This is a genomic window from Maricaulis parjimensis (assembly GCF_016817355.1).
Classification (GTDB): Bacteria; Pseudomonadota; Alphaproteobacteria; order Caulobacterales; family Maricaulaceae; genus Maricaulis; species Maricaulis parjimensis.
Window position 1 is genome coordinate 298423 of record NZ_JADOTT010000001.1, and the last position, 112470, is coordinate 410892.

111 protein-coding genes, 3 tRNA genes and 1 pseudogene (2 of these 115 cut by a window edge) are annotated in these 112470 nt (G+C 62.9%); 46 read left to right on the top strand and 69 right to left on the bottom strand.

Translation table 11 applies throughout. The annotated features are described in order from the left end of the window. The 4 genes from rlmN to I0K07_RS01175 all read left to right on the top strand — a co-directional run. Positions 1-1178, top strand: the 3' portion of a protein-coding gene (gene rlmN, locus I0K07_RS01160) for a dual-specificity RNA methyltransferase RlmN (protein WP_203290832.1). 10 nt of this gene lie to the left of the window's left edge; 1178 of the gene's 1188 nt are visible here — the last part of the coding sequence; its start codon lies beyond the left edge, outside the window; its stop codon occupies positions 1176-1178. Then, the gene (locus I0K07_RS01165; RefSeq protein WP_203290833.1) at positions 1175-1489 is read left to right on the top strand and encodes a putative quinol monooxygenase; all 315 of its coding nucleotides are present in this window, start codon (positions 1175-1177) and stop codon (positions 1487-1489) included. The genes rlmN and I0K07_RS01165 overlap by 4 nt, the downstream gene beginning before the upstream one ends. A gap of 145 nt (positions 1490-1634) precedes the next feature. Next, positions 1635-1997: a hypothetical protein gene (locus tag I0K07_RS01170; RefSeq protein ID WP_203290834.1), complete on the top strand. Its 363-nt coding sequence runs from the start codon at positions 1635-1637 to the stop codon at positions 1995-1997. Further along, positions 1984-3441 (top strand): methyl-accepting chemotaxis protein, encoded by a 1458-nt coding sequence (locus I0K07_RS01175; protein ID WP_203290835.1) that lies wholly within the window; start codon positions 1984-1986, stop codon positions 3439-3441. The genes I0K07_RS01170 and I0K07_RS01175 overlap by 14 nt, the downstream gene beginning before the upstream one ends. A gap of 2 nt (positions 3442-3443) precedes the next feature. Here I0K07_RS01175 and I0K07_RS01180 read toward each other — a convergent pair whose 3' ends face one another. Then, positions 3444-4202 carry a class I SAM-dependent methyltransferase gene (locus tag I0K07_RS01180; RefSeq protein ID WP_203290836.1) on the bottom strand — a complete coding sequence of 253 codons (759 nt, stop codon included), beginning with the start codon at positions 4200-4202 and terminating at the stop codon, positions 3444-3446. 332 nt (positions 4203-4534) lie between these two features. On the opposite strand from I0K07_RS01180, the gene I0K07_RS01185 reads away from it, so the two are divergent. Continuing rightward, positions 4535-5296, top strand: a complete 762-nt coding sequence (locus I0K07_RS01185) for a creatininase family protein (RefSeq protein WP_203290837.1) — start codon at positions 4535-4537, stop codon at positions 5294-5296. 5 nt (positions 5297-5301) lie between these two features. Here I0K07_RS01185 and I0K07_RS01190 read toward each other — a convergent pair whose 3' ends face one another. Continuing rightward, positions 5302-5751 (bottom strand): host attachment family protein, encoded by a 450-nt coding sequence (locus I0K07_RS01190; protein ID WP_203290838.1) that lies wholly within the window; start codon positions 5749-5751, stop codon positions 5302-5304. Between the two features lie 160 nt (positions 5752-5911). Between I0K07_RS01190 and I0K07_RS01195 the strand changes: the two genes are divergently transcribed. Then, positions 5912-6415, top strand: a complete 504-nt coding sequence (locus I0K07_RS01195; protein WP_203290839.1) for a hypothetical protein — start codon at positions 5912-5914, stop codon at positions 6413-6415. Here I0K07_RS01195 and I0K07_RS01200 read toward each other — a convergent pair. The 3 genes from I0K07_RS01200 to tsaD are packed head-to-tail and all read right to left on the bottom strand — an operon-like array spanning position 6412 to position 8875. Next, on the bottom strand, positions 6412-6747 hold the full coding sequence (locus tag I0K07_RS01200) for a Rieske (2Fe-2S) protein (RefSeq protein WP_203290840.1): 336 nt from the start codon (positions 6745-6747) through the stop codon (positions 6412-6414). The two genes, I0K07_RS01195 and I0K07_RS01200, sit on opposite strands and share 4 nt — an antisense overlap. After that, entirely contained in the window at positions 6744-7745 is a 1002-nt protein-coding gene (locus I0K07_RS01205) for an NAD(P)H-dependent glycerol-3-phosphate dehydrogenase (RefSeq protein WP_203290841.1), read from the bottom strand. The genes I0K07_RS01200 and I0K07_RS01205 overlap by 4 nt, the downstream gene beginning before the upstream one ends. Then, the gene (gene tsaD, locus I0K07_RS01210) at positions 7742-8875 is read right to left on the bottom strand and encodes a tRNA (adenosine(37)-N6)-threonylcarbamoyltransferase complex transferase subunit TsaD (protein ID WP_203290842.1); all 1134 of its coding nucleotides are present in this window, start codon (positions 8873-8875) and stop codon (positions 7742-7744) included. The genes I0K07_RS01205 and tsaD overlap by 4 nt, the downstream gene beginning before the upstream one ends. Positions 8876-8911: 36 nt before the next feature. Here tsaD and hemC point away from each other — a divergent pair, with 36 nt between their 5' ends. The 6 genes from hemC (at position 8912) to I0K07_RS01240 (ending at position 14222) form a co-directional block, all read left to right on the top strand. After that, positions 8912-9877, top strand: coding sequence for a hydroxymethylbilane synthase (gene hemC / locus I0K07_RS01215; protein WP_203290843.1), 966 nt, complete (start codon positions 8912-8914; stop codon positions 9875-9877). After that, the gene (locus I0K07_RS01220; protein ID WP_203290844.1) at positions 9874-10611 is read left to right on the top strand and encodes a uroporphyrinogen-III synthase; all 738 of its coding nucleotides are present in this window, start codon (positions 9874-9876) and stop codon (positions 10609-10611) included. The genes hemC and I0K07_RS01220 overlap by 4 nt, the downstream gene beginning before the upstream one ends. Before the next feature lie 33 nt (positions 10612-10644). Next, complete coding sequence (locus tag I0K07_RS01225; RefSeq protein ID WP_203290845.1) at positions 10645-11964, top strand: hypothetical protein; 1320 nt, start codon at positions 10645-10647, stop codon at positions 11962-11964. Then, positions 11961-13430, top strand: a complete 1470-nt coding sequence (locus I0K07_RS01230) for a heme biosynthesis protein HemY (RefSeq protein ID WP_203290846.1) — start codon at positions 11961-11963, stop codon at positions 13428-13430. Before I0K07_RS01225 ends, I0K07_RS01230 begins: the two co-directional genes overlap by 4 nt. Beyond that, on the top strand, positions 13427-14047 hold the full coding sequence (gene udk / locus I0K07_RS01235) for a uridine kinase (protein ID WP_203290847.1): 621 nt from the start codon (positions 13427-13429) through the stop codon (positions 14045-14047). The genes I0K07_RS01230 and udk overlap by 4 nt, the downstream gene beginning before the upstream one ends. A gap of 99 nt (positions 14048-14146) precedes the next feature. Further along, a tRNA-Thr gene (locus I0K07_RS01240) sits at positions 14147-14222 on the top strand. Between the two features lie 148 nt (positions 14223-14370). Here I0K07_RS01240 and I0K07_RS16010 read toward each other — a convergent pair. The 4 genes from I0K07_RS16010 to I0K07_RS01260 all read right to left on the bottom strand — a co-directional run bounded on the left by I0K07_RS16010 (position 14371) and on the right by I0K07_RS01260 (position 16959). Continuing rightward, entirely contained in the window at positions 14371-15078 is a 708-nt protein-coding gene (locus I0K07_RS16010; RefSeq protein ID WP_203290848.1) for a CPBP family glutamic-type intramembrane protease, read from the bottom strand. After that, positions 15065-15565 (bottom strand): MarR family winged helix-turn-helix transcriptional regulator, encoded by a 501-nt coding sequence (locus I0K07_RS01250; RefSeq protein ID WP_203290849.1) that lies wholly within the window; start codon positions 15563-15565, stop codon positions 15065-15067. Before I0K07_RS01250 ends, I0K07_RS16010 begins: the two co-directional genes overlap by 14 nt. A gap of 62 nt (positions 15566-15627) precedes the next feature. Then, entirely contained in the window at positions 15628-16101 is a 474-nt protein-coding gene (locus I0K07_RS01255) for an anthrone oxygenase family protein (RefSeq protein ID WP_203290850.1), read from the bottom strand. 9 nt (positions 16102-16110) lie between these two features. Next, positions 16111-16959, bottom strand: a complete 849-nt coding sequence (locus tag I0K07_RS01260; protein ID WP_203290851.1) for an SDR family oxidoreductase — start codon at positions 16957-16959, stop codon at positions 16111-16113. A gap of 100 nt (positions 16960-17059) precedes the next feature. On the opposite strand from I0K07_RS01260, the gene I0K07_RS01265 reads away from it, so the two are divergent. Continuing rightward, positions 17060-17686: a TetR/AcrR family transcriptional regulator gene (locus tag I0K07_RS01265; protein WP_203290852.1), complete on the top strand. Its 627-nt coding sequence runs from the start codon at positions 17060-17062 to the stop codon at positions 17684-17686. Between the two features lie 67 nt (positions 17687-17753). Then, the gene (gene yghU / locus I0K07_RS01270) at positions 17754-18623 is read left to right on the top strand and encodes a glutathione-dependent disulfide-bond oxidoreductase (protein WP_203290853.1); all 870 of its coding nucleotides are present in this window, start codon (positions 17754-17756) and stop codon (positions 18621-18623) included. Position 18624: 1 nt separating this feature from the next. On the opposite strand, the gene I0K07_RS01275 is transcribed toward yghU, so the two are convergent. The 9 genes from I0K07_RS01275 to I0K07_RS01315 form a co-directional block, all read right to left on the bottom strand. Continuing rightward, positions 18625-20577, bottom strand: a complete 1953-nt coding sequence (locus I0K07_RS01275; protein WP_203290854.1) for an LVIVD repeat-containing protein — start codon at positions 20575-20577, stop codon at positions 18625-18627. A 22-nt stretch (positions 20578-20599) separates the two neighbouring features. Beyond that, positions 20600-21301: a DUF305 domain-containing protein gene (locus I0K07_RS01280; protein ID WP_203290855.1), complete on the bottom strand. Its 702-nt coding sequence runs from the start codon at positions 21299-21301 to the stop codon at positions 20600-20602. A 73-nt stretch (positions 21302-21374) separates the two neighbouring features. After that, complete coding sequence (gene bfr, locus I0K07_RS01285; protein WP_203290856.1) at positions 21375-21854, bottom strand: bacterioferritin; 480 nt, start codon at positions 21852-21854, stop codon at positions 21375-21377. Between the two features lie 125 nt (positions 21855-21979). Next, complete coding sequence (locus tag I0K07_RS01290) at positions 21980-22207, bottom strand: (2Fe-2S)-binding protein (protein WP_238934373.1); 228 nt, start codon at positions 22205-22207, stop codon at positions 21980-21982. Between the two features lie 80 nt (positions 22208-22287). After that, on the bottom strand, positions 22288-23079 hold the full coding sequence (locus I0K07_RS01295; protein ID WP_203290857.1) for a TIGR00266 family protein: 792 nt from the start codon (positions 23077-23079) through the stop codon (positions 22288-22290). Between the two features lie 102 nt (positions 23080-23181). Beyond that, complete coding sequence (locus I0K07_RS01300; protein ID WP_203290858.1) at positions 23182-23598, bottom strand: response regulator; 417 nt, start codon at positions 23596-23598, stop codon at positions 23182-23184. A gap of 70 nt (positions 23599-23668) precedes the next feature. Further along, positions 23669-24565 carry a bifunctional methylenetetrahydrofolate dehydrogenase/methenyltetrahydrofolate cyclohydrolase FolD gene (folD, locus tag I0K07_RS01305; RefSeq protein ID WP_203290859.1) on the bottom strand — a complete coding sequence of 299 codons (897 nt, stop codon included), beginning with the start codon at positions 24563-24565 and terminating at the stop codon, positions 23669-23671. Then, positions 24555-24911 carry a DUF167 family protein gene (locus I0K07_RS01310; protein ID WP_203290860.1) on the bottom strand — a complete coding sequence of 119 codons (357 nt, stop codon included), beginning with the start codon at positions 24909-24911 and terminating at the stop codon, positions 24555-24557. The genes folD and I0K07_RS01310 overlap by 11 nt, the downstream gene beginning before the upstream one ends. Continuing rightward, positions 24878-25174, bottom strand: coding sequence for a YggT family protein (locus I0K07_RS01315; RefSeq protein WP_203290861.1), 297 nt, complete (start codon positions 25172-25174; stop codon positions 24878-24880). The genes I0K07_RS01310 and I0K07_RS01315 overlap by 34 nt, the downstream gene beginning before the upstream one ends. A gap of 112 nt (positions 25175-25286) precedes the next feature. Here I0K07_RS01315 and I0K07_RS01320 point away from each other — a divergent pair. After that, a tRNA-Ala gene (locus I0K07_RS01320) sits at positions 25287-25362 on the top strand. Positions 25363-25746: 384 nt separating this feature from the next. Beyond that, entirely contained in the window at positions 25747-26988 is a 1242-nt protein-coding gene (locus tag I0K07_RS01325; protein WP_203290862.1) for a hypothetical protein, read from the top strand. A 161-nt stretch (positions 26989-27149) separates the two neighbouring features. On the opposite strand, the gene I0K07_RS01330 is transcribed toward I0K07_RS01325, so the two are convergent. The 4 genes from I0K07_RS01330 to I0K07_RS01345 form a co-directional block, all read right to left on the bottom strand. Continuing rightward, complete coding sequence (locus tag I0K07_RS01330) at positions 27150-30392, bottom strand: error-prone DNA polymerase (protein WP_203290863.1); 3243 nt, start codon at positions 30390-30392, stop codon at positions 27150-27152. Next, positions 30389-31891: a Y-family DNA polymerase gene (locus I0K07_RS01335; RefSeq protein WP_203290864.1), complete on the bottom strand. Its 1503-nt coding sequence runs from the start codon at positions 31889-31891 to the stop codon at positions 30389-30391. The genes I0K07_RS01330 and I0K07_RS01335 overlap by 4 nt, the downstream gene beginning before the upstream one ends. Next, positions 31860-32594 (bottom strand): ImuA family protein, encoded by a 735-nt coding sequence (locus tag I0K07_RS01340; RefSeq protein ID WP_203290865.1) that lies wholly within the window; start codon positions 32592-32594, stop codon positions 31860-31862. The genes I0K07_RS01335 and I0K07_RS01340 overlap by 32 nt, the downstream gene beginning before the upstream one ends. A gap of 103 nt (positions 32595-32697) precedes the next feature. Further along, the gene (locus tag I0K07_RS01345) at positions 32698-33105 is read right to left on the bottom strand and encodes a response regulator (protein ID WP_203290866.1); all 408 of its coding nucleotides are present in this window, start codon (positions 33103-33105) and stop codon (positions 32698-32700) included. 147 nt (positions 33106-33252) lie between these two features. Between I0K07_RS01345 and I0K07_RS01350 the strand changes: the two genes are divergently transcribed. Both I0K07_RS01350 and I0K07_RS01355 read left to right on the top strand, forming a co-directional pair. Further along, a complete protein-coding gene (locus I0K07_RS01350; protein WP_203290867.1) occupies positions 33253-33852 on the top strand; it encodes a helix-turn-helix domain-containing protein in 600 nt (199 codons plus the stop codon). A gap of 39 nt (positions 33853-33891) precedes the next feature. Next, complete coding sequence (locus I0K07_RS01355; RefSeq protein WP_203290868.1) at positions 33892-34350, top strand: flagellar basal body-associated FliL family protein; 459 nt, start codon at positions 33892-33894, stop codon at positions 34348-34350. A 6-nt stretch (positions 34351-34356) separates the two neighbouring features. Here the strand turns inward: I0K07_RS01355 and I0K07_RS01360 are convergent, their stop codons facing one another. After that, positions 34357-34635, bottom strand: coding sequence for a 4a-hydroxytetrahydrobiopterin dehydratase (locus I0K07_RS01360; protein WP_203290869.1), 279 nt, complete (start codon positions 34633-34635; stop codon positions 34357-34359). Between the two features lie 131 nt (positions 34636-34766). Here I0K07_RS01360 and I0K07_RS01365 point away from each other — a divergent pair, with 131 nt between their 5' ends. Beyond that, positions 34767-35786, top strand: coding sequence for an alpha/beta hydrolase (locus I0K07_RS01365; RefSeq protein WP_203290870.1), 1020 nt, complete (start codon positions 34767-34769; stop codon positions 35784-35786). Positions 35787-35790: 4 nt separating this feature from the next. Here the strand turns inward: I0K07_RS01365 and bioB are convergent, their stop codons facing one another. Further along, positions 35791-36783, bottom strand: coding sequence for a biotin synthase BioB (gene bioB / locus I0K07_RS01370; protein ID WP_203290871.1), 993 nt, complete (start codon positions 36781-36783; stop codon positions 35791-35793). A gap of 61 nt (positions 36784-36844) precedes the next feature. Here bioB and I0K07_RS01375 point away from each other — a divergent pair, with 61 nt between their 5' ends. Next, positions 36845-37204, top strand: a complete 360-nt coding sequence (locus tag I0K07_RS01375; protein ID WP_203290872.1) for a VanZ family protein — start codon at positions 36845-36847, stop codon at positions 37202-37204. Between the two features lie 67 nt (positions 37205-37271). Here I0K07_RS01375 and I0K07_RS01380 read toward each other — a convergent pair whose 3' ends face one another. After that, on the bottom strand, positions 37272-38741 hold the full coding sequence (locus I0K07_RS01380; protein WP_203290873.1) for an alanine/glycine:cation symporter family protein: 1470 nt from the start codon (positions 38739-38741) through the stop codon (positions 37272-37274). 266 nt (positions 38742-39007) lie between these two features. On the opposite strand from I0K07_RS01380, the gene I0K07_RS01385 reads away from it, so the two are divergent. Then, positions 39008-40327 (top strand): S41 family peptidase, encoded by a 1320-nt coding sequence (locus I0K07_RS01385; RefSeq protein WP_203290874.1) that lies wholly within the window; start codon positions 39008-39010, stop codon positions 40325-40327. Between the two features lie 3 nt (positions 40328-40330). Here I0K07_RS01385 and I0K07_RS01390 read toward each other — a convergent pair whose 3' ends face one another. After that, on the bottom strand, positions 40331-40909 hold the full coding sequence (locus tag I0K07_RS01390) for a putative pterin-binding protein (RefSeq protein ID WP_203290875.1): 579 nt from the start codon (positions 40907-40909) through the stop codon (positions 40331-40333). A gap of 11 nt (positions 40910-40920) precedes the next feature. After that, the gene (locus I0K07_RS01395; protein WP_203290876.1) at positions 40921-41826 is read right to left on the bottom strand and encodes a lipid II:glycine glycyltransferase FemX; all 906 of its coding nucleotides are present in this window, start codon (positions 41824-41826) and stop codon (positions 40921-40923) included. 63 nt (positions 41827-41889) lie between these two features. Between I0K07_RS01395 and I0K07_RS01400 the strand changes: the two genes are divergently transcribed. After that, positions 41890-42072 (top strand): hypothetical protein, encoded by a 183-nt coding sequence (locus I0K07_RS01400; RefSeq protein WP_203290877.1) that lies wholly within the window; start codon positions 41890-41892, stop codon positions 42070-42072. Positions 42073-42084: 12 nt separating this feature from the next. On the opposite strand, the gene I0K07_RS01405 is transcribed toward I0K07_RS01400, so the two are convergent. The 9 genes from I0K07_RS01405 to I0K07_RS01445 all read right to left on the bottom strand — a co-directional run bounded on the left by I0K07_RS01405 (position 42085) and on the right by I0K07_RS01445 (position 52140). Continuing rightward, on the bottom strand, positions 42085-44310 hold the full coding sequence (locus I0K07_RS01405; protein WP_203290878.1) for a polysaccharide biosynthesis tyrosine autokinase: 2226 nt from the start codon (positions 44308-44310) through the stop codon (positions 42085-42087). A gap of 79 nt (positions 44311-44389) precedes the next feature. Then, complete coding sequence (locus tag I0K07_RS01410; protein WP_203290879.1) at positions 44390-45661, bottom strand: outer membrane beta-barrel protein; 1272 nt, start codon at positions 45659-45661, stop codon at positions 44390-44392. 91 nt (positions 45662-45752) lie between these two features. Beyond that, positions 45753-46199: a hypothetical protein gene (locus tag I0K07_RS01415; protein WP_203290880.1), complete on the bottom strand. Its 447-nt coding sequence runs from the start codon at positions 46197-46199 to the stop codon at positions 45753-45755. Positions 46200-46392: 193 nt separating this feature from the next. Then, positions 46393-46914 carry a hypothetical protein gene (locus I0K07_RS01420; protein WP_203290881.1) on the bottom strand — a complete coding sequence of 174 codons (522 nt, stop codon included), beginning with the start codon at positions 46912-46914 and terminating at the stop codon, positions 46393-46395. Between the two features lie 56 nt (positions 46915-46970). Beyond that, positions 46971-48254, bottom strand: coding sequence for an O-antigen ligase family protein (locus I0K07_RS16015; protein WP_203290882.1), 1284 nt, complete (start codon positions 48252-48254; stop codon positions 46971-46973). Positions 48255-48268: 14 nt separating this feature from the next. Beyond that, a complete protein-coding gene (locus I0K07_RS01430; protein WP_203290883.1) occupies positions 48269-48838 on the bottom strand; it encodes a polysaccharide biosynthesis/export family protein in 570 nt (189 codons plus the stop codon). A gap of 177 nt (positions 48839-49015) precedes the next feature. Beyond that, entirely contained in the window at positions 49016-49687 is a 672-nt protein-coding gene (locus tag I0K07_RS01435; protein WP_203290884.1) for a transglutaminase-like cysteine peptidase, read from the bottom strand. 380 nt (positions 49688-50067) lie between these two features. Continuing rightward, positions 50068-50826: a metallophosphoesterase family protein gene (locus I0K07_RS01440; RefSeq protein ID WP_203290885.1), complete on the bottom strand. Its 759-nt coding sequence runs from the start codon at positions 50824-50826 to the stop codon at positions 50068-50070. 636 nt (positions 50827-51462) lie between these two features. After that, positions 51463-52140, bottom strand: coding sequence for a sugar transferase (locus I0K07_RS01445; protein ID WP_338041005.1), 678 nt, complete (start codon positions 52138-52140; stop codon positions 51463-51465). A 265-nt stretch (positions 52141-52405) separates the two neighbouring features. On the opposite strand from I0K07_RS01445, the gene I0K07_RS01450 reads away from it, so the two are divergent. The 4 genes from I0K07_RS01450 to I0K07_RS01465 are packed head-to-tail and all read left to right on the top strand — an operon-like array spanning position 52406 to position 56945. Beyond that, complete coding sequence (locus tag I0K07_RS01450) at positions 52406-53527, top strand: polysaccharide pyruvyl transferase family protein (protein WP_203290886.1); 1122 nt, start codon at positions 52406-52408, stop codon at positions 53525-53527. Continuing rightward, positions 53527-54384 (top strand): sulfotransferase domain-containing protein, encoded by an 858-nt coding sequence (locus I0K07_RS01455; RefSeq protein WP_203290887.1) that lies wholly within the window; start codon positions 53527-53529, stop codon positions 54382-54384. Before I0K07_RS01450 ends, I0K07_RS01455 begins: the two co-directional genes overlap by 1 nt. Positions 54385-54435: 51 nt before the next feature. Next, the gene (locus I0K07_RS01460; protein WP_203290888.1) at positions 54436-55635 is read left to right on the top strand and encodes a glycosyltransferase; all 1200 of its coding nucleotides are present in this window, start codon (positions 54436-54438) and stop codon (positions 55633-55635) included. Continuing rightward, on the top strand, positions 55632-56945 hold the full coding sequence (locus I0K07_RS01465) for an O-antigen ligase family protein (protein WP_203290889.1): 1314 nt from the start codon (positions 55632-55634) through the stop codon (positions 56943-56945). Before I0K07_RS01460 ends, I0K07_RS01465 begins: the two co-directional genes overlap by 4 nt. On the opposite strand, the gene I0K07_RS01470 is transcribed toward I0K07_RS01465, so the two are convergent. The 3 genes from I0K07_RS01470 to I0K07_RS01480 form a co-directional block, all read right to left on the bottom strand. Beyond that, the gene (locus I0K07_RS01470; protein ID WP_203290890.1) at positions 56830-58290 is read right to left on the bottom strand and encodes an oligosaccharide flippase family protein; all 1461 of its coding nucleotides are present in this window, start codon (positions 58288-58290) and stop codon (positions 56830-56832) included. The genes I0K07_RS01465 and I0K07_RS01470 overlap by 116 nt on opposite strands. Positions 58291-58412: 122 nt before the next feature. Continuing rightward, positions 58413-59060 carry a hypothetical protein gene (locus I0K07_RS01475; protein ID WP_203290891.1) on the bottom strand — a complete coding sequence of 216 codons (648 nt, stop codon included), beginning with the start codon at positions 59058-59060 and terminating at the stop codon, positions 58413-58415. Continuing rightward, positions 59057-59317, bottom strand: a complete 261-nt coding sequence (locus I0K07_RS01480) for a spike base protein, RCAP_Rcc01079 family (RefSeq protein WP_203290892.1) — start codon at positions 59315-59317, stop codon at positions 59057-59059. Before I0K07_RS01480 ends, I0K07_RS01475 begins: the two co-directional genes overlap by 4 nt. Before the next feature lie 179 nt (positions 59318-59496). Here I0K07_RS01480 and I0K07_RS01485 point away from each other — a divergent pair, with 179 nt between their 5' ends. The 3 genes from I0K07_RS01485 to I0K07_RS01495 are packed head-to-tail and all read left to right on the top strand — an operon-like array spanning position 59497 to position 62666. Continuing rightward, a complete protein-coding gene (locus I0K07_RS01485) occupies positions 59497-60486 on the top strand; it encodes an NAD-dependent epimerase/dehydratase family protein (RefSeq protein WP_203290893.1) in 990 nt (329 codons plus the stop codon). 21 nt (positions 60487-60507) lie between these two features. After that, positions 60508-61707, top strand: a complete 1200-nt coding sequence (locus tag I0K07_RS01490; protein WP_203290894.1) for a glycosyltransferase family 4 protein — start codon at positions 60508-60510, stop codon at positions 61705-61707. Then, positions 61704-62666, top strand: a complete 963-nt coding sequence (locus I0K07_RS01495; RefSeq protein ID WP_203290895.1) for an NAD-dependent epimerase/dehydratase family protein — start codon at positions 61704-61706, stop codon at positions 62664-62666. The genes I0K07_RS01490 and I0K07_RS01495 overlap by 4 nt, the downstream gene beginning before the upstream one ends. 95 nt (positions 62667-62761) lie before the next feature. Here the strand turns inward: I0K07_RS01495 and I0K07_RS01500 are convergent. The 5 genes from I0K07_RS01500 to I0K07_RS01520 all read right to left on the bottom strand — a co-directional run bounded on the left by I0K07_RS01500 (position 62762) and on the right by I0K07_RS01520 (position 65162). After that, positions 62762-62838, bottom strand: a tRNA-Arg gene (locus tag I0K07_RS01500). A 69-nt stretch (positions 62839-62907) separates the two neighbouring features. Further along, positions 62908-63294 carry a hypothetical protein gene (locus tag I0K07_RS01505; protein WP_203290896.1) on the bottom strand — a complete coding sequence of 129 codons (387 nt, stop codon included), beginning with the start codon at positions 63292-63294 and terminating at the stop codon, positions 62908-62910. Continuing rightward, entirely contained in the window at positions 63291-63578 is a 288-nt protein-coding gene (locus I0K07_RS01510) for an autorepressor SdpR family transcription factor (RefSeq protein ID WP_203290897.1), read from the bottom strand. Before I0K07_RS01510 ends, I0K07_RS01505 begins: the two co-directional genes overlap by 4 nt. 95 nt (positions 63579-63673) lie before the next feature. After that, positions 63674-64063 carry a hypothetical protein gene (locus tag I0K07_RS01515; RefSeq protein WP_203290898.1) on the bottom strand — a complete coding sequence of 130 codons (390 nt, stop codon included), beginning with the start codon at positions 64061-64063 and terminating at the stop codon, positions 63674-63676. A 139-nt stretch (positions 64064-64202) separates the two neighbouring features. Continuing rightward, positions 64203-65162 (bottom strand): ABC transporter ATP-binding protein, encoded by a 960-nt coding sequence (locus I0K07_RS01520; protein WP_203290899.1) that lies wholly within the window; start codon positions 65160-65162, stop codon positions 64203-64205. Positions 65163-65254: 92 nt separating this feature from the next. Between I0K07_RS01520 and I0K07_RS01525 the strand changes: the two genes are divergently transcribed. Both I0K07_RS01525 and I0K07_RS01530 read left to right on the top strand, forming a co-directional pair. Then, positions 65255-65452: a zinc-finger domain-containing protein gene (locus I0K07_RS01525; RefSeq protein WP_138513153.1), complete on the top strand. Its 198-nt coding sequence runs from the start codon at positions 65255-65257 to the stop codon at positions 65450-65452. A gap of 46 nt (positions 65453-65498) precedes the next feature. Next, complete coding sequence (locus I0K07_RS01530) at positions 65499-67034, top strand: SLC13 family permease (protein WP_238934375.1); 1536 nt, start codon at positions 65499-65501, stop codon at positions 67032-67034. A gap of 470 nt (positions 67035-67504) precedes the next feature. Here the strand turns inward: I0K07_RS01530 and I0K07_RS01535 are convergent, their stop codons facing one another. Beyond that, complete coding sequence (locus I0K07_RS01535) at positions 67505-68533, bottom strand: acyltransferase family protein (RefSeq protein WP_203290900.1); 1029 nt, start codon at positions 68531-68533, stop codon at positions 67505-67507. Between the two features lie 344 nt (positions 68534-68877). Here I0K07_RS01535 and polA point away from each other — a divergent pair, with 344 nt between their 5' ends. Further along, positions 68878-71664: a DNA polymerase I gene (gene polA / locus I0K07_RS01540; protein WP_203290901.1), complete on the top strand. Its 2787-nt coding sequence runs from the start codon at positions 68878-68880 to the stop codon at positions 71662-71664. A gap of 648 nt (positions 71665-72312) precedes the next feature. Next, on the top strand, positions 72313-73161 hold the full coding sequence (locus tag I0K07_RS01545) for a CPBP family intramembrane glutamic endopeptidase (protein WP_203290902.1): 849 nt from the start codon (positions 72313-72315) through the stop codon (positions 73159-73161). 72 nt (positions 73162-73233) lie between these two features. On the opposite strand, the gene gyrB is transcribed toward I0K07_RS01545, so the two are convergent. From gyrB to mutM, 13 genes are all read right to left on the bottom strand, one after another. After that, positions 73234-75630 (bottom strand): DNA topoisomerase (ATP-hydrolyzing) subunit B, encoded by a 2397-nt coding sequence (gene gyrB / locus I0K07_RS01550; RefSeq protein WP_203290903.1) that lies wholly within the window; start codon positions 75628-75630, stop codon positions 73234-73236. Between the two features lie 73 nt (positions 75631-75703). Then, on the bottom strand, positions 75704-76330 hold the full coding sequence (locus I0K07_RS01555; protein ID WP_203290904.1) for a LysE family translocator: 627 nt from the start codon (positions 76328-76330) through the stop codon (positions 75704-75706). A gap of 7 nt (positions 76331-76337) precedes the next feature. Next, on the bottom strand, positions 76338-77069 hold the full coding sequence (locus tag I0K07_RS01560) for a proteasome-type protease (RefSeq protein WP_203290905.1): 732 nt from the start codon (positions 77067-77069) through the stop codon (positions 76338-76340). Positions 77070-77102: 33 nt separating this feature from the next. Further along, positions 77103-77903, bottom strand: coding sequence for a transglutaminase family protein (locus I0K07_RS01565; RefSeq protein WP_203290906.1), 801 nt, complete (start codon positions 77901-77903; stop codon positions 77103-77105). Between the two features lie 6 nt (positions 77904-77909). Next, positions 77910-78851 carry an alpha-E domain-containing protein gene (locus I0K07_RS01570; protein ID WP_203290907.1) on the bottom strand — a complete coding sequence of 314 codons (942 nt, stop codon included), beginning with the start codon at positions 78849-78851 and terminating at the stop codon, positions 77910-77912. Between the two features lies 1 nt (position 78852). Continuing rightward, positions 78853-80253: a circularly permuted type 2 ATP-grasp protein gene (locus tag I0K07_RS01575; RefSeq protein ID WP_203291470.1), complete on the bottom strand. Its 1401-nt coding sequence runs from the start codon at positions 80251-80253 to the stop codon at positions 78853-78855. 315 nt (positions 80254-80568) lie between these two features. Further along, a complete protein-coding gene (gene recF, locus I0K07_RS01580; RefSeq protein ID WP_238934376.1) occupies positions 80569-81672 on the bottom strand; it encodes a DNA replication/repair protein RecF in 1104 nt (367 codons plus the stop codon). Positions 81673-81737: 65 nt separating this feature from the next. Then, a complete protein-coding gene (gene dnaN / locus I0K07_RS01585) occupies positions 81738-82856 on the bottom strand; it encodes a DNA polymerase III subunit beta (protein WP_203290909.1) in 1119 nt (372 codons plus the stop codon). 172 nt (positions 82857-83028) lie between these two features. Beyond that, positions 83029-84546, bottom strand: coding sequence for a chromosomal replication initiator protein DnaA (gene dnaA / locus I0K07_RS01590; RefSeq protein WP_338041007.1), 1518 nt, complete (start codon positions 84544-84546; stop codon positions 83029-83031). 441 nt (positions 84547-84987) lie between these two features. Further along, positions 84988-85254 (bottom strand): 30S ribosomal protein S20, encoded by a 267-nt coding sequence (gene rpsT, locus I0K07_RS01595; protein WP_203290911.1) that lies wholly within the window; start codon positions 85252-85254, stop codon positions 84988-84990. A 111-nt stretch (positions 85255-85365) separates the two neighbouring features. Continuing rightward, positions 85366-86142, bottom strand: a complete 777-nt coding sequence (locus I0K07_RS01600; protein WP_203290912.1) for an enoyl-CoA hydratase — start codon at positions 86140-86142, stop codon at positions 85366-85368. 120 nt (positions 86143-86262) lie between these two features. Next, a complete protein-coding gene (locus tag I0K07_RS01605) occupies positions 86263-87189 on the bottom strand; it encodes a TraB/GumN family protein (protein ID WP_203290913.1) in 927 nt (308 codons plus the stop codon). Positions 87190-87303: 114 nt separating this feature from the next. Continuing rightward, a complete protein-coding gene (mutM, locus tag I0K07_RS01610; protein ID WP_203290914.1) occupies positions 87304-88167 on the bottom strand; it encodes a bifunctional DNA-formamidopyrimidine glycosylase/DNA-(apurinic or apyrimidinic site) lyase in 864 nt (287 codons plus the stop codon). A 146-nt stretch (positions 88168-88313) separates the two neighbouring features. On the opposite strand from mutM, the gene I0K07_RS01615 reads away from it, so the two are divergent. Continuing rightward, entirely contained in the window at positions 88314-89096 is a 783-nt protein-coding gene (locus tag I0K07_RS01615) for a class I SAM-dependent methyltransferase (protein ID WP_203290915.1), read from the top strand. Here I0K07_RS01615 and I0K07_RS01620 read toward each other — a convergent pair. After that, positions 89078-89539: a hypothetical protein gene (locus tag I0K07_RS01620; protein ID WP_203290916.1), complete on the bottom strand. Its 462-nt coding sequence runs from the start codon at positions 89537-89539 to the stop codon at positions 89078-89080. The two genes, I0K07_RS01615 and I0K07_RS01620, sit on opposite strands and share 19 nt — an antisense overlap. Positions 89540-89605: 66 nt before the next feature. On the opposite strand from I0K07_RS01620, the gene ubiB reads away from it, so the two are divergent. The 5 genes and pseudogenes from ubiB (at position 89606) to cysK (ending at position 94618) form a co-directional block, all read left to right on the top strand. After that, entirely contained in the window at positions 89606-91144 is a 1539-nt protein-coding gene (ubiB, locus tag I0K07_RS01625; protein WP_203290917.1) for a 2-polyprenylphenol 6-hydroxylase, read from the top strand. A gap of 56 nt (positions 91145-91200) precedes the next feature. Further along, entirely contained in the window at positions 91201-91746 is a 546-nt protein-coding gene (locus I0K07_RS01630; protein WP_203290918.1) for a protoglobin domain-containing protein, read from the top strand. Positions 91747-91822: 76 nt separating this feature from the next. Next, a pseudogene (gene coaBC / locus I0K07_RS16080) lies at positions 91823-93005 on the top strand (bifunctional phosphopantothenoylcysteine decarboxylase/phosphopantothenate--cysteine ligase CoaBC). 143 nt (positions 93006-93148) lie between these two features. Beyond that, a complete protein-coding gene (dut, locus tag I0K07_RS01640) occupies positions 93149-93604 on the top strand; it encodes a dUTP diphosphatase (protein WP_203290919.1) in 456 nt (151 codons plus the stop codon). Between the two features lie 63 nt (positions 93605-93667). Continuing rightward, positions 93668-94618: a cysteine synthase A gene (gene cysK, locus I0K07_RS01645; protein ID WP_203290920.1), complete on the top strand. Its 951-nt coding sequence runs from the start codon at positions 93668-93670 to the stop codon at positions 94616-94618. Positions 94619-94779: 161 nt separating this feature from the next. Here the strand turns inward: cysK and I0K07_RS15930 are convergent, their stop codons facing one another. After that, positions 94780-96096, bottom strand: a complete 1317-nt coding sequence (locus I0K07_RS15930) for an ATP-dependent DNA helicase (RefSeq protein ID WP_203290921.1) — start codon at positions 96094-96096, stop codon at positions 94780-94782. Between the two features lie 32 nt (positions 96097-96128). After that, the gene (locus tag I0K07_RS01655) at positions 96129-96620 is read right to left on the bottom strand and encodes a hypothetical protein (protein WP_203290922.1); all 492 of its coding nucleotides are present in this window, start codon (positions 96618-96620) and stop codon (positions 96129-96131) included. Positions 96621-96713: 93 nt separating this feature from the next. Between I0K07_RS01655 and I0K07_RS01660 the strand changes: the two genes are divergently transcribed. Further along, complete coding sequence (locus I0K07_RS01660; RefSeq protein WP_238934379.1) at positions 96714-97475, top strand: HesA/MoeB/ThiF family protein; 762 nt, start codon at positions 96714-96716, stop codon at positions 97473-97475. Here I0K07_RS01660 and I0K07_RS01665 read toward each other — a convergent pair. Then, positions 97472-99559 carry an alpha/beta hydrolase family protein gene (locus I0K07_RS01665; RefSeq protein WP_203290923.1) on the bottom strand — a complete coding sequence of 696 codons (2088 nt, stop codon included), beginning with the start codon at positions 99557-99559 and terminating at the stop codon, positions 97472-97474. The genes I0K07_RS01660 and I0K07_RS01665 overlap by 4 nt on opposite strands. 71 nt (positions 99560-99630) lie before the next feature. Between I0K07_RS01665 and I0K07_RS01670 the strand changes: the two genes are divergently transcribed. Beyond that, entirely contained in the window at positions 99631-99855 is a 225-nt protein-coding gene (locus I0K07_RS01670) for a hypothetical protein (RefSeq protein ID WP_203290924.1), read from the top strand. Between the two features lie 97 nt (positions 99856-99952). On the opposite strand, the gene I0K07_RS01675 is transcribed toward I0K07_RS01670, so the two are convergent. Continuing rightward, positions 99953-100873, bottom strand: a complete 921-nt coding sequence (locus I0K07_RS01675; RefSeq protein WP_203290925.1) for an MBL fold metallo-hydrolase — start codon at positions 100871-100873, stop codon at positions 99953-99955. A 158-nt stretch (positions 100874-101031) separates the two neighbouring features. Between I0K07_RS01675 and I0K07_RS01680 the strand changes: the two genes are divergently transcribed. The 4 genes from I0K07_RS01680 (at position 101032) to I0K07_RS01695 (ending at position 104287) form a co-directional block, all read left to right on the top strand. Further along, a complete protein-coding gene (locus tag I0K07_RS01680) occupies positions 101032-101598 on the top strand; it encodes an SH3 domain-containing protein (protein ID WP_203290926.1) in 567 nt (188 codons plus the stop codon). 89 nt (positions 101599-101687) lie between these two features. Next, positions 101688-102206, top strand: coding sequence for a 3-hydroxyacyl-[acyl-carrier-protein] dehydratase FabA (fabA, locus tag I0K07_RS01685; protein WP_203290927.1), 519 nt, complete (start codon positions 101688-101690; stop codon positions 102204-102206). A 20-nt stretch (positions 102207-102226) separates the two neighbouring features. Further along, positions 102227-103441 (top strand): beta-ketoacyl-ACP synthase I, encoded by a 1215-nt coding sequence (gene fabB, locus I0K07_RS01690; RefSeq protein WP_203290928.1) that lies wholly within the window; start codon positions 102227-102229, stop codon positions 103439-103441. Positions 103442-103471: 30 nt separating this feature from the next. Then, positions 103472-104287, top strand: coding sequence for an enoyl-ACP reductase FabI (locus I0K07_RS01695; RefSeq protein WP_203290929.1), 816 nt, complete (start codon positions 103472-103474; stop codon positions 104285-104287). 65 nt (positions 104288-104352) lie between these two features. Here the strand turns inward: I0K07_RS01695 and I0K07_RS01700 are convergent, their stop codons facing one another. From I0K07_RS01700 to I0K07_RS01710, 3 genes are all read right to left on the bottom strand, one after another. Beyond that, positions 104353-105276 (bottom strand): hypothetical protein, encoded by a 924-nt coding sequence (locus I0K07_RS01700; protein WP_203290930.1) that lies wholly within the window; start codon positions 105274-105276, stop codon positions 104353-104355. Between the two features lie 76 nt (positions 105277-105352). After that, a complete protein-coding gene (locus I0K07_RS01705; RefSeq protein ID WP_203290931.1) occupies positions 105353-107788 on the bottom strand; it encodes a prolyl oligopeptidase family serine peptidase in 2436 nt (811 codons plus the stop codon). Between the two features lie 74 nt (positions 107789-107862). Beyond that, positions 107863-109086, bottom strand: coding sequence for an acyltransferase family protein (locus I0K07_RS01710; RefSeq protein WP_203290932.1), 1224 nt, complete (start codon positions 109084-109086; stop codon positions 107863-107865). 174 nt (positions 109087-109260) lie between these two features. Here I0K07_RS01710 and I0K07_RS01715 point away from each other — a divergent pair, with 174 nt between their 5' ends. After that, positions 109261-110124 (top strand): LytTR family DNA-binding domain-containing protein, encoded by an 864-nt coding sequence (locus I0K07_RS01715; RefSeq protein WP_203290933.1) that lies wholly within the window; start codon positions 109261-109263, stop codon positions 110122-110124. Positions 110125-110154: 30 nt separating this feature from the next. On the opposite strand, the gene I0K07_RS01720 is transcribed toward I0K07_RS01715, so the two are convergent. The 3 genes from I0K07_RS01720 to sucC all read right to left on the bottom strand — a co-directional run. After that, on the bottom strand, positions 110155-110859 hold the full coding sequence (locus I0K07_RS01720; protein WP_203290934.1) for a hypothetical protein: 705 nt from the start codon (positions 110857-110859) through the stop codon (positions 110155-110157). A gap of 154 nt (positions 110860-111013) precedes the next feature. Further along, complete coding sequence (gene sucD / locus I0K07_RS01725; RefSeq protein WP_203290935.1) at positions 111014-111922, bottom strand: succinate--CoA ligase subunit alpha; 909 nt, start codon at positions 111920-111922, stop codon at positions 111014-111016. Further along, on the bottom strand, positions 111922-112470 hold the final stretch of the coding sequence (gene sucC, locus I0K07_RS01730; protein ID WP_203290936.1) for an ADP-forming succinate--CoA ligase subunit beta. It continues 651 nt past the right edge of the window; the window shows 549 of its 1200 coding nt (coding positions 652-1200); its start codon lies beyond the right edge, outside the window; its stop codon occupies positions 111922-111924. The genes sucD and sucC overlap by 1 nt, the downstream gene beginning before the upstream one ends.

The following is a 112470-nucleotide window of genomic DNA, read 5'->3' on the forward strand; positions in this document are numbered from 1 at the left end:
AGACCGCTTCCTCGTCCGCGCATTCGCTGGACCTGTCCTTTGACCGCCGCGCTTCGCAGCCGGCCGGTCCCCTGTCGCTTGCCGGCCTCACCCGTCCGCAATTGCGGGACGCGCTGATCGCCCATGCCGGGGTGGATGAGAAGAAGGCCAAGATGCGGGCCGACCAGCTCTGGCGCTGGATCTATCATTATGGCGTCACCTCGTTTGACGAGATGACCAATGTCTCCAAGGACCTTCGCGCCGTTCTGGCCCGCGAATTCGTACTGGACCGTCCGAAAATCGTGGAACGCCTGGTCTCCGTCGACGGTACCCGCAAATACCTGATCCAGCTGGCCCCGGGCGTGGAATGCGAAACCGTCTTCATTCCGGACGTAGCCCGCTCCGGCGCGCTGTGCGTATCCAGCCAGGTTGGCTGCACGCTGAACTGCACCTTCTGCCATACCGGCACCCAGGCTCTGGTCCGCAATCTGACCGCTGCCGAGATCGCCGCCCAGGTGATGATCGCGCGCGATGATCTGGAGGAATGGCCGACCTCGAACGAGAACCGGAAGATCACCAATATCGTCTTCATGGGCATGGGTGAGCCGCTCTACAATCTCGACCATGTCTCCGACGCGATCGACATCATTTCCGATGGCGACGGCATGGCGATCGGCCGCCGCCGCACCACGGTCTCGACCTCCGGTGTCGTGCCGAAGATCCAGGAACTGGGTGAACGCACCGGCACCATGCTGGCCATCTCCCTGCACGCGACCAATGATGATCTGCGCAATGAACTGGTCCCGCTGAACAAGAAATACCCGCTGGCCCAGCTGATGGACGCGATCCGTTCCTATCCGGGTCTGGGTAATTCCAAGCGCGTCACCTTCGAATACGTCATGCTGAAAGGCGTGAATGACAGTCTCGCCGAGGCCCGCGCCCTGGTGAAACTGCTCAAGGGCGTGCCCGCCAAGATCAATCTCATCCCGTTCAACCCGTGGCCGAACAGCCCGTATGAATGCTCCGACTGGGATCAGATCGAGTCTTTCGCCGATGTGGTGAACCGGGCTGGCTATGCCTCCCCGATCCGCACCCCGCGCGGCCGCGACATCTTCGCCGCCTGCGGCCAGCTTCGTTCCGAGAGCGAGAAAGTCCGCGCCAGCGTCCTGCGCAAGCAGCGTCTGGAAGGCGGGGAATGACCTCAGCCGTTCTCTATCGCTGGCGCCTGAAACCCGGCCGGGAGGCCGAGTTCCGCGATGCCTGGGCGGAAGGCACGCGCCGGATCCATGAAGACTGCGGCTCCCATGGCGCCTCCCTGCATGTGGACGAGGAGGGTATCCACTGGTCCTACGCGCTCTGGCCCTCCGAAGAGGCGCGACAGGCCTGCTTCAAGGATAATGACTGGTTTTCGCAAGACTGCTTCAAGACAATGCAGGATTGTATTGAAGAGCGCTTTGAAGAAGTCCGGCTGAGCGTCACAAATGCCGAACTGCGACCGCCTCGCGATTAGTACGCGCCGGGCAAGTCGAGATCGCGAACACCACTTCTAATTCATCAGTAATATTTAATAACCTGTGGATGCTTTGCGCAACTGAATAAGCCCTCATTAACCTTACGGGCTCACCTTGTCCGTCTTGAATCTTGGGCAGGGTTTTATGATCAAGGCTGTGAACCTTCTTCCGGTGGCGCTGATTGCCACGCTCACCATCGCGACGCCGCTTCTGGCCGCGACCGAGCCCGTGCGTTCGCCGGAAGTCGCCGTGATCTTCCCCCCCGGCTGGGATGGCGCCGACGTCATGCGCGCCGCTGCATCTGCCGATGCCGGCGTGGTTCGCTTCGGAGCCTGGGACAATATCCTCATCGCGCAAAGCGATGATGAGGCCGTTCTGTCCCGCCTTCGCCAGGCTGGTGCCTGGTTCTTCCTGCCCCCTGGAGCCTTGGGCGGGTGCCTGACACGCCCCTCCGACCTCTCCACCCCCAACACCTCAATCGGGACGTCCGCTCATGACCAGTCTTGAATCCTTCCGCCTGCGCGCCCAAGGCGTGGCCATGATCGTCGTCGGCGTTCTGGCTGTTGCCGCTCTCGTCACCACAGCCATCGTCAATATGGACCGGATCATCGGAGTCGCGGTGATTGCGCTCGCCGTCGCAGGCCTGGCAGCCGCGCAGTGGAAGCTGCAACCCAATACGGTCGTCTCACGATCCACTACCGGTGCCGCCCTGGTCGCCTTTCCGGCCCTCTTTGTCTACGCGATGAGTGGTTCGGGCTGGCAGATTGACATGCACATGATGTTCTTCGCCGCCCTGTCGATCGGCGCCATCATGCTGGACTGGCGCGTCATCCTGACCGCCTCCGCCGTCACCGCTGTGCACCACCTCTCCCTCAACTTCCTTCTGCCCTGGGCCGTCTTCCCCGATGGTGCCAGCTTTGGCCGCGTTGTCTTCCACGCTGTGATCGTTGTCGGTCAGGCCGCCGCCCTGTGCTGGATGGCCTATCATTCCGCCAAGGCCCTGAAAGATGCCGACAAAGGCGCCGAGGAAGCTCGCGTGGCGTCGCAGTCCGCCGTTGAAAGCTCCAAGGCCGCTGAACAGGCCCGCCAGACGGCCGAAGACCAGCGCAAGGCCACGCTGGAACTTGCGGCCTCTTTCGAAGCGGGTCTCGCCCAGATTGCCCTCGGCATTTCCGGCGCCTCTTCTCAGGTCGACAGCCTCGCCGGCCAGCTGGCCGAAGATGCCCAGACCACGCGTTCCAGCGCCCTGTCGGCCAGTGAGCAGGTCCGCCACACCCAGAACGATGTCCAGTCGGTGGCGGCCGCGGCCCAGGAATTGTCCGCTTCCATCGCGGAAGTCGCCCGCATTCTCGACAGCTCCGCTGACGTCTCCGACCGCGCCGCCGCGGAAGCGGAAGGCGCCGGCCGGTCCGTTGACGCCCTGGAAAATGCGGCCAAGGAAATCGAAGCCATCATGAAACTGGTGGCCGACGTGGCCGAACAGACCAATCTTCTGGCCCTCAACGCCACGATCGAGGCGGCCCGCGCCGGTGAAGCCGGCAAGGGTTTCGCGGTGGTTGCCTCCGAAGTGAAAGCCCTGGCCGAACAGACCTCCAACGCGTCCAGCGAGATCGCGTCGAAGATCGAGACCATGCGCGGCGCATCCGGTGGTGCCGCCAGCGCTCTGGGCCGGATCTCGGAAATCGTGTCCGAACTGCGCGTTTCCACCGAGAGTGCCCAGTCGGCCTTCTCGCAGCAGAATGCCGCCACGCAGGAAATCGCCCGCCTCGCAGAGACGGCCTCTGCGGCCTCGTCGAGCGTGACCGGCGGCATGGATGATGTTGCCAATGCGGCCAACCGCACCAATGACGCGGCCGCCGAAGCCACCCGCGCCTCCGGCGAGCTCAACGTCGCAGCCCAGGGGCTGGACGCCGAACTCAACCGGTTCAAGCAGGCACTGAGCGCCGCCTAGGCCTACATGTCCGGCTTGCGGAAACGATAGACAAAGCGGTCCGTGTGACGACGGATCGCCGGGTCAAAGACCGAGATGTCGCGGGGATCTTCCGGATTGGAGAGCATGTCGCTTTCCGCATCCAGGACGAAACCCGCGGCCAACACTTCCTCTTCAACCAGGCTGGCCTCCATCCGGTGCAGCGTGTCGCCCATTTCGGCGCCCGTGCCTTCCGGAGCGTGGTGATCGATCACGATGTACACGCCACCGGGACGCAGCGCATCGTAAACAGCCTGGTTCATCGCCGCCCGGTCCGTGCCGTCATACAGCGTGTCATGGTAGAACAGCACCATGAAGACGGCATCCAGCGGCTCCTCGATATCGGTGGCGAATTCCTCGGTCGGTGTGACCACATGGGTCATGTTGGCCCGTTCCGCCGTCAGCGCTGCCAGCGCTTCATTGGGCTCCGGAAAGCGTTCCGCCACCCAGCTTGGATTATGGGCATAGACATGCCCTTCTGCGCCCACCGCCGTTGACAGCACGCGGGAGTAATAACCCGTTCCCGCCGTCAGGTCGGCGACATGCCAGCCATGTTCCAGGCCCGCAAAAAGCAGGACATCGGCCGGATGCCGGCCCTCATCCTGCTGCCGGTCCCGTTCGGGACGGCTCTCATCCGCCAGCGCATCTTCTATCATTGCGGGCATGTCGTCCTGCAGCCGCATGGCCATGGCCATCGGCGCTGCCAGGAACAGGGCCGATACGGCCACCAATACGCGTTTCATATTCCCCTCCAATTGTCCGCCGGAAAGCCCGTTTCCGTGCCGCGACAGCATGCGCGCGCGCCCCGCTCGCGCCCAAATCAACAAGGCGTGACACGTGTGACGGCGGCGTAACGGAATTTACGGTTACGAAGGGGTTTCCTGCGAGGGTGCAGCGATAAGGCCACAACAATCCGCGGCCAATGGGGGTTTCATGCAATTCATCCTGGCCTTTGCCGCCATCCTCTCCGCCGCAGCCGCCTTTCTCTATCGCCGCGAAAGCCGCCGCGACTGACCCTTGCTTCCGGGCTGTGGCAGGAGTTAGCTCCCTGTCCTGAAGTCATGGGGAGAGCGCCATGCTCCTGCACCACGCAGCCTGGCCGGAAGTCGAGGCCTATCTCAAGCATTGCAAGGGGATCATTATCCCCATCGGCTCCACCGAACAGCACGGCCCGAACGGGCTCGTCGGCACGGATGCGATCTGCCCGGAAGTCATCGCAGCCGAAGCCGGCGCAGACAGCGGTTTCCTCGTCGGCCCGACCTTCAATGTCGGCATCGCCCAGCACCATCTGGGCTTTCCCGGCTCTATGACGCTGCGGCCCTCGACCATGATCGCGGCCCTCAATGACTGGATCGAGAGCCTCACCCGGCACGGCATCGACCGGATCTATTTCCTCAATGGCCATGGCGGCAATATCGCCACCATCCAGGCCGCCTTCGCGGAATTCTACGCCAATTTCTCGCTCGATGCCGCGCCCTGCCCGGTCCAGCTGAAATCACGCAATTGGTGGGAATTGCCCGGCGTGATGGATCTGGCGCGCGAACTTTTTCCGGTCGGGGAAGGTCAGCATGCCACGGCGTCAGAAGTGTCCGTGACCTATTACGCCCACCCCTCCGCCATCAAATCCGTGGCGATGTCGCCAAAGATCGCACCGGTGGGCGGGTTCACTGACGCGGCAGACTATCGCCGCAACTTCCCCGATGGCCGGATCGGCTCTGATCCGTCCCAGGCCACGCCGGAAAAGGGCGAGCGTCTGGTGAGCACGGCCAAGCGCGCTCTCATCGGTGAACTCACCCAATTCTTCGGCGCCCCGCCACGCAGGGCCGCGGCCGAATAAGTGGATCAGGCCGTCAGGGCCGCCACGACCTGGGCGTCGATGCGGTCCATCGGCTGGTTCACCACATCGACCGGCTGTTCCAGCAGAAGGGCCTTCAGGGCGTCGGAATAGTGCGAACGCGCCTCGCCGAGGACCTTGGCCGGTGCCAGGACCAGCACACGATCAAAATCGCCATTGTCCGCACTGGCATTCAGCAAGTGCATGACCCGTTCGACAAAACGGGATTTGGCCAGCGTGTGCAGATCGGTATCGCCCACAGCAGAGCGGCCGCCAGCCGGATCGGAAAGCCGTCCGGCCCGGTCAGCTGACTGGTCCCGGTCTGCCGGGTTGTCATCCTCGAAACGCTCCAGGAGTTTGAGATTGGGCTGATCGTCAAAGCCTTCATTGCGCCAGATCAGGGCCTTGGCTCCGTCCAGTGCGGCAACCCAGGTCACGGCGTCGATCGATGGTTTCATGATCTGCTCCTTCAGCTATTGCCTCCAGAATACACCTAAATCGCCTGGGGTTTATTTTCCAAATTGTCGCGCTCGCCGGGCGACACAAAACATTCATTTCACCGGCCGTTTCGGTCTAGGTATACGCCAGACACTTCTGCCAGCTTCGGGGGAATTCGAAATGAAAACCTGGATCGCTCTGTCCGGCCTGACCGCTCTGGCCCTGATCGCCGCCTGCTCGGCACCTGAGCCGGCCGATACCGAGGTCAGCGAAACCGGGGCCGGCTCCGTTTTCAGCGAAGACAATCTGGCGTCGTCGGAGGCCTGTTTCGCCGATGCGCCCTCCACCCTGCTGGAGCCGGGTCAGACCCTGATCGAGCGCGGCCCGTCCGGCATTGTCCGCGTCTCCCACAATCTGGACGCTGCGCCGGCCGACTATGAATTCGCGATCATTTCCCTCAGCGAACCGCAGCGCCGCATCATCGACGATGCCGGTGCGAACTTCTTCCGTGCGGCCGGCGATGCCCATGATTACGCCACCGACGAGGTGATCTATCACCGCTCGCGCGATGGCACTTTCTGCGCCGTGGTGCGGGATGAGGCTGTGGGATCGGCGCTGGCCGAAGCTGCGGCGACGGTCCAGGCGGATATCGACGCCACCCCGCCGGCCAGCCAGGACGACTAGGCCGCGCGGACCTCACCCTTTTCCACACTGAGCGGAATGGGCGTCAGCCGGTCACCGGCTGCCGGTCCGCCCGTGCACTGTCCGCCTTCAAGTTCGAAACTGGCACCATGCACCGGGCAGACCAGGGTCTCGCCCTTGTACAACAGGCCGCGCCCATCCGGCAGGGTCAGCGGCAGGGCCGCGTGCGGACACAGATTGCTCCAGCCGGTGACACTGCCACCCCGTCGGACCAGAAGTACGGCACCGCCTTCCCAGGCCGCTGCGCGGGCACCCGGGTCCGGCAAATCATCGAGCTTGGCCAGAAGGGTTCCGGCGGGCGGTTTCGGCCTCATTTCGCTTCAAGCGTGAAGGGACGGGCAAGCAGGGATTCAATCGCCGCTGCGACACTGATACGCCCGGCCAGGATATCATCCACCGCCTGGCAGATCGGCATGTCGACCCCATGCTGCTTGGCCAGCGCCACCACGGCCGGCGCACTGGCCACACCCTCGGTCACGGCTTTCCGGCTGGACAATATGTCCTGCAGGCTGGTGCCCTGACCCAGGGCGAGACCGCAGGACATGTTGCGCGATTGCGGAGAGGAGCAGGTCAGGACGAGATCGCCCAGACCGCACAGCCCGGCCAGCGTCTCCCGCTTCCCGCCCAGCGCCACCGCCAGCCGGGTCATCTCGGCAAAACCGCGCGCTATCAAAGCGGCATGGGCCGACTTGCCCAGCTCGCGGCCTTCGGAAATCCCGCAGGCAATCGCCAGGACATTCTTCACGGCACCGCCGATTTCGGCGCCCACGAGATCGGTGGCCAGATAGGGCCGGAACCGGCTCGTCCCCAGCGCCTCGATGAGGGCATTGCCGACCGTTTCATTCGAGCAGGCCAACGTGACGGCCGTCGGCAGACCCTGTGCCGTATCGATTGCAAAGCTTGGCCCCGACAGCACGGCCGGCAGGGCGCGCGGGATGGTCTCGTGCAGCACATCCGTCATCAGGCTGAGCGAGGATTGCTCAATCCCCTTGGCGCACAGCACGATGGGCAGCTTGTCCCGGGCATAGGGCAGGAAGCCCTCCAGGACCCGCCGGAGATGCTGGGCCGGCGCCACCGCCAGGATCGCATCGCAGGCATCCAGGTCCGAAATGGCCGTGACCGCCTCGACCGCTTCGGACAAGGCGACACCCGGCAGATAGACCGTGTTCTCGTGCTTCGTATTGATCGCCTCGGCCACATCCGGCTCGAAGGACCAGAGGGTCACATCGCGGCCGGCCTGTGCGGCCGTCTGGGCCAGGGCCGTGCCCCAGGCACCGGCACCAATCACACCGATATGCTGGAAATCCGTCACGCCTTGGGTCCTTTCCGTCCGGATCCGATTGCCGGATCAAGCTTGGCCGAAACCGCGTCCAAAGGCCAGCGCGCCCGGGCCGGCGCATCCAGCTCATCCGTCTGGCCGCGAAGCAGGTTTTCCAGTCCCGCCAGGGCGATCATGGCAGCATTGTCGGTGCACCATTTCATCGGCGGAGCGATCAGGGTGAAGCCCGCCGCCTGGGCTGCGTCTTCCAGTGCGGCCCGCACCGTCTTGTTCGCGGCCACACCACCGGCCACCACCAGCGGCCGCGGCAGGGCCACGTCCGGATAATCCCCGGCGAACTGGTCCATCGCCCGCTTGGTCCGGCTGGCCAGGGCTCGCGCAATCGCCGCCTGGACCGAGGCCGCCAGGTCTGCCCTGTCCTGCCCGCTTGGCTGGTCCAGCCCGTCCCAGATCTGGCGCGCCGCCGTCTTCAGGCCGGCAAAGGAAAAATCGCAACCCGGCTTGCCCTTCAGCGGCACAGGCAGGTCGAAACGGGCCGCATCGCCTTCAGCCGCGCATTTTTCCAGCGCCGGTCCGCCGGGGAAGCCCAGCCCCAAAACCTTGGCCGTCTTGTCAAAGGCTTCGCCCGCCGCATCATCCAGCGTCGAGCCCAGGCGGCGATAGCGTCCCACCGCTTCGGCGACCAGCAATTGGGTATGCCCGCCGGAGACGAGCAGCAGCAGATAGGGAAAATCCAGCCGTTCACTCAGGCGCGGCGACAGGGCATGGCCTTCCAGATGGTTCACCGCGATCAGCGGCTTGCCCGCCCCCAAAGCCAGTCCCTTGGCGGTCATCAGCGCGGCCATCACGCCGCCGATCAGGCCCGGTCCGGATGTGGCGGCAATCCCGTCCAGCTCCGCCAGACTCAGCCCGGCTTCCTTCAAGGCCGCAGCCGCCAGCCCGTCCATCGCCTCGGCATGGGCCCGCGCCGCAATCTCCGGCACGACGCCTCCGAAAGGCGCATGCGCTTCGGTCTGGCCCAGGACGAGGTCCGCGAGAACCTCGATCCGGCCATCGCCATGCCGGCGCAGAATGGCGGCCGCGCTCTCATCGCAGCTGGATTCCAGTCCCAGCACGGTGAGTTCATCGGCTTGCGTCGAAGAGGAAGGGGGGGCTAAGTCCATGGCAGACCGATAGCCCCTCGACCAGGATCCTGCAACGTGAAGCCGCCGTCCTCACCCCAGCCGATCGCCACACGCCGCTCTCCGCTCGCCCTCTGGCAGGCCCGGGAGGTGCAAGCCCGACTGGCTGCAGCCTGTGGCCTGTCCGGCCCGGACGCCGAAACGGCCTTCCCCATTCTCGGCCTCGTCTCCACCGGTGACCGCATCCAGGACCGCACGCTGCTGGAAGCCGGCGGCAAGGGCCTCTTCACCAAGGAGATCGACGAGGCCCAGCTGTCCGGTGACGCCGTCTATGCCGTCCACTCCATGAAGGATGTCCCGACCGAATTGCCTGACGGCCTGACCCTCGGCGCCATTCTGGAGCGTGAGGATCCGCGCGACATGCTGCTGGCCCGTGGCGGTGAAGCCCGCCTCGCCGATCTGCCGGAAGGCGTGGTCGTCGGCACGGCCAGCCTGCGCCGCCAGGCCCAGCTCCTGCACGTCCGGCCGGACATCAAAGTCGTGCCCCTGCGCGGCAATGTCGCCACCCGCTTGGGCAAGCTGGAAAGCGGCGAGGTCTATGCCACCTTCCTCGCCCGAGCCGGGCTGAAACGCCTGGAACGTCCGGAAGCCGAGCGCGATCCCTTGCCCATGACCGACATGCTGCCGGCCGTGGCCCAGGGCGCGATCGGCGTGGCGGCCCGGCTCGATGATGCCGATGCCCGGGAGCGTCTGCAGGCCCTGGAACACCGGCCCACGCGCCTGGCGGTCACGGCGGAGCGTGGATTCCTGAAAGCGCTGGACGGGTCTTGCCGGACCCCGATTGCGGCCCATCTTAATAATGAATCAATGGATTTCACGGGCGAAGTCCTCACACCTGATGGCTCGACACGATGGCAGAAATCCGGTCGCATTGACCTGGCCTCCGTCTCGATCAAACAGGCTGGGGATGCCGGTTTCCGGCTCGGTCGCTTGATCCGGGATGAGGCTGGCGAACGGCTCGAACAGATTCTGGGAGTGGCATGACTGTATTGGTGACCCGAGGCTGGCCTGGTGCCGAGCGAACCGCAGCCGGTCTGCGGCAGATGGGCATCGATCCGATCATCTCGCCCGTTCTCGACATCAATTTCCGCGCCCGCATCGATGCCGATCTCACTGATGTCCAAGCCCTGGTCTTCACCAGCGCCAATGGCGTGCGGGCTTGGGGTCCGCGCCGCGAGGAACGTGACCTCACCGTCTTCGCGGTCGGCGACAGCACGGCAGAGACGGCCAGCAAGATCGGTTTCAAGAAAGTCCATTCCGCCGCTGGCAACAGCGCCGACCTCGTCGAGCTGATCAAGCGCAAGGCGCGTCCGGACAAGGGTGAACTCCTGCACATTCGCGGCATCCACGTCTCCGGCGACCTGTCCTCCGCCCTGCGGCCGGACGGCTATACCGTGCGTGACGCGATCGGCTATGGCGCCATCCCGGTGGATACGCTCAGCGAGGAAGCCATTGCCGCGATTGTGTCCGGCACGCCGGTCTCCGTCCTGGTCCACTCGCCGCGCAGCGCCAAGACCTTCCTGGACCTGCTCAAAAAGTTCGGCCTTCACCACTGGCTGGGCACGGTGAGTGTGTACGGAATTTCCGAAAAATGCCTCGAGCCGCTCAAAGGGGCCGGCTTCGGTGCCCTCATTCCGGCAGCCGCTCCCACCGAGGACGCCCTGCTGGCGCTGCTGGATGAAAGTTCGGAACTGGCGCGGGCGGGCAACGCGTCCTAAGCTGGCTGAAATCCGCGCGAATCATGGGCCAAAATGGCTGACCCGAACGACACTCTCGACCCCGAACCCGTCGATGCCGAGTTCGAGCCGGCAGGCGACACCTCGCCTGCGCCCGCTCCGCGCCGGCGCGGCCCCGGATGGACATCCCTCTTCCTGGTTTTCCTGCTCTCCTCTGCCGCCGGCGGAGCGCTGGGCTATGCCGGTCATGCCTATCTGGGAAACACGGCCACACCCGCTGATACCGGCGCGGATGCGCGTGAAGCCCTGGCCGAAGACCTCACCGCGCTGACCGCGCGTCTGGAGACGCTGGAAAACAGTGATCCGGCCACCCCCGTCGATGACGAGGCCCGGGCCCGGATCGAGGCCCTGATCACGCGCCTGTCCGCCCTGGAAGCCCGCCCGGCCGCAGGCGGTGGCGAGCCGGTGGACCTGTCCGCCATCGAGGCCCGCCTTGCCGCGCTGGAATCCGCTCCGGCCAGCAGCGCACCGGCCGAGACCCTTGATCTCGGCCCGCTGGAAGACCGCATCGCGCAGCTGGAATCCGGCCAGTCCGACACGCAAGCTCTTGCCAGCCAGGCGCTGGATACTGCGCAGACCGCCTCCCAATCCGGCGTCGACCCGCAAATCCTGCAAAACCTAACCCAGCGCATCGCCGATCTTGAGGCGGCCGGGGATACGGGCGCCACGCAGATCGAGGACCCGGCCCCGCGCCTGGACGCCCTGGAATCCGAACTCGCCCGGCTGGAAGGCCAGATCGCCCAGGCTCGCGCCCTCGCCGAAACTGCCCAGTCCAGCGCCACCGATGCCGCCTCCGCAGCCCAGTCCGCCGCCGACCGCCCGGACACGGGCACGGCAGACCGCCAGCTGGCCGCCCGCGCCCTGGCGCTTACGGCGCTGCGGGAAATCGCCCAGACCGGCGAAAGCTTCGAGGCCGAACGCGCGGCCCTCGCCCGTCTGTGGCGGGACAATGCAGACCTGGACGCCCTGGCCAGCGTCGCCCGCGCCGGCGTTCCCACCCATGACCAGCTGGAAGCCAGCTATCCCGGAGCCGCGATCCGCGAGGCCGCCGGCCCCGGCCGCGTTTTCTTCGGCTTGATTGCCGTGCGCCAGACAGACGGCACCTCCGACAGTACCGGCCCCATGGCCATCACCGCCCTCGCCGAAACCCGTCTCGCCGAAGAGGATCTGGACAGCGCCATCACCCTGACCGAACAACTCTCCGGGCCGTCGCTCGAAAGCGCGCGCGACTGGCTGATCTCGGCCCGCGCCCGCCAGGATGTGGACCGCCGCCTGCTCTCCCTGCGTCAGGCACTCGCTGATGAAGCCGCCGCGCGCGGAGAGGATCCGTCATGATCCGTCTGATCCTTGCTGTCCTCTTTGCCATCCTGACCGCCGTGCTGGGCGCTTTCCTCGCGCTCAATCCCGGCACCGCCGCCTTTGAATTCCTGGGCTGGCAGATGGAAATGCCCTTCGTCGTCGCGGCCGGCGGTACGATCCTGTTCGCCTTCCTCTTCCTGGTTCTGTGGTGGGGCATCTATCTGCTCTGGACCTCGCCGGACAAGGTGAAGTCCTTCTTCAAGCGCCGCCGCCGCGAGCAGGGCTATGACGCGCTGGAACGCGCCCTCATTGCTTCGGCTGCCGGGGATGGCGAGGCCGCGGTCCGCCAAGCCGCCCGCGCCGATGCCCTGTTGGAACGCCCTGCGCTGTCCCGCCTGCTCGCCGCCCGCGCCGCCGAAGCCGCCGGGAACTGGGATGGCGCGGAAGCCCATTACGAAGCCCTGCTGGAAGACCAGCGCACCCGGGTCGTCGCCCGCCGCGGCCTCGCCCAGCTGGCGCATGACCGGGGCGACCACTCCGCCACCCAGACCCATGCCGCCGATGCCTTCCAGCAGGCCAAGGGTGCCCGCTGGGCTTTCGATGCCCTGTTCGACAGCCAGGTCGCCCAGGGCCGTTGGGAAGAAGCCGTCGCAACCCTCAATGAGGGCGAAAAGCGCAAACATGTCGGCCCTGACATTGCCCGCCGCCGCCGCGCCGTCCTGCTGACCGCGGCCGCACTGGAATGCGAGCAGAGCGACGCCGAAAAGGCGCGCGAATGGGCCGCCAGCGCCCATCGCAATGCGCCGGGCTTTGCGCCGGCCGCGGCCCTAGCCGCACGCCTCCTGGCGGATGGCCGCCGCCACAAGCGGGCTGCAGAGGTTCTGGAGGCCGCCTGGGCCGCCAATCCGCACCCGGCTCTCGCCCACGCGTATCGCGAATTGCGCAAATCCGACACCAAGACCAAACGGCTGGAACGCCTGCGGGCCCTGGCTGCGCTCAATCCGGATCACCGGGAGAGCCAGCTGATCAATATCCAGGTCGCGCTGGAGGATGGCGATGCCCGCTTGGCCCGTGAAGCGCTTGACCCGCTGCTCAAGGCCGGTGACGCGCCCTCCTCGCGCCTCTGCGCGCTCGCGGCCCGTCTGGCCCGGCTGGAGGGCAAGGATGAAGATGCCCGCCGCTGGATGACCAAGGCCTCCCATGCCGCACCGGAAGCCGATTGGTCGGACATCGACCCGGAAGGCCGCCTCTTCGCCTACACGGCGGATGACTGGAAGCGGATGGTCTATGCCTATGGCGATGAGAACAAGCTGACCCATCCGCGCTATGAGCGCTTCGAACGCTATGCCGAGGCGGTGCCGGAAACCGCCCTGCTGGAAGCCCCGCGCCCGCGCCGGGTCGCCGCATCCCGCGCCGCCGCCACATTCGCGGATGATGCTCCGCGCATGCCCGACGATCCCGGTGTCTCCGACGGGGATGATGAGGACGGCGCTGCGGCATGACCTCGAATGTGACGCTGCTCGGCATTGTCGGAGGCTCGGCTTCCGGCAAGACCTGTCTGGCCGAGGAGATCGCCCGCCAGCACGCCGGTTCGGGCACCTATGTCCTGTCCGAGGATGATTATTATGTCGATGCCGGCAATATGCCGGGCTTTGATCCCAAGCGGTTCAATTTCGACGAACCGGCCTCCAAGGATCATGATCTCCTCCTCGCCCATCTGGAGGCGCTGAAATCCGGTCAGCCGATCGAGGCACCGCTCTATGATTTCACCACGCATTGCCGGCGGGAAGAGACGCAGTTTCTTACCCCGGCGCCGCTTGTGGTGATCGAAGGCCTCCACCTTCTCTCCAGCACCGCGATTTCCCACGTTCTGGACCTTTCCGTCTTTGTCGATGCGGACCGGGATGTCCGCTTCCAGCGCCGTCTCACCCGCGATGTTGCCGAACGCGGCCGCCAGCCGGACTTCGTCAAACACCAGTTTGAAACCCTGGTGGATCCGATGCATGTCGCCCATGTCGAACCGCAGAAAGTCCAGGCCGACCTCATCATCGAGAATATGGGCGCGCCCGACTTCACACAGCTCGCAGAACCGGTTCTCGCCCGCCTGAAAGACCAGTGATTTTCCTGCTGCAGCGGGGCTTGCCCGCTCCGCATTTCGCGGGTAGGTTCCGCCGCCTCTCGCCGGTGCTTGTGCACAGGCGGGACGCCTGAATGGCAAGCCGCTTTAGCTCAGCTGGTAGAGCAACGCATTCGTAATGCGTAGGTCGCGTGTTCGAGTCACGCAAGCGGCACCATTTCTCCCCTTGTTCCCGCTCCGCTCGACCCGTGCCTGTCGCCGCTTTCGGCGTTGGGGTCGATGCTCGCATGGAACGCGCTCAAGGCTGGGGCGCTCGAGCCAGGTGCGAAGACCCGGTCGATTGCCCCAAACCCATACAAAACAGTTCAGCCCGGCTCCGTGACGCCGATTGAGTCGAGATAGCGCACGCTCATCGACAACGTGCCGGTCGACGCGTGGGCGATGATCAAGGGCCAGAGATTGCGCTTGAAGGCCCAGAACATCAGGCCGAAGCCCAGCCCCATCAGACCCGTCGCCAAGGCACCGCCCACGCCCTGGTAATACATGTGACGCACGCCGAAGAAGGCGGATTGCAGAACAATGGCCAGGGGCATGCGCCAGCCCTCGCGCCCGCCCATCACTTCGGTCAGCTTCATAATGGTGAAACCGCGATAGATCATCTCCTCGAAAAACCCGCCATGGATGATCGCGATGCCGATCCACAAGGCCAGGAAGCCCGGTGAATTGGCGATATCGGCAAACCGGTCCTCCAGGCTGGGCGCAATGGGAAGGATCGGGTTCAGCCAGGTCTTGTAGGCCACCGACACACCGATCATCACCGACAGCATCAACAGGACCTGGGGCAGAAGCAGGAGTTTGCTCTTCCAGCCGGGCGGGAGTTTCAACCCATAGTCCGACCAGCGCTTTCCACGCCGGCGGATAAGCCAGCTCGCCAGCAGGACCGCACTCAGCAGCGAAATGGGGCCGGCGAACTTCCAGGCGAAATTCATCATCACGGCCTTCACAAGGACAGCCGTGCCCAGGACCAGGATCAGGTCCATCACAGCGGCAAGCTTGGGGTTAGTCTTGAACACGATTGATACGCTCCAGCAGGGGGGTTTTTGTGAGGGCGGCACGCGCGCGGATGGCCAGCTCGAGCAGATCCGCACCGAGCTCGGAAAAAAGTTCGGCATAGGCCTGGTCGAGCTGGCGCATGACGGTTTGAAGTTTTTCAACCTCCGCGCCAGCCTTGTCCGTGGGTTGAAGGATTGAGCGGGTCCGGTCTTCCGGATCCCGCGCCTGTGACACCAAGCCCGCCTCAACGAGCTTCTTGACCCGGTAGGTTGCCAATTGGTGGGACAGACCCAGCTCATCCGCGAGGGCCGCAACGCTCAGGCCGGGGCGGTGGGCGATCAGGGAGAACACCGAGCCCAGCCGGCTGTCCAGCTCCATGCCCGCGGCGTTCAGGACATCCTGGCCCTGCTCCGCCAGGACATCATGGAATTGTGCGATCCGGCGGGCCAGGAAGGGCCGGCCGACCTGGCCGACATAATCGCCGGACGTGGTGTGTTTCTCGGTCATGATCCCCAAATACAAAATTTTGTATTTGGGGACAAGCCGGCCAGGATTACGATGTGGACAGGCTAGGCGGCCAGGCGCACAGCCAGGGTCAGGAACAGGGCTGTCAGCGCGCAGGCCGCGGTCCTCACATGGTTCCAGAACGTCCAGCCGGTCAGATAGGCGGTCCAATAATCGCTGGGTGCTGACAGTCGCTCCAGGCGCTTGTTCATCGGGACATTGCCCAGCCCGGTCACAAGGAACGCGCCCACCGTATAGACACCGGCTGCCAGCTGGATGAAGTGGCGCGGCGCGCCCTCCAGGAAAACCTGTGCCAGCCCGGCCAGGGCGAGAAGCCCTGGCACAAGGAGTAGGAAGACAGTCAGGGTGACAGACTTCAGCACTGTGCGGTTCAGGCCCTGCATCGCCTGCATGCCTGAAACAGGTCCAGCCAGGCGAAAACCGCGCATCAGAAAATCCGAGAAAGCCAGCAGGGCACCGGCCACGAGGGTGGCCAACAGGCTGCTGGCCGTCGCAAGGTTCAGGATCAGATCCGCCATCATCCCCTCCTAGGCCGCCGTGGGTTGAAGACGTTTGGCGGCGGTCTCCCGCGCATAGTCCCGGAAGTCCCGAGGAGCCCGGCCCAGCGCCCGCTGCACGCCGTCGCCCAGATAGGCATTGCGTCCGTCCAGCACGGTGCCGAACAGATAGTCGAGCAATTGCACCATCTCGTCCGGCAGGCCGGAATTGCGCAGGCCGTCCACAAAGACCTCGCGCGGCAGATCGATGAAATTGAGCGGTTCGCCCCGCGCTTCGGCCAGTTCTCCGGCAACCTCGCGCAGTGTGATCAGACGCGGGCCGGTCACATCATAGAGCTCGCCATCATGCCCGGCCTCGGTCAGAGCGGCCACCACGACATCGGCGATATCATCGGCATCGACAAAGGGTTCCGGCATGTCGCCATGGGTCAGGGCCAGCTCGCCGGCTTCCACCATCGGGGCAAACTCGCCCTCGCAGAAATTCTGGTTGAACCAAGCCGCCCGGACCAGTGTCCATTCCAGACCGCTGCCCCGGATGATCTGCTCGCAAGCCTCCGCATCGGGTTCGCCGCGGCCGGACAGCAGAACGGCGCGCGTCACACCGGCTGCGCGGGCTTCGCGCACCAGGCGCCGGATCGCCGGTTGCGCCTGGGGCATCGACAGATCCGGGGAGTAGGTGATGTAGACTTGGCTGACCCCATCCAGAGTAGCCGCCCAGCCCGATGGATCGTCCCAGTCAAATGCCGGCTGGGTCGAGCGCGACACGCCCCGGACCGGCAGACCCCGGGCTTCCAGTTTTTGAACAACCCGGCGCCCTGTCTTGCCGGAAGCGCCGATGACCAGGGTGAGGCCGGTATGCGTGTGAGACACGGTTTTCATGAGGGATCTCCTTTCGATCTCGAACTTGACACGGTGTAAACTTTACACGGCGTCAATATCGGTGACTTGACACCGTGTCAAGCGCATTCGAAAAAGGGGCATGCCCCGCTCCCAGAACGACTCCACCCGCACGACCATTCTCAAAGCCTGCCGCCAACTTCTGGAGGCCGGAAGCGGACAGCCTGTCCGCATGAGTGATGTGGCCAAGGCCGCCGGCGTCAGCCGGCAGGCGGTCTATCTCCATTTTCCAAAACGGGCCGACCTGCTGATCGAGACGGCGCGACACATTGATGACGCGTCCGATGTCGACACCCGTCTTGCCCCCAGCCGCAATGCGTCATCCGGCGTGGAGCGCCTGGACCGCTATATCGAGGCCTGGGGGAATTACATTCCGGTCGTGATACCCACCGCCCGCGCCCTCATCGCCATGAGCGAAACCGATGAGGATGCCCGCACCACCTGGGCCAACCGGATGGCCGCCATGCGCGAAGGCTGCGCCGCCGCCGTGAAAGCCCTGGAGGCTGACGGAAACCTGTCGCCCGCCCTGTCTGCGGAACGCGCCACGGATTTGCTCTGGACCCTGTTGTCAGTCGGGCATTGGGAGGATCTCGTGGAACGCTGTGGCTGGTCACAGAGTGACTATGTCGACAGCCTCAAACAGCTGGCCCGCGCAGCGCTTCTGGCACCGGCCGCACAGGCCCGCCAACCCCGCATCACCGCTCTGTGATCAAAGGCCGGACTTGCACAAGTGCCGGCCGCCCTTACATCTCGCCCCAAGCCAAGAGGGATGCACCATGAGTGACACGACCGGATACACACCGCCCAAAGTCTGGACCTGGGACACCGAAAGCGGTGGACGCTTTGCCAGCATCAACCGGCCGATCGCCGGGGCTACCCATGAAAAGGAACTGCCGGTCGGAGACCATCCCTTCCAGCTTTATTCCCTGGCCACACCGAACGGGGTGAAGGTCACGGTCATGTTCGAGGAATTGCTCGAACTGGGCATCTCCGACGCCGAGTATGATGCCTGGACGATCAATATCTCCGAAGGCGAACAATTCTCCTCCGGCTTCGTGGCCATCAATCCCAATTCGAAAATCCCGGCCCTGCTCGACCGCTCCGGCGACACGCCGGTCCGCGTCTTCGAGTCCGGCTCCATCCTCGTCCACCTGGCCGAAAAGTTCGGACACTTCCTGCCCAAGGACCCGGCGGCCCGCACGGAGGCCTTCAACTGGTTGTTCTGGCAAATGGGGTCCGCACCCTTCCTGGGCGGCGGGTTCGGCCATTTCTACGCCTATGCGCCGGAGAAGTTCGAATACCCGATCAATCGCTATGCGATGGAAGTGAAGCGCCAGCTCGACGTGCTCGACAAGCATCTGGCCGAGAACCATTTCCTGGCGGGCGAGGAATACTCCATCGCCGACATGGCGGTCTGGTCCTGGTATGGCGCGCTGGTGCGCGGCCTGCTCTATGAAGCCGGTGAATTCCTGTCTGTCAGCGAATACACCCATGTCGTCCGCTGGGCCGACGAGATCGCCCAGCGCCCCGCCGTCAAACGCGGCATTCGCGTCAACAAGGTCTGGGGTGAGGAATCCACCCAGATGCGCGAACGCCATTCCGCCGACGACTTCAAGACGCCGGCGGAAACAGCATCGGCAGACTGAGCTAACCCAGCGAGACCAGCAGATCGCCGAGCGCCTGCATGCGTTCGGCGTCTGCCCCCTCGGCGTCGGCTGCAAGCGCCTGGAAATGCGTGCCCATCATGACCAGATCGGCCATGTCGGCCTCACCCTCTGACCAGGCATTGAGCAGGTCGCGCGCCTGGCCCAGGCGGTCCGCGGCCAGAGCCTCGGTCCGGGTCAGCTGGTCCAGATAGGCCAGCGCGACCACCGGCTCGGCCGGCCAGTCGAAATGCAGCTGGGTCTGGGTATTGGCTTCATCAAAACGGATCAGGTTCGCCGCGGCGATCTCGTTCTCGGTCAGGTGACCGTTCGGCACGAGTTCCAGCACGTCCAGACCGCGGACGATTTCCGGTGCCCATATATAACCATTGTGCCAATAGGCCGCCCAATAGCCGGCCAGATAGAGCGTGTCCGCATCCACCGGACCGCGGTCGAAGAAGGCAATCTCGACAATATTGTCCGGATCGGTGAAATCGGTCACCGACAGGCCACCGGAATACCAGCCCTGCACCATGATATCGCGGCCGGGAACCGGGATCAGCGTACCATTATGGGCGACACAGTTTTCGACACCGGTCTGTTCCGGCGGAATCTTGAAGAAGCCGCGGCGTTCCAGAGCGCCATCCTCGCCGATCGTGGCGACGATATTGGCACCCCAGTTCTCCGGATCATCTTCCTGGCAGCGCGGCATGATGCCCCCGCCCCATTCATCCGTGAACAGGACGGCATCCGCCTCATTGGTAAAGGTGGCGGAGTGCCAATAGGCCATGTTTGGATCGAACAGGTCGGAAATCCGCTGCGGGTTCACCGGATCGGAAATGTCCAGGAGAATCCCGTTCCCGCCGCAAGCCCCGGCCGCCAGATTCATCTCCGGATAGACGGTGATGTCATGGCAGGCCACGGTCGGTGCCGCGCTCTGGGCACCTTCCTCTGCGGCACCGCCCGCCCACAGACCGGCAATTTCGCCGGTTTCCATGTCCGCGAAAATATGCGGCCGGTTCACGACCCTGGCCGTCTCCGGCGCGTCCAGCGGCACTTCGATAATGTCGATGGAATAGAGCGCCGTGTCCGGATTCTCGTCCGGCTCACCGCCCGTACAACCCGCCAGTTCGCTTTCCGGACGCACACCATTCGTGCCCTGGACATAGACATAGACCAGGTTCGGATCACTGGGATGCGGCACCAGCGTGTGGGTGTGGGAGCCGCGGCAGGTCTGCACCGCAGCGATCTGGACCGGGGCCGCCACATCAGAGATGTCAAAAATGCGGACACCCAGGAAGCGCTCTGCGCTGCTGTCTTCCTCGACACCATCAACCCCGCAATCGAGACGGCCGCGTCCCTGCTCCACCGAGTGGAAGACCAGGTTTCCGTGCACGGAGACATCGCCCTGACCGCCCGGACAGACGACCGAGACCAGAACTTCCGGCGCCGCCGGCTCGGAGGCGTCGAAAATGTTGAAACCGTGGAAATTGCCCATGATCACCCGGTCACCGGAGAAGGCGAGATCGGTATTGGCAAAATGCATCGGCCGGATTTGCAGACCGGTATCCTCGGCGTCGTCCTCGCTGTCCGCTTCGGCGGTCTCGACGGGCTCATCGGCGACGGTGTCTTCGCCGGCCGTTTCTTCGGCATCCCCGCCCTCTTCCTCGTCCTCTTCGGCATCCTCTTCAGGCGGGTTCAGCCAGGCATCCGGCACGAAGAACATCGTGTCTTCGGCGAAGAAGCCGGGCGGCGGCGGCACATTGGCGACCAGATTGACGTTCCAGGAGACGCTTTCCGCGTCAAACACGCCCGCCGCGAGACCGGCGCGGCTGGGCGCGTCCGTCGTCTCTGGCAGGGTATAGGCCGTTGTGTCCTCGCCGGACGGTGCAGAACAGGCGGCCATGGTCAGCGCGAGGAGGCTGACCCCGGCCAGATGGGTGAGTGCGAGTTTCATGATATCCCCCCGGAAATGGCCCCTAGAGACCGGCTAGAATGGAGCGCATGCGCGCGATTTCGGATGATTGGTCGGCCATGACATCGGTCAGGAATTGCGACAATTCCGGATCCTCGCCATTGCCGGGCGTGGCCAGCAAGTCTTCAACCATGCCGATGGCGCCTTGATGGTGATGGATCATGCCGGTCAGGAAGAGCCGGTCGAACGCCTCGCCTTCGGCCATGGACAATTCAACCATCTGGGCCGGCGACAACATGCCTTCCATCAGCGGTACATCAGACGGCGCATTGGCAGGATGGCCATGACCGCCTGCCTGCGCGTGCGCCATTTGCGTATGGACATTGTGTCCAGGCATCATGGTGTGATCCATGACCATCTCGGTGGACTCGCCCCGGCTTTCCAGCCAGCGGCGCATCATGGCGATCTCATCGCTCTGGGACCGCGAAATCCGGTCACCCACCAGGGCGATGGTGCGATTATCGGTCCGCTCGGCGATCAGCGCGACCATGTCCACGGCCTGACCGTGGTGCACGATCATGTGCTGCATGAAAGCGGCATCATCGGCGGTGTGATGGCTCGCCGCGAGCGCGGTCGATGCCTCCGGTGTCAGGGTCCGGGAGGGCTGCCCCGGCGCGCCGGGCTGCACGATGGGCGGCTGGGCCAGAACCGTGCCGGCGGTCAGGGCAAAAAGCGGAACAACGCTGAGAAGGGTTCGGCGCAACATGGGCGGGGTCCGGTGAAACGAAAGGATTTCACCAGACTAGACACAAGCCGCTCACATTGCCAATCGGTAAGGACTAGTCCTCGCCCACCGCCATCTGGGACTGCATATAGCGTTCCTCGCCGATCTTCTCGATCAGGCTCAGCTGCGTCTCCAGATAATCGGTATGCTCTTCCTCGCTCTCGAGGATGTCGGTCAGGAGTTTGCGCGAGACATAGTCCTTGACCTCTTCGCAATAGGCGATGGCCTCGACATAGAAGGGATGCGCCCGGTTCTCGATCTTCAGATCACACTCCAGGCATTCCTTGAGCGTTTCACCGATATAGATCTTGGCCAGGTCCTGGACATTGGGCAGGCCCTCCAGGAAGAGAATGCGCTCGATCAGAAGATCGGCATGCTTCATCTCGTCGATGGATTCCTCGTACTCGACCTTTGCGATCTTGCCGAGACCCCAGTCCTTGAACATGCGCGCATGCAGGAAATACTGGTTCACCGCCGCCAGTTCGAGCTTCAGGGCCTGGTTGAGATACTCAATGACCTTGGCATCACCCTTCATGACGGCATTTCCTTTTTCTGTGTCGAACAGCCGCCACTCTACGCAAAAGCGCAGGCAGTCCAACTGCTATCTTTGCAAGTGAAAATGGGAGGCTTTCGCGACTGGGAGCGCCACGCAGGACGGGATTATTCCGCCGCCTGGGCCAGATCGTCCGGACCAATACGGCTGGAGGCGATCATGTCCGCCACGTCCGGCAGGCAGCGGCCGCATTGCGGCTTGGACGAACAGCGCTTGAACACACAGGACACGCCCTTCACCGCCGGGTCGGCGGCAGCGGCCTGAAGTTCCTTGTCGCGCAGCGCGTTGCAGATGCAGACATACATGGGCGGGACGCCATCCTTGGTGATGGCCAAATCTTTCCCGCAAATGCGAATGACTGTCAACAACATAAATCATGCAAAACGGGGCCGAAGCCCCGCCCGGCAAATATGCGTCAGCTACCCCGCATGATGGAGCCCAACGGCCCCAGGACCGAGCCTTCACCTTGTCCCGATCCTGTGGCGGGTACATTGGCCAGGATACGGCCGGCCAGGCGCGAGAAGGGCATGGACTGGATCCAGACCTGACCCGGTCCGCGCAGACGCGCGAAGAACACGCCCTCACCGCCGAAAATCATCGATTTGATATTGCCCGCCCGTTCGATCTCGAATTCCACATCCGGCGTGTAGGCGACGACACAACCCGTATCGATGTGGATCTCCTCACCCGCAGCGAGTTCTTTCTTGATCAGCGTGCCCCCGGCATGGACGAAGCACCAGCCGGAGCCCTGCAGGCGCTGCATGATGAAGCCTTCACCGCCGAACAGGCCGGTCATGATCCGCTTTTGCAGCGCAATCCCGATGGACACGCCCTTGGCCGCGGCCAGGAAACTGTCCTTCTGGCAGATCAGCTCGCCACCCAGATCGGGCAAATGCACCGGAATGATGGTGCCCGGAAAGGGCGCCGCAAACGCCGCATGGGCCTTGCCCTGGCCTTCATGGGTGAAGACCGTCATGAACAGGCTTTCCCCGGTCAGCAGGCGCTTGCCGGCACCGGCCAGCGCACCCCAGACACCGGAATTCTTCTGGGATCCGTCGCCGAACACCGCATCCATGGTGACGGAGGGGGATTTGTACATCATGGCCCCGGCTTCCGAGACGACGCTCTCGCCCGGATCCAGCTCCACTTCGACATACTGGATGTCCTCGCCACCGATCTTGTAGTCGATCACGTCTGCCTGGCTCATAAGCTCTCTCCCGCAATTCAAGCGGGCACAGCTTAGCCGCGGGTCAAAGGCCAGCAAGCCTTAACCGGTCGGATCCTGAACTATTTTCGGGGGAAAGCGCGGCTAGATCGTCTGGACGTCGGCATGTTCCGCGGCATCGCGGATCAGATGCGCCAGATGCACCGGCATGTTTCCGGAATGCGCCCGGAAGCTCTCATTCTTGTCGAGACGCGACACATCCTCGGGAATGATGCTTTCATCCACCGCCATGGAACCGGACAGGATCAGCACCGGTGTGTCACCGGCAAAGGTCCGCGTGGTTTCCAGCGTGTCCTTGGGATGAATGGAGTCGGGCAGACGCAGATCCAGCAGGATCAGATCATAGGCCCGGCGTTGCAGGCAGCGCTTGGCGTCCTTGAGCGTTCGCGCCACTTCAAAGGAGATGTCCAGATCGCCCGCTTCGCAGACGGCATGCTGGACCAGCATGGCATCGGCAAAATCATCTTCGACGTGCAGCACGTTCAGCGCTTGATTGGACATTGATCCCTCCCACTGAGGCATTCTAGTTCGGTTGCCTTACCGAACTGTATACGAATCCGGAAAACTTGGATCAAAAATCTGCGGGCAGATTCTTGCCACTCCGGGTTGCGGCGGCAATTACGGTGTTTCGCAGCAGCATGGCAATAGTCATCGGGCCGATTCCGCCCGGAACCGGTGTGATCCAGCCGGCATGTCCGACAATCTCGTCAAAGGCCGCATCCCCGACCAGGCGGGTCTTGCCCTCACCGCGCTCGGGGGCATCGATCCGGTTGATGCCGACATCCAGCACACAGGCGCCCGGCTTCACCCAATCACCCTTGACCATTTCCGGCCGGCCGACCGCTGGCACCAGAATGTCCGCGGTCCGGCACAGGGCGGGCAGGTCCTTGGTGCGCGAATGCGCGATCGTCACCGTGGCATTCTTTTCCAGGAAGAGAAGCGCAGCCGGCTTGCCGACCAGGATGGACCGGCCGATCACCACGACATTCTTGCCCGACAAATCCCCCAGCGCGCGCTCGGCCAGAAGAACGCAGCCCGCCGGCGTGCACGGACGCAGGCCCGGCTTGCCCAGAACGATCCGCCCGGCACTGACATCGGTCAGGCCATCGACATCCTTGTCCGGATCGATCTCGCCGATCACCCGGTTGGCATCGATCTGATCCGGCAGCGGCATCTGCACCAGGATCCCGTCGACGCTGTCATCCGCGTTCAGCCCACGCACGATCTCGATCGCCTCGGCTTCGGTGGTCTCGGCCGGCTTGCGGATCTCGATGGATTTCAGCCCGGCCGCCTCGGTGCGCTTCACCTTGTTGCGGACATAGACTTCGCTGGCCGGATCATCGCCGATCAGCACGACCGCCAGGCAGGGTGCCCGGCCGATCTCTTTCGCCAGCTCAGCCCCGACCTCGCCCGCCCGGGCGTCGATTTCGGCGGCAACCGCCTTGCCATCGATCAATTCAGCACTCATCCGGACAGGCCTCCAGCAGGGCCGTGACAGGCTGGAGGGCCGCCCCCTCGACAGCAATGCGCACGGTTTTCAGACGGGATGTCGCGCCGCGTATAACATCCACATCACGTTTGGGAAGTCCCAGCTGCTTGGCCAGCAGCGCCACCAGGGCTGCATTTGCCTTGCCCTTCTCCGGAACGGCCCGGACCTTCACCGCCAGATGCACCGCCCCGTCCGCCGAAGCCCGCCAAGCCTCGATCGCATCTTTCGACGCATTGGGGGTCAGGCGGACCTGGAGGGTCAGCCCGTCCGTATCGCGGGAATAGCGCGTGGCTAGAAGCCCATGGTGGAGATCAAAACCCGGCACAGGATGCGGCGCAGGAATTCCAGGCCGATCAGCAGGATGATCGGCGACAGGTCCAGTCCGCCCAGGGGCGGAATGACCCGCTGGATCGGGGCCAGCATCGGACGAACGAGACCATCGGTCACCCGCAGCACAGTTGCCACGAACTGGTTATGGGCGTTGATCACATTGAACATGACCAGCCAGCTCAGAATGACCCAGACCAGTACGACCAACTGGATCAGATTGACGATCTGGGAAATCAGCCAGCAGATATCCGCGCCCATTGCATACTCCTTGTGTGCTGCCTTCGCTTCTAGCCTGCCGCGGCCTGCAACGTCCAGAACCGCATGCTTGACTGCACTGCAAGACGCTCGTATTTCGCCCATCCAAGGTGACGGGGCCGTAGCTCAGTTGGGAGAGCGCGTCGTTCGCAATGACGAGGTCAGGGGTTCGATTCCCCTCGGCTCCACCACCCTTCGCCTGTTTTCCTGATCTCACGGCAGTCCGCTGCGCGGACGCCTCCGATGGGGCGGCCCATCAGGGGCCGACGCGCCGTCGCGCTTGCGAAGCCTGTGGGTTCGACGACCGGGCGTTTCCCATCAAAATTTTCACCCGTCATCCCCCGGTGCCCGGAGGGCATCCGGGGGACCTGAGCTCACCTGTCGGAAGGATGGGTGAGGTCCCCCGGCCAAGCCGGGGGATGACGGTGTTGGATTGGATGGAGGTGGACCGGAACACACCAACAGCCCAAACCTCACGCCCTTGTCATCCCGGCCTTGAGCCGGGACCCAGCCCCCGCACTTCCCGCTGGAAACCAACCCTCGAATGCGCAATCCTCTTGGGAAAGGGGGAAGAAATGCGCGCCAGGGTAATTGCTTTGACCGCGTCGATCGCGGGTCTGATCGCGCTTTTGGCAGGCCCACCAGTTGGCGAGGCTCAAGGCGCTCATCATGTGTGGCGGGACACTGTGTGGATACCGCGAAATGCGGTCTCCGCTTGGGTTTCTTCAACCCAGCTTGTCCCGGGTCCCGGTGTCTTTTCGGGGTACGACAAGCTGGGCGGTCGCGAACTCGCCGCCAAGCAACTTCCCTGGCTGCGCATTGCAGAATTCTACCCGCCGACACATCCGGGTCGGTACATGAACGCTCGGCGGATGCTCGGTCAGGCCTACGCGGCGCTCGGACAGAATGATCGGGCAGCCAGCCGGATGCTCGATGCTGCACGCCACCCAAACCGGCTTGGTTTCTACGGCGGCACTCAAAACGAACTTGATTGGGAACAGGCCGTTTATCTCACCTATGAAGCCCATGGCCTCGATGCAGCGCTTGCGATCTGGAGGGAGGGGCTCGAAGAACTCGACCGGAATGAAGCGCTCTATTTGGAAGCCGCCATTGAAGACGGCGATGTCTTTATCGATGAAACTATTCAAACGGGCGAAGCGCCGGATTGGTGGTCACGCGAACTCGATTTTTTCGAGCACCCCTATTCCGCACGCCCCCGAACAGAGCTCGTGGAACGCCTTCTCGACGAAGACAGAATCGTCACTGCACGGGAGCTCATCGAAACCATCGAAGACGACGGTCATTTGGGTTGGCCGCTCACTCTTGCGCGCATTCGACTTGCTTCAATTGAGTTGGAGCGCTCGGGACAATCTGAGCAGGCTGCACATCTGGCAGCCATGACGGCACCTTTCCTCACCAACTGGGCGAACTGGTCCGATGATATTGTCTTGTCTCTGGAAGACGATGACGGAATCATCCGCACCCTCCAATTCCATGATCGCATGAGGCATTGCGAACCGGTAAGGCGCACGCTCGACCATTTTCACGCGCTTCCCCGCGTCATGATTGAAGAGACTGACGCACAAGACCCCATATTGCTGGCTCGTATTTGGCACAATCTCGAACGCATCTGCTTCATTGACTCGCTCAGGGCCAGTGACAGTGCACCCGCAGCCTGTGCCCGACGCGATGATGCATGGCAATCGATCTCAACCATGACCAATTTCGAACGCCTGTGGTCCTCATACGTTTTCGTTCCGGCCGACATCACGCCGCCGCCCGAACCTCTCACCTGCTACTCAACCCCCACACCTTGACCATACCTGGCCCCGAATTCGTCCCGCCCCCTTCTTGAGCCGGTCCTGATACCCATCCGATCCCACCCTGATCCCGATCCGAACCCATCCCGACCCCCTCTCGACCCCTTTTGGCACCCCGTTTCATTAAAATGCGCGACCTTTTCACAAGCTCGCGCGTCTCAGTGGAAATCCCGGCTTTTGGGGATAACCCGTACATTTCTCGGATGGGTCCGGCCGCGCGGATCGCGGGCGACGGGGCGTTTCACCTCATCGCCGCGGCTGGCTATCCCCTCCAGAACGTCACGCTGCACGTCCTCGGACAGGAGGGAGAGGTCATCCGTCCGGTCGATCAGGCTCTCGCAGACAATATGGACAACCCCGTCCGCCTCCTGCACCCGGCCGGTCACCGCAATCAGGCGTGCACCCATGACAATCGGGCGGAAACGCTCGAAAACCCGGGGCCAGACAACGAGGTTGGCGACCCCCGCTTCATCCTCGATCGTGATGAAAACCACCCCGCTTGCCGTACCCGGGCGCTGGCGCACCAGGACCACACCGGCGGTCTTCACCCAGCGCCCATTGCCCTTCTGATTGGCCTCTTTCGTCGTCACCAGACCCATCCCGCCATAGCGCTGGCGCAGGAAATTCAGCGGATGGGATTTCAGGGATAGTCCGGTCGTCTGATAGTCCTGCAAGACATGCTCGGACAGGGGCATAGCGGGCAGGCCTGTCCGCTCCTCCGCCCCGAAGGCATTCACATCGGCCGCGTCGAACAGGGGCAGACCCTGGTCCCGGGCCCCGCCCCGCACCGACCAGAGTGCTGCGCGCCGGTCCAGCTTCATCGAGCGGAAACAATCAGCTGCCGCCAGCCGCTCCATCGCACCACGGCCCAGACCGGTGCGACGGCGCAGACTGTCGGGATCCTCATAGCCGGCCTGGCGCGACAGCATCAGCCGGTCCGCATCTTCCTGGCGCATGCCGTCAATCATGCGAAAGCCCAGGCGCAGGGCAAACTGCCCGCCCTCGGCCGGCTCCAACGTGCAATCCCAGTCGGAATAGTTCACGTCCACCGGGCGGATCTCGACCCCGTGCTCGCGGGCATCGCGGACAATCTGGGCCGGAGCGTAAAAGCCCATGGGCTGGGAGTTCAGCAGGGCCGCCGCAAACACGTCCGGGTGATGGCATTTCAGCCAGGAGGAAACATAGACGAGCAGGGCGAAGCTGGCCGCATGGCTTTCCGGGAAGCCGTATTCGCCAAATCCCTTGATCTGGTTGAAACAGGCCTCGGCAAATTCCGGCGCATAGCCGCGCGCCACCATGCCCCCCACCATCTTGTTCTGGTACTCGGTGATCGTGCCCATCTTGCGGAAGGTCGCCATGGCCCGGCGCAGCCCGTTGGCCTCGTCCGGCGTGAACTTGGCCGCATCAATGGCGATCTGCATGGCCTGTTCCTGGAAGAGCGGCACGCCCAGCGTCCGGCGCAAGATCCGCTCCAGCTCATCCGCCGGACCACAGGACGGATCGGGACTGGGAAAGCGGACCGGTTCCAGACCCTTCCGCCGGCGCAGATAGGGGTGGACCATATCCCCCTGGATCGGACCGGGCCGGACGATCGCCACCTCGATCACCAGATCATAGAAACAGCGCGGCCTCAGCCGTGGCAGCATGGTCATCTGGGCCCGGCTTTCCACCTGGAACACGCCCAGACTGTCAGCCTTGCACAGCATGTCATAGACGGCCTCATCCGCCTCCGGGATGGTGGCCAGATCCCAGTCCTCGCCCTTGTAGAGAGCCAGCATGCCAAAGGCCTTGCGGATACAGCTCAGCATGCCCAGCGCCAGCACATCCACCTTCATGATGCCCAGCGCGTCGATATCGTCCTTGTCCCATTCGATGAAGGTGCGGTCTTCCATCGCCGCATTGCCGATCGGCACGGTCTCGATCAGCGGCCCCTGGGTCAGCACGAACCCGCCGACATGCTGGGAGAGGTGGCGGGGAAAGCCGATCAATTCGCTGGCCAGGATCAGGGCCTGTCGCAGGACCGGCTTGTCCGGGTCCAGCCCGGCCTCGCGGATATGGTCCGCATTCACGGACCGGCCCCAACTCCCCCAGACCGTGCCACTCATCGCGGTGGCAATATCCTCGGACAGGCCCAGCGCCTTGCAGACCTCGCGCAGGGCCGAGCGCGGCCGGTAACAGATCACCGTCGCCGTCAATGCCGCCCGGTGCCGGCCATAGCGGCGATAGACATACTGGATCACCTCCTCACGGCGCTCATGCTCGAAATCCACATCGATGTCCGGTGGCTCGCGCCGCTCCTTGGACAGGAAGCGCGCGAAGAGAAGGCTGGAACTGGCCGGGTCGACACTGGTAATGCCCAGGCAGTAGCAGACCGCAGAATTGGCCGCCGAGCCCCGCCCCTGGCAGAGAATGCCCTGCTCCCGCGCCCAGGCGACGATGTCATGCACGGTCAGGAAGTAGGCGGGGTAGTCCAGCTCCTCGATCAGGGCGAGTTCACGCAGGATGAGCTGGGAGACTTTCGGCGGCACACCGTCCGGATAGCGCTGTGCCGCACCCTCCCATGTCAGACGGACAAGGTGCTGTTGCGGGGTCGATCCGGCGGGCACCGGTTCATCGGGATAAACATAGGACAGCTCGTCCAGGCTGAACTGGCAGCGATCGGCGATTTCCAGACTGCGCGCCAATGCGTCTTCATAACCGGCAAAAAGGTGCGCCATTTCCGATCCGGACTTGAGATGACGCTCGCCATTCACCTCCAGGCGGAAACCGGCCTGCTCGACCGTGCAGCCCTCCCGGATACAGGTCAGCACATCCTGCAGGGGCCGGCGCGCCGGCATGTGGTAGAGCGCATCCTGCACCGCGACCAGGGGCACACCCGTCCTGTTGGACAAGGCGGCCAGCGCGCCCAGCCGGGCCCGGTCCCCACCGCGCATGTGATGGGTCGCGGCTAGGTAGAGCCTATCCCCCCATTCTTCGCGCAAGCGCTCCAGCAGAGGTTCGAAATCCGGATCCACTTCGGCCGGGGGACAAGCGATGAATATCTGCCCCGCGCCGGATTCGACGATATCCTCGATAGAAATCCGGCATTCCCCCTTGCTCACATCCCCCATTTTCCCGTTCGACAGAAGGGTGGAGAGGCGGCCATAGGCGGCGCGATCTGTGGGATAACAGACCAGGTCCGGCCCTTTCACCGGGCGCAGGCGAGCGCCCACCAGAAGCGGCAAACCCTGTTCCCGAGCAGCCAGATGGGCCCGAACGACACCGGCCAAAGTGTTGAGGTCGCATAGACCCAAACCCTTGAGCCCCAAGGCTTTTGCGGCCGCGACCATCTCCTCCGCGTGGGAGGCCCCGCGCAGGAAGGAGAAATTGCTCATGGCCAGGAGTTCGGCATAGTCCGTCATGCGAACAGACCATGGATAAACCAGGCGGGCGGACCGCCCCGCCCATCGCCATACAAGCCCTCCCGGAAAATCCAGAAACGCCGCCCATCCATGTCCTCCACCTTGTAATAATCCCGCGCACGTCCCGGCCGCGGTGGCGGCCGCCACCATTCCGGTGCCAGCCGCTCCGGCCCGTCCGCCCGGCGCACCTTGTGCACCTGTCTGCGCCACACGAACCGCATGGGCGGCCCGTCCGGAATTTCGGCGATAACCTGAAGGTTTTCAGGCCGCTGCAGCAGCCGGGCCGGGCGGTCCGAACAGCCGGGAACGGCCGCGCTATCCCACTCCGGCAACACGCCTTCATAGACCTGCAGCGCCTCGGCATTTTCCGGCCAATAACTGGCCAGGGGCTGGAGGATATGCACCACCCTGTCCCCCAGCCTTGCCGTGATCCGGTCGGCCAGGACCGACAGGGCGTCCAGGTCCGGCTCATCCCCGTCAAAATCCCCGCCAAAACCCCGCGCTTCGGGCCGGACTGTCCCCGTCCCGAATGCCTCAAGCTCCAGAATTTCAATACCAAAGCCCGGATCTATCCGCTCCAGCCGGTCGCGGAAAAGCCGCAGGATATGCGCCGGATCATTCACCGGTCGCGCCGCGCCGACCGTCAGCTGTGCCACGCTCTGATCACACCGGAAAGCGGCCAGACGGAAGCGCCGCGCCCCCTCACCATAGTCTTGTAATCGCTCACACAATGCCGGCGCCAATTGGTCCAGACCGGCCCTGACACCCTCCAGATGGAGCAAGGCCTCCAGACAGGGCAGGCGCACCGCATGATCCGGCCTCGCCCGGATCGGATCGAGAGGCTCCTGGCGCAGTCCCAAGGCCTGGTCCAGCCGCACCAGAACCGCCTCGGCGGCGGCTTTGGAATGGAAGCGGCGGGCCAGGGCGCGCCGGTCGATATCATACAGCTGGCCGATCCGGGTCAGCCCGAAACGGCGCAACAGAACAAGGGTTTCCTCGGACAGGCGCAGGCCGGCCATCGGCAGTTTGTCCAGCCCGGCCCGCAAGTCTTTGTCTGCCAGGCAGACCCGATCCGCGCGCTCATGCGCCAGGGCCCAGGCAGCGCCCGGCGTCGGCGCCATGGCCAGCCGGCAGGACAGGCCCGCCCGCCTCAATTGCCCCGCCATATCCGCCAGCATGGCCGCTTCACCCCCGAACAAATGGGCACAGCCACTGGCATCGATCAGAACGCTATCCGCCTCCCCCAGCGCCAGGCAGGGCGACCACCGCTCCATCCAAAGCGCCAGTGCCCGCAAGGCTTTGGCGTCGGCATCACGGTCCACCGGTTCCGCCAGTAATCCCGGCGCCCGGGCCCGGGCATCGGCAAAGCGCAGACCCGCCTCGACACCCAGCGCCCGGGCTGCCGGATTGGCCGCCACGACCCGCAGACCATGACGGCCCGCCTCTGTCAGGACAAAAGGAGCCGGTTCAGCCGGCGCGTCGCCACGGGATGACGGCATTTCCCGGCCGGATGGACGCGCCCCGCCGCGGCTGCGGCGCAGACGATCGAGTGGCCAGTCCGGGAACCAAACGCAAACATGGCGCCTCATCACGGAACTCCAGGTCGAAAATCCGTCCCGCCTCACCCGGCTGCAGGCGGGACTTCTCCAATTCCGCGCGCCAGGCCGGCCGCCCCGGGGCTCGCGGATCTGCGTTATGGGACTGGGATAGGCGGGCAGAAACCCGCCACCGTCCGTGGGCGGCCGTCGCTCCCGACCGCGTATGGGGAAACAATAAAATCAGGGGCGTCTGGCTGTCCTGACTGGCCAGGACGAGACGACGGGCTGCCGTGAAGTCCATATCGTCCAGCTCGGCAATAACCCCTGCTAGACGGCCATCCCGGGCGCCCTCCTCAACCGCCTTCAGCGCATCCATCCGTGTCGCGGCTTCCACCAGCAGCAAGCGCCCCGGATTCACCCCGGCCCTGGCCAGACCTCTTCCCGACATCCGCCCGTGTTCGGCCGTCAGGGATCTCTGGGTCACCCAAAGACAGGCCCCTGGGCGGGCTGCATCGCGAAGCGCCGCCAGCGCCAGTCCGGTCAAGGCCGGAAAATCGCCATACCGCGCCTCGGACAATTCATGCAGGCCGGACCGGCCCAAGCCAAAAGGAAAGGACGCATCCGGCACCAAGGCCGCGGGAGAGGAAGAGCGCAGAACGGACATTATGTTCTGTTTTTGTTCTGGCGCTCAGAAGAGTCAAGAGAGAGGCAGACCCCTCTCAATCTCCAGGCAAACAAGCTGCTGAAAAGACAGGAATCAAATCCGGTCAGGCGGAAACACCCATACCCCCGGCCAGGCGCAGAACCGTATCGACGAGTTGACGCCGCTCAGCTTCGTGAACCGGCTTTTCCATCGCCCCCACAACATTCCCGAAGGTCCGGGCCCGCGCCACCGCATCCGCCTTCTGGGACAGAACAATGACCGGAATATCCCGCAAACCCGAGTGACGGGCCATCCGCGACAGAAGCCAGGCCCCGTCATACGATCCCATCACCATGTCGAGCAGGATGCAGACCGGCAGTTTGTTGCCTCCCGCACGCTCCCGCAGCAAATCCCAGGCGGCTTCGGCGGAGCGGCAATCTTCCAGCATGAGCGTCGCAGAATGGCGCGTCACGGCCTCGGCAACCAGTTCGGCGTCCCCCGCATCATCTTCAACCAGAAGCACCCGCCCCATGTCACAACCCTTGATTTCACAATGCTGAACAACCCGCTTTATACGCTATTCGCCTTTGGGTCATAATGGTTTTATTTTGGGACTAATGATTCGTCAGGCGTGGGGACAAAATGATCACGGATTGTGGATGCAAAACCGGAGCGATCCGTGAACTGGCCACTTGAACTGAGAGCCCTGCGATCCCGGGCCGGCCTGACCCAGCGTGGGCTGGCCGAACTTCTGGGCACGACCCAGCCCCACATCTCCCGGATCGAAGCCGGCCAGATCGACCCGCCGCATGAGTTGGCCGCAAAGATCACATATTTCCGAGACGCCCCCCAAAGCCGGGGCGTCCTTGCCAGTATCGAGGCCTCGGTCCGCCAGGACCCTCACATTGCCTGCCTGATCCGTCCGGACGATGCCGAAATCCGCTACGAAACCCTCAGCGCCGGCATGCGGAACCATCCCTTGTTCAAGCCGGATGGCGAAGGCGACCGGATCCGCCCGGAAGTCAGCCCGCAAGGTGTCGTCCTGATCGAGAAGATCAAGGAAAGTGGCATATTTGACGGGCGTGTCGACGCGATCGAGACGCTCTGGGACACGCATGTCGGCGATGACGTCTACTACTGGCACAGCACGCACACCCCGATCCAGACGGATCGCGGCGAGCGCTTCGTCTACTGTGCCCTGCGCCCGATCGAACAACGCGACTATGAAAGCCTTCATGCAGAATGGGGCGATGTCTACCGCGTGCTGGAAATGCGCTAGCGCCAACGCTTCCTTTACCCGGACAGGGTAGGAAAAGGCATGATGCGTTCGAGCCCTTTCCTTCGCGGCACCGCCCTGGCGGTCAGCCTGGTCCTGTCGGCACCGGCCATGGCTGGCGGCTACGCGAAGAGTCCGCCTGCCCAGCAGAGCAATGAGGAAAGCCGGCACCGGACGCTGACGAATTCACCATCCTATGTGCCGATTGCTGCCCTGACCGCCACGGTCCAGGCCAATCACCGGGCCCGCGGCCTGCTTCAGATCGAAGCGGGTCTGGAAGTGCCCGACGCCCAGTTGCGCCGCCGCGTCGAGCGCTACATGCCCCGCCTGCGCAATGCCTGGGTGACCGCACTCAGCGTCTATGCCGGCGTCAACTACCGCTATGGCGACATCCCCGATGCCGACCGGATTGCCGAAGTCCTTCAGGAAGCCACGGACATGACGTTGGGCGAAGAAGGCGCGCAGATCCTGATCGGCATGATCATCATCCACGGCGATTGAACCGGATCAGCCGACCAGACTGTCCATGAAGGCCGCCAGATCCACATCCTTCTGCGTGACGCCGTCGGCATCGTGCGTGGCCAGGGTCACATCCACCGTATTGTAGACATTGAACCATTCCGGATGGTGATCACTCGCATCGGCCTTCAGGGCGACCCGCGACATGAAACCCCAGGCTTCGTTGAAATCGGTAAAGCGGAAGGTCTTGCAGATGGCGTCGCGGCCCTCAACAGCTGACCAGCCCTGCAAGGACTTCAAGGCGGCGGCGGCTCCGATCTTCTGCATGGCTCTCTCCTCGTTGATTACAGCGACATAGCATTGACCGCCCGGGATGGAAGCCTTTCCTCCAGCCAGCGCCCTTATGCACAACCCATGAGTATGTGTGCTATATTCCTCTCTCAATACGGGAGGAAAGCATGCTGTTTGTCACCAATCGCCGGCGCAAGGGAAATGGCGGCCGCAAGGCTGGTTCGAAAATCCGCTTCGACACCGGCAACCGCTCACCGGAAGTGGAGTTCTTCGCCTGCCGCTTCACCGGAGGCGATACCCATGAATTCCTAGGCTCCAACCTGTTCTTCAAGGAATTGCGGGACCAGCCCCGGCGCAACATCTTTCTCTTTGTCCACGGCTTCAATGTCTCCATGGAAGACGCCCTGAAATCGGCCTCACGGCTGCAGGCGGCGCTCGACCAGCAATTGGGAACGGACACACCCGCCGCCAGCCTTGTGGTTCCCTTCATCTGGCCCTCGGCGGGTGCGGTACTGGAATACTGGGACGATCAGGACAGCGCCAAACACTCCGCCGCGGCCTACAGCCGCTTCCTCAATTTCTTCGTACGTTGGCGAGAAGCCGGGCGCGGCGACCCAGCGACCGACAATTGCGACCGGCGTATCAATATCCTGGCCCACTCGATGGGAAACCGCGTCCTGGTCTATGGGCTGAGAGACTGGGCCGAAAAGAATGGGGGCACCCCCCATTTGTTCCGGAATGTCTTCATGGTCGCGCCGGACATCGTCAATGAAAGCCTGGAGCGCGAAAAGCCCGGCCGCCTGGTCTCAGACAGTTCCCGCAATGTGGTCGTCTACCACGCCTCGGACGACCTGGCCCTGCGCTCGTCGAAAGCGGCCAATGTCGCCAATGCCATCGCCTCACGCCGCCTGGGACATAATGGTCCGGAGGACATGAATGCCGTCGCCCGCAATGTGTTCGCGGCGGACTGTTCGGACTTCAATAACGGATATGAACCCCTGGGCCACAGCTATTTCCTGCGGCGCGAATACTCGCAGGCCGACCCGGATCCCGGTGTCGTCCTGCGGCACATGGCCAATGCCGTCGACACGGGCCGCATTGCCGTCCCGGAGGGTGAGATCACCAACCGTCTGGGCGATGGCGGCGAACGCCGCGCCTTTGTCCTGCCGGAAGAATGGGGGCGCTGACCGCCTACTCGGCGGCCGGCATCGCCATCGGCTCAATCCCCAGCGTCCGGAACAGGTCGAAATCCTCGCTCTGTTCCGGGTTCGGGGTTGTCAGCAATTCCTCGCCCACGAAGATGGAATTGGCACCGGCCAGGAAACACAGGGCCTGCAATTCCTTGCTCATGCCCTCACGGCCAGCCGACAGACGGACCATGGATTTGGGCATGAGGATACGCGCCGTAGCGATGGTCCGGACAAACTCGATCCCGTCCAGCGGCTCGCTGTCGCCGAGCGGGGTTCCCGCCACACCAACGAGATGATTGATCGGCACGCTTTCCGGATGCGGATCCATGCAGGCCAGCTCAGTGAGCAGCCCGATGCGGGCCGCCTCATCCTCCCCCATGCCGACAATGCCGCCGGTACAGACATGAATGCCGGCACCGCGAACCCGTGACAGCGTATCCAGACGGTCTTGATAGGTCCGCGTGGAAATCACGCGGCCGTAATCCTCCGGCGCCGTATCGAGATTGTGATTGTAGTAATCGAGACCGGCCGTCCGCAGCTTCTCGGCCTGGCCATCAGACAGCATGCCCAGCGTGACACAGGTCTCCATGCCCATCGCCTTCACGCCCGAAATCATGTCGCAGATCTTGTCTTCGTCGCGCGGCTTCAGCTCGCGCCAGGCCGCGCCCATGCAGAAACGCGTTGCCCCGCCATCCTTGGCTTTCTGAGCCGCCGTCAGAACATCATCCAGCGGCATCAGCTTGGACGCTTCAAGCCCGGTATCGAAATGGGCGGACTGGTTGCAATACCCGCAATCCTCGGCACAACCGCCCGTCTTGATTGACAGCAACTGGCTCGTTTGCACGTGATTGGCCGAATGGCCCTTTCTGTGCACGGACTGGGCAGCAAATATCAGATCGTTAAACGGCGCGCGGTATATCGCGCCGGCCTGTTCGCGTGTCCAGTCAGTGCGCGGCTGGGCAAGGGTTTCGATTTCGCTGAGCAAGGAAGTCATGACAGGTCCGTCCCGAAAAGTGACAGGGGAAAGTAGAAACACCGGTGGCGCGCGTCCAGACATGGGACTGCGCTGGGGTGCCCGTTTGCTGCTTGTGGTCGCCCTCGTCGTGATCACCGACCTGGCGCTTCAGCCAGCCAGCGAAGTCACAACCCGCTGGCTCGGCACCGACAAGATCGAGCATATGGCCGCCTTTGTCGCGCTGACAATTCTGATAGCTGTCGGATTTCCTCGCCTGCCCCGCTGGCTGGGAGGCCTCGCCTTGCTGGCCTACGGCATCGGAATTGAACTCGCACAGGCTGAAATGGGCCAAGGCCGGCACGCCTCGCTGGCAGACATCATTGCCGATGCGCTGGGCATTCTGCTCGCCTTGATCCTGATCAGCCTGACCCGGCGCCTTCTGCGGACGCAGCCCCACTGACCCGACACCGAAAAAGAAAAGGCCCCGCCCGGAAGGGCGAGGCCTGATCTGTGTCCATGAAGACGGCCTATTCGGCCTTTTCGCCTTCGCCTGACTTGCCTTCCAGCTTGTCGAAATAGGCGGTCGTCGCCTTGAAGATAATCGGTGACAGGACCAGAAGCGCGATCAGGTTGGGCGCCGCCATCAGACCGGTCAGCGTATCCGTTGTCAGCCAGACCGTGTTCATGAGTGCCGTCACATTCTCACCCGCATAGAGCAGGAAAGTGGCCGCCAGGATCATGGCGATCCAGACCAGACGGAAGGGCAGGATGACCTTCACACCGAACAGGTATTCCGCACAGCGCTCACCATAATAGGACCAGCCCAGAATGGTGGTGAAGGCGAACAAGGCCAGCGCGATCGTCACGAAATGATCGCCGAAGCCCGGAAGCGCATCAGCAAAGGCCGCCGTCGTGATCCGGGCCCCGGTGTCGCAAACTTCCGGCGTGATACCACTCTGGGCAATCAGGAAGGCATTGCATTCTTCCGGGATGACGCCCGAAGTCAGGATGGCCAGACCCGTGATCGAGCAAACCATGATTGTATCGATGAAGGTCCCCAGCATGGCGATAATGCCCTGGTCGACCGGGTCATCATTCTGCGCAGCGGCGTGGGCAATCGGGGCTGAGCCCTGACCCGCCTCGTTGGAGAAAATGCCGCGGGCCACACCACGCTGCATGGCCAGCATCAACATGGCGCCCGTGAAGCCGCCTGCGGCCGCATCAAAACCGAACGCGCTGCTGAAGATACGGATGAAAGCATTGGGGATTTCAGCGTAGTTGATGGCCACAACCAAAAGACCCAAGGCGATGTAGGACAGCGCCATGGCCGGAACGACTTTCTCGGCCACATTGGCAATCCGCTTAATGCCGCCGAGAATTACAAGACCCGCCAGAAGCGCGATCACGCCACCCGTGATGTAGTATTCCACGCCATAGGTCTCGCCTACGGTGCGAACGACTTCCGCGGTCTGAATGGCATTGCCGGTCCCCAGACCCGCCATCACCCCGAAGAAGGCGAACAGACCGCCCAGCCAGATCCACTGCTTGCCCATGCCATTCTTGATGTAATACATCGGCCCGCCGACCCGGCGGCCTTCGGCATCAACTTCACGGTATTTCACCGCCAGCACGCCTTCGGCAAACTTGGTGGCCATGCCGACCAAGGCCGTCATCCACATCCAGAACAGGGCACCCGGGCCGCCGATCGCAATGGCCACGGCAACGCCGGCGATATTGCCCGTGCCGATCGTGGACGAGAGCGCGGTCATCAAGGCCTGGAAAGGTGTGACATCACCCTCGCCCTCAGCCTTGCGTCCTTTCATCAGCTCACCAAACGCGAAGCCGATCTTGCGCAAGGGCATGAACCGTAAGCCGATTGTCAGGTACAAGCCCGTACCCAGCAGGAGGACCAGCATGGGCGGCCCCCAAACGAAACCGTTTACGGTTCCGATGGTATTGGAAATCACTTCTCCGATTGATCCGGAATTCGCCGTCATACCTATCCCCAGTATTGCACGTGCTACTAAAGCTGGGCCGCACGCAGACCGGGAAAGCAAGCCCTTCGGCCCGTCTTCATCCCGAGAATGTCACAGCACGACCCATGACCCCATTTGTGTAGGCGGCACCTTAGGCGGGGGCTGGCAGCACGCAAAGGAATTTTGTGCGTAACCTGACAGTGAACCTGCCAATAGCTAAATGCGAGTTCACTTGAATCCGGCTCTCAGCTCCCGGCATGCTATGCGCCGGAACAGGAGAGGGAAATATGCCGAAACTCCATTTTCTTACAGCAACTTGCCTTGCTGGACTTACCGCATTTGCCAGCACCACGGCCTGCGCCCAGACGCGGATAGACCACGACGAACGCGCCAATGCTGTACTCTCGCTCGCACAGATCGTGGAAGATGAATATTTTGACGCCGAGCGCGCCGGCAGTCTGGCCGCCGAGATGCGGACTGCATTGGAAGCCGGCGAGTTCGACTCGATCCGCGACGCCGAAACACTTGCGCAGCAACTGACGGCCCGCCTTCACGAAGCCGATCGCCACTTTTCCGTGCGATATGTCGGCGAACGTCCCGAACGCGTCGCACCTGAAACCAGTACGCAGCCGACACCTGCAGACCCGTGGGCCAGCCTGCGCCGGCAGAATTTCGGCTTTGTTGAAACCTCCATCCTGCCCGGAAATCTGGGCTATATCCGGCTGGACCAATTTGCACCAATCGAACCGGCGCGGGATACGGCAACGGCCGTTCTGGACTTTGTCTCCAACGCGGACGCCGTCATTTTTGACCTGCGGCAGAATGGTGGTGGCGCCCCTTCAATGGTGCAATTCCTGATCAGCCATTTCCTGTCAGCCCAGGATCCAGTGATCATCAACACTTTCGTGTCCCGGGACTATGAATACCCCAACCAGATGTGGTCGCTGCCGAGCCACCCTTCTGGCTTCCGCCCGAACGTCCCTGTCTACGTGCTTGTCAGTGGCCGCACCGGATCGGCTGGAGAGGCCTTCCCCTACCATTTGCAAGCCATGGAGCGGGCCACGATCATAGGCGAAACCACCTATGGTGCCGGCAATCCGGGCGAGGTCTTCCGGGCCGCAGGTGGTTTCGGCATTTTCGTGTCCACGGGATCAGCCCGCAACCCGATCACAATGAGCAATTGGGAAGGCACCGGCGTCACCCCGGATATTGAAATCCCGGCCGAGGATGCACTCGTGGAAGCGCGAATCCTTGCTTATGAAACCTTACGGGAAACCAGCGATGACCCTCTCATCCGAGAGAACCTGGAGTGGGCGGCATCTCAGCTTCGCGCCCTGCAAAACCCACAAGTTCTCGGCGATGACGAACTCGCGCAATATGTTGGTCAGTTCGGAATTCGCTCATTCTCAGCAGAAAACGGGCAGTTGATCTATACGCGTCAGGGTCGCCCGCCCGAAGCCTTGCTAGCGCTGGGCGACCATCGCTTTGCATTCCGTGACACAACAGAATTCATGCTGGAATTCCACGTCGACGGATCCGGTGCGGCAGACGCCGTGGAGATGCAGGTCTCAGATGGGCGGCGCATCCTCATGCCACGGGGTGAATAAGGTCTAGTCCGCTCCGACTATCTCGATGGCAAAAACGCCCCAGACCCAGTCGTCATCCGGCATGCCCTGGAGCGCTGGGTCCTGCGCGCGCGGCCAGACCAGCATGGCCGGTCCGAACCCGCCCAGCGGCAGTCCGTTATCATCCATGCTCACGGCCAGAATGACATCGTGCGTCTCCACACGGCTGCGCTCAATCGTGCGCTGATACCCGTCCAGCGCGGTGACGATGACATCTCCCTCCCCGCTGCCCGCCAGAGCCAAGACGTCGCGCAGCAAGGGGCCGGAAAATCCATGAAAGGCCGCGCCGGCCGGATAGTCGACCTGCACCTCATGTTGAGGCAGTGCCAGAAGACTTTCGCGTGACAGTCCCATCGCTGCCTCGAACTGCATGCCGAAATTCGTGAAGAGCGGCTCCGTTTCGGCATCAACCGCGCCGCGGTCGGCCAGGCGCACATCCCCGAACAGCGTCACCACATCGGCTCCGGCATCCAGGGGGCCGTCAAATGGCGCTGCGTCGCGCGCGCCGCATCCGGCGAGGCAAGCACAGCCCAACACAATCGTGATCAAGAACCGGAAATCCATCATCCTGCCCCTCAGAAATACGTCCCACCCAAGGTGACCAGCTTGCCGCCGATTCCGAGCTTGAACCGCGCAATGCCAGCACCCGAGACCGTATTCACCCCACCCAGATCCAACTGCTTGACACCACGGGCTTTCAGCCGCTCCAGCGCCCCCCAAAGCAATCGATTATGGGCACCCGTTTTCCGGCCAGCCTCATTGGCCCAGCCCATGTGATAAGTCGCAGCGCAGCCATGGATAAGAAACATCATCGCCGCGATTTTCGTCTTTCCCTCGTCGGCCCGCAGAATGAGGACGCTATTCCTGTCCTGCTTGGCTTCGAGGAATGCGGGGACAAGGCTGGCCGGCGTCGCCCGGTAGCCACGCGCGGCGCGCTGCCCCTCTTCCGTATCCAGCAACCATCGAAACTGGGCCAGCTTTGCGGAATTCTCCTGCACCTTAAATGCAGATTTCTCAGCGGCATTGAGACGGTTGCGCCATTTTCCGTCCAGCGCGCCACGCAAGTCCTCAAGCGACCGGCTCAGGTCGATCAGCACGGTCGAATAGCCGGTCATCACCCGTTTCATTCGCCCCACTCCCGCCGGCACGGTCTCATCCGGGGTAAGCAGTGTTACGCGGGGCCAGGCCCGATTGACCGCCCCCTTCAGGCGCCGATAGGCCTCGGTCGCCGTCGCATCCGGCACATCCTCCAACCAAACAGGCCCGCGCGTGCAAAGCGAAACGCCTACCGGGCCAAACCGCCTGGTGGTAAACTGGGCCAAACCCACGAGCGCACCATCGTCGATCAATCCGACACGGCGCACATCGGCGCCGAGGGCGCGCAGGGCTTCTCCATAACTCCAGTCCTGCTGCAAGGCCGCCGGCGTCTGCGCGAGCGCTGCATCCCAGACCGGACGAGGGATTTCGGGGTCGAGTTTCATCCCGCGAAGGGTTAGGGATGTCGGGCCCGGAAGTCGAGACCTGTCGGAAACGGAGACGCCCGCATGTTCGCGAAAAAGGCCCAGACGGTGATGGGGCACCGTATTCCTGAACCCCGGCCGACGCTCATGGCGGTCTGGCTGGTGTTTCTTTATCTCGGCCTGCCCCTTCTTGTGATCACCGGCCTGCTGGACCTGTGCATGCAGCTCTTCTTCGGCATTTGCACCGGGCTGTGGTGCCTCGCCTGACCGGCCCAGCCGCTACTGGCTGTAGTATTTCTGATAGGCTTGGTAATAGCCATAATAACCACCGCCATAGCCGTAGCGGGCTTGGGCTTTCAGATCGACATTGTTCAGGACAACGCCCAAGACCCGCGCCTTGGCGGCGTCCAGGGCGGACAGCGCCATTCGGCTGAGACTGACAGGTGTTTTGCGCCAGCGCACCGCGCAGATCGTGGCATCGACCTGACTGACGATCGCCGGTGTGTCCGCAACGGCCAAAACCGGCGCCGTATCAAGCAGAATGAGATCATACTGATCCCGCACACTCCGCAGAAGCTCAGCGAATGCGGCGCTGCCAAACACATCCTTGGGCGTGAACTGTGACGCTGAAAGCGGCAGCACATCTAACCCGGTCGCCTCGACATGCTGGATGGCGTCAGACAGGGCGACATCGCTACTGAGAACCTGCAGCAGGCCCACCTCGGCATCCGGTGCAATTTCCAGCGTCAGCAATCGCCGCCGCAAATCGCAATCCATGACCAAAACCCGGCTGTCAGCCAGAGCCGCGATCTGCCCAAGACAGGCCGTTACTGTGGTCTTGCCCTCACCCGGCACGGCCGAGGTGACAGCGACGGTCTTGATCGGCGCATCCATGGCATTCAGCCGAATGGCCGAACGGATATTGCGGAAGCTCTCGGCAAAACCGGACAGGGGCTTGTCGGAAATATATTTGGGCGGCGAGACCGTTTTGCGCGACAGCGAACTCATCAAGCCGGACTGGATGCGCGGTACGGACGCGATGTGGGCCTGGCCCAGCTTAAGCTCCACATCCCCGCCCGAATGCACGCCCGTGTCGAAAACTTCCAAAAGAGCGACCAGGCCGACGCCAACGAGCGCGCCGAGCACCAGGCCAAGAGCCAGGTTCAGCAGCACTTTGGGCGAACTGGGCGCACGCGGCTGCGCCGCTGTCGAGACGATGCGCGCATCGGACTCCGTCAGGGATTGTTGTTCGGATGTTTGCTGGAAGCGGGCCAGAATGCTCTCGAACAGGGTCCGGCTCGCTTCGGCTTCCCGCTCCAATTCACGAAGCCGGACCAGCGCGCTGTAATTCTCGGCCAGCTCGTCACGCAGCGTGGCGAGGCTGCTCTCCAGAGAGCGGACGCGCTCGCGGGCAACATCCACATCATTGTCCAGATTGTTCACAATCCTCTGGATCTCCAGATCAATCTGTTCAGCCACATCCGCAAGTTCGCGCTCGACCGTCAGAATCTGCGGGTGCCGCGGACCATAGCGGGAGCTCAACTCACCCCGGCGGCGAGAGATCTCCGCTTGCTGGGACCGCAGGTCACGGATCACGTCAGACCGCAGAACTTCGGAAATGGAGTCGGCACTCGCCCCCCGGTCGAGCTGCTGGCGCAGCGTGCGCAGACGTGCCTCAGCCTCGGCCAGCTCCGCCCGCTGGAGAACGAGCTGCGCATTGACATCCGTGATCTGCTGTTCGGTCAGCGTCGCACCTTCAGCATCGAGCAGGCCGGCCTCATTGCGGAATTGCGCGACTGCCGCCTCGCGGGCCCTGACCTGGTCACGCAGCGAGTCGACCCGCTCGTTCAACCACTCATTGGCCCGCTCCGTGGCCGCATACTTCGCCTCAAGCTGGCTGACGATATACTGGTCGGCATAGGCGTTCGCGATATCCCGGGCCAGCGCCGGCGACTCCGATGTTGCCGTGATATTGATGACATAGGTGAGACCGGCCCGGCGCACACTGGTCGCCTCAAGAAGCGCGGCCACAGCGCTGTCACGCGCGGCCTCGCCGGTGTCCGGACCGGGCGCTGCGTTCGCCGGCACAAGCGCGGAAACCAGGCCTCGGGCAGCACTCTTCAACCGGTCCAACAAGCCGGGAGTGCGGAGGGTTGGGTTGAATTCCGGGTGAGCGACGAGACCGAGACGGTCCACCACCGCACCGGCGAGTTGTCGGCTGCGCAGGATTTCCACCTCTGTGTCCACCGCCGCAGAGTCCGGTGGCAGACCGGACATGACCGCTTCGAAATCGATAACCTGCGACTGCCGGACCTCGATCGCGACCTGGGCAGTCGCGGTGTAGCGCGGGGTGAGTTGCAGCGTGACCAGGACAACGAGCAGGAAGACCAGCAGGCTGGACGACAGCAATGTCCATAATCTCCGGCGCAGGATCGCAATCAGCGCGCCCAGATCGATCAGGTCGGAACCCTGATCAAAAGCCGAAACATCTATGGGTCGGGTCATGACTACACCGGTTCTGCGGCCGATGGCCGGTGCCTCAAAAGCTGAGCCATCAGCAGCCGCGTTCTGTCTGCTCCGGCCATCACGACCGAAGGACGAGGCTCACAGCAACCACATTCGAGCTGAAATCCTGATTTCCGTCGGCACCGCTCGATTCTTGTTCGAAATGTGCCACGGAAGCGCGCACACCGGCGTTCCGGTTCACGTACCAGGTTGTTGAGACCGTGGCCGACCAACGCTCATCCTCGCGGTCGATGCCGAAATATTCATCCGTGCCCCAGGTCACGGCCCCGGACACGACGACATTGCGCCGAAGCTCGTGATCCACAGTTGCGCCCAAGGCGGTGCCGAGAAAGCCACCGCTGCCGGCAACCGCGGCATCATAGACACCCCGGGAAGCCGTGCCGGAGACGGTCGTCAGCTGTGTCGGGAACCAGTCCACCACTACATCCGTGCTGAAGCCATCAATGTCGGGCAGGCCGGGATCCTCATAGTCCTGTTCGATATAGCCGACAGCCACACTGCCCCGGGCCACGCCACCGATATCGAAGTCGGCACCAATATCCGCGATATATCCCTTGGAGTCCCGCAAGAGCGGCGCCGCCGGCGGCACAAGATCATAGGAACGTTCATTGAACCGCCCGCGGACGAAAACCGAGCTCGCCGGACTGAGCGCGTAATCACCCCGCACTGTGTAGAGCGTTTCACTCCGGTCCCGGAAATCCTGGTCTGCAACGCCGCCGCCGACCAGAATTCCATCCTGATAGTCAAACCCGCTCAATGTGGCGCCGGCCTGAAATTTGGTTCGCCCGAACTCCCTCTCCCCACGCAAGCCGATCTGGTCGGTCGTGTACTGGATCGGCTCGGCGGCCGTATTGGCTGCACCGGCGCTCGTGCGCGGTTCGGTCAGGTCCGCATAGGACGCATTGGCCTCCAAAAAGGCACCCCGGACGATATCGAGCCGGCCCAGCGCACTGCCCTGATAATGCCAGACGCTTTCATCGCTGAAGTCCGCATATTCACGGCGCGTTGCGGCGACATTGCCGGACAGGGAGTGTCGGGACCAGGTCGTGGACACATCGAGCGCGGGATTGAGAATACCGATGAAGTCACTCTGCTCTGACGCCGAGGCTCCGTAGATATTGTCATTGTACTCCACACCCAGAGTCAGTGCCGGATTGAAAAGGAAAGCACCTTTCTGAATGCCGTCAGCCGTGTATTCCGGGCGTTCGCGCTCCATCACAGACGTATTGCGGTCGCGCAGGAACATGCTGTCACCCTGGGCCAGAACCGACCCGGTTCCAACCGCCGTCAACGCCAGAACCAGAACCGCAAGACCAAGCGTTCGCGACATAGACTATCCCCCAACCTGCCCGATCGGTCCCGCTCCGGAACCAAGATAAACCGCAATGCCCGGGCGCGCCTGAGCAAGCCCGGGCGATACCCTAGTAGTCAGATGTTCCACCGCCCGGCGTCGATGGAGGCGGAGGCGGATTCGAATTCCCCCCGCCCGAACCACCACTGCCGCCGCTGGAGCCACCCCCGGTATTGCCCCCGGTCGCGGCACTCGACGTCGCATTGGCGGCCGCAACGACGACCGGATTGGACGCATTGTTTGCGGCGACGACACTCATCGCCTGCGCAACCGTTGCCGGATCGGCACCCGTGCTCGCAACTGCAGCATCAATGGCTGCCTGGACTTCCGCTTCGGTTGCATCCGCCGGCAGGGCATCAATGGCTGCCTGGACGGCATCAGCCACCTCCTGAGCAGACGGCCCCTCTTCCTGGAGAGCGGCAGCCGCAGAGGCCGCAGAAACCGGTGCGAAAAATGCGCTCAAGACAGCGGTCGCCGCCAGGGCCGAACGCCAGCTCGGCAATTTGAAATTCATCATGATCACCACCCTGATAACTCTTGCCCCGCAGGATGTTTCAGCCGCAGCACCCTTGGTTGCCGCAGCGCAAACACCAACTCAAAGAGTAATCGAAGGCCAAAATCGCGACAATCGCCGCACTTGGCTCAGGAGGGCTCAGAAAACTTCCTGATCCGCATCGCGAGTATTCGCTTGACGCGACGCCATTTGATGATCAATCGCCCGCGTGAGCAGCCTGACTTTCCCAAATGCGGGGCCATTCACGCTGGACCAGACCGGGCCTGACCAGTCGGGCTTCCCGCAGCACATCCTGCCTCAATGCGTCGGGGACCGAAGGCCAGTAGTGTTCGGCTAAACCCAACCGCCAAAGCATGAATTGCTGATCTGCATAAGGCATCCTGAGGTAGGATTCTCGTAGGGCGCCAGACGCTCGATCCGTCCAGAAGCCATCGCTTTTTGCATAAGCGAAGGCCAATCTGGCCCAAGAACTGCCATCTCTGGTTTCAATTTCAAGCACACGCTCGAGTGCCGAAACGGCGACTTCGGGGCGTTCAGGCATGCCATGCAAGGCATGATCAGCGACCGCCAGAAGCTCTGGATAGCCCAGGACTCTGAAATTTTCTTGGTCTAGTTGTTGCTGCAATGCAACATTATCGAGGGCGCGTATCCGCCCCGCACGGGCATGAGACAAGGTCTGCGCTGTCAGCAAACCCATGACCGTGAGGATGGCAGCCATCGAAATGACCCGCCGGATCGGCCCGGATAGTTTGTCCGCTGCATAAGTCCGCATGCCTATCTTCCCTGTCTTCGCCAGAGAATGGCGCGGGCAAGACCGATCAAAAGTGCGAGCAGACCACTCATCGCGGGGATTTCGAGGGCGTAGTCCACCATGCCATGGGCGGCCACCACGAGCATGATGACCAGAACAGCCCGCAGCTCGGTCCGCTGCCGCCGGCGCATGCGCAAGCCGCGCCGGATCCCTTCCCACAGACCGCTCCAGACGATCAGCATCGCTACCGTTCCGGCGATACCGGCCTGCAGCCCCCATTGCAGGAGCACATTGTGCGCCGCCCCCTGGAGCTGACGGACCTCCGCCTGGCTGGCCGTCGCAATCAGATCATTGGTGTAGGCGAAACTTCCCAGCCCGTCTCCAAACACGGGCCTCAGACGCAGAGCCTCCCAATAGGCTGCGAAGGCCTGAGCGCGATTGCCCATGCCGAGACCGTCCAGATCGAGCCGGGACGCGTAGAGAGTGCCGGACATCATGAAGAGGAGCCCCAGCAGGCATGCGATGAGGGGGAAGAGCCAAGGCAGGTTTCGCTGTGAAGGCGGCGCGGCCCCGCCCGATTGCCGCCAGTGCGCCAACCCATCCCAGATCAGCAGCAGGATCACTCCGGACATTGCGAGGCTTATCCCCGCGCGCGAAGCAGTCAGAAAGAGATCAGAACCGCACAGGATCAGGGTCGAAACCGGTATTATCAGGGTCTTCAACCTATGCCCGGTGCGATCGCCAGACTGTCGCGAAGGGGGTTTGGCGCGCACAGCGCACAGCAGGCGGGCCATCGCGAGAATGACAAGCGCACCATAGAAGGTGGCTGCCGTGTTGGCCGAAAGAAAGGGCGTGGACAGGCGGCCTGAATGGTAGGGTTTGGGTTGCCCCCATTGCGTCGTCGTGTCCGTCACGAAATCAAGAAAGGCAAAGAAGGCCAGGATCGCGCCGAGGACCAGGATGAGGTCAAAGAGCTTTGTGATCACCGCCCGGGTTCGTGCCAGCCTCGGCACCACGAACAGTAGTGCCAGGGAAAAGGCGAGGGCCGCGAACTCAGGCGCGGCAACGGGCCACCGCCCGGTCCAGACATGAATTCCCGCCACCATCGCGAACACGCAGAAAAGGGCGGTTTCCGGAAAGGTCGGCACGGGACGGCCGAACAGCAGCACGCCGATGGTCAGAAAAGCCGCAGGCCAGAACAGGGCCAGGCTGGCGAGCGGTTCGTCCGCGCCGTAGAGAAGCGCAGCAATGGCCACAAGCCAGACCGGAAGCGCGCGCCAAGAATAGGTATGCAGGGCGGTGACCACGCAATTCGCGGCGATCAGAAGTAGCGTTCAGCGATACGGATCGTGTCACCCGGCTGAACCGGCGTGCTGGGCGACAGGGTAATGGCGACTTCCTGGTCCGTGCCATCGCGCTTGATATAGACCACCCGCGTATTGGCCCGATAGGTGAAGCCACCCGCCGTCGCGACCGCATTCATGACGGTCAGGCCGTCCGTGTAGGGATATTCCCCCGCCTCCTCGACTTCGCCCAGAATGTAGAAGGGCCGGAAATTGAGCACTTCCACATTGACGCGGGGATCATTCAGATAGCCGTCAGAGAGCCGCAGCTCCACGGCATCCTCGAATTCCGAAAGACTCAGCCCGCCCGCATCGACCTGACCGATCAGGGGAAGACTGACCCGGCCGCTGCCATCGACCAGGAATTCGCCCGAGAGGGAATCCTCATTATAGACGATGACGCGGATCTGATCGCCTGTGCCCAGACGGTATTCTGCGCGTTCGCGAAACTGGGTCGATGCCGCCGCATCCGGGCCCGGGGCAACAGATGTGGTCTGGCAGGCGACCGCAAACAGCGCCATGGCTATCGAGATGAAGATTCTGGTCACGACGTCCCCCTGGATCCGCGGCGCGCCCGCTCTCATCCCCAGACGAAGTGTGCAGCGCAACACGCGCCACAATGCCTGACACAAAAGAAAATTCCAACCCGGCGGCTAGGCCCAATGCGTTTTAAACGCCGGGAAATTTCGCATTTGCGAAAAGCACCGGCCAAAGGAGACCCGGCTTCAGGCTTCGATCAGTCGCCACGCCGTCAGGCTCTCGCCTTGCTGGATTGTCAGCCAGCGATAGGGGCTCTGGCTCCAGGGCAGGACCCACGGCGTGGTGTTGTCCAGAACATAATCGCCCTGGTTTGTACGCACGACGAGCACGGCATGGAGCCCGGTCTCTTCGGAATAGGCTGTCGCCAGGGCAAGAGCTGAGGGCGGAAAACCGCGTTCGAGAAGTTCACGCCGCTTCTCCAGCGCAAAGTCTTCACAATCCCCATAGCGAAGCCCGGCCTGCAGCGGAAAGGTCCAGAATTCCTCAACCCCGTATTGGTCGAGATCGGACCGCCAGATAAGTCGCTGGTTGATCGCGCGATTGACCTGCTCGATTTCGTCAAAACGCTCGAAGGCGACACGCTCCGGTTCCGGCTGCTCGGCTGTCCGTTCCGGTTCCGGCGCGGGCTCGACCAGGGGCTCGCGCGGCTCGTTCGATTTCACACCGCCTCCCGTGGCAGGCTCCACGAGGTCTCCGGTCGGCTCATCTGCATCCGGACAGTCTAGACCGCCCGTGTGACACAGGTCGATCAGACCTGTCGGCGCGGATGCGACGCTGCCCATGACAAAAGGCGACGAGGCATCGGTCGTCGTTGCACAGGCACTGGCACAAATGGCGAGGCCAGCCACCACCATCATGCGCAACAAATTCGAAGCTGAGACCAAATTGCCGAACACTAGCGCGCCCTCCAGATTGAGAGCGCAAAGCTAGTGAAGACATGTTTAGATAGCGCGGAGCGCGGTTTTACATTTAAAAGTATATTTGATTATAACTTTAACAATGCGCTTATTGTTTCGTTTACCATGAAATATACTGGAAATAAGTATTAAGAGAGCCGGCTCAGCACGCACCGTTTCACGCGGGCCGCCAAAGGACGTCCGTGTAAATTTTTACATGAATTCAGATGATTGGCTCAGGCACCGCAAGCGTTCGGGAACAAGGTCACACGATCCGCAGTAACCAAGACAGCCCGCCCATCATGACCCGCCGCAGCACGGGACAAATGCGGCAAGCCCGCTCAGGTCGAAATAAATTTCACGTCGCGCCCGAAAAGACAGGCGGCCGTCAGTTTCCCGGTCAAATAGGCCCCGGTATCGACGCCGATCCGCCGCCCGTTGCAGGTCGGGCGGTCTTCAGGGGTATGCCCATGAACGACGACGTGGTCCAGTCGCTTCGAGCTGGCCAGGAAGGCGTCGCGGATCCAGAGAAATTCCGGCTCACCCTGCTCCTCCAAGGGACGATTGGGATCGACACCAGCATGGACAAAAAGATAGTCGCCCCGCTTTTCCATCAACCCCAATCGATCGAGGAAACCGCGATGGGCCGGCGTGAGGCGCTCCGAGAAGGCCCGGCGGCATTCTGTCCAGGCCTCCATGTCCTGCGCCACATCAGCGCGGGGCGGGCGGACACCGTAGGATGCCAGCGTTTCGCCACCCCCATACTGCACCCATTCCGGACCCTTGGCCGGATCCTTGAGGAAGTCGAGCATCGCAGCTTCGTGATTGCCCTTGAGAAAGACCACGCTGATATCCGGACGCGCCCCGAGCAGGATCAAGTCCGTCAGAACGCCCGCTGAGTCATCGCCGCGATCCACATAATCGCCCAGGAAAATATACTCTGCCGGTCGCCCTTCCCGGTCATCCTCGATGCGATCCAGCAAACGACGCAAGAGGTCCCGGCGGCCATGAATATCGCCGATGGCATAGGTGAGCCGCGCGATTTCCGGTGCCGGCCCAGCCCCGCGACCCCGCATCCATCCTTTGAGTGCCTCAAACATGCTTCCGAACGCCTGACCTGGCCCGACCCCCTGCAGGCGGATACCGAACTGCCACCCTAAACCATTCCAGACACCATGGGCATCCGGTCCGATCCGCTTGCGGTCACAGGCATGCAATCAGCATGCCCCTATCGTGGAAGAATTCAGGAGCGTCGGGACGCTCAGCGGGTGAGTGAGACCAATCCGTAGAGGGCAAGAGCCCAGAAACTGCCGCAACTCACCAGACAAAAAAGGACGGTCTGCCGCACAGACCAGCGATCATCACAAAGGGCCGGCTGGCCCCAACGCGCTTCAATCTCACCCAGCAGGCGGAGAGGCTCGGAACCAACAGGATTGCAGGATTCCAGCTCTCGCCCGAACACGGCCTCAGCCTTTTCAAGGCGATCCCGCACCTGCGGGGTCTCGGATTGTGGACGGGGAGCCGTCATGATCATCTCTCGCTCAACACATGCGCCCACACAGGGCCAGACGCACAACAACGATAGATGGTAGCCCTTAAGAATCCGTCACGACCAATCATAAAAAATGGTGTCTATTGGCCTGCCATGACTTGCAATCGACACATGAAGGCGCAGGCCAGGGCCCGAATTCTGCAACCTGGCGACGATTGGAAGAGCTCGCGCGGCCTGCCCGGGCTCAGACGGCACCACGATTGAGCAGGACAGCCGGAACGGTGAGCAAGACAATCTTGATGTCCCGTCCGAGACTCCAGCGCTCGACATAATCGACATCCAGCTCCACCCGCTCGTCATAGGAGGTGTCACTGCGCCCACCGACCTGCCAAGCCCCGGTGAGCCCGGGCCGGACCGCTGAGTAGGCGGCAAAGGACGGCCCGTATTTGACGATTTCCGCCTCCACGATCGGCCGGGGCCCCACCACGGACATGTCGCCGCGAAGAATGTTCACGAGCTGCGGCAACTCATCCAGGCTGGTTTTGCGGAGAAATCGCCCGATCGGCGTGATCCGCGGATCATTCCGGAGCTTGTGATCCCGCTCCCATTCGGCCGCCGCATCGGGATTGGCTGCCAGATGCGCCCTGAGACGCGCCTGGGAATCCACCACCATGGAGCGGAATTTGTAACACCGGAACCGCCGCCCCCTGAGCCCGATCCGCTCCTGCGAGAACAGGACCGGACCCGGGTCGGTGATCCGGATACACAGGGCGACAGTGATCAGAAGCGGGGCCAGAAACACCAGAGCGCCGGCCGACATCAGAATGTCCAACACCCGCTTGGGCACGCTCCGCAACGGAGCGGCGTCCTCGACAGTCACTCCGGCACCGCCGAAGGAACCGCTGCGCGATTGACTGTTCACAACAACCCCCATCGCCGGATGCAGACTAAACCTTGCGTAGAACGCTAGCGGAAGCCCTCCCCCATGGGAAACGGAGTGTGAAGGCGGGTTTCGATTCACCATCAACTGTTGCTGCGTCGCAACATTTTTGGGGGATCAATGGCGGATTCCCGCCCGTCAAGCCTTATTTATAGGGGCCTCCGAGCTGCCTCGCGATTGTGCGAGTGCGAATTAGCTGTCACAAATATGGGCAGGACAGCCTTTCGGGGGAGACGGGGGAGGCGGCATGATCCGGGAATCTAAGATTGCACTTCTGGGTTATTATGGCCGTCACAATTTCGGTGACGATCTGATGATCCGCGCCCTGTGCGATCAACTCCGCGGGCCGCAGCAGACCCTGCGTGTGTTTTCAGGTGCTCCCTATCTGGCCCGGCAATTGGGCCCGGACATCCAGACTGTTCCCAGATCGCTGAAACAGATCATCGCCAGCCTGTTCTGGTGCAAAGAATTCGTCATGGCGGGCGGCACGATTTTTCACGACTCCTATCGCGCCGACATCCGCAAAGCCTATGTCAAACATTTGTGGGCCTATGCAGGCCTGCTTTGCCTGGCCCGCCTTCTGGGCAAACGGGTCCGGATGGTCGGGGTCGGGATCGGCCCCCTTCAGAGCCGGGCCGCACAACGTCCGACACGGCTGGCCCTGCGCGCAGCCCACCGCATCCATGTCCGGGACCAGGCCAGCGCGGACGAAGTCCTGCGCCTGGCACCGGATGCGGCGGGAAAGCTGGTGGTCGGCAGCGATCTGGCCTTCCTGGCCCGGGAAGGTCTGCGGAACGCCGGAAGCACTGTCACACCGGACAACCGGCTGGGCCTGTCGGTTCTGGACATGGCACAATTCCTGGACAATGCCCCGGCTGCGACCTTCTGGGACGGGCTGATTGAGGCTGTTGGCGCGGCTATGACCTCGGATCCAAGCCTGGAACTGGCCCTGTTCTGCTATTGGACCGCCCCGGGCCGCCCCAATGATATCGAGATTGCCGAAGGCTTCGCCGCCCGCCTGCCGGAGGCCTGCCGGGACCGCGTGAAGATCATCGCCTATGACGGCGATGTGGACAGGCTGGTCACGGAGACCGCCGCCTGCCGCGGCATGATCGCAACGCGCTTCCACGCCGCAGTGATCGCTTGGCTGATCGGCCGCCCGACCGCCATTGTGAGCTATAATCGCAAAGTCACGGATTTTGCCGATCAGATCGGCTTGCCCGCCGAGCTGCGCCTGTCCGGCAACATGCCCATCGCTACTGAGGCCGCGCAGACCGCGCTGGAAGCGCTTTTGGCCGCGCGCCCCGAAGCCTCTGCGCCCTCTCCGGACCGCGCCGACCTGTTCCGCACCGCTTTCGAGGAGGCTTGATGATGAATTTTCATCCGCTTGATAGCGGCCTGGCCCGCAAGTCCAACCTGGCACGCAAGGGGATCGCCTACGCCTTGCAGGCGCCGCGAACGCTGGACCGCCTGATGTCGCCCAGTCTCCGTTTCGCGCAACAGCCGCCCGTCATCGTCAATTCCATCCCCAAAAGCGGAACCCATCTGATGATGCAGATGGCCCGCGCCCTGCCCCGGACCCGCTATTTCGGCAGCTTTCTCGCGCAATCCCCCTCCACCAGTCTGAGACTGCGCAAGCAGGGTGAGATCGACTTCCACATCGACCGGATCGTGCCGGGCGAAGTAATCGGCGCACATCTGCACTATTCCGATGCCACCCATGCCGCACTCTCGCGCATCAATGCGCTGAACATCTTCATCTACCGGGACCCGAGGGATGTCGTTGTGTCATCACTCTTCTACTTGCGGGATGCCGTCTCCTGGAACGCCATCTCCAAGGCCATCCGCGGCATGGGATCCGATGAGGAACGCCTGATCGCCATTATCAATGGTGTGGAAGCGGCCGGCTTTCCCGGCCTGGCTGAAAGACTGGCCCCCTATACGGGATGGAAATCGGCCGACGGTGTATTCGCCGTCAGCTTCGAGGAGGCCCGGACCAATCCGCAAGCCGTCGCCTCCCGCCTGGCCGACGCCTACCAGGCGCGCAGCCCTCAAACGCTCGACCCGGATCAGCGCGACAGGGTCATGAACGCGGTCAGCGGCGGCAAATCCCACACTTTCCGCCAAGGCAAGGTGGGCAATTGGGTCGAGCATTTCACACCACCGGTCCAGGCCGCCTTCGATGCCCAGGCGGGCCGATTGCTGGAGGAGCTCGGCTATGTTTGAGGCGCGGCTTTCCCGAGCCGTTGCCGGCTCCGCCTCGGACAGGGGCGTGGTATGAAGCGCGTCCTGTCAGTGATCCATGGACCGCGATGGGGCGGCATCCATACGCTGGCGGAACGCATCGGACCGGCCTGCCGGGATGCCGGCTTTGACTGGATCATGGTCCTGCCACAGGCCGAAGGGGATACGGGCGCGGACCGTTTGCGGGACGCCGGTCTGGATGTGATCTCCATCCCGCTGAGGCGGATCCGCAAATCGCTGAACCCGCTTGTCCAGGCCGGTTTCTTCCTGTCGGTTCCGCTCGACATCTACCGGCTGATCCGCCTGATCCGGCAAGAGAATATCGACATCGTGCAGACCAATGGCCTGCTGCATTTTCACAGCGCGATTGCCGGCTGGATGACAGGCATTCCGGTCGTCTGGGTCCTGCATTCCGATCAGCCGCCACGGGCCCTGAAATCACTCTTCACGCCCTGGGTCCGCCGGATCGCCTCAGCCATCATGACGTCCGGGTGCTCCCTTGTCCGAACCCATCCCGGTCTGGACCGGGAGAGCGGGAAGACTTTCGGCTTTCTCGCCCCGGTCGACATGGCAGCCTTCAGGCCGGACCCGACCGCACGGCACGCCGTGCGAGCAGAATGGGGCGTCACCGACAGCGACATCGTTGTGGGGACGGTAGGAGGACGTGGACCGAACAAGAACCACAGCCTGCTGATCGAAGTGATGCGGGAAATCGGGCCGGAAAGAGCCGACGTAAAGCTTCGCATTTGCGGGGCGCCTCAGCCGCATTATGCCGACTGGTATGAGCGTGAGGTCATCAGCCCGGCCCGGCAAGACGGCTTGCTGGAGACAGGACGGGTCGATTTCATCGACCCCGGCTCCCAGGTCGCCCGGTGCATGAACGGGTTCGACATTTTCTGTCTGCCCTCGCGCGGGGAAGGCGCGTCGATCGTCGTGGCGGAGGCGATGGCCACCGGCCTGCCTGTAGTGGCGAACGCGGTGGGGGCCGTGCCCGACAGCGTGCTGGACGGACAAACAGGCCATCTCAATCACAGTCTGGGCGCCGGCGAGATGGCGCGACACATCCTCGATCTGGCCGACAATGCGGATCGCCGCAAGGCGTTCGGGGAGCAGGGGCGCAGATTTGCCGGCACCCATCTCTCGGTCGATGCCTGCGTCCGGGCTCATACCGCGGCCTATGAGCATGCCCTGTCAGCCAAGACAGCCCGCGCCAGAGCGGAGGTGCAATCATGAAGCCGCTCCTCGCCTGGACAACGCAACAGGCGCTGGCCGCCTATTTTCTGCTGATCATGCTGCCGCTCTCAGCCCTGGCCCGATATGCGGACACGTTCCGTTATTCCCAAGTCTCGACGCGTTTCCAGATTATCGGTGTTGTCCTGTTCGTGGGACTTGGCGTGCTCGGCTCCCTGAAACGCTTCCGCCGGGCACGGCTCGACACAAATTATCTGCTTTTGTGGTCCGGTTTCTGCCTGTGGTGCCTGCTCTCGGTGACCTGGTCGGCGGACCCCCAGAAAACACTCATCTATACCATCCTGTTCGCGGTCATCATGACCGCCTCGGCGCTTTACTGGACACGATCACCGGACGTGATCCGCCGCGAGATGACCCAGGCCTGCCTGGTCATCCTTGTCCTGCTGGCGGTGCTGGCTGTGCTCCTGCCGATCCGGGCGCGGACCTTCGGCTGGATCACGCCGAACCTGCTGGCCCATTTCGCCCTGGTCGTGATGGTGTTTGCCTCGACCCTGACCTCGCGCATCCGGCTGGCCTTTTTCGCCCTGGCCCTGATCGTGATCGGCTTCACCCAGTCGCGAACCATATTGATCAGCCTGTTCATCTTCTGGTGCAGCCTCTGGCTGGTCGTCCCCTTCCTCAGACGGGTCCGGAATGTGACCGTGCCGGCACTTCTGGGCCTGTTCGTCCTGCTGGCCGGCGTGATGAGTTTCGAACCCCTGGTCGAGATCGCGCAGGACGTCTCCTCGCGGGCATTGGGTGTCAGCGATGAGGGGCGGCTTTCCGGCTCCGGTTTCACGGGACGATCTGATCACTGGAGCAATGGCCTGCGCTTGCTGCAGGAACGCGAGCTGACCGGCTATGGCTTCCGGACACGCACCGAAAAATCGCTGATCGAAGGCAATGTTTTCTCCAACGCCCATAGCGGGGCCATCAATCTGGCGCTCGATGTCGGCCTTCTCGGTCTCGCGCTCTATGCCCTGATATTTGTATATACCCTGGTCGCCTATGCCCGCCGCGTTGCGCTTGGCCGGGACGGGCTCGATGCCGCGATGTTCTCATTCCTGCTGTGCTATGCGCCGATTTTCGTGTCGGAACCGAATTATCTGAGCTTTGCCCATCCGACCTCTTTCCTGCTCATCCTCGCTTTCGGCGGCATATTCTTTCATCGCCAGAATACGGGACCTGCCAGCCTGGCTAGAGCCAGCGGCGTACGCGGGCAGGCACACTTGCTTCGAGGAGCTGGTAGGCCTGCGGTGCCAGGCGCTTCAGCCCGAAGCGGACCAGGACGAGATAGACAGACCCGCCCATGAGGACGCCGACTCCCACTTGCAGCAAAGGCGGTACGCTCACACTCAGGGCCAGTCCGCCGATCGCCGCGGCATACATGATGGCTGCCGCGCCAAGATAAGGCAGGGACAGGCCGGCCAGCCGGGACGCCGGGAGCGCAAAGGCCTCACGCAGGATCCAGACTGCCGGGACCAGCGTGACCAGACCGCGCACGATCATGGCGGATGTCGCCAGGACCAGATCACCGCCCAGCGCGCCGGCACTGACGGCCGCGAGACCCGCCACAACACCCAGCCCCGCTAGCAGGAGGGCCCGGCCGGTGGCTCCGCGCGCGATCAGGAGCGGTTCCAGGACCTGGGCCAGGACCAGGGGGAGCAGAGCCAGACACAGGATCTGCGCGAGCGTCCCGGCCATCTGCCATTGCGGGCCGAGGATGGCGGGGATGAAAACAGGTGAAATCGCGGCGGCCCCCAGGAAGACAGGAAAGGCCATCGCAGAGACCAGGGAGAAAGCGCGCCCAAACCGCTCACCATGCCCGTCTTCAACCCTCGAAAAGGCAGGCAGGAGCGCCTGGAGAAGGGGGGCACAAACTGTCTGGTAGAGAAGCTGGTAGACCTGCAGGCCGACGCGGAATTGTGCCGTGGCCGCAGCGCCGAGCAGACCACCCAGGATGACCTGGACCATGCGGGGAAAACCGCCGCTGAGAAAGGCGCTCGAAATCAGGGGGACAGCGAAGCGGATCTGATTGCGCGCGCGGTCACCGTCAAATGCCAGACCGGGCAGCTGGCGCACCACGATCGCCGTGACCAGTGCAACACCGGCAATTTCCACCACCGAGTAGGCGACAACAGCCCAGGCCCCCAGCCCGTTCGCAGCGAACACAATCGCCAGCACCGCCGCACTTGCCGAAGCGATGGACTGGGCGAAGGTCAATTGGCGGTGCCGGAAAGCGCGCTCAATCAAGGCTTCCTGAATCGCGCTTACAGCACTGATGGCCGGAATGAGTGCGGCCAGCAGAACAAGCGGCACCAGGCCCGGCAGGCCAATCAATCCGCCGAGAACCGGCGACATCACCGCAAGTCCGGCCGCCAGCGCCAGACCAAGGCCGATATTGAGCCACCAGGCTGTATCACGGACCTGTGGTGTGAGCTCCGGAGCCTGGATAACCGCGTCCCGGAAGCCCCGGATCACGGCGATCCGCAGCAGCATCCCGATCGCAACGGCAATGGAACCGAGACCGAACTCCGCCGGGGTCAGCAAAGCTGCGAGCGTAAAGAAGGCGACCGTGTTCGCGCCTTGCCGGCCGGCAAAGCGCAGGAACAGCCAGAACGCTCCGCGAATGGTTACCTGCCTCAGACTGCCGGTCACGCTGCCCCCCACTGCTTCGCCCGCGGGCCCGGCAGGCCGGGGCGTTTTGGCCCCGGCCACACAGTGCGGACAGCACAGACGCCGAAGCCTAGGCCGGGCGATGCTGCACTGCAATACGCTTGCTAGTTGAGGGCCGTGGCGCCGGGCGGAACAGCCTTCCCCATCCAGAGCGTGAGCCGGTGCACCTGCCCCATCAAGGGAAGGCTCGCATTGAACCCGCCAATATCCAGCGTGTGCAGGGTACCCACCCCCGGCACCAGATCCGAAAGCGGGGTTTGGCCCTCCAGCCCGAGCCAGGCCACTCCGCCTCTCACACCCATGCTGGCCGCATAGCGCTGCCCCGAGGGAAGCGGAACATGCCGCGTGAAGTGCTCCGCACCATCCAGCGTCAGGCGACAGGTCAGATTGCTGCGGGTTGTCAGCACGGCCAGGCGATTGTCCAGGCTGCCATCATGCAGGATGGCGAGATAACCCGTTTCCTGGGCGCTGCCGTCTTCGCTGACGTCAATCCGCAAGGCGAAATCCACGCCTGACTGGCCCAGGGTCAACACAGGTCCGAGCGGCCAGGCTTCTCCGCCATCACAGACAAGCCCGGGTGAAGCCAAAAGCGGTTCAGCACCACTCCATTCAGGCAGGTCCTGCAGCGCCTCTTGAGATTGCCCATTCCAGAAACGCCTGTTCTCGAAATCGAGGTCGAGCCTGGCGCCCGGAAAGGCCCAGCCCGGCCAGGCCGGCACGCCAGCCAGCGCCAGGCCCGGTCCGCCGATCATGCCAGCCCCACAATATTGGCCGCCAGCGTGCCGGTGGCCAGAATACGACGGGCGCGGATCGCATACTGGACGCCCGGCAAAAGCCCGGGAAGCACGATCGTATCGCCCGCCAATGTGATCATGGCGACATCGCCGGCTGTCCCGACCATCAGCCCCCGGGTCGGCTTCGGCAGATCCGCAGCATCATCCGGGACGATCTGGAAGGCAAAAGAGGGCGGACTTGAAAGCCCGCGGACCTGGTTTTGTTCTAACGACATATTTCCTCCATGCGATTGATGCGGCGCAACAATTTGCGCTCACCACACTCGGGAACCCTAGTGCCAGCAATCTTTGCGGGGATAAGTTTGTCCCACATCCGGCCCGATTCTTGTTGACTCCATGCTGCAGTGCATCATTCTAGCTTTACGTGCAGTCCGCAGATCGGGGGATCGTTGGGATGGCCAAGACAGCACTTGTATGTGGCGCCGGGGGATTTATCGGCGGCCACCTCGTGAAGCGCCTCAAGCGCGAGGGGTTCTGGGTTCGTGGCGTTGATTTGAAGTTCAACGAACACGCAGAAACCGAGGCTGATGACTTCGTCATTGGGGATTTGAGAGATCAACTTGTGGTTCGTGACGTCGTCGACCGGAAGTTTGACGAGGTCTACCAGCTCGCCGCCGACATGGGCGGTGCCGGGTATATCTTCACCGGCGAGAATGATGCCGACATCATGCACAATTCGGCGACGATCAATCTCAATGTGCTCGATGCCTGCTACAAGCGGAACAATAAGCGGGTCTTCTATTCTTCATCCGCCTGCATGTATCCGGAGCACAACCAGCTCGACCCGGACAATCCGAACTGCTCGGAAGACTCCGCCTATCCGGCCAATCCTGACAGCGAATACGGTTGGGAGAAGTTGTTCTCGGAACGCCTCTATCTGGCCTATAACCGCAATTACGGCATGCAGAACCGGGTGGCGCGCTACCACAACATCTTCGGCCCCGAAGGCACTTGGCAGGGCGGCAAGGAAAAAGCGCCGGCCGCCATGTGCCGCAAGATCGCCCTGGCCGAACCGGGTCAATCGATCGAGGTCTGGGGTGACGGGCTGCAAACCCGGTCCTTTCTCTATGTCGATGAGTGCGTGGAAGGCACGATCCGCCTCCTGCGTTCGGACTTCGAAGGGCCGGTGAATATCGGCTCCGAGGAAATGGTGACCATCAACGGCCTGGCCGAAATGGTGATCGACATCGCGGGCAAGGATACCGGGATCAAGAACATCCCGGGACCGCTGGGCGTCCGAGGCCGGAATTCCGACAACCGCCTGATCCGGGAGAAGCTGGGCTGGGCCCCATCCCAATCGCTGCGGACCGGGATGGAAAAGACCTATGGCTGGATTTCCGGGGAAATCCAGCGCCTGCACAATCAACGGATCGCTGCGGAATAGCGCCCAGTCAGGAGCTGCCGGATGAGGATCCTGCTGCATGACTATGCCGGCCACCCCTTTCAGGCAGAACTGAGCCGTCGGCTCGCCCGCCGCGGCCATCAGGTCCTGCACGCCTTCTTTGCCGGGGATGCAGGGCCGAAGGGCCGGATGACACGACAGCTCGACGACCCGGCGACACTGGATTTCGCCGCCATCGAAACGCCGGGCGATTACTCCAAGACGAATTTCATCAAGCGACGCTCCGGCGACATCGCCTATGGCAAGGCCCTGGCCGCCCGGATTCTTGCCGACAGGCCAGACATCGTCATCTCCGGCAACACACCCACGGAAGCACAGGAACCCGTGCTGAAGGCCTGCCGCACGGCCGGCGCAGGCTTTGTGTTCTGGTGTCAGGACTTCTATTCCATTGCAGCAGCGCGGCTATTGCACAGGAAACTGCCCGGCCCCGGCCATCTGGTTGGCGCCTGGTACACATTCCTGGACCGCCGGCAGATGCGGTCGGCGGACCATATCGTCCTGATCACCGATGCCTTCCGCGCCCAGACCTCGGCCTGGGGCATCCCTGAGGACAGGATTTCCGTGATCCCGAACTGGGGCGCCATCGACGAAATCCCGGTGCAGGACAAGCAGAATTCATGGGCAGACGAGCATGGCCTCAGCGGCAGACCCGTCTGCCTCTACACCGGCACGCTCGCGCTCAAGCATGACCCCCGCCTGCTGGAGGCCATCGCCCGCTCCGGCCTGGCAGACATGGTTGTTGTCGCCTTCGGAGTTGGCAAGGATGCGCTGGAGAGCGTCAAGGCGCGCGACGGTCTGGACCGCCTGCATCTGCTCCCGCTCCAGCCCTTTGATCGCTTCGCCGAGGTTCTTGGCTCTGCCGATGTCCTGACCGCTGTTATCGAAGAGGAAGCGGGCGAATTCTCCGTTCCGTCAAAAGTCCTGTCCTATTTGTGTGCGGGACGACCGATCATCCTGTCAGCCCCAAAAGATAATCTGGCCGCCCAGATCATTGCGCAAAGTGGCGCCGGAATTGTCGTCGGACCCGGTGATACGGACGGGTTTGTCACGGCAGCACAGTCCTATCTGGACAATCCGGCAGAGGCGGCCCGCGCCGGCAAAGCCGGCCGCGCCTATGCCGAGGCCAATTTCGACCTGGACCGGGTGGCGGACCGGTTTGAGGCCGTGTTCGAAAGGGCCCTGTCAGCCCGGGACGCCGCGTGAAACCGGAACCGGTCTTCAGCCTGGCCGGCAAGCGGATCTGGGTCGCCGGGCATACGGGAATGCTGGGCTCGGCTCTGGTCCGGGAATTGGATCGCCGGGGCTTTCGCGATGTCGTCGGGGCGGACCGCAGGGCCCTGGACCTGCGGGATGGCGATGCGACCCTGCGCTGGGCCAAGGCTGTCAAACCCTCCGTGGTTTTCCTGCCAGCCGGGACGATCGGCGGCATCCTCGCCAACAAGACGCGCCCTGCCGAATTCATGCGCGACAATATCCTGATCGCGGTCAGCGTGATCGATGCCGCGCGCAAGATCGGCGTCGAAAAGCTCATCTATGTCGCCTCGTCAGCCGTCTATCCGGTATCGGCCGCCCAGCCCCTTCGGGAGGCGAGCCTGATGACAGGGCATCTGGAAGAGGCCCATGAGGGCTATTCCATGGCCAAACTGACGGGCATCAAGCTGTGCGAAACCTATCAGCGCCAGTACCGCGCCAATTTCATCGCCGCCCTTCCCACCAATCTCTACGGGCCCGGCGACCGCTATGATCTGGAAAACTCCCATGTCATCCCGGCGCTCATCCGGAAGGCCGAGGAGGCCCGGCTGCGCGGTGAGACGGATCTCCATGTCTGGGGCAGCGGACAGGCCCGGCGGGATTTCCTGCACGTCGATGACTGTGCCCGCGCGCTGTGTCATCTCATGGAGTATCACGGCGGCAAGGCCCCGGTGAATGTGGGCAGCGGGATCGATCTGACGATCGCGGATCTGGCCCGCACGATCATGCGTGTGGCGGGTTTGACGGGAGACCTGGTTTTCGACCCCGAACGACCGGACGGCGCCCCCCGCAGACAGCTCGACATCGAAGTGCTCGAGAGCCTTGGGTGGAAACCGGAAATCACCCTGGAAGCCGGTCTCGCCCAAGCGCTCACCGACTATCGGGAACGTCTGGCCACACCTGCGATCTAGACGCCCGCCTGAGCCGCGTTCCATGTGAGCAACGACCCCGGCACCGAATGCTGTGACAGGCTCGGGTCGAGCGGAGCGGCAACAAAAAAGAAAAATGGCGCACCCAAGAGGATTCGAACCTCTGACCTCTGCCTTCGGAGGGCAGCGCTCTATCCAGCTGAGCTATGGGTGCGTGGAAGGCGAGGCTTACCCGATGCCGGGGCGCGGCGCAATTGGGTTGCGCTCTGTCTTTTCAGCCTGGCTATTCGCTGGCGGGACCGGTGCCCTTGAACAGGGTGCGGGCGGCGATCAGGACGAAGCCGGTGAGAACGACGCTGATGGCGATCCAATTGGCCAGGTCGATCGGAGCCAGCAGCCAGACCAGGCTGTGACCCAGACCGGCCAGAACCATGACCAGGGCGAAGAAGCGCTTGAAGGCGGCCTTGGCGGGATTGGAGGCCTCACCGGGCAGGCGTTTGGCGACCGGGTTGGAGAAGATCACGATGGTGATCCCCATGACGATGCCCAGCACCCGGTCCGGCATGCTGTCCGGGATCCAGCCCTGCCCGTTCGCCAGCGCGGCGGCCAGGGCAGTGAGGATGATGAGGGCGGCATAGCCCATGGCAAAACCGACATTGCGGGTGATCATTGGGTGTCTCCTTTCGGGGTATCCGATCCGAGGCCGAACAGGCCGGCAAAGCCGAGCAGGGCCTCCTCCAGGACGGACACGTTGAGATGATAGATAAGCGACTTGCCCTGGCGCTCCGTGGTCACCAGACCGGCCTCGCGCAGCACGGCGAAGTGCGCGGACATGGTGGGTTTGGACACGGGAAAGTCCGCGGCCAGCTCACCGGCGGATTTGGGGCCGGACTTGAGACGCTCCAGAACCTGACGGCGGGTCGGGTCGGCGAGGGCTTTGAAAACATCACTCATGATTTAGACAATTAGCTATTCATCTAACTATTGTCAAGAGAAAGAGGCCCGTCCGGATGGAGCGGGCCTCGTGCATGGCGTTATCGACTGAAAAATCAGGCGAAACTACCGTCTTCCATACCATCGCCATCGGCGTCATCCAGGTCGCCGGAATTGCGGCGTCCACCCAGATCATCGCCGGTATCGTCTTCGCGGCGACGGCGGCCTCCGCGCTGATGCTCGGCATAACCCGTCATGCCAACACCCCAATCGCGGTCATATCCGTCCACACCGCGATTGCGGAAGCGGAGTTTGGGACCGGGCTTGAGGATCCAGGCATGGACCCAGAGCGCGGTGATCGCCGAGATCAGGATCAGGCCGGCGGCAAAACCGGCGCCGATCTGCCCCTGGGGCTGGATGAAAATGCCGAAGAACCAGGCGAGGGCGAGGAAGAGCGGCACGGACACAAAGAAAGCGACAATTCGCCGGACCGGATGTGCACGCATATTACCCTCCCTTGTCATCCCTGCGGACAAGTCCGCAGTGCATCCCCCTGGATGCCTGCGCAGGATGCGGGCCAATCATGCCGAAAAAGGGGCAGGTTGCGGGGGACAAATCCCGCACCTGTCCCGCTTTTCCAAAGCGTCAGGCCGGTTCACGATTATAGGTCAGGGCCAGGAAGACATCTTCCAGATCAGCTTCCTCGGTGCGCAGATCATCGATCCGGTTTCCGGACGCGCGGAATTTCTCGATCATTTCGGCCACGGACTGCTCGCCATAGCGATAGGTGATGGCCAGGGCGCCATTCTCCCGGATTTCCGCATCATAGCCGGCCAACTCGGCCGGCACTTCGGTGAGGGTTTCCACCGGCTCGATCACCAGGGTCTTGGAATCCATCCGCTTGAGCAGGGTTTCCTTGGGCTCGCAGGCAATCACCTCGCCCTGGTCGACAATGGCGATCTCGTCGCACAACTCCTGGGCTTCTTCCAGATAGTGCGTGGTCAGCACGATCGTGGTGCCGCGGGCATGCAGTTCGCGGACATAATCCCAGAGCTGGCGGCGCAGCTCGATATCGACACCGGCCGTCGGCTCGTCCAGCACCAGGACGGGCGGCGTGTGGACCATGGCCTTGGCCACCAGCAAGCGGCGCTTCATGCCGCCGGAGAGCTGGCGCACATAGGCATCGCGCTTGTCGGTCAGACCTACGGCTTCCAGCAGCTCATCGGTGCGGCGTTCCGCTTTCGGCACGCCATAGAAACCCGCCATCAGCTCCAGGGTCTCACGGGGCGTGAAGAACACGTCCATATTGATTTCCTGGGGCACGACACCGATCGCGGCACGCGCGGCGCGGCTGTCCTGGTCGATATCAATCCCCCAGGTGCGCGCCGTGCCGGAGGTCTTGTTCACCAGACCGGCAAAGATATTGATGAAGGTCGACTTGCCGGCCCCATTGGGACCGAGAAGGCCGAAAATGGAGCCGCGCGGCACGCGCAGGTCCACGCCCTTGAGCGCTTCCTTGGGCGGAGCCGAGCCGGAACCGGCATAGGTCTTCTTCAAACCAATGGCTTCAAGGGCGTATTCGGGGAGATTTGAACTGTCGGACATGTCGCCTCGGAATTGACGGAAACGGGTCAAGCGCCATAACTAGGCACCATACCTAGGGATCGTCTCATCATCTGTCCATGAGGGCACCGACAATGGCCAATGCATCCATCCCGGTTCCGCCGCCGGAAGTGATCGTCACCGAAGACCACCGTATCGCCTGTGATGGCGGTGGCGGCGCGCTAGGCCATCCCCGGGTTTACCTGGAAATGGGCGAAGACGACTTCGTCGAGTGCGGCTATTGCGACCGCCGGTTCGTGAAAAAAGGCTCGTCGGAAGACCCGAACGCCTGATCACCAACCTGCCGCAAGGCCGCCAAGCGACGCGGGGGAGACGTCCTTGGGCCTGACACGCAGCCAGACAATGGGCCTTTGGGCCGGGATTGCACTCGCTATCGCGCTGCAATTCATACCCGTGCCGGATGGTCTGACGCGGGAAGCCTGGCTGCTGGCCTCGCTGGGCCTGCTGATGGCGGCCTGGTGGGCCACGGAAGCCATTCCGATTGCCGCCACCGCCCTGATCCCGATGGCGATCTTCCCGCTGCTGGGGATCACGACCACGGGTGCCGCCACAGCCCCCTATGCCAGCCCGATCGTAATGCTGCTGCTGGGCGGGTTCATTGTGGCCCTCTCCATCGAGCGCTGGAATCTGCATACCCGGATCGCGCTGAACATTGTCTCCAAATTCGGGGGCGGGCCGGCCGCCCTGGTCGGTGGCTTCATGCTGGCCTCGGCGATCCTGTCCATGTGGATCTCCAATACGGCGACCACGCTGATGATGATCCCGATCGCGCTGAAGGTTGCCGAAGAGGTGGAGCGCGAGGGCAAGACCTCGAAATACTTTGCCGCCGCCCTGGCGCTGGGCGTGGCCTATGCCGCCTCGATCGGCGGCATGGCGACCCCCGTGGGCACGCCGACCAATCTGATCGGTATCGGCTATCTGCAGAATGAATTCGGCCGCACGATCGATTTTGCCAGCTGGATGGGGCTGGGCCTGCCGGCCGTCATCCTGATCATTCCGGCCGGCTGGTTCGTACTGACCCGCTGGGTCTTCCCGCTGCAAGGCAAGACGGACAGTGAAGCGGCCGAAGAACTGGTCGACGAGGAATTGGCCGCGCTGGGCAAGATGACCACGCCGGAAATCCGCGTGGCGGTCCTGTTCGGTGTGGTCGCCCTTTTGTGGATGGGGGCCCGACTCCCCTCCTTCCTGATCGGCTGGATCCCCGGCGTGCCGCCGGGAGAATGGAGCTGGGGCTGGAATCCGATGCTGGCCTGGATCGGCGATCAGCTGGACCTGCCGATCACGCTGAGCCTGGGCAATACGCAGATCGCCGTCATGGGCGCACTGGCGACTTTCCTGGTCCCTGCGGGCAACCACAAGACAGGCAAGGGCGAAGCGCTGATGAATTGGGAGGCGCTGGGCCGCCTGCCCTGGAATGTCGTCATCCTGTTTGGCGGCGGGCTGTCCCTGGCCGCCGCACTGGGCGCAACGGGCCTGGCCGACTGGCTGGGCGCACAGCTGCAATTTCTGGCGGATTTCCCGATCCCGCTGCTGATCCTGATCATTGTCACGGTCGTGGTCTTCCTGACCGAGCTGACCTCGAACGTCGCCACCACGACCGCCTTCCTGCCGGTTCTGGGCGTGATCGCCATCGAGGCGGGTGTGCCGCCGGACCAGCTGGTCGTCCCGGTCGCCATTGCCGCCTCGACCGCCTTCATGCTGCCCGTCGCCACGGCCCCGAATGCGATTGTCTATGCCTCCGGCGCCGTCACCCAGGGCCAGATGATCAAGGCCGGTTTCCGCATCAATCTGGCGGCCATCGTGGCGATCACGCTGGTGGGGATTGTGGCGACCCAGCTGGGGTTTGGGGGCTAGCCGCACCAACAGCGCCACGGCGTTGCCGCCTGGCGGTATGAGAGGTGTGCGGGAGACCTGACGGGTCGGATTTTGCTATGAGTGTGAGTGACCTGACAGGTCTCCCGCACGCGGAGATTTCCCGAACGCTCTCGCCCCCGTTTCCAATCCGGCCGGTATTCGGGTCGGGCGTTTAGTGCCGTCAGACCGGGCCGGACGCCCTGCCGGAGCTCGGGATGTCACCCCCTCGCGCGGACAGGCTCCGCAAACCTCCGAGCACAAGGGACTGAGCTCGCGCCTCTCTTCCCGGAAGTCGAGAAAAGTGTCCCACAGGTTTTGGGAGTGGGGATAAGTTGGGAGCGATATGGGGGACAGGTGATTCTGAGCCTCAAACTGAGGCGTTCGATTAGGGCTCGGTGGATAATCGGGCGTTGGCATCGACAATGCGAGGCTGATTTGAGCACCCAACCTACTTCAAAATCGCATTGGGCTCAGACCTTAACGACAAACCCTTTAACCATGCGCAACGCAGGACGCTCAAGCCAATGATAGACGGGAATCGACAACAAAGTCGCCACTAGCAAGACTGTAAATCCGTCCAACAAATCGTTGCCGCGATGCTCCATTATACCCACAGCGCGAAAGGAAAAGAGAACCGGGACATGTAACAAATAGACCCCGTATGAGTAAGCCCCGATACGAGCGACCCCTCGCCAACTCAGCAAGGAAGAAAGCCAACCACCATTCAGAGCAAAAATAAAGATTACGATAGGCATGATTAAGACAGCAACATAATGCAACTGAAGTCTCTGAACATAAATACATAAAATTACAGCCGTTATGGCTAGAAACTCTAGCAATGTCCAAACTGATTGCCTCAAATAACTCTTCTCCTGATTATCGCACCTTCTCGTGTTGACGTAAGCGAAAGCCTTATAAGTCACAACGCCAGCAGATATCCCTGCGACACACCTAAAAAAACCAACAGTGGTCAGGAACACCTCTTCGGAGTGCGCATGGCTAATATTCTCGGCAGAAGAAAACCACACCAAAATCGACGCAAAACACAAAATAATCGCGATTGGCGCAGAGTTCTTTTTGAAGAGAAAATATAATAGTGCAATATTTACCCACAACTCAGCACTAATAGACCAAGAAGGGTAATTATATCCATTTCCAGAACCAGGTATGATATTCTGCAGTAAAAATACATTTTTTATTAAATCGTAATAGTTTAGAGACCTGTCATTTATGTAGTGCCATAGAGGAATCGTAATCACGAGTGACAGAATGTATAGAGGATACATTCTCCCCAACCTCAGAGAAACAAAGTCACCAAAAGAAACACTACCCTTGTTGATAAATCCGTGTGCCAACACAAAACCAGAAAGCACAAAGAAAAAATCTACGGCCAACCCCCCTCCAAGAAACGTTTCCCGCCAACCGACGACATGACCCAGTACAACAATCGCCGCGAACAAGTAGCGTAGAGTATCAAGAGACTCGAACCGAACTGCCATTCTTCTTCACTTCATCTTTGGTCTGCATGCAAATTGTGCGCAGACAAATTACCTATAAACGATTCACACGATTTAGGCCTCGCAATTGGCACCTGCATGCGAGCTAGGGCAATTGGTGAAACACACGCAAACCAATGGGCCCGTCAGCGCAGCTTTTATCCCACTCTTCTGCAGGATTTTAAAGGGCGAACTGTCGCGCAGGTTAGTAAAATCAAAGACTTCTTGCGTGAGCAAGCCCAATGACGCTAGCAATTTACGGCCCCTTCCAAAATCTGACCTCCCCGGATGACGCCCCGGACGGGTCAGGCTAACCTCGCGCGACGCATGCGAAGAGGATCCCCGCCATGGCCATCAAGAAGCCCATCGACGAGAACTCCCATCTCTATCTGGTCGACGGGTCGGGCTATATTTTCCGGGCCTATCATGCGCTGCCGCCGCTGACGCGGACGGACGGGACGCCGGTGGGAGCGGTGCAGGGGTTCTGCAACATGTTGTGGAAGCTGCTGGAAGATCTGAAGGGCGAGGATGCGCCCTCGCACCTGGCGGTGATCTTCGACCATTCCGGCAAGTCCTTCCGCAATGAGATGTACGACCAGTACAAGGCGCACCGGCCGCCGGCGCCGGAGGATCTGGTGCCGCAATTCTCCATCATCCGCGATGCGACGCGCGCCTTTGGCACGCCCTGTGTGGAGCTGGAGAATTACGAGGCCGACGACATCATCGCGACCTATGCCCGCCAGGCCGAGGCCAAGGGCGCGAAAGTGACCATCGTGTCCTCCGACAAAGATCTGATGCAGCTGGTCACTGACCAGGTGGAGATGTTCGATGCGATGAAGAACAAGCGCATCGAGGCGGAACAAGTGGTCGAGAAATTCGGCGTCGGGCCGGACAAGGTGATCGATATCCAGTCCCTGGCCGGGGACAGTGTCGACAATGTGCCGGGCGTGCCGGGGATCGGCATCAAGACCGCCGCCCTGCTGATCAATGAATATGGTGATCTGGACACGCTGCTGGAGCGGGCCGGCGAGATCAAGCAGAAGGGGCGCCGCGAAAAACTTCTGGCCCACGCCGAGGATGCGCGGATTTCCCGTCAGCTGGTGACGCTGAAAACCGATACGCCGGTCGTCGAGGACATGGACGAGTTCGGTCTGTGCGATCCCGATCCCGAAGTCCTGGTGCCCTTCCTGAAAGAGATGGAATTCCGCACTTTCACCCGCAAGGTGGAAGAGGCGCTGGGCGGACCGGCGGCGGACGAGACCGGTGATGCGACCGCGCCGATCAATCGCGATGCCTATGAGTGCGTGACGACGATGGAGGCGCTGAACGCCTGGATCGAGCGGGCGCGCGAGGCGGGTGTGGTGGCGGTGGATACCGAGACCGATGCCCTCTCCGCGACGGCCTCCGGCCTGGTCGGTGTGTCGATGGCGACCGCTCCGGGTGTGGCCTGTTACATCCCGCTGGCCCATGTCGATCCGGCGAGCACGGGCGACATGTTTGATACCGGCAAGGCGCCGGACCAGCTGGACATGGACACCGCCCTGAAGGCGCTGAAGGATTTGCTGGAGGACAAGACCGTCCTGAAGGTGGGCCAGAACATCAAGTATGATCTGGGCGTGCTGTCACGCTATGGCATCCATGTCGCGCCCTATGACGACACGATGCTCCTGTCCTATGTGATGGATGCCGGCCTGCACAAGCATGGCATGGATGAGCTGGCCGAGCTGCATCTGGGCCATGCCTGCATCCCGTTCAAGGAAATCTGCGGCACGGGCAAGAACCAGATCAGTTTCGACAAGGTGCCGCTGGACAAGGCGACGCAATACGCCGCGGAAGACGCCGATGTGACGCTGCGCCTGTGGGAGATCTTGAAGCCGGCCGTGGTCGGCAAGAAGAAGGCGACGGTCTACGAGACGCTGGAACGGCCCATGGCCAAGGTGCTCTCGGACATGGAACGGGCGGGCATCAAGGTCGATCCGGACCAGTTGCGCCAGCTCTCCTCGGACTTTTCCCAGAAAATGGCGGCCGCCGAAGCGCAGGCGCATGAAGCGGCGGGGCGCGAGTTCAATCTGGGCTCGCCCAAGCAGATCGGGGAAATCCTGTTCGGTGAGATGGGCCTGCCCGGCGGCAAGAAGACCAAGACCGGCGCCTGGTCGACCGATGCGGCCGTGCTGGACCAGCTGGCGGCCGAGGGGCATGAGCTGCCGGTGGCGCTGCTGGAATACCGGCAATACCAGAAGCTGAAATCCACCTATTCGGACTCGCTCTTCGACCACATCAATCCGTCGACCAAGCGCGTGCACGGCTCTTTCTCGCTGGCGGCGACGACGACGGGGCGCCTGTCCTCGACCGAGCCCAATCTGCAGAACATCCCGATCCGCACCGAGGCCGGTCGCAAGATCCGCGAGGTGTTCATCGCCGAGCCGGGCAATTGCCTGGTCGCGGCCGACTATTCCCAGGTGGAGCTGCGCCTGCTGGCTCATATCGCCGGCGTGGACAGTCTGAAACAGGCCTTCCGCGACGGGGTGGACATCCACGCCATGACGGCGTCGGAAGTCTTCGGCGTACCGATCGAGGGCATGGACCCGATGGTCCGCCGCAAGGCCAAGGCAATCAATTTCGGCGTGATCTACGGGATTTCCGCTTTCGGCCTGGCCAATCAGATCGATGTCAGTCGCGAGGAAGCCAAGGCCTTCATCGAGGCCTATTTCGAGAAATTCCCCGGCATTGCGGACTATATGGAGCGCATGAAGACCGAGGTGAAGGAGAAGGGCTATGTCGAGACAATCTTCGGCCGCCGCGCCCACTTCCCCTCGATCAAGGACAAGAATCCGAACATGCGCATGTTCGCGGAACGCCAAGCCATCAATGCCCCGATCCAGGGCTCAGCCGCCGACGTCATCCGCCGCGCCATGATCCGCATGGACGACGCCCTCAAGGCCGCCAATCTGGACGCCCGCATGCTCTTGCAAGTGCATGATGAACTGGTCTTCGAAGTGCCAGAAAACCAGGCACAGGACCTGATCGCCCTGGCCTCAAAGGTGATGAGCGAGGCCTGTGCGCCGGCGCTGGAACTGAGCGTGCCGCTGGAAGTGGATGCCAAGGCGGGGGCGAGCTGGGCTGAGGCTCATTGATGCTCTGGTTGGTCACGATTGTGGCGGGGTTAGAGCTGCAAGCCTGCCCGATCCCGGCTCCGGAGCCTCGAGTGAGGATCGAACCGGAATTGCCCTGCATGGCTGGTGGTTGCCCGCCGCCAGCCTACATTGACTTGTTTCCCATTTCCGCGACGGCCATTTTCGATATCAGGCCTGACGGTAGTGACGGGAGAGTGAGCAATGTGCAGGTAGAGGCCGAGACCTTGCTCTATCCCATTGTGCTCACCGCAGTCACGCGCGCCGTCGAACGCTGGACATTTGAGCCGGAAGACGCCTGCACTGGAGCCCAAGCTTCCTTCGAACTCAACTTGCCTTGATCCTTCTTTCGAAGGCTCGGGACCGAAACGAGCTCACCCCTTGTCATCCCGGACGGATGCCCGGCCTTGGGCCGGTTGGAGATCCGGGACCCATGCCTGCACAAGCGAGGCGCCTGGAGATGGGTCCCTGCTCTGCGCCCCGCTTTCGCGGGGCATTCGGCAGGGATGACAAGGGGGAGCCGGCTGGGAACTTACCGCCGTTTTTGAACGATCGTGCAGTCGGCGGGATGACCTCATGCGGGTTCCCCGTTTTGCCGGGAGGGCGGATGCGGGACACACTCCGGATCAATCACAGGCCGGGGAAGCCGATATGAGTACCGAGACCGAGACACGCCGAGATGCGTGGATATCCATCACGATCTTCCTGATGATCGTCGGCGCGACGAGCGCCGTCTTTCACTGGGCGCTGGTGACGCTGAACCCGACCAGCCTCTATGTCGGACCGCTGATGTGGATGCCGGCCATGGCGGCTTTTGCCACCCTGCTGATCCGCGGCCGCTCGATCCGCAGCCTGCCCTGGAATTGGGGGCGCTGGCGCTTCAATGCGAAGGGGTTTCTGGTCCCGGTCGTCTATGTCTGCATCACCTATGGTCTGATTTATGCCTTCGGCCTGGGCGGGTTCCCGGACATGGAAACGATCGGCGAATGGCGGGCCGAGACGGGTCTGGCCGACATCCCGCAATGGGGTTTGATCGCGGTCATGGTGGCCCTGCTGGGCACGGTGGGTGCGATCCGGGCGATGAGCACGGTGGTCGGTGAGGAAATCGGCTGGCGCGGCTTTCTGGTCTGGGAAATGCGCAAGGTGATGCCGTTCGGCATGGTGGCGCTGGTGACCGGGCTGATCTGGTCCTTCTGGCACTGGCCGGTCGTGGTCTGGTATGGCGGTGGCGATGCCCTGACCCAGATGACGGTCTTCACCATCATGATCACCAGCATGTCCGTGGTGATGACCTATTACACGTTCAAATCCCGCAGCCTGTGGCCGGCGGTGATGTTCCACGCGGCCCACAATGTCTTCATCCAGAAGATCTTCGAGCCGCTGACCGCCTATAATGACGACACGTCGGCCTGGTCGGGGGAATATGGCTGGATGATCGCCATCGTGACCGCCGGTTTCGGCCTGGTCTACTGGTTGAAGGCCCGCAAGGAAGGGCTGTAGGTCCGCAAGCTCCAACAAAAACGCCCGCCAGTGCAAACCGGCGGGCGTTTTCGTGTGCGCGTGAGGACGCGCCTAGGCGTCGACTTCGGCCTCGAGCGCGTGTTCCTGGATGAAGTCGCGGCGTGGTTCGACGACATCGCCCATGAGCTTGGTGAAGAGCTCGTCGGCGGTGTCGGCATGGGTCACCGAGACCTGCAGGAGGGAACGCGCATTCGGATCCAGCGTGGTTTCCCAGAGCTGACCCGGATTCATCTCGCCCAGACCCTTGTATCGCTGGATCTTCATGCCCTTGGCACCGGCGGTGGTGACGGCATCGATGAGCTGGCTGGGCGAATTGATCACGACCGTGCCGGATTTCGGCGCGAAGATGGCCGGACCGGCATAATCGGCAGCGATGGTCGCGGCCCGCTCGGACAGGCGTTTCGCATCCGGGCTCTCGCGCAGATTGGCGTCGAGCACGATGGTCTCGGTCACGCCGCGCACTTCGCGCGACAGGACGAGGCCCATGCCCTCACCCATTTCGGCTGACCAATTATCCTCGCCCTCATCGGAGACGGCGTTGAGACGGTCGGCGGCGAGCTTGAGGGCTTCGGCAGACGGTTCCAGCACGAGCGCACCGGCCAGGGCGGCGGCCTCGAGGGCGAAACCGGGGGCGCGGGCAGTCATGCGGTCGACCGAGAGCTTGACGCCGCGGGCAGCCGACACGCGTTCGGCCAGATCCTGACCGGAGATCACCTCACCGGATTTCAACGTCAGCGTGGCCTCGGATACACCTTCCTCGATGAGGTAGGCATCCATCTCGGCCTGGTCCTTCACATAGCGCTCGGACCGGCCCTTTGCGATTTTGTAGAGCGGCGGCTGGGCGATGTAGAGATAGCCGCGCTCGATCAGCTCCGGCATCTGCCGGTAGAAGAAGGTCAGAAGAAGCGTCCGGATGTGGGCGCCGTCCACGTCAGCATCGGTCATGATGATGACTTTGTGGTAGCGCAGCTTCTCGTAATTGATCTGGTCGCGGCCAATGCCCGTCCCCAGCGCCGTGATCAGCGTGCCGACCTGGTCGGAGGAGAGCATTTTGTCGAAGCGCGCACGCTCGACATTGAGGATTTTCCCGCGCAGCGGCAGGACGGCCTGGTTCTCGCGGTGGCGGCCCTGTTTGGCAGAACCGCCGGCTGAGTCACCCTCGACGATGAAGAGTTCGGACTTGGCCGGATCCTTCTCCTGACAGTCCGCCAGCTTGCCGGGCAGGGAGGTGATGTCGAGCGCCGATTTGCGGCGGGTCAATTCCCGCGCCTTGCGGGCGGCCTCGCGGGCTGCGGCCGCCTCGATGATCTTGCCGACCACCATTTTGGCTTCGTTGGGATGTTCCTCGAACCATTCCGCCAGCGCCTCACCGACGGCGCCTTCAACGGCGGGACGGACTTCGGAGGAAACCAGCTTGTCCTTGGTCTGCGAGGAGAATTTCGGGTCCGGAACCTTCACCGAGAGCACGCAGGTCAGGCCTTCACGCGCATCATCCCCGGAGATCGCCACCTTGGCCTTGGAGGCCAGGCCGGACGAGGCTGCATAGGAATTGATGATGCGGGTCAGCGCGCCGCGGAAACCGGCCAGGTGCGTGCCGCCATCGCGCTGCGGGATGTTGTTGGTGAAGCAGAGGACATTCTCGTGATAGCTGTCATTCCACTCCAGCGCCGCCTCGACCGTCACGCCATCGCGCTCGCCCTGGATCAGGACGGGCGGGGTGAAGAGCGGGGTCTTGGTGCGGTCGAGGTGGGAGACGAAGGCCGCCACGCCGCCCTCATATTCCATCGTGTCGGAGAAGGGCTCATTGCCCCGATCATCCTTCAGCGTGATCTTCACGCCGGAGTTCAGGAAGGCGAGTTCGCGCAGGCGGTGCTGCAGCGTGTCGCGATCGAACTCGATCATGGAGAAGGTTTCCTCGGACGGCATGAAACGCACTTCCGTGCCCTTCTGGCCCTCGGCATCGCCGATCACCTTGAGGTCTTCCTCGGCATCGCCGCGGCGGAAGCGCATGTAGTGTTTCTGGCCGCCGCGCCAGATGGTCAGATCCATCCAGTCGGACAGGGCATTCACCACGGACACGCCGACACCGTGCAGACCGCCGGACACCTTGTAGGAGTTCTGGTCGAACTTCCCGCCGGCGTGCAGCTGCGTCATGATCACCTGGGCGGCAGACACGCCTTCCTCGGCATGGATGTCGGTCGGGATGCCCCGGCCATCATCGCGCACAGAGGCGGATCCGTCCGCGTGCAGGCGCACGACGACTTCCGAACAATGGCCGGCCAGGGCTTCGTCGATCGCATTGTCGACGACCTCGTAGACCATGTGGTGGAGGCCGGAACCGTCATCGGTATCACCGATATACATGCCCGGGCGCTTGCGCACGGCATCGAGGCCCTTGAGGACCTTGATCGAGTCGGCGCCGTATTCCTGATTCGCTTCTTCCGTCATGGTTTTGTTGTACAGGTTTCGCCGGTCTGTGACCACTCGCGCGCACACGCGCGCGTACGCGTACGCGTGAGTCTCAGCGCGCAACCAGAAGCACGAGGGCGATGGCGGTCATGACGCAGCCGGTCACGATATCCGCGCCGCGGCGGACGGCGGGACGGGTCATCCAGTCGCGGGCCTTGTGTGCGCCGCCGATATAGGCCCCGGCCGTCGGCACGGCGAGCAGGGCCATGATCGCGACCATGAGGAGATAGGTCGGCAGGGTGATGGCCTCGAGCGGGATGAAGGCCGGCACAAGCGTGAGATAGAAGGCGATCGGTTTGGGATTGGACAGCGGCATGGCCACGCCGGCGATATAGGTCGCTGCCCAGGAGGTTTTCGAGCCGGCCTTGAAGACCGGTTTGGGCCTGGCGCCTGTCCAGGCGCTCCAGAAGGCGCGAAACGCCATCCAGGAGAGGTAAGCCACCCCGACCAGCTTTGCCGCGAGCCAGAAAGCGCCCAGCTGGTCGGCAATGGCGGCCAGACCGGTCACCGCCAGGGTGAACCAGAAAATATCGCCGGTGAGGATGCCCACGCCATACATGGCCGCATGCCAGGGGCCGGCATCCAGCGTGCGCGCGATCATCGCGGCAATGCCCGGCCCCGGCGTGACAAACAGGATCAGCAGGGCACCGGCAAAGAGGAGGAGGTTTTCCAGGCTCATGCGAGCCTTAGAACTTGAAATCCGGAAGCGCGTCAAAGGCGACTTTCAGGGCGTCGCTCCAACCGGAGGAAATCTGGTTGAAATACTCGTCATCCGGCTCGATACGGCGCTGGATGCCAGCCTCCAGCGTGTCGGCGGTGTAGACATGCATGTCCAGCGGCAGGCCGACAGAGAGATTGGCCTTCAGCGTGCTGTCGAAGGAGACGTAGAGCAGCTTCACCGCCGCTTCCATGCTCATCGCCGGATCGAAGGCCCGCACAAGGATGGGACGGCCATATTTGGTCTCGCCGCTCTGGAAGAAGGGCGTTTCCTCGCTGGCCTCGATGAAATTGCCTTCCGGGTAGACCAGGAAGAGACGTGGCTCCATGCCCTTGATCTGGCCACCGACGATCAGCGTGGCGCTGAACGGGCTTTCCGAGACCGGACCCTCACCGGCCTGGTCGCGGACGCATTCCTTCAGCGTATTGCCGATAATCGTGGCGACCTGGAACATGGTCGGCGCCTCGAGGAAGGTCGGATTGCGTTCGTCGGGGATTTTCGACCGCTCTTCCAGCAGATTGATGACCGCCTGGGTGGTCGCCAGATTGCCGGCCGTCATGATGGTGATGACGCGTTCGCCGGGCACGGACCAGGTGAAGAGCTTGCGGAATTTGGAGACATTGTCGACGCCCGCATTGGTGCGGGTGTCCGACATGAAGATCAGACCCGTATTGAGGCGAAGACCAACGCAATAGGTCACAGGGAATCATTCTCCAAAAACGCCGATTCAGCGTTACTGCTGGACCTGCAGGGTGACAAGCAGGGTTTCCTCGCCGCCACCATAGGTCACGCCGGATATGGGGGCGGCTTCAGCGTAATCCAGACCGGTCGCCACGCGGACATAGCGCTCGTCCGGTGAAATCCCGTTGGACGGGTCAAACCCAACCCAGCCAAGGCTTTCCACATGCACCTCGGCCCAGGCATGACTGGCTTCCTGGTCGATCAGGCCGTCAATCATGAGATAGCCACTGACATAGCGGGCGGGCAGGCCCATCTGACGGGCGATGCCAATTAAAATATGAGCATGGTCCTGGCACACACCATGACCGGCGGCGGCGGCCTCTTCACCGGACGTGGCGACATGGGTTGCGCCGATATCATAGCGGATCTTCTCCGTGATCAGGCGGGAGAGATCATGCATGCGCGCCAGGGCATTCCCGCTCTCGCCCTCGACGGATTTGGCCAGCTTGCGCATGGCCGGACCCGGCCGGGTGCGATCGGTCTGGCGCGTGTAATACCAGAGCGGTGCCGGCCCTTCGTGCGGACCCGACATGCCGGACGTGTCCTTCGTGTCCACGGTGCCGCGGCAGGAGATGATCAATTCCCGACTGCCTTGATCGACCCGGACCAGATCGACCGCATTGCCGTGCTCGTCGGGAAAGCGGGCCTGGAGGCTTCCGCCCTCGATGGAGACCTCCCAGTCGGACACGCTCTGGGTCCCGCTGCAGACCGGGCGCAGGCGCACCTGCTGCAGCCCGTAGGGAATGGGCGTCTCGAATGTGTAGCGGGTCTGGTGGGCGATGGTCAGCTGCATCGTCTGTTACTCGTAGAAGCGGTAATCGGTCTCGATCTGCCGGCCCAGCGCATTGTTGCGGGACAGGAAGTCGGTGATGAATTCGTGCAGGCCGGCGGCGAAGATGTCGTCGATGGACAGCCGGTTGAGGCGGGCCTGACCCTCCTCGGCCATGTCGTGGCAGGGCTTGCGCATGTGATACTCGCGTTCCAGCGAGGCCAGATTGTCGACGATCTCGCAGCAGCAATAATAGAGCGAGCGCGGCATGTGCCGGTCCAGGATCAGGAAGTCCGCGATCTCGGAGGGATCATTGTCGCCGCCATGCAGCCAGGTATAGGAGCGGTCGGCGGAGACCGAGCGCAGCACGGTCTCCCACTGTACATTGTCCAGCTCGGACCCGACATAGGAGGTGGCCGGCAGGAGGACGTAGTATTTCACGTCCAGCAGGCGCGCCGTATTGTCCGCGCGCTCCACGAAGGTTCCCAGGCGCGCATAGGCAAAGATGTCATCCTGGAGCATGGTGCCGTAGAGCTGGCCGCGCACGAGGGCGCTTTGCTGGCGGATGGCGGTCATGATGGCGGGCAATTCGGCGATCTTCACCGGACGGCGCAGGAGTTCCCGCAGCGTCATCCAGCCCTCATTCACCGCCTCCCAGACATCGCGGGTCAGCGAGGTGCGGACCTGGCGCGCATTGCGCCGGGCATTCTCGAACAGGGTGAGCACGCTGGCCGGATTGTCGGCACTGCGCATCATGAAATCGATCACCGGGGCGGTTTCGAAACTGTCGTGCACTTCCAGGAAGGCCTGACGGCATCCGGCCGTGGTGATGATGGATTCCCATTCGCCCTCGGCGCTGACCGAGCGGGTCAGGGCCATGCGGAAACCGGCCTCGACGAGGCGGGCGGTGTTTTCGGCGCGCTCCAGCTGGCGGAACATCCAGTAGAGGCCGCAGGCATGCCGTCCCAGCATATCAGTCCTCCAGGATCCAGGTATCTTTGGTGCCGCCGCCTTGGGAGGAATTGACCACCAGGGAGCCCTTCTTCATCGCCACACGGGTCAGCCCGCCCGGCGTGATATTGATCCGGTCCGGCGAGACCAGGACGAAGGGGCGCAAATCGACATGGCGGGGCGACAGGCCGGACTTGGTCAGAACCGGAACGGTGGAGAGCGCCAGGGTCGGCTGGGCGATGTAATTGGCCGGCTTGGCCTCGAGCTTTTTACGGAAGGCGGCGATCTCCTTCTTGCTCGCGGCCGGTCCGACCAGCATGCCGTAGCCGCCCGATCCGTGGACCTCTTTCACGACAAGCTCATCGAGATGTTCAAGCACGTATTTCAGGGCATCCGCCTCGGCACAGCGCCAGGTCGGGACGTTTTTGAGGATGGGTGGTTTGCCGGTGTAGAATTCGATGATCTCCGGCATGTAGGAATAGATCGCCTTGTCATCGGCCACGCCCGTGCCCGGCGCATTGGCGATCGTGATCCCGCCAGCCCGGTAGACGTCCATGATGCCGGGCACGCCCAGCACGCTGTCGGCGCGGAAATTGAGCGGATCGAGATAGTCATCATCCACGCGGCGGTAGAGGACATCGATCGGGGTGAAGCCCTGTGTGGTGCGCATGGCAATACGGCCATCCACGACACGCAAATCATGCCCCTCCACCAGGGCCGCGCCCATCTGGTCGGCCAGGAAGGCGTGTTCGAAATAGGCGGAGTTGTGGATGCCCGGCGTCAGCACCGCGATGACCGGTCGTGCACCCCGGCTGGCCGGAGGCGCACTGCGGGCCAGGGCGCGGCGCAGATTGACCGGATAATCCCCCACGGACTGAACCGGAACCCGGGAGAAGAGCTCCGGGAACATGCGCAGCATCGTTTCCCGGTTCTCGATCATGTAGGAGACGCCGGAGGGCGTGCGGGCATTGTCTTCCAGAACGTAGAAATCATTCGGTCCGGTGCGGACCAGATCCGTGCCGACGATATGGGTGTAAACGCCGCCGGGGGGAGAAACCCCGATCATCTTGGCCAGGAAGGCGTCATTATTGGCGATCAGGTTGAGCGGCAGGCGGCCCGCCTTGATGATTTCCTGCTTGTGATAAATGTCGTGAAGGAAGGCGTTGATGGCGCGTACACGCTGTTCGATACCGCGTTCCAGCCGCGCCCATTCGCGAGCCGAGATCACCCGCGGCACGATGTCGAAAGGGATCAGGCGCTCATCGGCATCGCGGGCCCCATAGACATTGAAGGTGATGCCGGTGCGCCGGAAAAATGTCTCCGCCTCGCGGGATTTGCGCGCGAGTTCGGCCGGCGTGTAATCGGACAGCCAGCGCGTATATTCCTCATACGGCTCGCGCGGGGCGCCCGCTTCATCATGCATTTCGTTGAACGCCACGCATCACCCTTGCAGCTGGATCGCACAGGCTGGACACAGCCTCGCGATCTCACGGCGCGCCGATCCGCACCGTCCCTGTAAGTTCGTGTCCTGGCTGTCCGGTCTGCAAGCAGCTGACCGGTTCGGGCCGGGCCTGTGGTGTGCCCTCGCCTGCTCTGGATGGCGGCGTGAATGGAACCCGAAGAACGCCTTGAGGATTAGCGTTTTTCGGAGCGCGGAGCAAATTCAAGCGACTATGACTGCAAGAGAAAAGCGGATTGCCCGCAATCCGGGCAAGTCGCGGAATAACTGCCTGCAGGTCTAGCGGCGGGTGAGCGAGGCGGCGTCGATCTCGAAATACTGGATTGCGTCGCCAAAGGGTTCGAACAGGACGCGTTCCACACCAGTCAGCCAAGCCTGGGAACCCGTGGCCAGGATTTCCCGGGCCAGGCCTTCGCGCCGCGGCGCGTCGAGATGCGCACAGGCTTCGTCAAACAGGAGGAGCGGGGCGAGACCGCCCTGCTGGCCCAGCGCCCGGGCCTGGGCGAGGGCGAGGGTCAGGATGAGGGCTTTCTGCTCACCGGTGGAGCAATCGGAGGCGGGCTGGTCCTTGGCGCGATGCCGGGCGACCAGTTCGGTCCGGTGCGGTCCCTGGGTCAGGGTGCGGCCGACAATGGCGTCCCGGCCGCGGCCCTCGCGCAGGGCGGCGGCGAAATGATCTTCCGCCTGACCGGCATCCGACCCGCCGGCCAGATCCGCCTCGACGGCCCCGTCCAGAGCCAGATCGGCTTGCGGGAACACGCCTTCCGGCCGCGCATCGATCTCGCCCTGAAGGCGGATAAGCGCATCCAGCCGGGCAGCCGCCATGGCCACGCCATGTCCGGCCATTTCCTGCTCGAGCGCGTCCAGCCAAGCCGGATCAGCCCGGCCCTCATCGAGCAGGCGCTGGCGGCGGGTGCGGACTTTCTCATAGGCCGTTGCCGCTTCGGCATGAGCCGGATCGGCGGCATAGACGAGACGGTCGAAGAAGCGCAACCGGTCGGCGCGCGGGCCGGCAAAAAGGCGGTCCTGGGCCGGGGTCAGCCAGATCATCGGCACCAGGCGTGCCAGCTCGCCCTGCGGGGCCGGGTCGCCGTCAATCCGGGTCTGGCGCCGTCCGGACTCGCCGGACCCCACGCCGAGGCGCATCAGACCGTCCCGCGTTTCCACTTCGGCAAAGACCGCCCAGCTCGCGGCCTGGTCGCCATCCGACTTGCGGGCCACGCCATCAGCCCCGGCGGAGCGCAGACCCCGGCCCGGCGCCAGGAAGGAGAGGGCTTCGAGCAGATTGGTCTTGCCGGCCCCATTGGCCCCGAACAGGGCGACCGGGCCGGGCTCCAGCTCCAGATCGAGACTGGCATAGCTGCGAAAATCCGTGAGCCGCAAACGACGAACCGCCGCCGGTGGCACCGGCGGCGGCTGGTCAGTTCCGTATGCGTCGTCGGCCTGCGTCACACGCGGAGCGGCATCAGCACATAAAGCGCATCGGCATCACCACTATCGGTGACCAGGGCCGGAGAGGCGGCGTCAGCAAAATGGAAGCGGGCCTCATCGCCCTCGATCTGGGAGGCGACATCCAGCATGTAGCGGGCATTGAAGCCGATGGAGAAACCGTCTTCGGAATAGGAGACGGCGAGTTCTTCCTCGGCCTGACCGCTTTCCGGATTGTTCACGGCCAGGGTCAGCGTGTCCTCACCCAGGGTGAGTTTCACCGAGCGCGATTTCTCAACCGAGATGGTGGCAACACGATCGACGGCTTCGGCGAAACGCTTGTTCTCGACCGACATGACCTTGGAATTGCCGCGCGGGATCACGCGCTCATAGTCCGGGAAGGCCCCGTCGATGAGTTTCGAGGTCAGCACGGCGCGGCCAAGGCGGAAGCGGATCTTGCCTTCGGAGACGGAGACTTCGACATCCTCATCGGCGTCTTCCAGGAGACGGCGCACTTCCTGGACGGTCTTGCGCGGCACGATCACGGCCGGCATGCCATCGGCACCGTCCGGCAGGTCGATCTCGGCCAGGGCCAGGCGGACACCGTCCGTGGCAACGGCTCGCAGCGTCTTGCGGCCATCCTGGTCGGCGGCGTGCAGATGGATGCCGTTGAGATAATAGCGCGTCTCTTCGGTGGAGATCGCAAAACGCGTCTTGTCGATCAGACGCGCCAGCTCCTTGGCCGGCATCTGGAAGCGGTGCTCCAGATCCTCGGTCGGCATGACCGGGAAATCACCCGGCGGCAGGGAGGGCAGGTTGAAGTTGGACCGGCCCGCCCGAAGGGTGAGGCGCGGATCGCCACCATTCATCTCCAGCGTGACATCGGCTCCATCGGGAAGTTTCCGCGTGATGTCGTAGAGCGTATGGGCCGGCGCCGTGATCAGGCCTTCGCCCTCGCAGCTGGCATTGGTGGTTTCCAGGATCTCGATATCCAGATCGGTCGCGGCAAAGCTGGCACCGTCCGGACCGGCCGAGATCAGCACATTGGACAGGATCGGAATGGTATTGCGCTTCTCCACAACGGCCTGAACATGGCCAAGAGCCTTGAGGAGGGTGGCGCGCTCGATCGTCAGCTTCATGTCTCGCGTTCCGCTTTCAACGTATTTGACATCGGCGTCTTGAGGGACGGCACGGCGGGCGAAATACCCGCGTGCAAATCAGGGTGGACCAAAGAGGATACATGAAAACGCGCCTTCGCAAGAGATTTCTCCAGCGTCAGCGCGTTCTCGTTAACCGTATTCGCGAACCCGGTCAGCCCTGGAGTTCGCGGGTCAGCCGGTCGATATCATCCGAGATCGGGTCTCCGGACTCCATCATGGAGGTGACCTTGTTGACCGCATGGATGACCGTGGAATGGTCCCGCCCGCCAAAGCGGCGGCCGATATCCGGCAGGGATCGCGTGGTCATCGTCTTGGACAGATACATGGCCACATGACGCGGACGCACGACGCTCTGGGTCCGGCGCTTGGAGCAGATATCCGCCGGCGTGACACCGAAATGCGCGGCCACGGCCTTCTGGATCTCGTCTACGGTCAGGCGTTTCTCCGAGCTCAGCGAGAGCTCGCGCAGCGCGGTCGATACGGCTTCCATCGTCACCGGCAGGCCCAGCAGGGCTGTCCGGCAGATGACATTGTTCAGCACGCCTTCCAGCTCGCGCGGGCTGGTCGTGATGCGCGCAGCCAGGAAGTCGCGTACCGGCTCCGGCACGTCGAGCACCGGATAGTGACACTTGGCCTGGGCGATCTTGCAATCGAGGATCTGGCGGCGCAGGTCCAGGTCCGGCTTGCCGAGCGGGCAGGACAGACCACCGGTCAGAAGGGAACGCAGACGCTCATCCGCGACCGGCAGCTCCGACGGCGGCCGGTGCGAGGCCAGAACGACCTGCTTGTTCTCCGCCACAAGGGCCGCGACCGTGTTGAGGAATTCATCCTCGGTCTTGGGCTTGCCGGCGATGAAATGGACATCATCGATCAGCAGAACATCGACGCTGCGCACCTGTTCCTTGAAGGAGATCGTGTCGCGGGCCCGCATGGCGGACACGAAACCGGACAGGAATTCCTCAGCCGTCAGATAGAGCGCCTTGCGCGGACGGGAGGTGTGCTCAAACGCGGAGGCCACCGCATGCATGAGGTGCGTCTTGCCGACGCCGTAATCGCCGTAGAAGAAAACCGGATTGAAAGGCGGCGTCTGGGCACCCACGACGGTGCGTGCAGCGGCGGCGGCCACTTCATTGGCCGGGCCGACACGGAAACTGTCAAAGGTGAAGCGCGTCTCGCCAAGAGCCTGGAGATCGGCCGCAGAGTCCGATGAAGACGGCGCGCGCTCGACGGTCAGCGGCGCAGACGGCGCTTCCGCGACACGGGCAGGCGCGCGGGACCGCGAGGCCGGGACCGCAACTTTCGGCTGAGTTTCCTGGTCGCCTTCAGCGAGCAGGTGAATAGCCCGGTGGGTCGTGTCCAGTTCGGCCCAAATGGCACGAATTCTGGCACCCCAATGGTCTTCCACCCAATCGCGATTGAACGTGCTCGGAGCGACGATGATAATCGCGCCGGTCTCGGACACACGCACACGCAGCCGTGCAATCTCCTGGGAGTAAATGGCCGGACCACACTCTTCCCTGAGATGTGCCCGCACCTGCCGCCAAGTTGCGGAAATTCCCCCTGAAACTTCGACTTCGCTACCTGCGGTCTTGGCTTCTGCCACAGCCAATTTGTTATACGCCATCGTTCGCCACACTTTTCTTGTCCCCACGCACTCAGCGCAAGCCATGTGTTTGTAATTTCGGCCAAATTTTCCCCTGCCCGACGCCGCAGAAATGGCCGTCAGACCCGGAATGTTATCCGCATGGGGATGATCGCCCTCAGTGGTCCAAAGGTTACGCCTTCCCCATTTTCGGTCAACCGGATTCAACGCTTCGAATCAGAGATTCTTCGCTTGACACGAGAAATCCGTGACCGGATCGATGTTTGTGTTTTGCGACAGATTTGTGACAAAATTATTGGTCGCTTTTCGCCACCCAAAACCCCACAAACGAGGGCCGTGGATCAAGTCGGAACGGGTTTGGCAACCCCTCCGTATGAGGATTAAAATAATTCCTCACATGAGCCGGTTTTTGCAGATCAGGCCGGTCGCCAGCTGAGCTGCAGACAAAAAAATACGCCCAGGGCGTGTGCCCCGGGCGTACTCAAAATTCCGTCGGTAAAGACTGGCTTAGGACGCCATCGCCTTCACACGGGCCGACAGGCGCGAAACCTTGCGCGAACCGGTGTTCTTGTGGACGACGCCGTTCGACACAGCGCGCATCAGTTCCGACTCTGCCTGGACCAGAGCGGTCTTGGCTGCAGCCTGGTCGCCGGACGCGATCGCCAGTTCGACCTTCTTCACAAAAGTCCGCACGCGCGAACGGCGGGCCTTGTTGACGGCCGTGCGACGCGCAATCTTGCGAACCATTTTCTTGGCCGAGTTGGTGTTGGCCATCGATCCTAACCTCTTCGTCGTGCCGGGCCGCGAAATGACCCGGTGAAATCCGTGAGCGGCGGCGTATAGGCCTTCGTGGCCGGGCCGTCAACCGCTCAATGGCATCATGCCCTAGCGGTGCTTGAAGTGCGCCGCCCGCTTTTCCGCGAAAGCCGCCATGCCTTCGCTTTGATCCTCGAGCGAGAATTGCGCCTGGAAGACGCGACGCTCGAAGCGGATACCTTCCGTCAGACCGATCTCGAAGGAGCGGTTGATGGATTCCTTGGTCATCATGGCGACCGGCAGGGACTTGGCTGCAATCAGCTCGGCCGCTTCCATGACGACGTCCATCAGGTCATCAGCCGGGACAACGCGCGACACCAGACCGGCGCGCTCGGCTTCCTCGGCATCCATCATGCGCCCGGTCAGGCACAGATCCATTGCCTTGGCCTTGCCGACAGCGCGCGGCAGGCGCTGCGTACCGCCGGCACCCGGCATGACGCCAAGATTGATCTCCGGCTGGCCGAATTTGGCCGTTTCGGACGCAATGATGAAGTCGCACATCATGGCGATCTCGCAACCACCGCCCAGCGCATAACCGGACACGGCCGCGATGATCGGCTTGCGGAAGCGCGCCACGGACTCCCACGTTTCCGCAAAGGGATCGTGCATGTAGAGGCCGACCTGGTCGCGCGACTGCAATTCCTTGATGTCTGCGCCCGCGGCAAAGGCTTTCTTGGATCCGGTGAGAATGACACAGCCGATCGCCTCATCACGCTCGAAGCCGGCCAGAACGGCCGTGAGTTCCGTGGTGAGTTCGTCGCACAATGCATTCAGGGCCTCGGGACGGTTGAGGGTGATGACACCCACCCGGCCTTCGGTTTTCACCTGTAGCGTCTTGTAGGCCATTCGGCACTCCATGTGACGGCGCGGCATCCCCCGCGCGGGAAAATCGGCGCCGCTATACCCCAGCGCGCTCCCAGCGTCGATACCGGGAACCCTACAAGAGTCATGGCGGCGCGGGTCTGCCTATTGGCGCGTCACGCTGAGACCGTGCTCACGCAGGAGCTCGATGACGCCTTCATCGCCGGGCAAATGGCCGGCTCCGACCGCGATGAAATAGGCCCCCTCACCCTCCAGACGCTCCAGGATTTGCGGAATCCAGGCATGGTTCCGCTGCACGATGATGGCGTCATAGACGTCCGGTGCCTCGCCCTGCATCTGTTCCAGGAGGAGGGTATTGATCGCTTCCATGTCACCTTCAGCCCAAGCCAGCACCATCTCGTCGAGCTGTTCGGGAAGGCGTTCCATCTCCCGCAGGCTTTCCACCAGGCCAGCCGCCTGGATCTCGTCGGAGAGGCCCGCCAGGAAGCCGAGCTGTTCTTCGGCGGTTTCGAAATAATCCATGGTCATGTCACCCGGGCGCGCCTGCAGAAGGCGCATCTCGACACCGGCATTGGGATCGAACCCCATTTGCTGCATCTGGCCGACGGCCAGAACGACCTGGGCAAACCAGGGGCGCATCGGCTCCAGCATGGCCGGAGCGGCGCCCAATTGCGGGGCGATTTCGTTCAGCAGCGCCCGGCCTTCCTCGTCCAGCATGGAGGACAGGGTCACGCCGGGCGGATTGAAGGCCAGTTGGGGGATGAGCCCCTGCATCACCTGCTGGGCCTCCGGAGAATGGACATCCGCTTCCAGCATCAGGACGTCGGAGGCCTCGAAGGCCTGCATCACGGTGTCGGACTGCCAGTCCAGATCGGCCGGCAGGATGTGGAATGTGCCAAAAATATAGATGTCGGAATCCGCATCGCCGACATGCCAAAGCGCCGGACTGGCCTCGATGGCCGCATAATCGACACCTTCCTGGGCCTGCGCCGGCACGGCCAGACCGATGGCGAGGCCGGCTGAAAACCCGAGGGCGGCCGCCGAGCGGCGAAGCGTGGGAACAAGGCTCATGGGCGAGAACTCCATATCAGGGTGTCACTGTGTGACACAGCTTATAGGCGAGATGACGGCAAAAGCATGCCGGGAACCCAGCCTGCGCTTTCCCGTCTTGCCGGGCCTAGCCCCCTATCGCTGGCAGGAGGGGCAAAAAAAGGTTGAACGCGCGGATTGGACGATACGGCGGATCTGGCCTTCGCAACCGGGATTGGGACAGGGCTCGCCCTCGCGGCCATAAGCGCGGAAACGGTGCTGGAAATAGCCCAGAGCACCGTCAGCGGCGGCGAAATCCTTGAGCGTGGATCCGCCTGAGGCAATGGCTTCATCGATCACGGCACGGACTTCCGGCGCCAGCCGGGCTGCCCGCTTGCCGGGGATGCTGGCCGCCTGCCGCCGTGGCGAGATGCCGGACCGGTGCAGAGCCTCACAGACATAGATATTGCCCAGACCCGCGACGATGCGCTGGTCCAGCAGGGCCGCCTTGATCGGCGTCTTGCGCCCGGCCAGCGCCTCATCCAGATAGGCGGCAGAGAAGGCATTGGAGTTTGGCTCCGGCCCAAGCCCTGCGAGGAAGGGCTGCGCCTCTTCCCGGGCGGTTTCATACAGCGTCATGAAGCCGAAGCGGCGCGGATCATTATAGCGCACCGTCACGCCGCCCTCGATCGCCAGCACGACATGGTCGTGGCGCGGATTGGCCGGTTCGGCGTGGACGAAATCGCCCGGCTGGCGCGTGCCAGCCTCCGCCTCGATCGAATATCGGCCCGACATGCCCAGATGTGACAGCAGGCTGGTCCCGTCATCCAGGCGGATCAGGAGATATTTCGCCCGCCGGTCGAGCCGCTCCACCCGCCGCCCCGTCAGGCGTTCGGCAAACCGGTCCGGAAAGGGAAAGCGCAGATCCGGCCGGTTCAGCGTAACCGCCTCGATCCGGCGCCCTTCCATCGCGGGAACCAGACCGCGCCGCACGGTTTCAACTTCGGGAAGCTCGGGCATGATCGGGTACCATCCTCTGGTGCAGGACAATTGGAACCCACTGATAGATAGCGTTTTCGGTGAAGGCCAGCCCCAAGACGGCCTGCGACAAAAGCAACCGCTTGGCCCGCTTTCCGCCACGACGCAGGACGTCTATGTTCGCCGCCATGACCGACCGTTCGACCCAAGACACCGTTTCCTTCGGCTTCACCGATGTGCCCCGCACCGAAAAGGCGGGCCTGGTCCGCGGCGTGTTCGACCGTTCGGCACGTCGCTATGACCTAATGAATGATCTGATGTCCGTCGGTGTGCACCGGGTCTGGAAGGACATGGTGATCACCCGCGCCAATCCGCAGCCGGGCGAGCGCCTGATCGATGTGGCGGGCGGCACGGGCGATCTGGCTCGCAGCTTCCTGACCAAGGCAGACCGTGCCGGCGAACGCCGCGGTGATCCGCGCAAGGCCGAAGCCGTGGTCCTGGACATCAATGAGCAAATGCTGCGCGCGGGCGTGAAGCGGGGCGTCAGCGAGGCCCAGGCCGGACGCATCAGCTGGGTGACGGGCAATGCGGAATGCTTGCCGCTGAAAGACCGCTCCGCCCATTGCGTGACGATCTCGACCGGCATCCGCAATGTCACCGACCGCATTTCGGCGCTGAAGGAAATGCGCCGCGTGCTGAAACCGGGTGGGCGTTTCCTGTGCCTGGAATTCACCCGGCCGACCAGCCGCGCCTGGGAAAAGATCTACGACGCCTGGTCTTTCAACGTCATGCCGACCCTCGGCGAATGGGTCGCCAAGGATCGTGACAGCTATCAATACCTGGTGGAATCCATCCGCCGCTTCCCCGATCAGGACAGTTTTGCGGACGAATTGCGCGAAGCCGGGTTCAACCGGGTGAGCTATACGAATTTCTCCGGCGGGATCGCCGCCCTTCACACGGGTTGGGCCTGATCCGCCACCCCGCCCGGCGCGCGCTGGCGGACCAGCCATTCCCGGGCATCCTTTTCCGTATCCACCAGATTGAGAACGGGTGAATAGATCGAGCGCCCCAGCGTCATCCAGTATTCCAGGATGGGCCGCTGCATCGGATTGCTGCAGACATGGACAGAGAAATTCGGGGACGGCCCGTAATGGCGGGTAATCACGTCCTGGAGCCGGGCTGCCGCAGTCCGGAATTCCAGCGCTGTCATCTCGCCCAGCTGTGCATCATCATAGTGGATGATGCGGTCACAGCGCGGCGTCCAGCCCGGCAGTTTCACCATGGCCTCGATCAATTGGGCCGGATGATCGGAATGCACTTCACCCCGATAGTATATGTCAGCCCAGCGGCCTTCCGCTTCCAGTTTGATCGTGTGCGCCATCCGTCCAGTTACGGTGAAGCGGAAAAAACTCAACCACATCGCCCGCGCGACTTCACGTCACGCTCGCCAAGCGCGCTGCGGGACACTAAACCGGCCTTGATGTTGTCCAGCCTCGCCTCCTTTGCCCGCCTTGTGCGGGCCGTTCTCACCCTGGCGCGCCATGATGCGGTGCTGCCGGCAGAGTATCAGTCCGTCTATCCAGCCCCGGCCCGCCTTCTGGGCACGACACTGCGCCTGTTCGCGCGGCGGGATCAGGCGGAAAATCCGGGTGAGCGCCTGGCGCGCGCGCTGGAACGCATGGGCCCGTCCTATGTGAAATTCGGCCAGATTCTCGCCACGCGCAGTGATGTCGTGGGTGAACGCTTTGCCCGCGGACTGGCGCGCCTGCAGGACAAGATGCCGGCCTTCGGCGACGAGAAGGCCCGCGCCGTGCTCAAGGCGGAGTTCGGCGATGAGTCCGACACGCTGTTCGCCGAGCTGGGACCGCCGGTTGCCGCCGCCTCGATTGCTCAGGTGCACCGGGCCAAGACGCCGGACGGGCGCGATGTGGCAGTAAAAATCCTGCGTCCGGACATTGAAAAACGCATCGCCCGCGACATCCGCACCCTCTCCCTGGGCGCCGCCCTGGCTGAACGCTTCTTTCCGGCGAGCCGGCGGCTGGAGCCGCGCAAATTTGTGGAGACCGTGTCGCGTTCCCTGACGGTGGAGACCGATCTGCGCCTGGAAGCGGCGGCTGCGTCCGAACTGGCAGAAGCGTCTGCGGTGGCAGAGGGCTATCACATCCCCGATGTCGACTGGGAACGCTCGTCCAAACAGGTGCTGACCACGCAATGGATTGACGCCATACCGCTTTCGGACACGGACCGGATGGCCGCCAGCGGGCTGGACCGTGCCGCCCTGGCAACCAAACTGACCCGCGCCTTCCTGGCCACCGCGCTGGATCGCGGCGTCTTCCATGCCGACATGCATGGCGGCAACCTGTTTGCCGACGAGACAGGCGATGTCTGGGCGGTCGATTTCGGGATCATGGGGCGGATCGGCCGGGCCGAACGGCGCTTCCTGGCGCTGATCCTCCACGGCTTCCTGACCCGTGACTACCAGGCCGCCGCCCGCGCGCATTTCGCCGCCGGCTATGTGCCCGCGCACCATTCGGTCGATGATTTCGCCAGCGCCCTGCGCGCTGTCGGCGAGCCTATCTTCGGCAAGAAGGCGGACGAAGTGCCGATGTCGCGCGTCCTGCTGCAGCTGTTCGAGATCACCGACCTGTTCGACATGCGCCTGCGGCCGGAACTGGTGATGCTGCAAAAGACCATGGTCCAGTGCGAGGGCGTGGCCCGCCAACTGGATCCGCAGCATGACATGTGGGGCGCCGCGGCTCCGATCGTGGAACGCTGGATGCGGCGGGAGCTGGGGCCGGAAGGCCGGATCCGCGATCTCGGCGAGGACCTGGTCCGCCTGCATGATGCGGTCCGCCTCCTGCCCAAGGCGATCGAGGACTGGTCGGACATCGCCACCAAACTGAAAGCCGGTGAACTGAAACTGGGCGGCGGCCCGAAAATCCGCCCCTGGGCCCTGCGCCTCGCCTGGCTGGGCGGCGCTGCCGCGCTCGGCGGGCTGATGGTTTACCTGTTTCGATAGAATTTTCGCTTTTCTTTACACGCCGCCTAAAGAAAAGGTGTGCAGACCTGTCTCTCATGAACAGGTTGCACAAAGACATCGAAGAACACCGTGCGCTTCAGCGCGAATTCTTCCGGCTCGATACAGAGACGACGGACCGGATCCGGCGGCTGAAACCGCGGCTCATGGCCTATGCGGAACAGGCTCTGGATGGATTGTTCGACCATTTGATGGGCAATCCGGAAGTCGCGCACTATTACGAAATTCCGGAGAACATCACCTATCTGAGTGCCGGCATGCTGTCGCATTGCGACCGGCTCTTCTCCTGCCATTTCGACGATTTCTACTATCAGGTGACCGATCTGATGGGCGAACGTCACGCGAAGCTGGAATTTGACTCCCATGTCTACACATCCGGCTATTCCAACCTGCTCACCCGGATCATCGACATCGCCTCTCAGGACCGCCGCAAACTGTCACCGGAAGACCTGATTGCACTGACGCGGATCACCATGTTCGACATGGAGCAGACGATGGGCGCCTTCCATCGCCACCGCATGGACAAGCGCAATGCGCTGGACAGCGATGTGGTGAAGATTCAGCACCTGCTCACGGGAACCTGATCCGCACGGCGCTCCCGGCGCTTGGGAAATCGTGACAAACCGGCTACCTCTTGCCCGTCAATCCGGGAGCCTGTCCTTGTCCGAACCGCGCATCCTCCTGATCATTGGTGGTGGTATCGCCGCCTATAAGAGCCTTGAACTCATCCGCGAGCTGAAAAAGCGCGGCATTGCGAGCCGCTGCATCCTGACCAAAGCGGGCGCAGAATTTGTCACGCCGCTGAGCCTGTCCGCCCTGTCCGGCGACAAGGTGTACAGCGATCTGTTCGACCTGACCGATGAAGCGGAGATGGGCCATATCGAGCTCTCGCGCTCGGCCGACCTCGTCGTTGTGGCCCCGGCCACGGCCGATTTGATGGCCAAGGCCGCCAACGGTCTGGCCAATGACCTGGCCTCCACCACACTCCTGGCCACGGACAAGCCGGTGCTGATGGCGCCGGCGATGAATGTGCGCATGTGGGAACACCCCGCCACGCAGCGGAATCTGAAAACCCTGACAAATGACGGGGTCCAACTCATCGGACCGGATGAGGGCGAGATGGCCTGCGGCGAGTTTGGTCCGGGACGCCTGGCCGACCCCATCGCCATCGCCGAAGTGATCGAAGGCCGTCTCAATGGCTGACACGCTGAAGGGGCGGCATGTCCTGATCACGGCCGGGCCGACGCGCGAGCCGATCGACCCGGTCCGCTATATCTCCAATCATTCCTCCGGCCAGCAGGGCTATGCGATCGCCAAGGCCTGCGCCGCCCTGGGCGCGAAAGTCACCTTGGTGGCCGGACCGACGGCGCTGGCCGATCCGGACGGGCTGGAAACCGTGCATGTCGAGACTGCGCTGGAGATGCTGGCCGCGGTCGAGACGGCCCTGCCGGCCGATGTCTTCATCGCGGTGGCCGCTGTTGCCGACTGGCGTCCGGCCGAGCGGGCCGACAAGAAGCTGAAACTGGACAAGTCGGACTTCTGCAGCCTGCCGCTGACGGAAAACCCTGACATTCTCAAGACGATCTCCAACCTCGATGCCCAGCGCCCCGGCCTCGTGATCGGTTTCGCCGCGGAAACCCACGATGTGGAAGCCCTCGCCAAGGCCAAGCGCATTCGCAAGGGCTGTGACTGGATCGTGGCGAATGATGTGTCCGGCGATGTGATGGGCGGGACGGAGAATGCCATCCATTTGGTCACGCCCGACGGGGTGGAGAGCTGGGCGCGCATGCCGAAACAGGCCGTTGCGGACGCCCTGGCCGAAGAGATCGCAGCGGCGCTCTAGCATTTATCCACACTGATCCACATCTCCCCACAGACCGGCGCTGGCCTGTGGAAGACTTGCGGGGAAAACCGGGCTTGCGCTTGCCCCCGTGCGGCAGGCCTGCCCCAATGCACACAGCCGATTCTGACCGAGGGAAGCCGACCATGACCGTCTCCGTGAAAATCCTGCCCCTGCCGCATTATGAAGGCCTGGCCCTGCCGGCCTATGAGACTCCGCAATCGGCCGGCATGGATTTGCGCGCAGCCGTTCCCGCCGATGAGCCGGTCTCCATTCCGCCGGGCGAGTGGCGCCTGATCCCGGTCGGGATCGCGATTGCCCTGCCCGCCGGTTATGAAGCCCAGGTGCGTCCGCGCTCCGGCCTGGCCGCCAAGCACGGCATTTCCTGCGTCAACACGCCGGGCACGGTGGATGCCGATTATCGCGGCGAGATCCGGGTCAATCTGATCAATCACGGCCAGACCGAATTCACCGTCCAGCGCGGCGACCGTATCGCCCAGATGATCATCGCCCCGGTCACCCAGGCCGTCTGGGAAATCGCCGACAGCCTCGACGAGACCGAACGCGGGGCGGGCGGGTTCGGCTCCACGGGGACGAAATAAACCAGACATGATGTGGCCATCGACGGCCCGTGCTCTAAACTCCACCCAAATGGGAGACCCAACATGACTGATCCGATCGGCCGCGGCCGCGTCTATGCCTCGATTGACGAAACCGTTGGAAACACGCCGCTTGTCGAGCTGAAAAAGCTGGCCGACGCGCACGGCTCCAAGGCCCGCATCCTGGCGAAGCTGGAATTCTTCAACCCGCTGGCCTCGGTGAAAGACCGGATCGGCGTGGCGATGATCGATGCGCTGGAAGCCGCCGGCAAGCTGGGCGAAGGCAGCGTCATGGTCGAGCCGACCTCGGGCAATACGGGTATCGCCCTGGCCTTTGTCGCCGCGGCCCGCGGCCATCGCCTGATCCTCACCATGCCGGAAAGCATGTCGATCGAGCGCCGCAAACTGCTGGCCCATCTGGGCGCAGAACTGGTCCTCACCGAAGCGCCCAAGGGAATGAAAGGCGCGATCGCCAAGGCACAGGAAATCATCGACGCCACGCCCGGTGCCGTGATGCCGAGCCAGTTCTCCAACCCGGCCAATCCGGCGATCCACCGCGAAACCACCGCAATGGAAATCTGGAATGACACGGCCGGCGAGGCCGATGTGCTGATCTCCGGGGTTGGAACCGGTGGCACGCTGACCGGCTGCGGTCAGGTGCTGAAAGCCAAGAAGCCGGGCTTCCATGTCGTCGCCGTGGAACCGACCGACAGCCCGGTCCTTTCTGGCGGCAATCCCTCGCCGCACAAGATCCAGGGCATTGGCGCGGGCTTTGTGCCGGACATCCTGGACACCGGCCTGATCGACGAGATCGTCACCGTGTCCAATGAGGAGGCCTTCGCCTTCGCGCGCGAAGCCGCCAAGCTGGAAGGCGTGCCGGGCGGGATTTCCTCGGGTGCAGCCCTCAAGGCAGCCCTGGAAGTCGGCAAGCGTGATGACATGGCCGGCAAAACGATCGTCGTGATCCTGGCCAGCTTTGCAGAGCGTTATTTGTCGACGGCGCTGTTCGAGGAGTAAAGCTTTCCTCCCCACACTGTGGGGAGGTGCCCGGCGCATGCCGGGTGGAGGGGCCGGCGAAGCCGGTGAACCGCTAGATTTTCGGCGCTTCGCGCCGCCCCTTCGACCCGATGCCCTGCATCGGGCCACTTCCCCATAAGATGGGGAAGAAAGCCTCCGGACTAAGCTTCCACACTCGCCGGAGCCGGATCACAAAACGCTTTCACATCGAAAATGCGCGGGTCGGCGATGATGTCGCCGGGCGTAAGCGGACGTGACAATTCCAGACCTTCCAGCGAGCGGGCGCGGGACAGGGCGACATAGGCCTGGCCGTGCGCGAAAAGGCGGCGGGCGAGGTCGAGATAGACCTTGTCCAGGGTGAGGCCCTGGGCCTTGTGGATCGTCATCGCCCAGGCCAGCCGCAGCGGATACTGGGTGAAACTGCCCGCTGTGGTCTTGGTCAGCGCCTGCTTTTCCGGATCGAAGGCATAAGCATTGCGCTCCCATTTCTGGGCCTCGACCGCATGGGTGGTGTCCCCGATGCGGACGCGGACGGCTTTCTCGTCAAAGCCTTCCACCTCCCCCAGCGTGCCATTGACCCAGCGGCCCTGGGGATCATTGCGGGTCAGCATGACCCTTGCGCCGATCTTGAGGGTGAGCGGTTCCTCGCCCGGGAACAGGCGCGGATCGAACTGGCCTTCCACCTTGGCCTCGAAAGAACGGCCCGGCGTGGCCAGGCCTTCCAGACGCGCCTGATTGATACGCCAAGCGGCTTCATTAGTGGCGGTCAGTACGATGTGGGTGAGCGAGGCTTCCAGACCGGACCGGCCTGTCACGCGGTCGTTCAGATCAGCGGCCTCGTCATTATTGAGATTGGCGTCGCGGACCGCGTTGAGGATGTTGATGAAATACTCGTCCGTCTGGCGGAAGACCTGTTCCAGCTCGACATAGGAAAAGCCGGCATCACGGAAGCTGGGCGGATGGAAGAAAAAGGGCCCGCCAAAGGTCGCCTCCAGGTATTCCGCCTCGGCGCCCTGCACGACCGGTGGCAGTTGGGCGAGATCGCCCACCAGCACAATCTGCACCCCGCCGAAGGGCTCATCCCGTTCCCGGTTGAGCCGCAGTGCCCGGTCGATGGCCCACATCATGTCGGCGCGGACCATGGAAATCTCGTCGATGACCAGGGTTTCCAACGCCTGCACGACGCGGCGATGGCGCACCTTGCGGATATCACGGGCACCAATCATGCGCGGCGGGAAATGGAAGAAGGAATGGATGGTCTGCCCACCCGCCTGCATCGCGGCGACGCCGGTTGGCGCGATGACCGCCGCCCGATTGCCCGCCCGGCGCAGGAATTCGCGCATCAGCGTGGTCTTGCCCGTACCCGCCCGGCCCGTGATGAAGACATTGGGCCGCGCACTCGCCAGCCAATCCAGCAGGCGTTCCTGATGGTCGGACAGGGAGGGCCGCGCGGCCGCAAGCTGGGAGACGCTGGTCATGGGCTCAAACTGACGGTGTTTGCGGCAAAAGCCTAGCCGGTCGCGGCATCATGGCGGCGGTCATGACGCACCCGCCGGAACAGGCCGCGCACGCCGTCCCGGTCGGAATTGCGACTGCAGCCCGGACCGTCCACATGCACATCCGCAACAGATTCTCCATCCAGGGTGAAACTGACCGGACAGATAAAGGCTGACGGGTTGGGCCGGACCGGATTGGGTTCGGGCCGGGAGCAGCGGTCATAATGGCGCCGGTCATACTCGCCCCGGCTGGGCGTGCCCTGCGTGCAATAGGAGGGGGCCAGGGGCAGGGCGGCGCGCTGCTCCGCCGGTTCACCCAGATCAATCGTGTAGGTGAGGATTGTACGGCCCTGATCATCCACGGACTGGCGCGCCGTATTGCCAAGTTCGGCTTCCAGCTGCGCACGGCTCATGCCGATATAGGCGGGCAGCGGCCGATCGGTTTGCACCGTGCTGCAGGCGGCCAGGAAGAGGCCCGCCAGGACAGCAAGACATCCTCGTTTCATCCGGATCATCCCTCGCTTGATGCTTCACGATCACGCTATCACGGGGCCTTTCGCTGCGCCCGTCAAATCCCGGCGCTTGATCCGCACGCCGGGATGGCGCACCTGTCGGACATGACAGACGAGATCGATATCGAACGCTTTGCGCGCCACATCGTGCTGCGCGAGATCGGCGGGCCGGGCCAGCAGGCGCTGGGCAAGACGCATGCCGTGCTGATCGGCGCAGGCGGGCTGGGCGCACCGGCCGCGCTCTACCTGGCAGCCGCCGGGGTCGGCCGGCTGACCCTGATCGATCCGGACACGGTCAGCCTGGACAATCTGCAGCGCCAGATCCTGTTCCGCACGGCCGATGTCGGCGCGCCAAAGGCGGAGACCGGTGCCAAGGCGCTGGTTGCCCTCAATCCGGGCACGGCGGTCACGGCCGTGACCGCTGCGCTGGACGATGACAATGCGCAGGCTCTGATCGAGGGAGCCGATCTGGTCCTCGATGGCTGCGACAATTTCGAGACGCGCTTTGCCGTGAATGCCGCCTGTCGGGCGCTGGACATTCCACTGATCTCCGGCGCAGTTGGACGCTGGGATGGACAAGTCGCCCTGTTCAACGCCTCCGCCGCTGCCCCCTGCTATCGCTGCTGGGTGCCGGAAGTTCCGCCGGACGCGGAAACCTGCGCCCGCGTCGGCATTGTCGGCGCCCTGACGGGCGTGATCGGCTCGATGATGGCGCTGGAAGCGATCAAGCATGTCTGCGGCGCCGGCGAGACGCTGGACGGCCGCATCTTCCTGCTCGACGCGCTGGGCATGGACAGCCGGACCGTGAAACTGGCGAAGGACCCGGCCTGCCCGGTGTGCGGCGCTTAGTCCTCGTCCGTCGCAGGCTTTCCGGCATGCGGATTGAATGTGTCGATTTGGCCGTCCATGGCGTCGTCAAGAAAGGCGGCCAGATTGCGCATGGTCAGCACGAACTGACGGCTATAACCCCAAGAATGGCCGAGTTCCGCGACTTCTTCATAGACATAGTCAGCGCCTGCGGCTTCAAGAGCCTCTGCCATGGCACGGGACTGGTCAACCGGTACGACGCCATCCTCGATACCGTGAAACAGGTAGATCGGGATGGCAGCCTGATCGGCGAGGTGAACCGGTGAGGTCTGCCGGATGAAATCGCGGTCGGCCCGGCGCTCACCCAATTGTCCGACCCAGTAATCACTCACTTCCCGGCTGAACTCGTCCTTCCATTCCAGGAAGGCATCCAGGTCTGTGACGGCGCCGCCGGCTATGGCGCAGCGGTAGAGTTCGGGGGTGAGCGTGGCCCCGGCCAAGGCCGCGTATCCGCCATAGCTGAAACCGACGATACAGATCTGTTCCGGGTCCGCACGCCCGGTTTCGATCAACCAGCGGACACCATCCGACACATCATCCTGCATCCGCCGGCCCCATTGGCGGTAGCCCGCTTCTGCGAAGGTGCGTCCGAAGCCGGACGAGCCCCGATAATTCGGCTGGAACACCGTATAGCCGTGGGCAGCCAGATACTGGACGACCGGGTCGAACTGACGCGTATCGCGGACTTCCGGTCCACCATGCGGCATCACAACAAGCGGTGTGGTTGCGTGGCTGCCGGTCCGCGGAGAGGTCAGATAGCCGGTGATCTCGACACCATCGCTGGCCGTGTAGCTCACGGTTTCCATCGGCCGCAGCGCATCACCCGCCAACTGCTCGTTCACGGCCACCAATTCATCGATCAGACCCGTGGCCGCGTCATACATGTAATAGGTGCCTGGCTCGGTCGGGCCTGAAACAAGCACCACCAAGCGCGCCTCGCTGATCGAGACGGGCTGGACCACCCGGTCTTCGCCGAAGGCCTCGACCACGCTGGCATAGCGGGCTGAAAAGACCGGATCCGCGAATTCATAGCGCAATTGGGTGTCGTGATAGGCATAGCCCGCATATTCACCGGTCCCACCATGAATCAGGGCGGTCTCGATATCGTAGTCATCGCGGACATCCACAACGCCCAGGAAGCGGTCATTGGCAAGGTCATAGCGATAGATGCCGAAATACTCGGCACCGTCCGGCCGAGCCCGGACCAGGATTTCACCCGGCGTCGGCGACGGGCCCGCCCATTCAAAATCCGGCTGGCCACCAAATAATTGCAGCGTCCTGACCGTGTTGATGCGACGCCAGGACCCGTTGCGGCCGGTGCGGGCATGAAAGCGCAAATGTTCGCCGCGCGCGCTTTCATCAACCCGGATCACGGCTTCACCATGAGCGCTGAACCAGGCCACGGTCCGGTCATTCCCCCGCTCGACAAGCTCGGCATGACCGGTCTCGATATTGACCCGGTAAAGACTGTAGCGGTCACGGACCGTGCTCGGCATCAGGATGTGGTCCGGATCATCCGGCATGAAATCCGTCACATTGCTGCGCATGGTCGTGACATGATCACCCAGCTCGCCCTCTTCATTATCGAACAGGACGGCGACACGCTGCAGGGTCTCGCGATCAATGGTGAGCACGCGCGATTGGGGGATGGTGTACTCAAACCGCCCGCGATGGCCGACAAGACGCCAGGATGATCGCGCATTGCGGGGCGCAATGGCGATCAGGAACCGGTCTTCATTCGCCCACTCGACCCATTGCACGCGATTGGTTCCGACGGAAATCCGGCGGCCCATGGGCTGCCCTTCCGGAGCCTCGAAATCGAAAATGAGGACTGTGTCTTCCTCGCTCTCGAACTGAGCCTGTTCGATGAGCAGGAGAAAACGGCCGCTGGGCGACAGCCGGGCGTTGAGAAAACGGGGCAAGAGGGTGACGTGGCGGAGATAGTCCTCAATGGCCCCCTCGCCCATGGACGGAATGCGCTGCGCCTCGGCCCGGAACACCCCGATCGGCACAATCGCCATGAAGACGGCCGCCCAAACGGCCGCCAAACGCAAAACAGCAAGCATGATATCCCCCAGAAACGGCAGGTTAGGCCGCCCCGCGGACGGTCTGCAACCCTTTCGCGAAACCGGGGGAGATGCGATCAGTCGCGCTGAGCCGTGATCTGGAGGCCGATGCCGATGGCGAGGCCCGGTATGAGGCCGAAGAGGATGCCGAGGGCGATATTGGCCGTGGCCAGCCCGATTATCAGCCAGAGGCACAGACCAGCGCCCAGCCCCGCCATGAAGCCGAGCGGACGGCGCCGCGCAGGCGGGCGGGCCGGAGGTGTTTGACGCGGATCGATGGGGGGTTGTTCCGGTGAGACCATGCCCTGTTATGTAGGGCCTCCTGTCTCACCGGAAACTGGTCGGTGGCTTAAATCTTGGTCACGAATTTCACGTGACCGGGCAAGCGCTTACCTATTCGTAGGAATAGTCGTTGCCGACTGCGTCATTGTAGAGGGTCTGCAGGAAGCGGTCGGTGGAGATGAAGCCCCAATTCCAGTCATCATGGAGGTCGGCAAGCGGTTCCGCTTCGCGCAGGGCCTCCAGATCGGCGCCGCCCTCGACGAGGGTGCGGACGCGGAAGGCGGCTTCGCGGACCATGGCAATGGAGGCTTCCAGCTCGGCCGGGCCGGAGAGCGGGCCGTGACCCGGAATGATGCGGGTGTCCTCACCGACCATGGCGAGCGCCTGTTCCATGGCGGCGATATAGCCATCCACGGAGCCACCGGCCGACAGGTCGATATAGGGGAAGAGGCCGGAGAACATGACATCGCCCATGTGCAGCACGTCGGCTTCACGGAAATAGACGAAGGCATCGCCATCCGTGTGGGCGTTCGGGACGTGGACGACTTCAACAGTCTGACCATTCATGTGGAAGGTCAGATCCTGGCCGAAAGTGATGATCGGCAGCATGGCCGGCCCCTGGGCCCATTCGGCTTCGGAGGCGTCGATCCGGCTGCGGATATTGTGGTGCGCGGCAATCGTGGCACCGCGCTCGGCGAAGTGCGCGTTGCCGCCGACATGGTCGCCATGCCAGTGCGTATTGACGATGAAGCGCGGCGCTTCGGCACCGGCGATCTCGACCACGGCGCCTTCGATCAGCTCACCCGTATTGGGCAGCTGGTCATCCACCATGACCGCGCCGTCCTCGCCGGTCAGCAGGGCCAGATTGCCCGCAATCCCGGTGGTGAGCATGTAGAGGCCATCGCCGAGATCGGTCGGGGTGACCTCGGGGGCCTCCTGCTGGGCCGATGCGGCGCTGGTGACCAGGCCCGCCATCGGCACGCCGGCCGTCAGAAGCGCGGCCACACTGGTGATTGCCAGACGAAAACTCATGATTTCCCCTCCCTGAAAAACTGGGTCCGGCACAGGCCGGTCGGATCACATATAGGGTCGCACGCGCGGTTTTCACCATCACACTTCTGCGAACGGCATGAAATTTACGGCCTAATAACCCTGAAAGGGCGAGAAAGCGGGGGAAGGAGTCTGTCACCATGCGCGGTATTCTCGCCCTCTTGCTTGCCCTTGTTCTGCCGGTTTCCATCCAGGCTCAGGAAACAGCGCCGGATACGCCGTCCGGCCAACAGGTGCCGCGCTTTGTGTCGCTGAAAGTGGATGTGGCCAATGGCCGCTCCGGCCCGTCTTCCTCGCATCCGATTGCCTGGCGTTATGTCCAGGCCGGCCTGCCCATGGAAGTGATCGCGGAGACGCCGGACTGGCGCCGCGTGCGCGATCCGGGCGGCGAGGTGACCTGGATGCACCGCTCCATCCTGTCAGGCCGCCGTTCCGTCTTCACCCTCGACGACACGCCCCTGCACGCCCGCGACAATGCCGAATCGCCGGTCGAGGCCGTGGCCGAAGCCGGCGTGGTCCTGGCCCTGGAACGCTGCCGGACCGGCTGGTGCCGGGTCGAGGCCCAAGGCTATCGCGGCTGGGTCCAGACGCAGACTTTGTGGGGCGTCTATCCCGAAGAACGGGGTGCCGACGAGACCGCCGGCGCGCCGGGTGACGGCAACCCCGCCTTGAGCGCCTCACGCGCGCATGATACCGCTCTGCCCTAACCCCACCCGGACAGCCTTGGCAGCCGGGTTTTCATGACCAGCCCGGAGCCGGCCCGAGCCGTGCTTTTGCGGCGCAACCGACCGGCCATATGACTGACCGCCAGAGTTCCTTTACCTACGACGAATTGATCGCTTCCAGCGAAGGCGAGATGTGGGGGCCTGAGAATGCCCAGCTTCCCGCGCCGCCGATGCTGATGATGGACCGCATTCTCCACATCGATGACGAGAGCGGGGAATACGGCAAGGGCCAGATCGTGGCCGAGCTGGATATCAAGAAGGATCTCTGGTTCTTCGAATGCCACTTCAAGGGCGATCCGGTGATGCCGGGCTGCCTCGGCCTCGACGCCATGTGGCAGCTGGTTGGCTTCTTCCTGTGCTGGAAAGGCAATCCCGGCAAGGGCCGCGCCCTGGGCGTGGGCGAAGTGAAATTCACCGGCCAGATCACGCCGGACACAAAGCTGGTGCGCTATGTCATCGATCTGAAGCGCGTCATCCAGCGCCGCCTGATCATGGCGATCGGCGACGGACGTGTCGAAGCTGACGGCAAAACCATCTATACCGCCAAGGATCTGCGCGTGGGCCTGTTCAAGCCCGGCGAAATGGCCTGACCCTTCCGAGGAGACCCCCAATGCGTCGTGTAGTCATCACCGGCCTCGGCGTGATTTCCCCGATCGGCAATAATGCCGAGGAAGTCACGCGCTCCCTGAAAGCTGGCAAGAGCGGCATTGGCCGCATGGACAGCTTTGTCGAGCACAATTTCAAATGTCATGTCGGCGGCAAGCCGACGATCGACCCGGCAGAGCATGTCGACAAGCGGGTCTACCGCTTCATGTCGGAAGGTGCCGGCTGGAATTACATGGCCATGGAACAGGCCATCGCCGAAGCCGGGCTGGAAGAGAGTGACATCTCCCATCCGCGCACCGGCATCATCATGGGTTCGGGCGGTCCGTCCGCCGGCACGATCATCCAGGCCGCGGACATCACCCGCGACAAGGGTCCGCGCCGCATCGGTCCGTTTGCCGTGCCCAAGGCGATGAGCTCGACGGCCTCGGCCACGCTGGCCACGCCGTTCAAGATCCTGGGCGTGAACTATTCCATCACCTCCGCCTGCACGACCTCCCTGCACTGCATCGGCGCGGCCGCCGAACAGATCCAGTGGGGCAAGCAGGACGTGATGTTCGCCGGCGGTTGCGAAGAGATCCATTGGGGCCTCTCCAACCTGTTCGACGCGATGGGCGCCATGTCCACCAAATACAATGACACACCGGAACAGGCCTCGCGCGCTTTCGACAAGGACCGCGACGGTTTCGTCGGCGGTGCCGGCGCCGGTGTCGTCGTGCTGGAAGAGTATGAGCGGGCCAAGGCACGCGGCGCGAACATCATCGCTGAAGTCACCGGCTATGGCGCCACTTCGGACGGTTACGACATGGTCGCCCCGTCCGGCGAAGGGGCCGTGCGCTCGATGAAGCTGGCGATGGAAACGGTCAAGAATCCGATCGATTACCTGAACCCGCACGCCACCGCGACGCCGGTTGGCGACATCAAGGAAATGCAGGCGGTCAAGGAAGTCTTCGGCGATAATGCGCCGATGATCTCCGGCACCAAGTCGATGACGGGCCACTCGCTCGGCGCGGCCGGTGTGCACGAAGCCGTCTACACCCTGCTGATGATGCGCGAGGGCTTTGTCGCGCCGTCGATCAACGTGTTCGAAATGGACCCGGACATCGCGGCGCTGAACCTGCCGATCATCACCGAGACCCGCGACGCCGAACTGAAAACCGCCATGTCGAACTCTTTCGGCTTCGGCGGCACGAACGGCACCGTGGTGTTCGAAAAAGTCTAAGATCGCATCTGATCCAGAGGGGATGTCACGATGAGCGATACTGTTTTCCCGGCCGGCGAGCTGATGAAGGGCAAGCGCGGTCTTGTCATGGGCGTGGCCAACAAGAACTCGATTGCCTGGGGCATTGCCCAGCAATTGGCTGCCCAGGGCGCCGAGATTGCCTTCTCCTACCAGGATGAAGCGCTGGAACGCCGGGTGAAGCCGCTGGTGGAAAGCCTGCCCTGCGAACCCTTCATGGTTCAGGCCGACGTCACCAATGACGCCTCCATGGATGCCTGTTTCAAGGCGCTGGAAGACAAGTGGGGCACGATCGACTTCCTGGTCCACGCCATTGCCTTTGCCGGCAAGGATGAGCTGGTCGGTTCCTTCACCGAGAACACCACCCGCGAGGGCTGGCGCCGGGCGATGGAAATCTCCGCCTTCTCCTTCGTGGATGCGGGCAAGCGCGCCTCCCATCTCATGCCCAATGGCGGATCCATGATCACGCTGACCTATCTGGGCTCCGAGCGCGTTGTGCCGTCCTATAATGTCATGGGTGTCGCCAAGGCCGCGCTGGAAGCTTCCACGCGCTACATGGCCCGCGATCTCGGCCCGCAGGACATCCGCGTCAACGCGCTGTCGGCCGGCCCGATGCGCACCCTGGCCATGGCCGGCATTTCCGGCGGCAAATCCCTGATGAAGACCGGCCGCGAATGGTCGATGATGAAGCAGGACACGAAGATGGAAGGCGTGGCCGGTGCGGCGCTCTACCTCCTCTCCGATCTCGGCTTCTCCTGCACGGGCGAAACGCTGCATGTCGACGCCGGCTTCCACGCGGTGGCCGTGCCAGATCTGGGCGACGACTAAGCGTCACCGACAAACGAACATGAAAAACCCCGCCGGCGATGTCGGCGGGTTTTTTGTTGGGTAGCCTAGCCGCCGCCGTCGGCCGCCATGATGGTCGCCATCCCGACAGCGCCCAGGAAGTGGAAGGGAAGCAGCGCACCCTGCGCAGCGCGCTCGCCCGCCGACCGATGCCTGTCCCAGACCTCAAAACTTTCCACCTGCGCAAAGGGCAAGCATTGACGCTGGGCGTCCTCGTACAGACGCCTCATCGAACCGCAAAACTCCAGGTCGCCGATCTCGTCAACAGACTGAATGGAAACAGAACGAGCCGATCCGGCCAAGCCGCGGACTTCAAGGTGAACCGGTGCCTGCCCGTCCTTGCGCAGCGCCCGCAAGGTCTCAACAAGGTTTTCGCCCGGCTCGACGATTTGGTATCCAGCCCGCCCGAATTGCCAATAGATTCGGCGGATATCATCGCGATGAAAACAGGAGCGCGCGCCCTCACTGCCGCAAACATAATCCGGCGTCACATACAGCGCCGGTGATTGGCGCCACTGCCAGACAGTCTCAGTCGGCGCCTGATCGGAGAGGGAGTGGACGCCAATGATACCGGCATTTCTGCGCTGCTCTCGAGGCAAGGCCTGATAGACCTGCCGGGCACGCTCGAGCCCCTCCAAGGATGCCTCATACTCGACAAGGCGATAGTCCCGGCTGTCCCTGTCGATCATTGAAATGGCGATGATCTCGACCTCACCAGCCTCAATTCGGCTGATGATACCTGGCGATGCGACATGCTGGAATTCGACGAATGCCGGGGAAGCCGGATCACCCGAATAGCGCGCCGAGAACATCGCCGACATGCCGTCCGGTAGCGACAAAACGCGCTCACTGGCAGCCCGCAAGCCTTCTGGCGTGCCCTCATAATTCCGGGTTCGCGATGGCGTCGCACAGCCAGAAACGGCCAAGGCGGTCACGAGTAAGAGCACAAAGACCCAGCATAATCGGGACATTCAGTCGCTTCCCTTCATCGCTTGCTCTCTTCACTGGTCACCATCGCCCCCCGTGAAGAGAGCAGAAACGGGTTCCCTACTCCCCAGCCTCTTCCTCCCCCATCGGGTCCACTTCCGGCTTCACCCAGCGATCCAGCCAGTCGATGCTCTCCGCCAGCACGTGGAGGACGCTTTCGCGGGCGCGATAGCCGTGGCTTTCATAGGGCAGCATGACCAGGCGGGCCGTGCCGGCATTGCCTTTGACGGCGGCATACATGCGTTCGGACTGCATCGGGTAGGTGCCCGAATTATTGTCCATCTGGCCGTGGATCATGAGCATGGGCTCGTCGATCTGGTCGGCATGCATGAAGGGTGAGAGCTCGAAATAGACCTCGGGCGCCTGCCAGAAGGTCCGGCGTTCCGACTGGAAGCCGAAGGGCGTCAGGGTGCGGTTATAGGCGCCGGAGCGCGCGATCCCGGCGCGGAAGACGTCGGAGGCCGCCAGAAGGTGGGCGGTCATGAAGGCGCCGTAGGAGTGACCGGCAATCGCCAGACGCTCGCCATCGCCAAAGCCCATCTCCACCGTGACATCGCGCGCGGCCTCCGCCGAGAGGACGAGCTGGTGGATAAAAGTGTCATTCACCGTTTCCGGATCATCACCGACGATGGGCATGGTGGCGTTTTCCAGCAGGGCATAGCCCTGGGTCACCAGGAAGCGCGGGCTCGTGCCGGCGAGGCGGGCGAACTCATAGGGCGAGCCGGATACCTGACCCGCGGTCGAGGCGTCATTATATTCCAGCGGATAGCCCCAGACGAGGACTGGCAGGGTGTCGCCCTCTTCATAGTCGGCGGGCAGGTAGAGCGTGGCGGAGAGCGGGACGCCATCCTCACGCTCATAGGTGATCAGCTGGCGGGTGATTTCGTTGAGCTGGGGGTGCGGATTGGCAAAATCGGTGATCTGCACCGTCTCCTCGCCCGTCCGGTGCCAGCGCACATTGGCCGGCGTGGTCGGATCTTCCCAGCTGGTGAGGAAAGAGGAAGCATCCGGCTCCACAAGCCCGATCACCTCTTCATAATTCTCACCGGAATTGCGCCAGATTTCTTCGGTCTCGAAGGTTTCAAAGCTGACCCGGTTGAGGAAGGGGCGGTCGCCGTCCGGCGTGGCACCATCACCGGCGAAATACATATAGCCGTCATGGACACCGACCACGGTCTGGCCGAATTCATTGCGCACGGTCAGGGCCGAGCCGGGATTGGCATAACGGTCCTGGTAATTGCGCTCTTCCGCCAGACGGGGCTCGACGGACGGATCAGCAAAGTCTACCAGCCAGCGGCGAATAACGCGCGTATCGCGGTCATACTCCATGGAAAAGCCGGTCTGGCCGATTTCGGTGAATTGGGTGCCGTAATAGCGGTCTTCCGTGCGCAGGATTTCCACCGGCTCACCGTCAAAGGGCGCAGCCAGGGCCCAGACACTGTCGCGCTGGTCGGCCTCGGCGCGCGGATCACCGCCATCGAGGGCTTCGGCCCAGGTCAGGCGGGCTTCATGACTGGCCTGCCAGCCAATGGAGCGACGGCCCGTGACAACGCCACCGATCGGCACATTATCGGCCAGGGGTTGGCGGGCAATCGTGGCGACTTCATCACCGTCGAGATCGATCACGAAGGTGCGGTCCGGGAAGGAATACCAGGGCACCTGATAGGAGAAGGGCTGTTCCATCTCGCCGACCAGGATGTAATCGCCGCCCGGGGCCGGGGCGGCGGAATAATACAGGCCCGGCTCGCCAAGCTCACGGACACGGGCCCGGCCGGTCGTATTGACCAGGGCCAGCTGCGCCGTCGCCAGCCAGGCAAAGAGCGCGGCATCATGCTCGTCTTCCAGCAAGTCCTGATAGGTACGCACGGGCGCTTCATAGCCGGAGGCTTCCTGGATCACCGGACCGGCGGGCACACGCGGCTCAACCGGCATGTCGCCGCGGTCCGGGTCCACCAGTTTCACCAGGATACGCTCGCCATCCGGCATCCAGGAGATCGGCGAGAAGACCGCATTCACGCCGGACCGCACCAGTTGGCGTGCACGCGCCGTATCCACATCGACCACCCAGAGGCTGAGCGTGTCATTGCGCGTCATTACGAAGGCGAGCTGGGAGCCGTCCGGCGACCAGGACGTGTTGGAAATGCCGGCATCATCGGGAAGATCGACGCGGCGTTCCGTACCGGTTTCCAGATCGATGAAGGAAAGACCGACAATCGAGCGCGGACCATGGCGGCCATTCAGCGTGGCATCCAGGCGCAGACCGGCGAGGCGTTCCATCGGCCGGGCCAGTTCGGCGACCGGCGGCAGGGCTTCACGGTGCATGAGAAGCAGCGTGTCATCGGCCGGGGAAAGCGAGGTCCAGGGCGAGGGTGCCGCATCGACAATATCGACCAGGTCCTGCGGCGGCAGACGATAGGTTTCCTGCGCCAGGCTGGTGGATGTCAGTGCGGTGGCGGCGGCCAGGCCGAGGCCCAGCTTGAAGATTGATCGGATCATGTGTCCCCCCCGAATGGATTTCGGGAAGGAAGATAGGCGGCTTCCGCCGCCCATCCCCTAAACTTTCTGTAATCTTATTCCGCAGCGGCAGGTCTGTTGACCGGTTTGCGGATCGGGTCCGGCGAGAATTTCAGCCCCATGACCGGGCGCAGAAGGGGAATGCGGCGAACAATCTCGAAGCCGAGAACACAGCCGCCAGCCGTCACTGAAACCAGGATGAAGAACTCCGTCCAGACATCCAGGCCCGCCTGGCGCAGGGCATAGCCCGCCATGACCGTGATGGTCTGGTGCAGGATGTAATAGGGAAAGACCGCCTGGGTGAGATAGCGGCGCAACGGCCCGTCCGTATTCAGCCAGCGCCGGGCCGCGCCCAGCAGGGTCAGGATGATCGACCAGGCAAAGACGATCCGCGCCACCCGGGCCGGCCAGAGCAGGTAGGACCGCTCGGCGACCCAATCGAAATCCGTATAAGCCGCATAGAGCAGGACGAAGAGCGTCACCGTCACGCCCGCCACCAGCGGAAAGGCGCGGTCGATGGCCTTCCAGAGACCCTCATTGCGGGCAAAGGCATAGCCGTAGAGCAGGATGGTGAGCGAGCCGGCATGATTGGCCCAATCCCCGGTCAGATCATGCGTGGTCGGGAACATCGGCACGATGGTGAAGCGGTAAAGGATGAAGGGTGCCAGGGGCAGGATGATCAGGCCCAGCGAGCCGATCCAGTTGGCCGAGGCCCAGCGCCCCAGCGTCTGCATCACCCGGCTGTCCGATCCGGCGCGCAGGAGCGGCAGGAGCGGCGCCAGAAGCAGACAGTAGACGAAGAGATAGGCGACATACCAAAGATGGTTCCAGGTCGGGGTGAAGACCGGCCAGGGCCCTTCCCATTGACCGGCATATTGGCGGTAGAAATCCCACCAGTCCGGCCCGATCTCGCCGGCGATCCGCAATTCGGACCAGGTCTGCGGCGGCACGATCACGAACATGCCGAACAGGATGACCGGGAAGAGCCGCCAGGTCCGGTCCAGGGCAAAGCGTCCGGCACCCAGTTTGTCGCCGAGATAGCGGATCGCGACCCCGGAAATGAAGAAAAGCAGGGGCAGGCGCCAGGGGCTGGAGAGCCACATCAGGGGCTCCATCGCATCATTGGCGTGCAGGCTCTTGGCGTGCCAGCCCTCTGTGTTGAAATACATGCCGATGTGATAAAAGATCAGCAAAATGAAGACGATAATGCGCAGCCAGTCGAGGTCGTAGCGGCGCGAGGACGGCGTGACCACGGGGCTGATGGAGGGGGACAAAGACATGGGCAAACTCCTTTGCAGCCCATCCTCACCATCCCGTCCCGGCCAGACAGTCCGGAGGGTCCGGCGGCAGGTCCGCGGGATGAAAATCAGCTCTGAGGGGCAAGCGGCGGCGAGCCGGGACAAGCGGCGAGGCCCGCGCTTGCCGCGATGACGGAAGCGGGCAAGACTCCGCCCATGACCGACACCCGAACCATGGACCTGGACCAAGTGCGCGCTGCCGAAAAGCGCGCCCATTGGAATGCCGTGCGCTTCGCCTGGATGAGCCTGGTGGCGTTCTGGATCATCGCCTCATTGTCCATCGCCACCGAGTTCGACCGGATGAATGTCGACCACCCGCCCCTCGTCGGCTGGGTCACGGAAGGCTCCAGCATCCTCATGACGGCGCTATTCGCGCCGGTGATGATGGCGCTGGGCGTGCGCTATCCGATGGAGCCGGGACGCTGGCTCAACTCCCTGCCCTGGCATGTCGCGGGCTATATTGCCTATGTCGCCATCCATGTGGGTGGCATGGTGATGCTGCGCAAACTGGCCTGGGTGGTCGCTTATGACGGGACCTATACCTTCATCCACACCTCCGCCTTCCAGGAAATTCTCTATGAGGCGCGCAAGGATCTGGGGACCTATATCGGCTATCAGGTGATCATTGCCGTCGCCCTGGCCCTGGAACACAGCCGGCTGGAAACCCTGATGGCCCGCGAGGAAGCAAGGCGCTCGCACCGACTGACCCTGAAATGCGGCGGCCGCACCCTGCGCATTGCCGCCGATGAATTCCTGACCGCCAAGGCGGCGGGCAATTATGTCGAGGTCAGGCTGGCCGGGGGCGAACACCTGGCCCGCATGACGCTGGCCGATCTGCAGAAACAGCTGGGCGAGGCGGGTGTGGATGCCGTGCGCGTCCACCGCTCCTGGCTGGTCAATCGCGACCATGTCCGTGAGATCACCCCGACCGGCGAAGGCGATGTCGCCATCACGCTGGACACCGGCGAAACCATCCCCGGCAGCCGCCGCTATCGCAGCGAGCTGGAAGCGGCAGCTTAGGACCAGCACCCCTCGGCCTTCCACTTCTCGTCAAGAAAGCGCTAAACGATCCCTGAAATCTGCCACCAAGGCCTTCGTCTCTGACACTGCCCGCTCGCACACAGCCAGGGCGTTCAAGTCGGTTCCCTCCAAAAGGAAACTGACCCAAGTCACCACCTCTGTGCGAACAACGTCATTTGGAACCGGAAGCTGCGTGCTGGGGTCAATTGGAACACCCATTATGCTTACGCCAGCGCCAAACGTGACGCCCGGCCCCCATGAAACGCTACCACCAGAAGGAGCCGAAACTCGAACCTCACGGGTTTCTGTACGAGTTTGAGGAATCAAACCGCGATGCTTCGCATTCGCCAGATCGCGCAGTGTCTGAAAGACTTTTTTAGGGTTCAGATACGGCTGGTATTCTAACAACAATGCGTAAAACTCGGGGTCCCTCACTCCCAAATCGCCACACTTCGCCCGCCCAAGCGTCGATGCCAGAGAATGCTCATCCTTCGCCACAGGAAAGTAGACTTTCGCCTTTTCAATTTCGATATCGGTCAGCATCGGCTTCACACGCTGTGACCAAGCCAAAAACATAACTTGGTCCATTGCGTTGGAACATCTTTCGAAAATCTCATGAGTCAAAATGAGAGCGCGATCTGAAACATCCCTTCGGGCTAAACACGAGTCAAATTCAACCCTTAGCTCAGAAAGAAGTTCTTCCGCCCGATCCACACCAATACTGATATGCCTCATGAATGACTCCGACGAATTAGAATTTTGACTTACAGAGATTTAGTGCAGTGATTCTCCATGCTGCAAAACACGACGGGGAAATCATTGATTCTAGATCAAAAAAGGCCGCGCTCCGAATGGGGCGCGGCCTCTTCAATTCAGGTGTCGCTGATGACTAGCCCTTGAGCAAGTCTTCCAGCGTGGTGCCGAGACGGGCCGGGGACGGGGAGACACGGATGCCGGCCGCTTCCATGGCCGCGATCTTGTCTTCCGCACCACCCTTGCCGCCGGAGACGATGGCACCGGCATGGCCCATCGTGCGGCCCGGAGGGGCCGTACGGCCGGCGATGAAACCGACGGTCGGCTTGGACCGGCCCTTCTTGGCTTCGTCGGCCAGGAATTGCGCAGCATCTTCCTCGGCGGAACCACCGATCTCACCGATCATGATGATCGACTTAGTCTCGTCATCGGCGAGGAATTTCTCGAGCACATCGATGAATTCCGTGCCCTTGACCGGGTCACCACCGATACCGACCGCCGTGGTCTGGCCGAGGCCGACCTGGGAGGTCTGGTAGACGGCTTCATAGGTCAGCGTGCCGGAGCGCGAGACCACACCGACCGAGCCCTTCTTGAAGATGGAGCCCGGCATGATGCCGATCTTGCATTCTTCCGGCGTCAGGATGCCCGGGCAGTTCGGGCCCAGCAGCATGGAGTTGGACTTGTCCAGCTTGGCCTTGACCTTGACCATGTCCATCACCGGGATGCCTTCGGTGATGCAGACGATGAAGGGGATCTCGGCCTCGATGGCCTCGATGATGGCCGCACCGGCACCCGCCGGCGGGACATAGATGACGGAGGCATCGGCGCCCGTGCGATCCTTGGCTTCGGCGACCGAAGCATAGATCGGCAGTTCGGCCGAGGCGTCGAGACCGGAGGTCCAGCTCTCGCCACCCTTTTTCGGGTGCACGCCGGCGACCATCTGGGTCCCGTAGTATTGCAGCGCCTGTTCGGTATGAAAGGTGCCCGTCTTGCCGGTGAGGCCCTGGACGATGACCTTGGTGTTCTTATCGACGATGATCGACATTATTCGGCCTCCTTCACGGCGGCGACAATCTTCTGGGCGGCATCGTCCAGGTCATCGGCGGCGATCACATTGAGACCGCTTTCATTGATGATCGACTTGCCCTTCTCGACATTCGTGCCTTCCAGGCGCACGACGAGCGGCACCTGAAGACCGACATCCTTCACGGCTGCGACCACGCCTTCGGCGATGACGTCACAGCGCATGATGCCGCCGAAGATATTGACCAGAATGCCTTTGACGTTCGGGTCGGCGGTGATGATCTTGAAGGCGGCCGTGACCTTTTCCTTGGTGGCGCCGCCACCGACGTCGAGGAAGTTGGCCGGTTCGGCGCCATAGAGCTTGATGATGTCCATGGTCGCCATGGCCAGGCCCGCGCCATTGACCATGCAGCCGATATTGCCGTCGAGGGCGACATAGGCGAGATCGTATTTGGACGCTTCGATTTCCTTGGCGTCTTCCTCGGTCGTGTCGCGCAGCTCCATGATGTCCGGATGACGGAAGAGCGCATTGCCGTCGAAGGACACTTTCGCGTCCAGCACGCGCACGCG

What these genes read in the sequence shown, in the direction of transcription:
- I0K07_RS01165 (WP_203290833.1), top strand. Translation starts at nt 1,175, where the DNA reads ATGACCTCAGCCGTTCTCTATCGCTGGCGCCTGAAACCCGGCCGGGAG.
- I0K07_RS01170 (WP_203290834.1), top strand. Translation starts at nt 1,635, where the DNA reads ATGATCAAGGCTGTGAACCTTCTTCCGGTGGCGCTGATTGCCACGCTC.
- I0K07_RS01175 (WP_203290835.1), top strand. Translation starts at nt 1,984, where the DNA reads ATGACCAGTCTTGAATCCTTCCGCCTGCGCGCCCAAGGCGTGGCCATG.
- I0K07_RS01180 (WP_203290836.1), bottom strand. Translation starts at nt 4,202, where the DNA reads ATGAAACGCGTATTGGTGGCCGTATCGGCCCTGTTCCTGGCAGCGCCG.
- I0K07_RS01185 (WP_203290837.1), top strand. Translation starts at nt 4,535, where the DNA reads ATGCTCCTGCACCACGCAGCCTGGCCGGAAGTCGAGGCCTATCTCAAG.
- I0K07_RS01190 (WP_203290838.1), bottom strand. Translation starts at nt 5,751, where the DNA reads ATGAAACCATCGATCGACGCCGTGACCTGGGTTGCCGCACTGGACGGA.
- I0K07_RS01195 (WP_203290839.1), top strand. Translation starts at nt 5,912, where the DNA reads ATGAAAACCTGGATCGCTCTGTCCGGCCTGACCGCTCTGGCCCTGATC.
- I0K07_RS01200 (WP_203290840.1), bottom strand. Translation starts at nt 6,747, where the DNA reads ATGAGGCCGAAACCGCCCGCCGGAACCCTTCTGGCCAAGCTCGATGAT.
- tsaD (WP_203290842.1), bottom strand. Translation starts at nt 8,875, where the DNA reads ATGGACTTAGCCCCCCCTTCCTCTTCGACGCAAGCCGATGAACTCACC.
- I0K07_RS01220 (WP_203290844.1), top strand. Translation starts at nt 9,874, where the DNA reads ATGACTGTATTGGTGACCCGAGGCTGGCCTGGTGCCGAGCGAACCGCA.
- I0K07_RS01225 (WP_203290845.1), top strand. Translation starts at nt 10,645, where the DNA reads ATGGCTGACCCGAACGACACTCTCGACCCCGAACCCGTCGATGCCGAG.
- I0K07_RS01230 (WP_203290846.1), top strand. Translation starts at nt 11,961, where the DNA reads ATGATCCGTCTGATCCTTGCTGTCCTCTTTGCCATCCTGACCGCCGTG.
- udk (WP_203290847.1), top strand. Translation starts at nt 13,427, where the DNA reads ATGACCTCGAATGTGACGCTGCTCGGCATTGTCGGAGGCTCGGCTTCC.
- I0K07_RS01250 (WP_203290849.1), bottom strand. Translation starts at nt 15,565, where the DNA reads ATGACCGAGAAACACACCACGTCCGGCGATTATGTCGGCCAGGTCGGC.
- I0K07_RS01255 (WP_203290850.1), bottom strand. Translation starts at nt 16,101, where the DNA reads ATGGCGGATCTGATCCTGAACCTTGCGACGGCCAGCAGCCTGTTGGCC.
- I0K07_RS01260 (WP_203290851.1), bottom strand. Translation starts at nt 16,959, where the DNA reads ATGAAAACCGTGTCTCACACGCATACCGGCCTCACCCTGGTCATCGGC.
- I0K07_RS01265 (WP_203290852.1), top strand. Translation starts at nt 17,060, where the DNA reads ATGCCCCGCTCCCAGAACGACTCCACCCGCACGACCATTCTCAAAGCC.
- yghU (WP_203290853.1), top strand. Translation starts at nt 17,754, where the DNA reads ATGAGTGACACGACCGGATACACACCGCCCAAAGTCTGGACCTGGGAC.
- I0K07_RS01275 (WP_203290854.1), bottom strand. Translation starts at nt 20,577, where the DNA reads ATGAAACTCGCACTCACCCATCTGGCCGGGGTCAGCCTCCTCGCGCTG.
- I0K07_RS01280 (WP_203290855.1), bottom strand. Translation starts at nt 21,301, where the DNA reads ATGTTGCGCCGAACCCTTCTCAGCGTTGTTCCGCTTTTTGCCCTGACC.
- bfr (WP_203290856.1), bottom strand. Translation starts at nt 21,854, where the DNA reads ATGAAGGGTGATGCCAAGGTCATTGAGTATCTCAACCAGGCCCTGAAG.
- I0K07_RS01295 (WP_203290857.1), bottom strand. Translation starts at nt 23,079, where the DNA reads ATGAGCCAGGCAGACGTGATCGACTACAAGATCGGTGGCGAGGACATC.
- I0K07_RS01300 (WP_203290858.1), bottom strand. Translation starts at nt 23,598, where the DNA reads ATGTCCAATCAAGCGCTGAACGTGCTGCACGTCGAAGATGATTTTGCC.
- folD (WP_203290859.1), bottom strand. Translation starts at nt 24,565, where the DNA reads ATGAGTGCTGAATTGATCGATGGCAAGGCGGTTGCCGCCGAAATCGAC.
- I0K07_RS01315 (WP_203290861.1), bottom strand. Translation starts at nt 25,174, where the DNA reads ATGGGCGCGGATATCTGCTGGCTGATTTCCCAGATCGTCAATCTGATC.
- I0K07_RS01325 (WP_203290862.1), top strand. Translation starts at nt 25,747, where the DNA reads ATGCGCGCCAGGGTAATTGCTTTGACCGCGTCGATCGCGGGTCTGATC.
- I0K07_RS01330 (WP_203290863.1), bottom strand. Translation starts at nt 30,392, where the DNA reads ATGACGGACTATGCCGAACTCCTGGCCATGAGCAATTTCTCCTTCCTG.
- I0K07_RS01335 (WP_203290864.1), bottom strand. Translation starts at nt 31,891, where the DNA reads ATGCCGTCATCCCGTGGCGACGCGCCGGCTGAACCGGCTCCTTTTGTC.
- I0K07_RS01340 (WP_203290865.1), bottom strand. Translation starts at nt 32,594, where the DNA reads ATGTCCGTTCTGCGCTCTTCCTCTCCCGCGGCCTTGGTGCCGGATGCG.
- I0K07_RS01345 (WP_203290866.1), bottom strand. Translation starts at nt 33,105, where the DNA reads ATGGGGCGGGTGCTTCTGGTTGAAGATGATGCGGGGGACGCCGAACTG.
- I0K07_RS01355 (WP_203290868.1), top strand. Translation starts at nt 33,892, where the DNA reads ATGATGCGTTCGAGCCCTTTCCTTCGCGGCACCGCCCTGGCGGTCAGC.
- I0K07_RS01360 (WP_203290869.1), bottom strand. Translation starts at nt 34,635, where the DNA reads ATGCAGAAGATCGGAGCCGCCGCCGCCTTGAAGTCCTTGCAGGGCTGG.
- I0K07_RS01365 (WP_203290870.1), top strand. Translation starts at nt 34,767, where the DNA reads ATGCTGTTTGTCACCAATCGCCGGCGCAAGGGAAATGGCGGCCGCAAG.
- bioB (WP_203290871.1), bottom strand. Translation starts at nt 36,783, where the DNA reads ATGACTTCCTTGCTCAGCGAAATCGAAACCCTTGCCCAGCCGCGCACT.
- I0K07_RS01375 (WP_203290872.1), top strand. Translation starts at nt 36,845, where the DNA reads ATGGGACTGCGCTGGGGTGCCCGTTTGCTGCTTGTGGTCGCCCTCGTC.
- I0K07_RS01380 (WP_203290873.1), bottom strand. Translation starts at nt 38,741, where the DNA reads ATGACGGCGAATTCCGGATCAATCGGAGAAGTGATTTCCAATACCATC.
- I0K07_RS01385 (WP_203290874.1), top strand. Translation starts at nt 39,008, where the DNA reads ATGCCGAAACTCCATTTTCTTACAGCAACTTGCCTTGCTGGACTTACC.
- I0K07_RS01390 (WP_203290875.1), bottom strand. Translation starts at nt 40,909, where the DNA reads ATGGATTTCCGGTTCTTGATCACGATTGTGTTGGGCTGTGCTTGCCTC.
- I0K07_RS01395 (WP_203290876.1), bottom strand. Translation starts at nt 41,826, where the DNA reads ATGAAACTCGACCCCGAAATCCCTCGTCCGGTCTGGGATGCAGCGCTC.
- I0K07_RS01400 (WP_203290877.1), top strand. Translation starts at nt 41,890, where the DNA reads ATGTTCGCGAAAAAGGCCCAGACGGTGATGGGGCACCGTATTCCTGAA.
- I0K07_RS01405 (WP_203290878.1), bottom strand. Translation starts at nt 44,310, where the DNA reads ATGACCCGACCCATAGATGTTTCGGCTTTTGATCAGGGTTCCGACCTG.
- I0K07_RS01410 (WP_203290879.1), bottom strand. Translation starts at nt 45,661, where the DNA reads ATGTCGCGAACGCTTGGTCTTGCGGTTCTGGTTCTGGCGTTGACGGCG.
- I0K07_RS01415 (WP_203290880.1), bottom strand. Translation starts at nt 46,199, where the DNA reads ATGATGAATTTCAAATTGCCGAGCTGGCGTTCGGCCCTGGCGGCGACC.
- I0K07_RS01420 (WP_203290881.1), bottom strand. Translation starts at nt 46,914, where the DNA reads ATGGCTGCCATCCTCACGGTCATGGGTTTGCTGACAGCGCAGACCTTG.
- I0K07_RS01435 (WP_203290884.1), bottom strand. Translation starts at nt 49,687, where the DNA reads ATGATGGTGGTGGCTGGCCTCGCCATTTGTGCCAGTGCCTGTGCAACG.
- I0K07_RS01440 (WP_203290885.1), bottom strand. Translation starts at nt 50,826, where the DNA reads ATGTTTGAGGCACTCAAAGGATGGATGCGGGGTCGCGGGGCTGGGCCG.
- I0K07_RS01450 (WP_203290886.1), top strand. Translation starts at nt 52,406, where the DNA reads ATGATCCGGGAATCTAAGATTGCACTTCTGGGTTATTATGGCCGTCAC.
- I0K07_RS01455 (WP_203290887.1), top strand. Translation starts at nt 53,527, where the DNA reads ATGATGAATTTTCATCCGCTTGATAGCGGCCTGGCCCGCAAGTCCAAC.
- I0K07_RS01460 (WP_203290888.1), top strand. Translation starts at nt 54,436, where the DNA reads ATGAAGCGCGTCCTGTCAGTGATCCATGGACCGCGATGGGGCGGCATC.
- I0K07_RS01465 (WP_203290889.1), top strand. Translation starts at nt 55,632, where the DNA reads ATGAAGCCGCTCCTCGCCTGGACAACGCAACAGGCGCTGGCCGCCTAT.
- I0K07_RS01475 (WP_203290891.1), bottom strand. Translation starts at nt 59,060, where the DNA reads ATGATCGGCGGACCGGGCCTGGCGCTGGCTGGCGTGCCGGCCTGGCCG.
- I0K07_RS01480 (WP_203290892.1), bottom strand. Translation starts at nt 59,317, where the DNA reads ATGTCGTTAGAACAAAACCAGGTCCGCGGGCTTTCAAGTCCGCCCTCT.
- I0K07_RS01485 (WP_203290893.1), top strand. Translation starts at nt 59,497, where the DNA reads ATGGCCAAGACAGCACTTGTATGTGGCGCCGGGGGATTTATCGGCGGC.
- I0K07_RS01490 (WP_203290894.1), top strand. Translation starts at nt 60,508, where the DNA reads ATGAGGATCCTGCTGCATGACTATGCCGGCCACCCCTTTCAGGCAGAA.
- I0K07_RS01505 (WP_203290896.1), bottom strand. Translation starts at nt 63,294, where the DNA reads ATGATCACCCGCAATGTCGGTTTTGCCATGGGCTATGCCGCCCTCATC.
- I0K07_RS01510 (WP_203290897.1), bottom strand. Translation starts at nt 63,578, where the DNA reads ATGAGTGATGTTTTCAAAGCCCTCGCCGACCCGACCCGCCGTCAGGTT.
- I0K07_RS01515 (WP_203290898.1), bottom strand. Translation starts at nt 64,063, where the DNA reads ATGCGTGCACATCCGGTCCGGCGAATTGTCGCTTTCTTTGTGTCCGTG.
- I0K07_RS01520 (WP_203290899.1), bottom strand. Translation starts at nt 65,162, where the DNA reads ATGTCCGACAGTTCAAATCTCCCCGAATACGCCCTTGAAGCCATTGGT.
- I0K07_RS01525 (WP_138513153.1), top strand. Translation starts at nt 65,255, where the DNA reads ATGGCCAATGCATCCATCCCGGTTCCGCCGCCGGAAGTGATCGTCACC.
- I0K07_RS01535 (WP_203290900.1), bottom strand. Translation starts at nt 68,533, where the DNA reads ATGGCAGTTCGGTTCGAGTCTCTTGATACTCTACGCTACTTGTTCGCG.
- polA (WP_203290901.1), top strand. Translation starts at nt 68,878, where the DNA reads ATGGCCATCAAGAAGCCCATCGACGAGAACTCCCATCTCTATCTGGTC.
- I0K07_RS01545 (WP_203290902.1), top strand. Translation starts at nt 72,313, where the DNA reads ATGAGTACCGAGACCGAGACACGCCGAGATGCGTGGATATCCATCACG.
- gyrB (WP_203290903.1), bottom strand. Translation starts at nt 75,630, where the DNA reads ATGACGGAAGAAGCGAATCAGGAATACGGCGCCGACTCGATCAAGGTC.
- I0K07_RS01555 (WP_203290904.1), bottom strand. Translation starts at nt 76,330, where the DNA reads ATGAGCCTGGAAAACCTCCTCCTCTTTGCCGGTGCCCTGCTGATCCTG.
- I0K07_RS01565 (WP_203290906.1), bottom strand. Translation starts at nt 77,903, where the DNA reads ATGCAGCTGACCATCGCCCACCAGACCCGCTACACATTCGAGACGCCC.
- I0K07_RS01570 (WP_203290907.1), bottom strand. Translation starts at nt 78,851, where the DNA reads ATGCTGGGACGGCATGCCTGCGGCCTCTACTGGATGTTCCGCCAGCTG.
- I0K07_RS01575 (WP_203291470.1), bottom strand. Translation starts at nt 80,253, where the DNA reads ATGCATGATGAAGCGGGCGCCCCGCGCGAGCCGTATGAGGAATATACG.
- dnaN (WP_203290909.1), bottom strand. Translation starts at nt 82,856, where the DNA reads ATGAAGCTGACGATCGAGCGCGCCACCCTCCTCAAGGCTCTTGGCCAT.
- dnaA (WP_338041007.1), bottom strand. Translation starts at nt 84,546, where the DNA reads ATGGCTTGCGCTGAGTGCGTGGGGACAAGAAAAGTGTGGCGAACGATG.
- rpsT (WP_203290911.1), bottom strand. Translation starts at nt 85,254, where the DNA reads ATGGCCAACACCAACTCGGCCAAGAAAATGGTTCGCAAGATTGCGCGT.
- I0K07_RS01600 (WP_203290912.1), bottom strand. Translation starts at nt 86,142, where the DNA reads ATGGCCTACAAGACGCTACAGGTGAAAACCGAAGGCCGGGTGGGTGTC.
- I0K07_RS01605 (WP_203290913.1), bottom strand. Translation starts at nt 87,189, where the DNA reads ATGAGCCTTGTTCCCACGCTTCGCCGCTCGGCGGCCGCCCTCGGGTTT.
- mutM (WP_203290914.1), bottom strand. Translation starts at nt 88,167, where the DNA reads ATGCCCGAGCTTCCCGAAGTTGAAACCGTGCGGCGCGGTCTGGTTCCC.
- I0K07_RS01615 (WP_203290915.1), top strand. Translation starts at nt 88,314, where the DNA reads ATGACCGACCGTTCGACCCAAGACACCGTTTCCTTCGGCTTCACCGAT.
- ubiB (WP_203290917.1), top strand. Translation starts at nt 89,606, where the DNA reads ATGTTGTCCAGCCTCGCCTCCTTTGCCCGCCTTGTGCGGGCCGTTCTC.
- I0K07_RS01630 (WP_203290918.1), top strand. Translation starts at nt 91,201, where the DNA reads ATGAACAGGTTGCACAAAGACATCGAAGAACACCGTGCGCTTCAGCGC.
- dut (WP_203290919.1), top strand. Translation starts at nt 93,149, where the DNA reads ATGACCGTCTCCGTGAAAATCCTGCCCCTGCCGCATTATGAAGGCCTG.
- cysK (WP_203290920.1), top strand. Translation starts at nt 93,668, where the DNA reads ATGACTGATCCGATCGGCCGCGGCCGCGTCTATGCCTCGATTGACGAA.
- I0K07_RS15930 (WP_203290921.1), bottom strand. Translation starts at nt 96,096, where the DNA reads ATGACCAGCGTCTCCCAGCTTGCGGCCGCGCGGCCCTCCCTGTCCGAC.
- I0K07_RS01655 (WP_203290922.1), bottom strand. Translation starts at nt 96,620, where the DNA reads ATGAAACGAGGATGTCTTGCTGTCCTGGCGGGCCTCTTCCTGGCCGCC.
- I0K07_RS01660 (WP_238934379.1), top strand. Translation starts at nt 96,714, where the DNA reads ATGGCGCACCTGTCGGACATGACAGACGAGATCGATATCGAACGCTTT.
- I0K07_RS01665 (WP_203290923.1), bottom strand. Translation starts at nt 99,559, where the DNA reads ATGCTTGCTGTTTTGCGTTTGGCGGCCGTTTGGGCGGCCGTCTTCATG.
- I0K07_RS01670 (WP_203290924.1), top strand. Translation starts at nt 99,631, where the DNA reads ATGCGATCAGTCGCGCTGAGCCGTGATCTGGAGGCCGATGCCGATGGC.
- I0K07_RS01675 (WP_203290925.1), bottom strand. Translation starts at nt 100,873, where the DNA reads ATGAGTTTTCGTCTGGCAATCACCAGTGTGGCCGCGCTTCTGACGGCC.
- I0K07_RS01680 (WP_203290926.1), top strand. Translation starts at nt 101,032, where the DNA reads ATGCGCGGTATTCTCGCCCTCTTGCTTGCCCTTGTTCTGCCGGTTTCC.
- fabA (WP_203290927.1), top strand. Translation starts at nt 101,688, where the DNA reads ATGACTGACCGCCAGAGTTCCTTTACCTACGACGAATTGATCGCTTCC.
- fabB (WP_203290928.1), top strand. Translation starts at nt 102,227, where the DNA reads ATGCGTCGTGTAGTCATCACCGGCCTCGGCGTGATTTCCCCGATCGGC.
- I0K07_RS01695 (WP_203290929.1), top strand. Translation starts at nt 103,472, where the DNA reads ATGAGCGATACTGTTTTCCCGGCCGGCGAGCTGATGAAGGGCAAGCGC.
- I0K07_RS01700 (WP_203290930.1), bottom strand. Translation starts at nt 105,276, where the DNA reads ATGTCCCGATTATGCTGGGTCTTTGTGCTCTTACTCGTGACCGCCTTG.
- I0K07_RS01705 (WP_203290931.1), bottom strand. Translation starts at nt 107,788, where the DNA reads ATGATCCGATCAATCTTCAAGCTGGGCCTCGGCCTGGCCGCCGCCACC.
- I0K07_RS01710 (WP_203290932.1), bottom strand. Translation starts at nt 109,086, where the DNA reads ATGTCTTTGTCCCCCTCCATCAGCCCCGTGGTCACGCCGTCCTCGCGC.
- I0K07_RS01715 (WP_203290933.1), top strand. Translation starts at nt 109,261, where the DNA reads ATGACCGACACCCGAACCATGGACCTGGACCAAGTGCGCGCTGCCGAA.
- I0K07_RS01720 (WP_203290934.1), bottom strand. Translation starts at nt 110,859, where the DNA reads ATGAGGCATATCAGTATTGGTGTGGATCGGGCGGAAGAACTTCTTTCT.
- sucD (WP_203290935.1), bottom strand. Translation starts at nt 111,922, where the DNA reads ATGTCGATCATCGTCGATAAGAACACCAAGGTCATCGTCCAGGGCCTC.